The organism is uncultured Ruegeria sp. (assembly GCF_947497005.1).
Taxonomy (GTDB): domain Bacteria; phylum Pseudomonadota; class Alphaproteobacteria; order Rhodobacterales; family Rhodobacteraceae; genus Ruegeria.
This window is the reverse complement of the sequence record NZ_CANMFF010000003.1, coordinates 57,672-168,321: the sequence shown is the minus strand read 5'-3', so window position 1 is coordinate 168,321 and position 110,650 is coordinate 57,672. Positions and strand designations below refer to the sequence as shown.

120 protein-coding genes, 1 tRNA gene and 1 other RNA gene (2 of these 122 only partly in view) are annotated in these 110,650 nt (G+C 55.7%); 72 read left to right on the top strand and 50 right to left on the bottom strand.

What is annotated here, in order from left to right; genetic code table 11:
• The 3 genes in view from Q0816_RS05640 to Q0816_RS05630 are tightly spaced (each overlapping or abutting the next) and all read left to right on the top strand, a layout consistent with a single transcriptional unit that may run on beyond the window.
• Positions 1–535, top strand: partial view of a hypothetical protein gene (locus Q0816_RS05640; RefSeq protein ID WP_298848489.1) — the 3' portion only. 320 nt of this gene lie to the left of the window's left edge; the window shows 535 of its 855 coding nt (coding positions 321–855); its start codon lies beyond the left edge, outside the window; the stop codon is at positions 533–535.
• On the top strand, positions 535–927 hold the full coding sequence (locus tag Q0816_RS05635; RefSeq protein ID WP_298848487.1) for a cell division protein ZapA: 393 nt from the start codon (positions 535–537) through the stop codon (positions 925–927). Before Q0816_RS05640 ends, Q0816_RS05635 begins: the two co-directional genes overlap by 1 nt.
• Positions 927–1,274 (top strand): MliC family protein, encoded by a 348-nt coding sequence (locus Q0816_RS05630; protein WP_298848485.1) that lies wholly within the window; start codon positions 927–929, stop codon positions 1,272–1,274. Before Q0816_RS05635 ends, Q0816_RS05630 begins: the two co-directional genes overlap by 1 nt.
• Before the next feature lie 6 nt (positions 1,275–1,280).
• Here Q0816_RS05630 and grxD read toward each other — a convergent pair whose 3' ends face one another.
• From grxD to Q0816_RS05595, 7 genes are all read right to left on the bottom strand, one after another.
• Entirely contained in the window at positions 1,281–1,643 is a 363-nt protein-coding gene (gene grxD, locus Q0816_RS05625) for a Grx4 family monothiol glutaredoxin (RefSeq protein WP_298848484.1), read from the bottom strand.
• Entirely contained in the window at positions 1,630–1,920 is a 291-nt protein-coding gene (locus Q0816_RS05620) for a hypothetical protein (RefSeq protein ID WP_298848483.1), read from the bottom strand. The genes grxD and Q0816_RS05620 overlap by 14 nt, the downstream gene beginning before the upstream one ends.
• Positions 1,917–2,153, bottom strand: a complete 237-nt coding sequence (locus tag Q0816_RS05615) for a hypothetical protein (protein ID WP_298848481.1) — start codon at positions 2,151–2,153, stop codon at positions 1,917–1,919. The genes Q0816_RS05620 and Q0816_RS05615 overlap by 4 nt, the downstream gene beginning before the upstream one ends.
• Complete coding sequence (locus Q0816_RS05610) at positions 2,150–2,386, bottom strand: BolA/IbaG family iron-sulfur metabolism protein (protein ID WP_298848479.1); 237 nt, start codon at positions 2,384–2,386, stop codon at positions 2,150–2,152. Before Q0816_RS05610 ends, Q0816_RS05615 begins: the two co-directional genes overlap by 4 nt.
• Before the next feature lie 134 nt (positions 2,387–2,520).
• A complete protein-coding gene (purL, locus tag Q0816_RS05605; RefSeq protein ID WP_298848477.1) occupies positions 2,521–4,680 on the bottom strand; it encodes a phosphoribosylformylglycinamidine synthase subunit PurL in 2,160 nt (719 codons plus the stop codon).
• A 190-nt stretch (positions 4,681–4,870) separates the two neighbouring features.
• The gene (locus tag Q0816_RS05600; RefSeq protein WP_298848476.1) at positions 4,871–7,120 is read right to left on the bottom strand and encodes a mechanosensitive ion channel domain-containing protein; all 2,250 of its coding nucleotides are present in this window, start codon (positions 7,118–7,120) and stop codon (positions 4,871–4,873) included.
• 270 nt (positions 7,121–7,390) lie between these two features.
• Positions 7,391–8,299 (bottom strand): LysR family transcriptional regulator, encoded by a 909-nt coding sequence (locus tag Q0816_RS05595; RefSeq protein WP_298848475.1) that lies wholly within the window; start codon positions 8,297–8,299, stop codon positions 7,391–7,393.
• A gap of 169 nt (positions 8,300–8,468) precedes the next feature.
• On the opposite strand from Q0816_RS05595, the gene Q0816_RS05590 reads away from it, so the two are divergent.
• From Q0816_RS05590 to Q0816_RS05545, 10 genes are all read left to right on the top strand, one after another.
• Complete coding sequence (locus Q0816_RS05590; RefSeq protein ID WP_298848473.1) at positions 8,469–11,888, top strand: indolepyruvate ferredoxin oxidoreductase family protein; 3,420 nt, start codon at positions 8,469–8,471, stop codon at positions 11,886–11,888.
• 78 nt (positions 11,889–11,966) lie between these two features.
• Positions 11,967–12,845 carry a lysophospholipid acyltransferase family protein gene (locus tag Q0816_RS05585; protein ID WP_298848471.1) on the top strand — a complete coding sequence of 293 codons (879 nt, stop codon included), beginning with the start codon at positions 11,967–11,969 and terminating at the stop codon, positions 12,843–12,845.
• Positions 12,846–12,853: 8 nt separating this feature from the next.
• Positions 12,854–13,663, top strand: coding sequence for a glutamate racemase (gene murI, locus Q0816_RS05580; RefSeq protein WP_298848469.1), 810 nt, complete (start codon positions 12,854–12,856; stop codon positions 13,661–13,663).
• A gap of 94 nt (positions 13,664–13,757) precedes the next feature.
• A complete protein-coding gene (gene argC, locus Q0816_RS05575; RefSeq protein ID WP_298848467.1) occupies positions 13,758–14,786 on the top strand; it encodes an N-acetyl-gamma-glutamyl-phosphate reductase in 1,029 nt (342 codons plus the stop codon).
• 7 nt (positions 14,787–14,793) lie between these two features.
• Complete coding sequence (gene ccmE, locus Q0816_RS05570) at positions 14,794–15,240, top strand: cytochrome c maturation protein CcmE (RefSeq protein WP_298848466.1); 447 nt, start codon at positions 14,794–14,796, stop codon at positions 15,238–15,240.
• Between the two features lie 119 nt (positions 15,241–15,359).
• Positions 15,360–15,971: a holin-associated N-acetylmuramidase gene (locus Q0816_RS05565; protein WP_298848464.1), complete on the top strand. Its 612-nt coding sequence runs from the start codon at positions 15,360–15,362 to the stop codon at positions 15,969–15,971.
• Complete coding sequence (locus Q0816_RS05560) at positions 15,962–16,540, top strand: holin family protein (RefSeq protein WP_298848462.1); 579 nt, start codon at positions 15,962–15,964, stop codon at positions 16,538–16,540. Before Q0816_RS05565 ends, Q0816_RS05560 begins: the two co-directional genes overlap by 10 nt.
• A 75-nt stretch (positions 16,541–16,615) precedes the next feature.
• Positions 16,616–18,580 (top strand): heme lyase CcmF/NrfE family subunit, encoded by a 1,965-nt coding sequence (locus tag Q0816_RS05555; RefSeq protein ID WP_298848460.1) that lies wholly within the window; start codon positions 16,616–16,618, stop codon positions 18,578–18,580.
• Positions 18,577–19,032, top strand: coding sequence for a cytochrome c-type biogenesis protein (locus Q0816_RS05550; protein WP_298848459.1), 456 nt, complete (start codon positions 18,577–18,579; stop codon positions 19,030–19,032). The genes Q0816_RS05555 and Q0816_RS05550 overlap by 4 nt, the downstream gene beginning before the upstream one ends.
• 75 nt (positions 19,033–19,107) lie before the next feature.
• On the top strand, positions 19,108–19,884 hold the full coding sequence (locus tag Q0816_RS05545) for an enoyl-CoA hydratase-related protein (protein ID WP_298848457.1): 777 nt from the start codon (positions 19,108–19,110) through the stop codon (positions 19,882–19,884).
• 11 nt (positions 19,885–19,895) lie between these two features.
• Here the strand turns inward: Q0816_RS05545 and bmt are convergent, their stop codons facing one another.
• A complete protein-coding gene (bmt, locus tag Q0816_RS05540) occupies positions 19,896–20,909 on the bottom strand; it encodes a betaine--homocysteine S-methyltransferase (protein ID WP_298848455.1) in 1,014 nt (337 codons plus the stop codon).
• A gap of 120 nt (positions 20,910–21,029) precedes the next feature.
• Positions 21,030–21,347, bottom strand: coding sequence for a DUF1476 domain-containing protein (locus tag Q0816_RS05535; protein WP_298848454.1), 318 nt, complete (start codon positions 21,345–21,347; stop codon positions 21,030–21,032).
• 187 nt (positions 21,348–21,534) lie between these two features.
• Here Q0816_RS05535 and purC point away from each other — a divergent pair, with 187 nt between their 5' ends.
• From purC to Q0816_RS05495, 8 genes are all read left to right on the top strand, one after another.
• On the top strand, positions 21,535–22,290 hold the full coding sequence (gene purC / locus Q0816_RS05530) for a phosphoribosylaminoimidazolesuccinocarboxamide synthase (RefSeq protein WP_298848452.1): 756 nt from the start codon (positions 21,535–21,537) through the stop codon (positions 22,288–22,290).
• Positions 22,291–22,434: 144 nt separating this feature from the next.
• Entirely contained in the window at positions 22,435–23,100 is a 666-nt protein-coding gene (locus tag Q0816_RS05525) for a MarC family protein (RefSeq protein WP_298848450.1), read from the top strand.
• A gap of 115 nt (positions 23,101–23,215) precedes the next feature.
• Positions 23,216–23,446, top strand: a complete 231-nt coding sequence (gene purS, locus Q0816_RS05520) for a phosphoribosylformylglycinamidine synthase subunit PurS (protein ID WP_298848448.1) — start codon at positions 23,216–23,218, stop codon at positions 23,444–23,446.
• A 3-nt stretch (positions 23,447–23,449) separates the two neighbouring features.
• The gene (locus tag Q0816_RS05515) at positions 23,450–24,493 is read left to right on the top strand and encodes a zinc-dependent alcohol dehydrogenase family protein (RefSeq protein ID WP_298848447.1); all 1,044 of its coding nucleotides are present in this window, start codon (positions 23,450–23,452) and stop codon (positions 24,491–24,493) included.
• 11 nt (positions 24,494–24,504) lie between these two features.
• Entirely contained in the window at positions 24,505–25,173 is a 669-nt protein-coding gene (purQ, locus tag Q0816_RS05510; protein ID WP_298848445.1) for a phosphoribosylformylglycinamidine synthase subunit PurQ, read from the top strand.
• Positions 25,174–25,242: 69 nt separating this feature from the next.
• Complete coding sequence (locus tag Q0816_RS05505; RefSeq protein WP_298848443.1) at positions 25,243–26,988, top strand: ATP-binding protein; 1,746 nt, start codon at positions 25,243–25,245, stop codon at positions 26,986–26,988.
• 12 nt (positions 26,989–27,000) lie between these two features.
• Positions 27,001–28,335 (top strand): sigma-54 dependent transcriptional regulator, encoded by a 1,335-nt coding sequence (locus tag Q0816_RS05500; RefSeq protein ID WP_050603452.1) that lies wholly within the window; start codon positions 27,001–27,003, stop codon positions 28,333–28,335.
• Positions 28,336–28,842: 507 nt separating this feature from the next.
• Positions 28,843–31,713 (top strand): ribonuclease E/G, encoded by a 2,871-nt coding sequence (locus Q0816_RS05495; protein ID WP_298848441.1) that lies wholly within the window; start codon positions 28,843–28,845, stop codon positions 31,711–31,713.
• Between the two features lie 49 nt (positions 31,714–31,762).
• Here Q0816_RS05495 and tusA read toward each other — a convergent pair whose 3' ends face one another.
• Complete coding sequence (tusA, locus tag Q0816_RS05490; protein ID WP_298848439.1) at positions 31,763–31,996, bottom strand: sulfurtransferase TusA; 234 nt, start codon at positions 31,994–31,996, stop codon at positions 31,763–31,765.
• Between the two features lie 106 nt (positions 31,997–32,102).
• Between tusA and Q0816_RS05485 the strand changes: the two genes are divergently transcribed.
• The 4 genes from Q0816_RS05485 to Q0816_RS05470 all read left to right on the top strand — a co-directional run bounded on the left by Q0816_RS05485 (position 32,103) and on the right by Q0816_RS05470 (position 36,421).
• Entirely contained in the window at positions 32,103–32,855 is a 753-nt protein-coding gene (locus tag Q0816_RS05485) for a cytochrome c biogenesis protein CcdA (RefSeq protein ID WP_298848438.1), read from the top strand.
• A gap of 62 nt (positions 32,856–32,917) precedes the next feature.
• Complete coding sequence (locus tag Q0816_RS05480; protein ID WP_298848436.1) at positions 32,918–34,120, top strand: hypothetical protein; 1,203 nt, start codon at positions 32,918–32,920, stop codon at positions 34,118–34,120.
• Entirely contained in the window at positions 34,117–35,466 is a 1,350-nt protein-coding gene (locus Q0816_RS05475; protein WP_298848434.1) for a cytochrome P450, read from the top strand. The genes Q0816_RS05480 and Q0816_RS05475 overlap by 4 nt, the downstream gene beginning before the upstream one ends.
• Positions 35,467–35,539: 73 nt before the next feature.
• Positions 35,540–36,421: a fructose bisphosphate aldolase gene (locus Q0816_RS05470; RefSeq protein ID WP_298848432.1), complete on the top strand. Its 882-nt coding sequence runs from the start codon at positions 35,540–35,542 to the stop codon at positions 36,419–36,421.
• 4 nt (positions 36,422–36,425) lie between these two features.
• Here Q0816_RS05470 and Q0816_RS05465 read toward each other — a convergent pair whose 3' ends face one another.
• The 4 genes from Q0816_RS05465 to fumC are packed head-to-tail and all read right to left on the bottom strand — an operon-like array spanning position 36,426 to position 38,875.
• On the bottom strand, positions 36,426–37,028 hold the full coding sequence (locus Q0816_RS05465; protein ID WP_298848430.1) for a DNA-3-methyladenine glycosylase I: 603 nt from the start codon (positions 37,026–37,028) through the stop codon (positions 36,426–36,428).
• Between the two features lie 58 nt (positions 37,029–37,086).
• Positions 37,087–37,308: a ribbon-helix-helix domain-containing protein gene (locus tag Q0816_RS05460; RefSeq protein WP_298848428.1), complete on the bottom strand. Its 222-nt coding sequence runs from the start codon at positions 37,306–37,308 to the stop codon at positions 37,087–37,089.
• Positions 37,305–37,481 carry a DUF4169 family protein gene (locus Q0816_RS05455; RefSeq protein ID WP_298848426.1) on the bottom strand — a complete coding sequence of 59 codons (177 nt, stop codon included), beginning with the start codon at positions 37,479–37,481 and terminating at the stop codon, positions 37,305–37,307. The genes Q0816_RS05460 and Q0816_RS05455 overlap by 4 nt, the downstream gene beginning before the upstream one ends.
• Entirely contained in the window at positions 37,481–38,875 is a 1,395-nt protein-coding gene (fumC, locus tag Q0816_RS05450; protein WP_298848424.1) for a class II fumarate hydratase, read from the bottom strand. The genes Q0816_RS05455 and fumC overlap by 1 nt, the downstream gene beginning before the upstream one ends.
• Before the next feature lie 205 nt (positions 38,876–39,080).
• On the opposite strand from fumC, the gene Q0816_RS05445 reads away from it, so the two are divergent.
• Entirely contained in the window at positions 39,081–39,644 is a 564-nt protein-coding gene (locus Q0816_RS05445; protein WP_298848422.1) for a hypothetical protein, read from the top strand.
• Between the two features lie 27 nt (positions 39,645–39,671).
• Here Q0816_RS05445 and Q0816_RS05440 read toward each other — a convergent pair whose 3' ends face one another.
• The 10 genes from Q0816_RS05440 to Q0816_RS05395 all read right to left on the bottom strand — a co-directional run bounded on the left by Q0816_RS05440 (position 39,672) and on the right by Q0816_RS05395 (position 47,344).
• Positions 39,672–40,130, bottom strand: coding sequence for an SspB family protein (locus Q0816_RS05440; protein WP_298848421.1), 459 nt, complete (start codon positions 40,128–40,130; stop codon positions 39,672–39,674).
• 76 nt (positions 40,131–40,206) lie between these two features.
• Positions 40,207–41,460, bottom strand: coding sequence for a chromate efflux transporter (gene chrA, locus Q0816_RS05435; protein WP_298848420.1), 1,254 nt, complete (start codon positions 41,458–41,460; stop codon positions 40,207–40,209).
• Positions 41,457–42,272, bottom strand: coding sequence for a sulfurtransferase/chromate resistance protein (locus Q0816_RS05430; RefSeq protein WP_298848418.1), 816 nt, complete (start codon positions 42,270–42,272; stop codon positions 41,457–41,459). The genes chrA and Q0816_RS05430 overlap by 4 nt, the downstream gene beginning before the upstream one ends.
• Before the next feature lie 126 nt (positions 42,273–42,398).
• Positions 42,399–42,830, bottom strand: a complete 432-nt coding sequence (locus Q0816_RS05425; protein WP_298848416.1) for an ester cyclase — start codon at positions 42,828–42,830, stop codon at positions 42,399–42,401.
• Between the two features lie 100 nt (positions 42,831–42,930).
• Positions 42,931–43,303: a transfer-messenger RNA gene (ssrA, locus tag Q0816_RS05420) on the bottom strand.
• 36 nt (positions 43,304–43,339) lie between these two features.
• On the bottom strand, positions 43,340–43,702 hold the full coding sequence (locus Q0816_RS05415; RefSeq protein WP_298848413.1) for a DUF4345 family protein: 363 nt from the start codon (positions 43,700–43,702) through the stop codon (positions 43,340–43,342).
• 15 nt (positions 43,703–43,717) lie between these two features.
• Complete coding sequence (locus tag Q0816_RS05410) at positions 43,718–44,368, bottom strand: TenA family protein (protein WP_298848412.1); 651 nt, start codon at positions 44,366–44,368, stop codon at positions 43,718–43,720.
• Positions 44,369–44,427: 59 nt separating this feature from the next.
• Entirely contained in the window at positions 44,428–45,081 is a 654-nt protein-coding gene (locus Q0816_RS05405) for a hypothetical protein (protein WP_298848410.1), read from the bottom strand.
• 13 nt (positions 45,082–45,094) lie between these two features.
• Complete coding sequence (locus Q0816_RS05400; protein WP_298848408.1) at positions 45,095–46,495, bottom strand: selenium-binding protein SBP56-related protein; 1,401 nt, start codon at positions 46,493–46,495, stop codon at positions 45,095–45,097.
• Positions 46,496–46,612: 117 nt separating this feature from the next.
• The gene (locus tag Q0816_RS05395; protein WP_298848406.1) at positions 46,613–47,344 is read right to left on the bottom strand and encodes a FadR/GntR family transcriptional regulator; all 732 of its coding nucleotides are present in this window, start codon (positions 47,342–47,344) and stop codon (positions 46,613–46,615) included.
• A 115-nt stretch (positions 47,345–47,459) separates the two neighbouring features.
• Here Q0816_RS05395 and Q0816_RS05390 point away from each other — a divergent pair, with 115 nt between their 5' ends.
• The 19 genes from Q0816_RS05390 (at position 47,460) to Q0816_RS05300 (ending at position 64,248) form a co-directional block, all read left to right on the top strand.
• Entirely contained in the window at positions 47,460–48,224 is a 765-nt protein-coding gene (locus Q0816_RS05390) for a DUF2182 domain-containing protein (RefSeq protein WP_298848866.1), read from the top strand.
• 4 nt (positions 48,225–48,228) lie between these two features.
• Complete coding sequence (locus Q0816_RS05385) at positions 48,229–48,933, top strand: DUF1326 domain-containing protein (protein WP_298848404.1); 705 nt, start codon at positions 48,229–48,231, stop codon at positions 48,931–48,933.
• Positions 48,933–49,460 carry a DinB family protein gene (locus Q0816_RS05380; RefSeq protein WP_298848402.1) on the top strand — a complete coding sequence of 176 codons (528 nt, stop codon included), beginning with the start codon at positions 48,933–48,935 and terminating at the stop codon, positions 49,458–49,460. Before Q0816_RS05385 ends, Q0816_RS05380 begins: the two co-directional genes overlap by 1 nt.
• On the top strand, positions 49,461–50,564 hold the full coding sequence (locus tag Q0816_RS05375; protein WP_298848400.1) for a dimethylsulfoniopropionate demethylase: 1,104 nt from the start codon (positions 49,461–49,463) through the stop codon (positions 50,562–50,564).
• 106 nt (positions 50,565–50,670) lie between these two features.
• The gene (gene acuI / locus Q0816_RS05370) at positions 50,671–51,666 is read left to right on the top strand and encodes an acryloyl-CoA reductase (protein WP_298848398.1); all 996 of its coding nucleotides are present in this window, start codon (positions 50,671–50,673) and stop codon (positions 51,664–51,666) included.
• Between the two features lie 182 nt (positions 51,667–51,848).
• Positions 51,849–52,412 carry a ribosome recycling factor gene (gene frr / locus Q0816_RS05365; protein WP_298848396.1) on the top strand — a complete coding sequence of 188 codons (564 nt, stop codon included), beginning with the start codon at positions 51,849–51,851 and terminating at the stop codon, positions 52,410–52,412.
• A gap of 9 nt (positions 52,413–52,421) precedes the next feature.
• A complete protein-coding gene (locus tag Q0816_RS05360; protein WP_298848394.1) occupies positions 52,422–53,153 on the top strand; it encodes an isoprenyl transferase in 732 nt (243 codons plus the stop codon).
• Positions 53,150–53,932, top strand: coding sequence for a phosphatidate cytidylyltransferase (locus Q0816_RS05355; RefSeq protein WP_298848393.1), 783 nt, complete (start codon positions 53,150–53,152; stop codon positions 53,930–53,932). Before Q0816_RS05360 ends, Q0816_RS05355 begins: the two co-directional genes overlap by 4 nt.
• Positions 53,932–55,104, top strand: coding sequence for a 1-deoxy-D-xylulose-5-phosphate reductoisomerase (gene dxr, locus Q0816_RS05350; RefSeq protein WP_298848391.1), 1,173 nt, complete (start codon positions 53,932–53,934; stop codon positions 55,102–55,104). The genes Q0816_RS05355 and dxr overlap by 1 nt, the downstream gene beginning before the upstream one ends.
• A 4-nt stretch (positions 55,105–55,108) precedes the next feature.
• Entirely contained in the window at positions 55,109–56,461 is a 1,353-nt protein-coding gene (gene rseP, locus Q0816_RS05345; RefSeq protein WP_298848389.1) for an RIP metalloprotease RseP, read from the top strand.
• A gap of 78 nt (positions 56,462–56,539) precedes the next feature.
• Positions 56,540–56,668 (top strand): hypothetical protein, encoded by a 129-nt coding sequence (locus tag Q0816_RS05340; RefSeq protein ID WP_298848387.1) that lies wholly within the window; start codon positions 56,540–56,542, stop codon positions 56,666–56,668.
• Positions 56,669–56,796: 128 nt separating this feature from the next.
• Positions 56,797–59,157 carry an outer membrane protein assembly factor BamA gene (bamA, locus tag Q0816_RS05335; protein WP_298848386.1) on the top strand — a complete coding sequence of 787 codons (2,361 nt, stop codon included), beginning with the start codon at positions 56,797–56,799 and terminating at the stop codon, positions 59,155–59,157.
• 18 nt (positions 59,158–59,175) lie between these two features.
• The gene (locus Q0816_RS05330) at positions 59,176–59,742 is read left to right on the top strand and encodes an OmpH family outer membrane protein (protein ID WP_298848384.1); all 567 of its coding nucleotides are present in this window, start codon (positions 59,176–59,178) and stop codon (positions 59,740–59,742) included.
• A 73-nt stretch (positions 59,743–59,815) separates the two neighbouring features.
• Entirely contained in the window at positions 59,816–60,289 is a 474-nt protein-coding gene (gene fabZ / locus Q0816_RS05325) for a 3-hydroxyacyl-ACP dehydratase FabZ (RefSeq protein ID WP_298848382.1), read from the top strand.
• Positions 60,286–61,071 carry an acyl-ACP--UDP-N-acetylglucosamine O-acyltransferase gene (gene lpxA / locus Q0816_RS05320; RefSeq protein ID WP_298848380.1) on the top strand — a complete coding sequence of 262 codons (786 nt, stop codon included), beginning with the start codon at positions 60,286–60,288 and terminating at the stop codon, positions 61,069–61,071. Before fabZ ends, lpxA begins: the two co-directional genes overlap by 4 nt.
• 4 nt (positions 61,072–61,075) lie before the next feature.
• Positions 61,076–61,870, top strand: coding sequence for an LpxI family protein (locus tag Q0816_RS05315; protein WP_298848378.1), 795 nt, complete (start codon positions 61,076–61,078; stop codon positions 61,868–61,870).
• Positions 61,870–63,036 carry a lipid-A-disaccharide synthase gene (gene lpxB, locus Q0816_RS05310; protein ID WP_298848376.1) on the top strand — a complete coding sequence of 389 codons (1,167 nt, stop codon included), beginning with the start codon at positions 61,870–61,872 and terminating at the stop codon, positions 63,034–63,036. Before Q0816_RS05315 ends, lpxB begins: the two co-directional genes overlap by 1 nt.
• A complete protein-coding gene (locus tag Q0816_RS05305) occupies positions 63,029–63,604 on the top strand; it encodes a hypothetical protein (RefSeq protein WP_298848374.1) in 576 nt (191 codons plus the stop codon). Before lpxB ends, Q0816_RS05305 begins: the two co-directional genes overlap by 8 nt.
• Before the next feature lie 98 nt (positions 63,605–63,702).
• On the top strand, positions 63,703–64,248 hold the full coding sequence (locus Q0816_RS05300; protein ID WP_298848372.1) for a carboxymuconolactone decarboxylase family protein: 546 nt from the start codon (positions 63,703–63,705) through the stop codon (positions 64,246–64,248).
• Here the strand turns inward: Q0816_RS05300 and mnmA are convergent.
• Positions 64,245–65,390, bottom strand: a complete 1,146-nt coding sequence (gene mnmA / locus Q0816_RS05295; protein ID WP_298848370.1) for a tRNA 2-thiouridine(34) synthase MnmA — start codon at positions 65,388–65,390, stop codon at positions 64,245–64,247. The two genes, Q0816_RS05300 and mnmA, sit on opposite strands and share 4 nt — an antisense overlap.
• A gap of 128 nt (positions 65,391–65,518) precedes the next feature.
• On the opposite strand from mnmA, the gene Q0816_RS05290 reads away from it, so the two are divergent.
• From Q0816_RS05290 to Q0816_RS05270, 5 genes are all read left to right on the top strand, one after another.
• Positions 65,519–65,812: a DUF1153 domain-containing protein gene (locus Q0816_RS05290; protein ID WP_298848368.1), complete on the top strand. Its 294-nt coding sequence runs from the start codon at positions 65,519–65,521 to the stop codon at positions 65,810–65,812.
• A gap of 86 nt (positions 65,813–65,898) precedes the next feature.
• A complete protein-coding gene (ctrA, locus tag Q0816_RS05285) occupies positions 65,899–66,615 on the top strand; it encodes a response regulator transcription factor CtrA (protein ID WP_298848366.1) in 717 nt (238 codons plus the stop codon).
• Positions 66,616–66,738: 123 nt separating this feature from the next.
• Positions 66,739–68,991: an NAD-dependent DNA ligase LigA gene (gene ligA, locus Q0816_RS05280; RefSeq protein ID WP_298848364.1), complete on the top strand. Its 2,253-nt coding sequence runs from the start codon at positions 66,739–66,741 to the stop codon at positions 68,989–68,991.
• A complete protein-coding gene (gene recG, locus Q0816_RS05275) occupies positions 68,988–71,078 on the top strand; it encodes an ATP-dependent DNA helicase RecG (protein WP_298848362.1) in 2,091 nt (696 codons plus the stop codon). Before ligA ends, recG begins: the two co-directional genes overlap by 4 nt.
• Before the next feature lie 112 nt (positions 71,079–71,190).
• A complete protein-coding gene (locus Q0816_RS05270; protein WP_256364009.1) occupies positions 71,191–71,313 on the top strand; it encodes a hypothetical protein in 123 nt (40 codons plus the stop codon).
• Between the two features lie 182 nt (positions 71,314–71,495).
• On the opposite strand, the gene Q0816_RS05265 is transcribed toward Q0816_RS05270, so the two are convergent.
• Both Q0816_RS05265 and Q0816_RS05260 read right to left on the bottom strand, forming a co-directional pair.
• Positions 71,496–72,134 (bottom strand): MarC family protein, encoded by a 639-nt coding sequence (locus Q0816_RS05265; RefSeq protein WP_298848358.1) that lies wholly within the window; start codon positions 72,132–72,134, stop codon positions 71,496–71,498.
• A gap of 58 nt (positions 72,135–72,192) precedes the next feature.
• Positions 72,193–72,645: an iron-sulfur cluster assembly scaffold protein gene (locus Q0816_RS05260; protein WP_298848357.1), complete on the bottom strand. Its 453-nt coding sequence runs from the start codon at positions 72,643–72,645 to the stop codon at positions 72,193–72,195.
• Positions 72,646–72,693: 48 nt separating this feature from the next.
• On the opposite strand from Q0816_RS05260, the gene hisI reads away from it, so the two are divergent.
• Positions 72,694–73,083: a phosphoribosyl-AMP cyclohydrolase gene (gene hisI, locus Q0816_RS05255; RefSeq protein WP_298848354.1), complete on the top strand. Its 390-nt coding sequence runs from the start codon at positions 72,694–72,696 to the stop codon at positions 73,081–73,083.
• 11 nt (positions 73,084–73,094) lie between these two features.
• Here hisI and gluQRS read toward each other — a convergent pair whose 3' ends face one another.
• The 4 genes from gluQRS to Q0816_RS05235 all read right to left on the bottom strand — a co-directional run bounded on the left by gluQRS (position 73,095) and on the right by Q0816_RS05235 (position 77,005).
• A complete protein-coding gene (gene gluQRS / locus Q0816_RS05250; protein ID WP_298848353.1) occupies positions 73,095–73,976 on the bottom strand; it encodes a tRNA glutamyl-Q(34) synthetase GluQRS in 882 nt (293 codons plus the stop codon).
• Positions 73,973–74,587: a methyltransferase domain-containing protein gene (locus Q0816_RS05245; RefSeq protein ID WP_298848351.1), complete on the bottom strand. Its 615-nt coding sequence runs from the start codon at positions 74,585–74,587 to the stop codon at positions 73,973–73,975. Before Q0816_RS05245 ends, gluQRS begins: the two co-directional genes overlap by 4 nt.
• 37 nt (positions 74,588–74,624) lie before the next feature.
• Positions 74,625–75,965, bottom strand: coding sequence for a methylenetetrahydrofolate--tRNA-(uracil(54)-C(5))-methyltransferase (FADH(2)-oxidizing) TrmFO (gene trmFO, locus Q0816_RS05240; protein WP_298848349.1), 1,341 nt, complete (start codon positions 75,963–75,965; stop codon positions 74,625–74,627).
• Between the two features lie 254 nt (positions 75,966–76,219).
• Positions 76,220–77,005 carry an enoyl-CoA hydratase gene (locus Q0816_RS05235; protein WP_298848348.1) on the bottom strand — a complete coding sequence of 262 codons (786 nt, stop codon included), beginning with the start codon at positions 77,003–77,005 and terminating at the stop codon, positions 76,220–76,222.
• Between the two features lie 58 nt (positions 77,006–77,063).
• Between Q0816_RS05235 and Q0816_RS05230 the strand changes: the two genes are divergently transcribed.
• Complete coding sequence (locus Q0816_RS05230; RefSeq protein ID WP_298848346.1) at positions 77,064–77,507, top strand: PaaI family thioesterase; 444 nt, start codon at positions 77,064–77,066, stop codon at positions 77,505–77,507.
• Positions 77,508–77,568: 61 nt separating this feature from the next.
• Here Q0816_RS05230 and Q0816_RS05225 read toward each other — a convergent pair whose 3' ends face one another.
• Positions 77,569–77,796 carry a DUF1127 domain-containing protein gene (locus tag Q0816_RS05225; protein WP_298848344.1) on the bottom strand — a complete coding sequence of 76 codons (228 nt, stop codon included), beginning with the start codon at positions 77,794–77,796 and terminating at the stop codon, positions 77,569–77,571.
• Between the two features lie 99 nt (positions 77,797–77,895).
• Here Q0816_RS05225 and Q0816_RS05220 point away from each other — a divergent pair, with 99 nt between their 5' ends.
• Positions 77,896–79,299: a PLP-dependent aminotransferase family protein gene (locus tag Q0816_RS05220; RefSeq protein WP_298848343.1), complete on the top strand. Its 1,404-nt coding sequence runs from the start codon at positions 77,896–77,898 to the stop codon at positions 79,297–79,299.
• A gap of 3 nt (positions 79,300–79,302) precedes the next feature.
• Here Q0816_RS05220 and Q0816_RS05215 read toward each other — a convergent pair whose 3' ends face one another.
• Positions 79,303–79,668 (bottom strand): nuclear transport factor 2 family protein, encoded by a 366-nt coding sequence (locus Q0816_RS05215; RefSeq protein ID WP_298848341.1) that lies wholly within the window; start codon positions 79,666–79,668, stop codon positions 79,303–79,305.
• Positions 79,669–79,909: 241 nt separating this feature from the next.
• Between Q0816_RS05215 and rplM the strand changes: the two genes are divergently transcribed.
• Both rplM and rpsI read left to right on the top strand, forming a co-directional pair.
• Positions 79,910–80,368, top strand: a complete 459-nt coding sequence (gene rplM, locus Q0816_RS05210) for a 50S ribosomal protein L13 (protein WP_281994631.1) — start codon at positions 79,910–79,912, stop codon at positions 80,366–80,368.
• Positions 80,369–80,373: 5 nt separating this feature from the next.
• Positions 80,374–80,859 carry a 30S ribosomal protein S9 gene (rpsI, locus tag Q0816_RS05205; protein WP_298848337.1) on the top strand — a complete coding sequence of 162 codons (486 nt, stop codon included), beginning with the start codon at positions 80,374–80,376 and terminating at the stop codon, positions 80,857–80,859.
• A gap of 70 nt (positions 80,860–80,929) precedes the next feature.
• Here rpsI and Q0816_RS05200 read toward each other — a convergent pair whose 3' ends face one another.
• The 9 genes from Q0816_RS05200 to Q0816_RS05160 form a co-directional block, all read right to left on the bottom strand.
• A complete protein-coding gene (locus Q0816_RS05200; RefSeq protein ID WP_298848336.1) occupies positions 80,930–82,090 on the bottom strand; it encodes an ABC transporter substrate-binding protein in 1,161 nt (386 codons plus the stop codon).
• Positions 82,091–82,114: 24 nt separating this feature from the next.
• The gene (locus tag Q0816_RS05195) at positions 82,115–84,001 is read right to left on the bottom strand and encodes a long-chain fatty acid--CoA ligase (RefSeq protein WP_298848334.1); all 1,887 of its coding nucleotides are present in this window, start codon (positions 83,999–84,001) and stop codon (positions 82,115–82,117) included.
• A 5-nt stretch (positions 84,002–84,006) separates the two neighbouring features.
• Positions 84,007–84,780 carry an ABC transporter ATP-binding protein gene (locus tag Q0816_RS05190; protein ID WP_298848332.1) on the bottom strand — a complete coding sequence of 258 codons (774 nt, stop codon included), beginning with the start codon at positions 84,778–84,780 and terminating at the stop codon, positions 84,007–84,009.
• Positions 84,777–85,541, bottom strand: coding sequence for an ABC transporter ATP-binding protein (locus Q0816_RS05185; RefSeq protein WP_298848329.1), 765 nt, complete (start codon positions 85,539–85,541; stop codon positions 84,777–84,779). Before Q0816_RS05185 ends, Q0816_RS05190 begins: the two co-directional genes overlap by 4 nt.
• The gene (locus Q0816_RS05180) at positions 85,538–86,635 is read right to left on the bottom strand and encodes a branched-chain amino acid ABC transporter permease (RefSeq protein WP_298848327.1); all 1,098 of its coding nucleotides are present in this window, start codon (positions 86,633–86,635) and stop codon (positions 85,538–85,540) included. Before Q0816_RS05180 ends, Q0816_RS05185 begins: the two co-directional genes overlap by 4 nt.
• 3 nt (positions 86,636–86,638) lie before the next feature.
• Positions 86,639–87,514, bottom strand: a complete 876-nt coding sequence (locus Q0816_RS05175) for a branched-chain amino acid ABC transporter permease (RefSeq protein ID WP_298848323.1) — start codon at positions 87,512–87,514, stop codon at positions 86,639–86,641.
• A gap of 75 nt (positions 87,515–87,589) precedes the next feature.
• Entirely contained in the window at positions 87,590–88,618 is a 1,029-nt protein-coding gene (locus Q0816_RS05170; protein ID WP_298848321.1) for a zinc-binding dehydrogenase, read from the bottom strand.
• A 201-nt stretch (positions 88,619–88,819) separates the two neighbouring features.
• Positions 88,820–89,344: a hypothetical protein gene (locus Q0816_RS05165; RefSeq protein WP_298848319.1), complete on the bottom strand. Its 525-nt coding sequence runs from the start codon at positions 89,342–89,344 to the stop codon at positions 88,820–88,822.
• Positions 89,345–89,594: 250 nt separating this feature from the next.
• Positions 89,595–89,684: transfer RNA gene (locus tag Q0816_RS05160), tRNA-Ser, on the bottom strand.
• A gap of 123 nt (positions 89,685–89,807) precedes the next feature.
• Between Q0816_RS05160 and Q0816_RS05155 the strand changes: the two genes are divergently transcribed.
• The 9 genes from Q0816_RS05155 (at position 89,808) to Q0816_RS05115 (ending at position 97,250) form a co-directional block, all read left to right on the top strand.
• Positions 89,808–90,650: a DUF2059 domain-containing protein gene (locus tag Q0816_RS05155; protein WP_298848317.1), complete on the top strand. Its 843-nt coding sequence runs from the start codon at positions 89,808–89,810 to the stop codon at positions 90,648–90,650.
• Positions 90,650–91,450 carry a DUF2059 domain-containing protein gene (locus Q0816_RS05150; RefSeq protein ID WP_298848315.1) on the top strand — a complete coding sequence of 267 codons (801 nt, stop codon included), beginning with the start codon at positions 90,650–90,652 and terminating at the stop codon, positions 91,448–91,450. The genes Q0816_RS05155 and Q0816_RS05150 overlap by 1 nt, the downstream gene beginning before the upstream one ends.
• Before the next feature lie 209 nt (positions 91,451–91,659).
• Positions 91,660–92,268, top strand: coding sequence for a 50S ribosomal protein L21 (locus Q0816_RS05145; RefSeq protein WP_298848313.1), 609 nt, complete (start codon positions 91,660–91,662; stop codon positions 92,266–92,268).
• 11 nt (positions 92,269–92,279) lie between these two features.
• Positions 92,280–92,549 (top strand): 50S ribosomal protein L27, encoded by a 270-nt coding sequence (gene rpmA, locus Q0816_RS05140; RefSeq protein ID WP_058271644.1) that lies wholly within the window; start codon positions 92,280–92,282, stop codon positions 92,547–92,549.
• 97 nt (positions 92,550–92,646) lie between these two features.
• On the top strand, positions 92,647–93,255 hold the full coding sequence (locus tag Q0816_RS05135; RefSeq protein WP_298848304.1) for a LysE family translocator: 609 nt from the start codon (positions 92,647–92,649) through the stop codon (positions 93,253–93,255).
• Positions 93,252–93,788, top strand: coding sequence for a GNAT family N-acetyltransferase (locus Q0816_RS05130; protein ID WP_298848302.1), 537 nt, complete (start codon positions 93,252–93,254; stop codon positions 93,786–93,788). Before Q0816_RS05135 ends, Q0816_RS05130 begins: the two co-directional genes overlap by 4 nt.
• A 37-nt stretch (positions 93,789–93,825) precedes the next feature.
• A complete protein-coding gene (gene obgE / locus Q0816_RS05125) occupies positions 93,826–94,860 on the top strand; it encodes a GTPase ObgE (protein ID WP_298848300.1) in 1,035 nt (344 codons plus the stop codon).
• The gene (proB, locus tag Q0816_RS05120; RefSeq protein ID WP_298848297.1) at positions 94,848–95,954 is read left to right on the top strand and encodes a glutamate 5-kinase; all 1,107 of its coding nucleotides are present in this window, start codon (positions 94,848–94,850) and stop codon (positions 95,952–95,954) included. Before obgE ends, proB begins: the two co-directional genes overlap by 13 nt.
• 33 nt (positions 95,955–95,987) lie before the next feature.
• Positions 95,988–97,250, top strand: coding sequence for a glutamate-5-semialdehyde dehydrogenase (locus Q0816_RS05115; RefSeq protein ID WP_298848295.1), 1,263 nt, complete (start codon positions 95,988–95,990; stop codon positions 97,248–97,250).
• On the opposite strand, the gene Q0816_RS05110 is transcribed toward Q0816_RS05115, so the two are convergent.
• Complete coding sequence (locus Q0816_RS05110; RefSeq protein ID WP_298848294.1) at positions 97,247–97,843, bottom strand: histidine phosphotransferase family protein; 597 nt, start codon at positions 97,841–97,843, stop codon at positions 97,247–97,249. The two genes, Q0816_RS05115 and Q0816_RS05110, sit on opposite strands and share 4 nt — an antisense overlap.
• 44 nt (positions 97,844–97,887) lie before the next feature.
• Here Q0816_RS05110 and Q0816_RS05105 point away from each other — a divergent pair, with 44 nt between their 5' ends.
• From Q0816_RS05105 to tsf, 5 genes are all read left to right on the top strand, one after another.
• A complete protein-coding gene (locus Q0816_RS05105; RefSeq protein WP_176862494.1) occupies positions 97,888–98,070 on the top strand; it encodes a DUF3553 domain-containing protein in 183 nt (60 codons plus the stop codon).
• 108 nt (positions 98,071–98,178) lie between these two features.
• Complete coding sequence (locus Q0816_RS05100) at positions 98,179–98,934, top strand: GNAT family N-acyltransferase (RefSeq protein ID WP_298848290.1); 756 nt, start codon at positions 98,179–98,181, stop codon at positions 98,932–98,934.
• 4 nt (positions 98,935–98,938) lie between these two features.
• Positions 98,939–99,775, top strand: a complete 837-nt coding sequence (locus tag Q0816_RS05095; protein ID WP_298848288.1) for a 1-acyl-sn-glycerol-3-phosphate acyltransferase — start codon at positions 98,939–98,941, stop codon at positions 99,773–99,775.
• Between the two features lie 167 nt (positions 99,776–99,942).
• Positions 99,943–100,746, top strand: a complete 804-nt coding sequence (rpsB, locus tag Q0816_RS05090; protein ID WP_298848286.1) for a 30S ribosomal protein S2 — start codon at positions 99,943–99,945, stop codon at positions 100,744–100,746.
• Positions 100,747–100,823: 77 nt separating this feature from the next.
• Positions 100,824–101,699 (top strand): translation elongation factor Ts, encoded by an 876-nt coding sequence (tsf, locus tag Q0816_RS05085; RefSeq protein ID WP_298848285.1) that lies wholly within the window; start codon positions 100,824–100,826, stop codon positions 101,697–101,699.
• A gap of 391 nt (positions 101,700–102,090) precedes the next feature.
• Here tsf and Q0816_RS05080 read toward each other — a convergent pair whose 3' ends face one another.
• The 3 genes from Q0816_RS05080 to Q0816_RS05070 form a co-directional block, all read right to left on the bottom strand.
• Complete coding sequence (locus Q0816_RS05080) at positions 102,091–102,846, bottom strand: autoinducer binding domain-containing protein (RefSeq protein ID WP_298848283.1); 756 nt, start codon at positions 102,844–102,846, stop codon at positions 102,091–102,093.
• On the bottom strand, positions 102,843–103,292 hold the full coding sequence (aroQ, locus tag Q0816_RS05075) for a type II 3-dehydroquinate dehydratase (RefSeq protein WP_298848281.1): 450 nt from the start codon (positions 103,290–103,292) through the stop codon (positions 102,843–102,845). Before aroQ ends, Q0816_RS05080 begins: the two co-directional genes overlap by 4 nt.
• 123 nt (positions 103,293–103,415) lie before the next feature.
• Entirely contained in the window at positions 103,416–104,417 is a 1,002-nt protein-coding gene (locus Q0816_RS05070; RefSeq protein WP_298848280.1) for an NADPH:quinone oxidoreductase family protein, read from the bottom strand.
• Positions 104,418–104,571: 154 nt separating this feature from the next.
• Between Q0816_RS05070 and Q0816_RS05065 the strand changes: the two genes are divergently transcribed.
• Entirely contained in the window at positions 104,572–105,390 is an 819-nt protein-coding gene (locus tag Q0816_RS05065) for an SDR family NAD(P)-dependent oxidoreductase (RefSeq protein ID WP_298848278.1), read from the top strand.
• A 128-nt stretch (positions 105,391–105,518) separates the two neighbouring features.
• Here the strand turns inward: Q0816_RS05065 and Q0816_RS05060 are convergent, their stop codons facing one another.
• Positions 105,519–106,133, bottom strand: a complete 615-nt coding sequence (locus tag Q0816_RS05060; RefSeq protein ID WP_298848277.1) for a 2-hydroxychromene-2-carboxylate isomerase — start codon at positions 106,131–106,133, stop codon at positions 105,519–105,521.
• 198 nt (positions 106,134–106,331) lie between these two features.
• On the opposite strand from Q0816_RS05060, the gene Q0816_RS05055 reads away from it, so the two are divergent.
• A complete protein-coding gene (locus tag Q0816_RS05055) occupies positions 106,332–107,564 on the top strand; it encodes a serine hydrolase (RefSeq protein WP_298848276.1) in 1,233 nt (410 codons plus the stop codon).
• A 51-nt stretch (positions 107,565–107,615) separates the two neighbouring features.
• Positions 107,616–108,485, top strand: a complete 870-nt coding sequence (locus Q0816_RS05050; protein ID WP_298848274.1) for an acyl-CoA thioesterase II — start codon at positions 107,616–107,618, stop codon at positions 108,483–108,485.
• Here Q0816_RS05050 and Q0816_RS05045 read toward each other — a convergent pair.
• The 3 genes from Q0816_RS05045 to phoU all read right to left on the bottom strand — a co-directional run.
• Positions 108,482–109,249, bottom strand: coding sequence for an SDR family oxidoreductase (locus Q0816_RS05045; protein WP_298848272.1), 768 nt, complete (start codon positions 109,247–109,249; stop codon positions 108,482–108,484). The genes Q0816_RS05050 and Q0816_RS05045 overlap by 4 nt on opposite strands.
• Before the next feature lie 238 nt (positions 109,250–109,487).
• On the bottom strand, positions 109,488–110,177 hold the full coding sequence (phoB, locus tag Q0816_RS05040) for a phosphate regulon transcriptional regulator PhoB (RefSeq protein ID WP_298848269.1): 690 nt from the start codon (positions 110,175–110,177) through the stop codon (positions 109,488–109,490).
• Between the two features lie 12 nt (positions 110,178–110,189).
• Positions 110,190–110,650 carry the 3' portion of a phosphate signaling complex protein PhoU gene (gene phoU / locus Q0816_RS05035; RefSeq protein ID WP_298848267.1) on the bottom strand. It continues 241 nt past the right edge of the window, so 461 of the gene's 702 nt are visible here — the last part of the coding sequence; the start codon falls outside the window, past its right edge — the gene reads right to left on this strand; its stop codon occupies positions 110,190–110,192.

The following is a 110,650-nucleotide window of genomic DNA, read 5'->3' as shown; positions in this document are numbered from 1 at the left end:
CCGTGCCGAACTGGCCGAAGCCAAAGCGGCATTAGACAACAGCACCGAGTTGGAAGCGTTGAAAGCCGAAAACGACAAGATGCGCACTGATCTTGAAGACCGTGAAGATCCCGAGCCGCTGAAAGCTGAGCTTGAGCAGCTTCGCGTGCTGCTTGATCAGGCCAAAGATGTTGAGGCGGAAAACAGCCGGCTGAAAGCCGAGTTGGAAGATACAGAACGGGTCACTGATCTGAGTGCCGAGCTTGAGATGCTACGGGCCGAACGTGCCAGCCATGGGGCTGCGATGTCGCGGCTTGATGACGACCTGCAACGTATGCGCAAGGCTAACGAACAATTGAGGGACTCGATTGAAGAGCTGCGCTCTGCTGCCTCAGAAGGTTTGACGGACGCCGAGCTTCTGAACCGCGCCACCGTCGCCGAGCTGGAAGCAACACGCGCGGCTCAGTCTTCGGACGCGGCCGAGGCGCAGGCGGTTCTGGCGCGATTGGAACCTCTGTTGTCGCAGGCGAAACTGGTTGAAGGTGAGGTAGAGTAATGCCCGAAGTTACCATTCAAATCGGTGGACGTGGATTTGAGGTGTCCTGTCAGGACGGGGAAGAGGTTTTCCTGCAAGCCGCGGCGAAAATGCTGGATGACGAGGCGCAGGTTCTGTCAGATCAGATCGGGCGGATGCCCGAAGCCCGTATGTTGCTGATGGCGGGGTTGCTGCTCGCCGACAAGACAGCGGCGACGGAAGACAAGGTGAAATCGCTAGAAGCAAAGCTGGCCGACGTCGAAGCCGAGCTTAACACACTGCGCTATGCGCCGGCGCCGGAACCTGAACGTATTGAAGTCGCAGTGGTTCCACCATCTGTAACAGATACACTGGCTGAACTGGCCGCGCGGGCTGAAGCGCTGGCCGCAGTTGTCGAGGAGAAGAAGGCGTAATGACGATCATGCGCAAACTCATATGCGGTGTTCTGCTTGCGATGCCCGCGTCAACCGCGCTGGCTGAGATCGACATTCTGTCGGTCACGTTTACCTGCGAGAACGGCGTGCCACTTCCGGTGACCTATTTCAATGCCGAGGACGGGTCGGGTGCTGCGGCGACGATGGTCGACAATACTCTGGTCGCACTGCGCCAGGTTCAAAGCGGGTCTGGTATTCGTTATGAATCCATCGGCGACAACGGCACTTATATCTTGCGTTCAAAAGGATGGAACGCGTCGATAAGCTATTTGGCGGCAGGTGCCGCCAATGAGCAGGTGATTTATCAGGATTGTTCCAGCAGGTAGGCCGGTTTACGCGTTTGCTTCGCGAATTTTGTCGGCTGCGTCCTTGTTGTAGCCGACTTCGTTTTCGTCGAACAACGTGTCCAACTCGCCAGACAGGGTCATCTCGGTGATGATGTCGCAACCACCAACGAATTCGCCTTTGACATACAGCTGCGGCACGGTCGGCCAGTCGGAATAATCCTTGATGCCCTGACGCACGTCTTCGTCGGCCAGTACGTTCACATCGGTAAATTCGACGCCCATATAGTTCAACACACCGGCTACACGAGACGAGAACCCGCATTGCGGCATATCCTTAGTGCCTTTCATGTAAAGCACCACATCGTTGGATTTTACGGTTTCGTCGATTTGAGTCTTAACGTCGCTCATCTTGCTTGTCCTTTTCACCCGCATCCGGGGCAATCGTTTCGTTCTGTGACGGGGCTGGGCCCCATCCTTCTTCCTCCAGCCGTCGATGCTCAGCCTGTGCCAAGGCCACCGGTTCAAGGCCGTATCTTTCGATGCCGCCAACTTTGCTGATCTTGTCCGGGTCGGGACGCATGTCGGCGAGTTTACGTTTTCTGTTCCGCTTCACATAGGCTTCGATCATGGCGGCGGCAACTATCATTGCAGCGAGTGTACCTATCCAGAATAGCCATCCGTTCATTTTTTAGGAGCCATCGCCTTTGCGTAATCCTGCGGATTTTTGCTGATGCGAATAGGAGTGGTGTGGCCACGTCCGGCGGTCTCGCCTCCTGTGACAACTGTATCTCCTTGCCCTGGCTTCACGCCCTGTGCTGACTTTGGTTTATTACGCGCGAAACTACTTCGGATAGCCAGCACTATACCCACAATCACCATGAGGGTCGCTATGCCGTATATCCAAACAGTTACTGTCATTCAGGCACTTTCGTCGTTAGTGCCAGCGCATGCAGATCTCCATCCGGGCCGTCCATCTTGCCCTTCAGTGCGGCATAGACGGCACGCTGCTGTTGCACCCGGTTTTTACCGCGAAAGCTCTCGTCTACCACCATGGCGGACATATGAACGCCATCACTGCCGCCGACCTGAATATCCGCGTCGGGAAAGGCTTCGCGCAGCAGATGTTCGATTTCGTGTGTGCTCATCGGCATGTAGATTTCTCCAGAAGGTCTTTCTCAAGATGTAGAGCGCATGAACCGGGCGTGCAAGGGCGCTCGAATATGCAAAAATATGAAACCAGCGCGAGGTCAGAGTACGGGTTCCAAACGTACCAAACGCTGCTTTTTCAGGCCACGGCCTCGGCAAAGCTGTTACGGAATACCGCAGTCAGGTCCTCAAGCGTGGCTTCCGAGCCACCGATCTTGATGGTTTCTCCGACAAAACGACCAACCGAATTCAGCGGAACGCCTGCCTGACCAGCTGCGATCATCAAAGCTTCGGCCTGATCGAAGTTGCATGCAACCAGATAGCGCGCCTGATCTTCGCCATACAGGAACTCTGTTGGAGCATCGTCCAGACACACACCTACGCCCGCAAATTCCGCAAGCTCAAAGACTGCCAGTGCGATGCCGCCATCGCTGAGGTCGGTACAAGCCTTGATCATCTCACGATTGGCGCGGATGAACTCGCCATTGCGCCTTTCGGCATCCAGATCGACATGAGGTGCGTCGCCGTCCTCGCGGTTGAACACCTCGGCCAGTAGGGCGGATTGGCCCAGATGGCCCTTGGTTTCGCCAATGACCAGCGCAACATGGCCTTCGCGGACCTCGTTGCCGATGATCTCATCTGAATGCTGCAACAGGCCCACTGCGCCGATGGTGGGTGTCGGCAGTATCGCCTGACCGTCGGTCTCATTGTAAAGCGAGACGTTGCCCGACACAATCGGCATGTCCAATGCGCCAACGGCGGCACCGATGCCCTGAATGGCACCGACGAACTGGCCCATGATCTCGGGTTTTTCGGGGTTGCCGAAGTTCAGGTTGTCGGTGGTGGCCAGCGGTTTGGCACCAACTGCGGTCAGGTTGCGGTACGCTTCGGCTACTGCCTGTTTGCCGCCTTCAACGGGGTTTGCGCGCACATATCGCGGGGTCACGTCGGACGTGAAGGCAAGCACTTTTTCAGTGCCGTGGACACGCACCATGCCTGCGCCCAAGCCGGGGGTGCGAGTTGAATCGGCCATCACCATAGTGTCGTATTGCTCATATACCCACTGCTTGCCCGCGTAATTGGGCGAAGCAAGCAGGGCACGCAGACCGTCAATAGGATCGATTTGGGGAACGTCGGACAGCTCTTCAGCCTCTGGCGTCGGCTCCCATGGGCGGTCGTATTCAGGCGCGGTTGACGACAGTTTGGACAGAACCAGATCCGCTTTGACTTCGCCGTTATGCATTATTAGGAAGCGGTCCTCGGCAATTGTTTCACCGACGATTGCGAAATCCAGATCCCACTTCTCGAACACCGCACGGGCCTCGTCCTCAAGCTCTGGCTTGAGAACCATCAACATGCGTTCCTGCGATTCCGACAGCATCATTTCATAGGCTGTCATGTTCTCTTCGCGCTGAGGAACGTTTTCCAGATCAAGACGAACACCAAGACCACCTTTGTCGCCCATTTCAACAGCGGAACAGGTCAGGCCTGCGGCGCCCATATCCTGGATCGAGATCACGGCGCCGGTTTGCATCAACTCCAGCGTTGCCTCCATAAGCCGCTTTTCTGTGAAAGGGTCGCCAACCTGAACGGTCGGGCGTTTCTCTTCGATTGTATCGTCGAACTCGGCGGAAGCCATGGTTGCGCCGCCCACACCGTCACGGCCTGTTTTCGCACCCAGATAGACGACGGGCATACCCACGCCCGAAGCGGCCGAATAGAAAATCTTGTCGCTGTCAGCCAGACCGGCTGCAAATGCGTTCACTAAGCAGTTGCCGTTGTAGGCCGGGTGGAAGCGGACCTCGCCACCGACGCAAGGAACACCAAAGCAGTTGCCATAGCCTCCGATCCCTTCGACCACGCCATTGACCAGCTGGCGGGTTTTGTGATGGCCGGGTTCGCCAAAGGACAACGCGTTCATCGATGCGATGGGACGCGCGCCCATGGTAAACACGTCGCGCAGGATGCCGCCAACACCAGTCGCTGCACCCTGATAGGGTTCGATGTAAGACGGGTGGTTGTGGCTTTCCATCTTGAAGACCACAGCCTGACCGTCACCGATATCAACTACGCCCGCGTTCTCACCTGGGCCACAGATAACCTGAGGTCCAGAGGTGGGCAGGGTGCGCAGCCATTTCTTCGAGGATTTGTAGGAACAGTGCTCGTTCCACATGGCCGAGAAAATGCCGAGCTCGGTAAAAGTTGGTTCACGCCCGATGATCTCGAGGATCATGTCGTATTCATCGGGTTTGAGCCCGTGTGCAGCAATCAGATCGGGTGTGATGGCGGGCTCTTGCATCTTCTGTCCTGTGTCCAAGTGGGCCGAGATTGCGCGCCTTTTAGGGCAAGGGCGCGCCGGTGGGAAGGGTCAAGTCATCGCAGGGCTGACATGACAATAAAAAATGGAACCGGTTTTTGGGCCGGTTCCATTTGTTTTGCTCTTGGCTTTGCAGCCAATCGGCACTGCAAAGCACGCCCAGCTTTTAATATTAGGCCGGGTTTTGTCCTTTACTTATAGCATCGGCTGCCGCAGCTGCTGCAGCCGTCGCTTTTTGCTCATCCGTGAGGTTTTCAGCTTCTTCCAGGCCCGGAATTGCAACGCGAACCTCGCGGCGGGCAAAGTCAATGCCGTTGGCGTTAAATTCAGCCTTCACGCGGTTGAAGATTTCCTTGCGCAGGGTGAACTGCTTGCCAGGTATGGCCATGAACTTGCCCCGGATGATCATACCGACATCGTCGAAGTCAAACACGCCCTGCGATTTAAAGGGTTGCAGGAAGCCATCCTTGTGGGTTTCGTCCGCCATCATCTCGGCGCCGATCTTCTTGAAGATCTTCTTGACCTTGTTGGGATCGGTGTCGAAGGGCACAGTGAACTTGAGCTTCATGATCACCCAGTCTCGGCTGAAGTTGGTCAGCTTCTGAATCTCGCCATAAGGAATGGTATGAACCGGGCCGCGGTGGTGGCGCAGTTGCATCGACCGGATCGAAATCTTCTCGACCGTACCCATGGTCCCACCCACATCGACATATTCCCCAACGCGGAAGGCATCGTCGATCAGGAAGAAGATGCCGCCGACGATATCTGCCACGAGTTTCTGCGCGCCAAAGCCGATGGCCAGACCCAGAACACCAGCACCAGCCAGCAATGGCGTGATGTTGATGCCCAAGGCACCCAGAGCCAACAGGCCGAAGATAACAGCAATCGTGACCTGTGCGGTAATCCGAAGTAGCGGCAGAACTGTAGCAAGACGCGAACCGCCAGCACCGCCGCCTTCGCCACCGGCTTCTTCGTCCAGTGCCTCGGCTGCGGTCTGTTCCTTCGCCAGACGGCGGTTGATCCAGAGCGAGACAACCTCGTTCATGATGTAACCGACGGCGATGATCAGCAGGAATTCAATCACTGTGCCGCCCACTTCCGCACCGACCCCGGCTGACGCGACGTGGCGCAGGTCGAGTTGCCAGGTGCGGGCGATCATGAAGACGACAAATAGCCCGGCCAGAACGCGGCCAATCCGGATATAGCTCCGTTTCGCGGACCTATAAGCACGTTCGGCCAGAGGGCCCTCGCCGGACATCGGAGGTTGAAGGTGTCGTACCAGTCCACGGATCAGCGTGTCGAGCGCGGGGGCAATCAGCAACCAGAACATGGTTGTGAAATGTGCACCCCTGACCAGCAAGTTCAGGGTTGCCGGATCACGCTGTGCGACCAGAAATTCAACCAGCAGCCAGATTGCCACTGAAACGCCAATGGCAAAAATGGGGTAGTAATGCGCAACTTCCTCATCGAATTTCGTATGATCCGGGTCTGTACCCAGCATCATTTGAGACAGCCCAGTACGCGCGGTCCAGGCGATCACGGCGATATAGATGTGGATCGCTGCGTTCAGCCAGAAGCCAATGCGGGTATCGTCACCCGTGATACCATTGAGCGCGTTGAACCGAACGACGAACAGCGTGAATCCGATCAGGATCAGAAGGCCTATCAGGTTGCGGTGCAGGTATTTTGCCCAGTGGTCGTCAATGTTGACCAGCCGGAATTGCGGTTTTGCCGGTGCCAGAACAAAGCGTGACACCGCAGCGCCCAGGCGCGGCACCCAGATCAGATAGAACACAAATGGAGCGGCATAGGTGATCTGTTCAATTGTCAGCAAGCCACGACCAATTGCGCGGATGACGACGTAGAACACGATCAGCCCGGCGATTTCACGGCAAAAACGGCGGAACAGGTAGCTGACCGCACCCCGAAGATCGGCCTCATCCGCGACTTCGGTTGCTTCATGCCAACGACGGGTCAGGAAGATGAACAGCTTTTCGGCTATGAAACCGACGGCCAGCACTGAAAGGATCAGCCCGAACAGTGTAAAGACACCAGTCGTTCCGAACGTGTCACCAAAATTGCCGAACGCGGTAATCTGCGCCGTGACAATGTTGGGAAGCGTGGTCAGAACATGTGTCCACGACGAGACCATCTCGGCCCAGATCTCGCTCAATTCCGTCAGCGGGTCTTGGACGTCGGCCTCTTCGGCAGCCTGTTTTTCAGCAACTGCATCAAGCCGGTCCAACAGTATTGCGCGCACCTGATCGTCGGACATGCGCGCAACCAGATCGTCGACCTGTTCGGGTGTCAGGTCTTCTGGAATGGTTACAGTAGAAGTTGAGCCAGTGTCTTGTGCATATAGTGGCACCGCTAAGAATAAAGCGGAGACGATCGCCAGCATGAGGCGGAGTGGGTGGAACATGGATTTTCCCTCGAACACGAAATTGTATCGTTTTTTTGGGATCATATGCCTATGCGTGTATTTTTCCCAGAGCTTTCGCTGACTTAATGCCATGCTTTGGCCAAAAAAAAGGCCGAGCACTAAGCTCGGCCGAAGTCCAACAGGGAGGTATGAAGATGATGAGCGTTACAGCATCACCGCCTTCGAGTGCTCATTTAGGGGTCAGTTTATGAACGTTCAAGATAATTAACTCTGTGATCTCTTCATGTCCGATATGCTATCTGCGCATAGCTATAGTTTTCCCATCTGTTTCAACTGCTTACGTTGCGCAATGATCTCATCTTGCACGAAGTCACGGAACGCGCCCACGCGCTTTGAATGCCGTAATTCTTCCGGATAGGCTAAATAAACGGGAACGTCGGCTGTTTCTATGTCTGAAAGGATGGGCACCAGGTGTGGAAAATCCTGCGTAACATAGTCGGGCAGAACCCCAATTCCCAGGTTGTGCAAAACTCCCTGCAGAACGCCGAAATAGTTGTTCACTGTCAGAAGTGATCCGGGATTAAAGGTCATCAAGTGGCGCACCATGGACGCACTGGCCCCGACCTGTGGCGCAGCAGGGGTCTGACAGATCAGCCGGTGGTTCTTGATCTCTTCCAGAGATTGCAGCATGCCGCCATGGGTCTCGATATAGTCTTGCGTTGCATACAACATCATCTGAACCGTCATCAGGCGTTTGCGCACAAGATCGGCCTGACTGGGTTCCTTCATGCGGATGGCGACATCCGCCTCGCGCATTGGAAGGTCCAGAACACGCTCTTCAAGCATCAGGTCGATGTTCAGATCAGGGTATTGCTCGTACAGCTTGGGCAGGCGCGGGGCCAGCCAGAGCGTTCCGAAGCCGAAAGTTGTCGTGACCCGCAAGACGCCAAAGACCTCTTCTTCGCTGTCGCGAATGCGCGCGGCTGCAGCGTCCAGTCGTTTCGACATGGCGGACGTGGCGTCAAACAGCAATTCACCCTGTTCGGTAAGAATCAGCCCGCGGGCATGGCGGTGAAAAAGGGTGGCATCCAGCGATTCTTCCAGCGCGCGGATTTGCCGGCTCACGGCGGATTGAGACAAATTGAGCTTGTCTCCGGCATGGGTCAGGCTGCCTGCATCCGCTACCGCGTGAAATATTCTAAGCTTGTCCCAATCCATCGCCGCAACTTTCGTTATCTTTCTGAAGGACTATATGAAATAGGTAACAAGTTCCACATTCAAAGGACGAAATCGTTACATATCAGTGGATAAATTCTATACAGGTCAGGATTTATGACCTAAAATGCACCTAAATGAAGCACACTGATCTGACGAGGGGAGACGTCTGATGAGCCAGCCGCAGATAACATTAAATGACCGGTTTGATCTGGAGAAAAACCCCGTTCTTCTGAACGGAACTCAGGCGCTTGTTCGATTGATGCTGATGCAAAAAGCCAGGGACCGGCAAACAGGCCTGAACACGGCGGGATTAGTCACAGGATATCGTGGGTCTCCTTTAGGTGCTGTTGATCAGCAGATGACGAGAGCCCAAAAGCCGCTGGCCAAAAACGATGTCACGTTTCAGTTCGGGTTGAACGAAGATCTGGCAGCCACCGCTCTGTGGGGCAGCCAACAGGCGGGTTTGCGTGGCGATGGCAAATTCGACGGGGTATTCGGGCTTTGGTATGGCAAAGGGCCGGGCGTGGACCGGTCTGGTGATGTCATGCGCCACGCGAATATGGCGGGTACAGCGCAGCATGGTGGTGTGCTCATGGCAATGGGCGATGACCATACCGGCGAAAGCTCGACCGTTCTGCATCAATCCGAATGGTCACTGGTCGACATGTATATGCCCATCGTCAGTCCCGCGGGCGTTCAGGAGATCCTCGACTACGGTATTTATGGCTTTGCGCTTAGTCGTTTCGCGGGTGTCTGGGTCGGCCTGAAGACGATGAAGGACACAATCGAGGTCACCTCGGTCGTGGATGGCAGCCCGGATCGGATGCAGGTAGTCGTTCCGGAATTCGATATGCCGGATGGCGGATTGAACATCCGTTTGGGCGACACGCCGCATCTGCAGGAAACACGTGTTATCGACTACAAGAGGTTCGCAGCCGAGACGTTTTCACATGCCAATAAGCTGGACAAGCGGATGTGGGGCAAACCCGGCGCCAAGATCGGCTTTGTCGCGGCGGGAAAGAACTGGCTGGACCTGACACACGCCTTGTCGCTTCTGAACATTGATGAATCCGAGGCGGAGCGGCTGGGGATCACCACATACAAGGTTGGGCAGACCTTCCCGTTGGATATGGCGGGGTTCCACGACTGGGCCGAAGGGTTGGATCTGATCGTGATCGTCGAGGAAAAGCGGAAGCTGATCGAGGTTCAGGTCAAGGAAGCCATTTTCGACGACCGCCGCGGACGCAGGGTCTATGGCTGGTACAAGGGCGGGGCCGGGACGTTGCACCGGGAAGAACTTTTCCCGACTCGTGGAGCGCTGGATCCGATCATGATTGCCGAAAAGCTAGGCGAAATCCTGATTGAAGAGGGGCGCGAAACCGATGGTATTCGGGCCGGGCTGGCATCGTTGTCCGAGGCGCGCCGGGCCGATAACGCGCAGGAAATCGCGACGCGGCTCCCGTATTTCTGCTCGGGCTGTCCGCATAACAGCTCGACCAAAGTACCCGATGGAAGCCGCGCCTATGCCGGTATTGGCTGTCACTACATGGTTCAGTGGATGGATCGCGAGACGACCGGTTTCACTCAAATGGGTGGGGAAGGCGCGAACTGGATCGGTGAGGCTCCGTTTTCATCCACCCAACATGTGTTCCAGAACCTTGGCGACGGCACCTACAACCATTCCGGCGTTCAGGCGATCCGGGCAGCCCTGTCTGCAGGCACGAGCATTACCTTCAAAATCCTGTTCAATGACGCGGTCGCCATGACCGGCGGGCAGGATAACGAAGGCGACCTGACGGCCGAACGGATCGTTGCCGAAGTCAAAGCAATGGGTGTCCAAGTCGTTGCCGTGGTTTATGACGAAAAGGAAGATGTGAATTTCAAGGCGTTACCTGCGAGCGTTCAGACATACGAGCGGGCGGACCTCATGCAGGTGCAGGAGAAATTCCGCGAGATCGAGGGCGTCTCGGTCATCGTTTATGTTCAGACCTGCGCGGCGGAAAAGCGTCGGCGCCGTAAGCGCGGCACATTTCCCGATCCTGACAAGCGCGTGTTTATCAACACCGATGTCTGCGAAGGCTGTGGCGATTGTGGCGTACAGTCGAATTGCGTGTCGATCGTTCCGAAGCAAACCGAGCTGGGCCGTAAGCGAGCCATCGATCAGTCAAGTTGCAACAAGGACTTCTCGTGTCTGAACGGGTTCTGCCCGTCGTTTGTAACGCTTGAGGGCGCGAATATCCGCAAAGAGGCGACCACCGAGATTGATTTGCCTGATCTTCCGTCGCCTGTTCTTCCTGAAATCAACGGAACGCATAACGTCGTGATTACTGGCGTCGGTGGTACCGGTGTCGTAACAATTGGTGCGGTTTTGGCGCAAGCCGCTCAGATAGACGGCAAGGGTGCCGGAATGATGGAAATGGCAGGGCTGGCGCAGAAAGGTGGTGCGGTGCATATTCACTGCCGCCTGGCCAACCGCCCAGAGGACATCAGCGCCATTCGGGTGGCGACCGGAGAGGCCCACGCTTTAATCGGTGGAGATCTTGTGGTCTCGGCTGGTGCCAAGACGCTGGGACTGACGCGAACCGGTCGTACCGGTGCTGTTGTAAACAGCCATGAAACGGTCACTGGAGATTTCACCCGCGATACCGAATTTCGCATTCCCGCCGATCAGTTGGAGCTGGCGTTGCAGGCGCGTCTGAAAGAAGGTGTTTCCCTGTTCGACGCGACGGATTTGGCGCGCGCTGTTATGGGAGATTCGATCTATTCCAACATGATGATCTTCGGCGCAGCCTGGCAACGTGGGCTGCTACCGGTCAGCCAACGGGCAATTTTTGACGCCATTGATTTGAATGGTACGGCAGTAGAACGAAACAAACGGGCATTTGAAATAGGTCGCTGGGCTGTACTGCATCCCGAAGATGCAGCCGCCATACTCGCTCCGTCGGTGGCTGAGTTGCCCAAATCACTAGACCAGATTATCGAGTTTCGCGCCAAGCACCTGACCGACTACCAAAGCGCCCGGCTGGCGAAGCGGTATCGCAAACTGGTGGATGGCGTGGATGATCCCGATATCCGCGAGGCAGTGGCGAAGGGCTATCACAAGCTGTTGTCGTATAAGGATGAATACGAAGTGGCCCGACTTCTGCTAGACAGCCGGAAAAAGGCCGCGGTCGAGTTTGACGGTGATTTCAAAATGACCTTCCATCTGGCTCCGCCGATTTTCGGAGGGTCGAAAAGAAACGGCAGATCCCGCAAGCGTGCTTTCAGTGAGGCTGTTATGGGCCCGTTGAAGCTGTTGGCCAAGTTGAAGTCACTGCGCGGAACCCCGCTGGATATCTTCGGCTATTCATCCGAGCGCAGGATGGAGCGTGCTTTGATCCGGCAATACGAAAAGGACATGAGAGAGGTATTGCTTTTGATATCACGGCAGACACATGACGCGGTATCCGCTTTGGCCCGTCTGCCTTTGGAAATTCGCGGATTTGGCCCGATTTTGCTTGAGAACGAAGCTAAGGCAGCCAAACGACGCGAAGAATTGCTGGCAACCATTCGTAGCGGTGGACCCGAAGTCCGGGCCGCCGCAGAATAAAACGTCACAGGTTTGTCACGATAGCTAGGCAAATTTGCTGTCTGCATCTATTTTGTAGACAGCAAACCGGAGACCCAAATGCCTTCTGACCGTCATGTCGTTCGTGACATCTCGTATGCCCATTCCGCCGAAACCAAGGGCGGACGGATGGTCATCAGGCTGATGGAAAACACGACGGGCCGGTTGCGCCTGATCAAGCGGGCGGACGGGTACGAAACTGAGGTCGCGCAAGGTCGCGATTTCTGGGCAGTTATGGTTGATCGCTATGGATTGTCTCTGGATGTCGTGGGCGGGTCGCTGGAGAATATTCCAAAAGATGGACCCCTGATCCTAATCGCAAACCATCCATACGGAATTCTGGATGGCTTGATGATGGGTCACATGTTGTCTCAGACTCGTGGTGATTTCCGCATTCTTGCAAATCGCGTTTTCAACAAGGCCGAAGAGTTGAACCGTATCGTTCTGCCTGTTTCGTTTGATGAGACGAAAGAGGCGATGAAGCTAAACCTGGACACCCGAAGGACCGCGCTGAACTATCTTGGCGAAGGTGGCGCGATCGGGATATTCCCCGGCGGCACGGTTAGCACGGGTGTCAGTCCGTTCGCGCATCCCATGGATCCGGGTTGGCGCGGCTTTACGGCCCGTATGGTGGCAAAGTCGAACGCTACTGTTGTGCCTGTTTTCTTTGACGGTCACACGTCTCGTCTGTTCCAGATTGCTAGTCACCTGCACTCGACACTGCGTATGGGATTGTTGATCAAAGAGTTCAAAAAACGCGTCGATACACCAGTCAAAGTGGTGATCGGCGAACCTGTCGGGCGCGACATTCTGGACCCGTTGGGCAAGGATACGCGCAAGATGATGGATTTCCTGCGCAAAGCCACGTATGAGCTGTCTCCAACGCCGCTGAAATCTTATGATTACGGCTATGAATTTGAGGAACGGCATCGCGCCTGAAGGGGCAAATGGCAGTAGGTATCTTTGATTCCGGGTTAGGCGGATTGACCGTCCTGAACGCCGCGCAGAAACGTCTGCCGGACGTTGATTTTCTGTATTTTGCGGACAGCGCACATGCGCCATACGGTGTGCGCGATGCCGAGAATATCTATCAACTGACACGCAAGGCCGTTCACGATCTTTGGGCGCGTGGCTGCAATCTTGTGATTCTGGCCTGCAATACGGCCAGTGCCGCGGCATTGCGCCGGATGCAGGAAGAGGGCGTGCCCGAAGGCAAGCGGGTTCTTGGTGTTTTTGTTCCCCTGATCGAAGCGCTGACCGAGCGGCAATGGGGTGACAACTCTCCACCGCGCGAGGTTGATGTACAGCACGTTGCGCTGTTTGCGACCCCTGCAACCGTCTCAAGCCGGGCCTTTCAGCGTGAGTTGGCTTTCCGGGCCATCGGTGTGGATGTCGAGGCGCAGGCCTGTGGTGGTGTCGTGGATGCCATCGAAGAGGGCGACATGATCCTGGCAGAGGCGCTGGTGCGCAGCCATGTGGATGCTCTCAAACGCAAGATGCCTGAACCGCAGGCGGCCATTCTGGGCTGTACGCATTACCCGCTGATGGCGGAAGCATTTCAGACGGCTTTGGGATCAGATGTGAAAGTCTACAGCCAAGGTAAGCTTGTTGCTGAAAGTCTGGCGGACTACCTGCAACGGCATCCGAACATGTCGGGAGACGGGGCAGGAGGTTTCCTGACGACAGGCAAACCAAATGTCGTCAGCGACCGGGCGACGCAGTTTCTCCGACGACAAATCACGTTCGAGGCTGCCTGACTTAGGTCAAGGACTCAGCCGCTCTGTTTCCCTTATTTCAAGGCCGTCGCATCGGCGGTCGTGACATGTGACACCCAAGTGAAAGAGGTCTGACATGACCCATAAAATCGCAATACTGGGCGCTTCGGGCTATACCGGCGCTGAACTGGTGCGGCTGATCGCCGAGCACCCGAACATGGATATCGTTGCGCTGGCTGCGGAACGTAAGGCAAGCATGAGCATGGCACAGGTTTTCCCACATCTGCGCCACATGGACCTGCCGGATCTGTGCAAGATCTCGGAGATTGACTTTTCCCAGATCGATCTGTGTTTTTGTGCGCTGCCGCACAAGACCAGTCAGGAAGTGATCAGCGCGCTACCCAAAAACCTGAAGATCATCGATCTGTCTGCCGATTTCCGGCTGACCGACCCTGATGAGTATGAGAAATGGTATGGAAACCCGCATACCGCGCTGGAACAACAGGTAGAGGCTGTTTATGGCCTGACTGAGTTCTATCGCGATGAGATAAAGGGCGCACGTCTGGTAGCCGGCACTGGGTGTAATGCTGCAACCGGGCAATACGTTCTGAGGCCGCTGATTTCTACCGGGGTTATTGATCTGGACGATATCGTACTGGACTTGAAATGCGCAGTATCCGGGGCAGGGCGGTCCTTGAAAGAGAACCTGCTGCACGCCGAACTGAGCGAAGGCAGCAACGCTTATGCCGTCGGAGGGACGCACAGGCATCTGGGCGAGTTTGATCAGGAATTTTCGAAGCTGGCTGGGCGCACGGTACATGTGCAGTTCACACCACACCTTATTCCGGCCAATCGGGGCATTCTGGCCACGACGTATGTAAAAGGCGATCCGCTGAGCGTCTACGAGACCCTAACCAAGGCTTATTCGAATGAGCTGTTCATCCAGATGCTGCCGATGGGCGAGACCCCTTCAACCCATCATGTACGCGGGTCGAATTATTGCCATATCGGAGTGGTCGCAGACCGGATCGAACGGCGCGCGATTGTGGTCGCGGCGCTGGATAACCTGACAAAAGGTAGCAGTGGCCAAGCCTTGCAGAACGCCAACCTGATGTTAGGTGAGGTTGAAACCCAGGGTCTGATGATGGCCCCGCTTTTCCCGTGAGGACGGTATGAAAACGCTCAAGAAACGTCGTCGAGTTCAGGTCATTATGGTAGCTGTCGTTGCCTTGGTTGCGGCAACAGCGTTGATTGGTTGGGCGCTGCAGGACGGCATCAACTTTTTCCGTTCGCCCAGCGAAGTGATCGCGGAACCGCCCAAACCAACCGAAATATTCCGGATCGGCGGCTTGGTCGAAGAAGGCTCGATCATCCGTGGGCAGGGTGAAACCGTACATTTTGTCGTCACCGATGGCGGCGAAAGCGTTAAGGTCTCGTTCACTGGTGTTTTACCTGATCTGTTCACGGAAAACCAAGGTATGGTTGGTACCGGAAGTTACGTCAATGGCGTGTTTGAAGCTACTGAAATTCTTGCCAAACATGACGAAACCTATATGCCAAAAGAAGTTGTGGACGCGTTGAAAGAACAGGGCGTTTACCAAGAGGCTGAAGACAGCTGATAAAATCGGTTTTCGGGATTGAGGGCGTTGCGTGCAGAGGGCAGGCAGCGCCCTTATTCATTCAGTCCTGTTAATCCTTCTTCCGGATTGTCGCAGCCACCTAACGTTGCGAGGGTTGTATGCAAACTGTTCGGCAAATTGCCAGTGAAATTGTGGATCGAGAAGGCGGATTCGTTAGTGATCCTGACGATCCGGGTGGAGCAACCAAGTTCGGTGTCACGATCCATACTATGCGCAGGTTGAGATTGGATTTGACCGAGGACGGAACGGTCGATGTAACTGATGTGCGCGCGCTAACCCGGCGCAAAGCAGTCGACATCTTTGTTCAGCACTACTTCGAAAAACCGCGCATCGCGCTGTTGCCGGAAATTCTGCATGCTTCAGTCTTTGATATGTACGTGAATGCTGGTGCGCAGGCGGTTAAGATCCTGCAACGGCTTCTGCGTGACATGGGGTGGGGTGTCGTGGCGGACGGCGTAATCGGCCCTCATACGGCGCGGGCCTGCGAAGACGCCGCGCTGCCTGACCCAAACGCGTTACGCGATGCATATGGCGTGGCGCGGCGGAACTACTATTTTCGACTCGCCGATAGGCGTCCTGCATCCAGAAAATATGCGCGCACCCGGTCCGGTGGCAAAGGCGGTTGGATCAAACGGGTCGAAGAGTTTCTGTCGCCGCGCTATCATTTGTCAAAAGATGAGTTCAAAGAAAGGGTTGCGGGATGGGGCTGATCTCGGGGGTTTTGGCGTTATTGTTCGGAAACGGCCGCAACGCGGTGCGGGAAACCGTTGAAATTTATCGGGAAAATACAGAGGCGAACGCGCAACGAATGACAGGGGTTCAACAGCAGGCCATGTCTCAGTTTGGTGCTGAGTTCCAGGCCCCGCAAAAAGGATACTTCGACCGCTTCATGGATGGCGTCAACCGTTTGCCTCGTCCGGCGTTGGCACTGGGAACACTAGGTTTGTTCGTTGCCGCGATGGTAGATCCGCTTTGGTTCGCAGAGCGGATGCAGGGTATTGCGCTTGTTCCTGAACCTTTGTGGTGGTTGCTGGGTGTGATCGTGTCTTTCTATTTTGGTGCGCGCCATCAAAGTAAAATGCAGGATTTTCAGCGGGATATCGGTGCAACTATGCAGCGGTTGCCGACCGTCATGACCAATATCGAAAGAGTACGTGCCATGCGAAGCGACAGCCCGGGCGTCGCTGATCCTGGCCCCGATGCCAACCTGATACAGAATGTATCGCACCCTGATGCGAACGCGGCATTGAACGATTGGCGCAAGCTTCGGCGGCCCTGACCCGCGACACTATGTGCGCCCGGATCAGGCGAAAGTTAATGGCCCCCGGTTCGGCGTCGGAGTATATTCCGGGACATGATTACAGAGCTTGGCCACTTCGCCCTTATCCTCGCCTTTTTTGTCGCCATCGTGCAAAGCGTGGTGCCTCTGATCGGGGCAGCAAAAAACTGGACCGGCTGGATGGCATTTGCAGAACCTGCTGCCATCGTCCAGTTTCTGTTGACTGCGTTCTCCTTCGGCGCCTTGATGTGGGCCTTCATAGCGTCAGATTTTTCGCTGCGGATCGTGGTCGAAAACAGCCATTCGGCAAAGCCGATGCTTTACAAGATCAGCGGGACGTGGGGAAACCACGAAGGGTCGATGTTGCTGTGGGTATTGATCGTCACTCTGTTTGGAGCGATGGCGGCCTTCTTTGGGGGTGGGTTGCCTCCGAGCCTCAAGGCGCGTGTGCTTTCTGTTCAATCAGCGATCGGCGTCGCTTTCTTTGCCTTTATCCTGTTCACTTCGAACCCGTTTGACCGGTTGGCGATCGCGCCGTTTGACGGGCGCGATCTGAATCCTTTGCTGCAGGATCCAGGATTGGCCTTCCATCCGCCGTTTTTGTATCTCGGCTATGTCGGGCTGAGCATGGCGTTCAGCTTCGCCATCGCCGCGCTGATCGAAGGCCGCATCGATGCAGCCTGGGGGCGCTGGGTTCGACCCTGGACGCTGGCTGCCTGGGTCTTTTTGACCATCGGCATCGCGCTGGGATCGTGGTGGGCTTATTACGAGCTGGGCTGGGGTGGATTCTGGTTCTGGGACCCGGTCGAGAACGCCTCGTTCATGCCGTGGCTGCTTGCAGCGGCGCTGCTGCATTCGGCAATCGTTGTTGAAAAGCGCGAGGCGCTGAAAAGCTGGACCATTCTGCTGGCCATCATCGCCTTCGGGTTTTCTCTGATCGGGACATTCATTGTTCGGTCTGGGCTGCTGACTTCGGTTCATGCATTTGCCAATGACCCGGAAAGAGGTGTGTTCATCCTGTTCATTCTGGTGATTTTCATCGGCGGGGCGCTCACCTTGTTCGCGGCACGGGCGCAGGCGATGGAGGCCAAGGGTGTCTTCGGCATGGTCAGTCGTGAAAGCGCGCTGATTGTAAATAACGTCCTGCTGGCGGTTAGCTGTTTCGTTGTTTTTGTCGGCACGATGTGGCCGATGGTGGCCGAGATGATGTTTGATCGCAAACTCTCGGTCGGGGCACCGTTTTTCAACGCTGCGTTCTCTCCTTTCATGGTCGTGCTGGGCCTTGTCTTGCCGATCGGGGCAATGCTGCCCTGGAAACGGGGACGGATCGGGAAAACGGTGTGGTCGTTGCGCTATGCGTTTGGCCTTGCGCTGGCGGTTTCACTGCTTGTCTGGGCAATGCAGACCGGACGCAGCGCGCTGGGACCAGTGGGTCTGTTCCTAGGCGCATGGATCGCCTTCGGCGCTGTCGTTGATATTTGGAGCCGTACGGGTCGAAACGGCAGCCTGAAACGTTTGTTCCGCCTGCCGGGCGCCGATTGGGGCAAGGCAGTTGCACATACCGGGCTGGGCGTCACTATCTTTGCCATTGCTGGTCTGACAGCATGGGAAGCCGAGGATATTCGTGTCGCTCAACCCAACCAACCTTTCGACGTTGGGCAGTTCACGTTGACGCTGCAAGATGTGCGTCAGGTTGAGGGGCCGAATTATTTCTCGACCACTGCCGACGTTTTGATTGCAAAGAATGGCCAGCCAATCGGGACATTACATCCCGAGAAACGGGACTACCCTGTCGCGCGGATGCCCACGACTGAAGCCGCGATTGACTATAGGTTCCTCGGAGATCTTTACGTTGTGATCGGCGACCAGCAGGCAGATGGTGGCTGGGTCATGCGAACCTATATCAAACCTTTGGCGAACTGGATTTGGGCCGGATGTATCCTGATGGCGCTTGGCGGTGTTCTGAGCCTGTGTGACAGGCGGTTCCGGGTGGCTGCAGGTGCCAGGAAAACCCCAGTTGGCGGAGTACCTGCGGAATGAAACGCCTTGTTTTGATTCTGATGATGCTCGCAACGCCCATGTTTGCGGTTCAGCCTGACGAAGTTCTGGACGATCCCGTTCTGGAACAACGAGCACGTGACCTCAGTACCGGGTTGCGCTGCCTCGTGTGTCGCAACGAGAGCATAGACGAAAGCAACGCTGATCTGGCGCGCGATTTGCGTCTGCTCCTTCGGGAACGCCTGGTTGCCGGGGACACCGACGAACAGGCAATCGCCTTTATCGTTGATCGGTATGGCGAGTATGTGCTGCTCAAGCCCACAACCAGCGGGTCGAACGTGTTTTTGTGGCTGGCCGGACCGATCATGTTGCTGATTGCTGCCGGTGTTGGACTGAACTTCTTACGGAACCGTGCCAGGGCTCATGCTTCTGTTGAAACCAAAGGTCTGAGCGCGGCTGAGAAGGAGCGTCTACGACAAATTCTTGAAGACTGACGCATGGTTCTGCTTTTCCCGTTCCGCCCGGGCCAGTAAGTGTGCAAAAACACGTGGCGCGACGGGAGGGTTTTCATGAATTACGAAACGGTTGCTCTGGAAATTACAGATGGTCTGGCGATTCTGACGCTGAACAGGCCGGACAAGATGAACGCGCTGACCACTCAGATGCGGGCAGAGATCACTCATGCAATGAAAGACGCGGCCGTCAAGGCCCGCTGTATCGCCATCACGGGGGCAGGACCGGCGTTTTGTTCCGGGCAGGATCTGGGTGACGCATCGTCGACCGGCAAGATCGATCTGGAACGATCGCTGCGCGACGAATACGAACCGATGCTGGAAGCGATCCATAGCTGCCCGGTGCCCACAATTGCAGCGGTGAACGGACCGGCCGCCGGGGCAGGGGCCAATCTTGCCCTTTGCACCGACGTGGTGATTGCAAGCGAAAACGCCTATTTCCTGCAGGCCTTTGCCCGTATCGGTCTGCTTCCTGATGCCGGGGGAACCTGGTTCATGCCACGCCAGATGGGACTGGCCAAGGCGATGGGCGCGGCCTTGTTTGCAGACAAGGTCACCGCGAGGCAGGCGGATGAATGGGGTATGATCTGGGAAGCTGTACCGGATGACATATTTGCCGAACACTGGCGCAAGAGAGCAGAGTATCTGGCGAATGGGCCCACAGCTGCCTATGGCGCGATCAAGCAGGCCATTCGCGGAACCTATGAAAACACTCTGCAACAGCAGCTTGCAACCGAGGCGCACCTGCAAGGGGAATGTGGCCGGTCTCGGGATTTTGCGGAAGGTGTGGTGGCCTTCATGGGAAAACGCCCTCCGAAATTCGAAGGGCGCTGATCAGGTTGATATCAGGCGCGGCGACGGCGGCGCGTGCGGCGCTCCGGTGCCGCTTCGTCATCCGTACCATCTGAGGCCGAAGAGAACGGACCCAATGCATCGGTGATCTGATCGAGAGTCGGGCGTTCACCACGAGACGTGGTATCCAGTGCCTCACGCATTTTGCGCAGGTGGTCTGGCATGGTACCGCAGCATCCACCAATGATCGTCGCACCGGCATCGCGTGCCATGGCGGCATATTGGCCCATCAGTTCGGGCGTTCCATCATAATGGATATGGCCGTCCACATATTTCGGAATACCCGCGTTACCTTTCGAGATCAAAGGACGTTCAGTTCCCTGCGCAGCAAAACCCAGAACGGTACGCAGAATATCCGACGCTCCGGTTCCGCAATTTGCGCCAAAGGCGATGGGCGGGTTTGGCAGGGTTTCGACCAGCAGGGCCAGATCGGCTGAGGTCACACCCATCATGGTGCGACCTGCCGTGTCAAAGCTCATGGTGCCGCACCAGGGCATGTTAGCCAGCGCAAAGGCCTCGGCCGCAGCGCGGAATTCTTCGGGCGCGCTTATGGTTTCAACCCACAACACATCCACGCCGCCTTCTTTCAGTGCCTCAGCCTGTTCATGGAACATTTCCACGGCCACGGAATGAGACAGGCTGCCAACCGGTTCCATGATCTCGCCGGTAGGGCCAACCGACCCGGCCACGACAATTGGGCGTTCGGCTTTGTCAGCGACCTCGCGGCCCAGTTCTGCACCGGCACGATTCAGTTCGCCCACACGGTTATGCGCGTCATGCAATTTCAACCGTGCCGACGTACCGCCAAAGGTGTTGGTCAGGAACAGGTCGCTGCCTGCATCAACCGAACCCTGATACAGCGCCCGGATCTTGTCCGGGGCATCCACGTTCCAAAGTTCGGGCGCGTCACCGGACTGCAGGCCCATGTTGAACAAATTGGTCCCGGTTGCACCATCCGCCAGAATGGCACCGTTGGTTTCCAGAAGCTTGCTTAGCGCGTTTGTCATAAGATTGTTCCAGGAAAAGGCGCAAAACGCCGTAATGAAATAGAGACGCCCCGTGTCTCATGACGAGGGCGTCAAATCAAATTCATAAAACTCATGAAGATCATGAGCTGTGTGCCAATGCTAGTCCGTTTCGCTGAGGACCTGTGCCTTGGCTTCCGGCAAGAGCTCGGCCATTTTTGCACGGATCTCATCATCCGAGGACAGGCTGCCAAGATCTCCGGACACTTTGCGTACGACGTCTTCGTGCCCGGCTTCTTCGAAGTCTGAAATCACAACCGTCTTTGCATACTCTTCTGCATCAGCACCGGATTTGCCCAGCTTTTCAGCTGCCCAAAGGCCCAGAAGTTTGTTGCAGCGGGCTTGTGCCTTGAACTGCATCTCTTCATCGTGGGCAAACTTGGCTTCAAAGGCATTTTCGCGTTCGTCGAACGTGGTCATAGGGTGAGGACCTCTTGGGTTACATCTTCTTTCCTGATGATATGACTATACGACGTCCCGTGCGCAAGGGATTTGCGCTGCGTCAAAGCCTCTCGGGTACATGAACTTGCGGGAAAAGGGTGCTTGGACTATGAGGACGCCAACGTGAGGGGACTCAATCCCTCTGCACTGACTGGAAGGGTCGCTTATGGCGCGTCGCAAGAAAATCTACGAAGGCAAGGCCAAGATTCTTTACGAAGGTACGGAACCTGGCACGATCGTTCAGTATTTCAAGGATGACGCCACCGCGTTCAACGCCGAAAAGAAAGATGTGATCGACGGCAAGGGTGTGCTGAACAACCGCCTGTCCGAGTATTTTATGACTGGCCTGACGCAGATCGGTGTTCCAAACCATTTTATACGCCGTTTGAACATGCGCGAGCAATTGGTTCGTAATTGCGAAATCGTTCCGCTGGAAGTGATCGTGCGCAATTATGCAGCTGGCACAATGTCCAAGCGACTGGGTATTGCAGAAGGCACGCAGCTGCCGCGCCCGATTGTCGAGTATTGCTATAAAGACGACTCGCTGGGGGATCCGCTGGTCACCGAGGAACATATTGCTGCCTTTGGCTGGGCCAGCCAGCAGGACATGGACGATATCCTTAGCCTTGCATTGCGGGTGAATGATTTCATGAGCGGTGTGATGTTGGCGGTCGGCATCCGTCTAGTTGATTTCAAGATCGAAATCGGGCGTGTCTTCGATGGCGATTATCAACGCCTGATCGTGGCCGACGAAATCAGCCCCGATAGCTGCCGCCTGTGGGATATCGAGACCGGTCAGAAACTGGACAAGGACGTGTTCCGCCGGGATCTGGGCAACCTGACGGATGCATATTCCGAAGTTGCGCGCCGTTTGGGTGTTCTGCCTAACAGCAACGTCACAAAACCGACGCTTATCAACTAAGCCATAGCCGGTTTGATTTTCTTGAATGTGCCGCTTTGGACGAAGTGGCACTTTTTTCACGTTTTACGGTTTGACAGGTTCGCTTGCAGTAAAGCATGGTTGCCCCAGTTGTTTGAAGCGGCGCGAAGTCAGAGTGATATTTTGATGGCGGAACTGTTTGATCAGGCGGTTTTTCTGAAGTTTCTGGCCGCAATTCTTGCGATCTTCAACCCGCTCTACAATATCCCGATCTTTCTGAGCATGACCAAGAACTGCACTCCGTCTGAGCGGCGTCATGTTGCGATTACAGTGACGATTTCGGTTACAGTCATTGCATTGATCGCAGTCGTGCTTGGCGAAGAAGTGTTGGCAATATTTGGCATTGATGTTCCGTCGTTTCGGATAGCAGGCGGAATAATCATATTCGGCATCGGCATGACCATGCTGAAAGCAGAAGACCGCCCACCAGGGGACAAAGCCGCCGCGGCAGACGGGCATGAGCGAAAACTGAATTTCGCGATCGTTCCGCTGGCGATTCCGCTGACCATCGGTCCAGGAACCATTGCGGTCACCATTGTCTTTTCCCATCAACTTTCAAACGGAGCAGAAATAGTGACCCTGGGCACGGCCGTGCTGATTGCTTGTGCAATCGTAGGGCTGGGCTTGCTGTTTGCGGACCAAATTTCCCGCCTTCTCGGAGAAACAATGATCAACGTACTGACCCGGATCATGGCAATCCTGCTGGTCGCCGTCGCGGTCGAGATGGTTCTGACCGGTACATTCAATGCAGTCGACACGCATTATCCGGGGTTGATCAAAGGCGGGGGCTAGTTGAAAGCCTGCGGCAAACTGCGTGGGAAACAGGGTTGTTCAAAATTATCAGGCGCGCTATCCCCCGCGCAACGAAATGGGCTCTGGATTGAGGCCCGCAGGTGGAGTTGCCAAAATGAAAGCACGGGTTCATGTGATGCTCAAGACCGGGGTGCTGGACCCGCAGGGCGAAGCAGTACGGCACGCATTGGGCGCATTGGGCTTTGATCAGGTCGAAGGTGTGCGCCAAGGCAAGGTTATCGATCTTGATCTGGCCGAGGGTGCGACCGAAGCGGATGTGACCAAGATGTGCGAAAAGCTATTGGCCAACACGGTTATCGAACGCTACGAGATCGAACTGGTCTGATTGATGCGGGCCGCGCGTCTGATCAGCTATCGTCAACCGCTTGAGGTGACGAAGATCCCTGACCCCGTACCTGCAGAAGATGGCGTTGTGGTACGGGTACTGGCCTGCGGCGTCTGTCGATCAGACTGGCACGCATGGTCTGGTTCCGATCCGGACGTTGTCTTACCCATGACCCCCGGTCATGAATATTGTGGCGAGGTGGTTTCGGTCGGCGCGCGTGTCAAACGCTGGCACGTCGGAGATCGGGTAATCGCGCCTTTTATCCTTGCCTGCGGGCATTGCCCGGATTGCGCGCAGGGTCATCAGACGATCTGTCCCGATCAGGTTGTACCGGGCTTCACCTGTGACGGAGCATTTGCGGAATATGTCGCGGTGGCTCATGCCGATGCGAACCTGACGTCATTGCCCGACAGTATCTTGCCCGAGGTTGCGGCCGCTTTGGGGTGCCGGGTGACAACGGCCTGGCAGGCGCTGGTCGGCCGTGCCCAAGTACAGGGCGGAGAGTGGATCGCTGTCTTCGGCGGTGGCGGTGTTGGGATCTCCACGCTGCTATTGGGCAAAGCGCTTGGCGCTCGGGTCGTCGTGGTCGACATTGCGGATGACAAGTTGAACTATGCCAAAACTCTGGGCGCAGATGCGGTCGTCAATGCAGCAACCTGCGATGCGCCGCAAGCGGTGAAGGATATCACCGGCGGCGGTGCCCATGTCGCGATTGAGGCGCTTGGGGCCGAGGTGACAACTGTTTCTGCGATGAGGTCCCTGCGTAAGTTGGGGCGCATGGTGCAGATCGGAATGCCTGCCGGGGATCACACGCAGATGACGCTTCCGATGGATGTGCTCTATTCCGGGCAGCTTTCTGTCTTCGGAACGCGTGGAATGCCAAGCTGGCGCTATCCATCTTTGTTGTCGCTGATTGCGGGCAGGGGGATCGACCTGAGCCCGTTGGTCACACGTAAAATATCACTGAACCAGGTAAGCGCTGAGCTTGCCGCCTTTGACCATCCAACGCCTCCGGGTGTTGCGGTTGTCACCGATTTTGTCTCGTAGGAGGGCCCGCCATGCGCGCAGCCGTAATCGTATTCCCCGGATCCAACTGTGACCGAGACCTCGCGGTCGCCTTTGAACAGGCCGGCTTTCAGGTTGATATGGTCTGGCACAAGGACGCAGCACTGCCGGAAGGTATTGATATCGTGGGCGTTCCGGGCGGTTTTTCTTATGGTGACTATCTGCGCTGCGGTGCAATTGCCGCGCAATCGCCGATCTGTAAGGCCGTCGTCGCCCACACTGAACGTGGTGGATATGCGGTCGGGATTTGCAACGGATTTCAGGTTCTTACGGAAACTGGCATCCTGCCGGGCGCATTGTTGCGAAATGCCGGGCTGAAATACATCTGCAAAACTGTGGGTCTGAAGGTAGCAACCAGCGACAGCGTGTTTACCGAAGGCTACAACGCGGGCGATGTGATTGGTATCCCGATTGCGCATCATGATGGCAACTATTTTGCAGATGACACGACGCTGGCGGCTTTGAAGGATCAGGACCGGATTGCGTTCTCCTATACCGAGAATCCCAACGGCTCGGTCGGTGATATTGCTGGTATCCTTTCAGAAAACCGCCGCGTGCTGGGGATGATGCCGCACCCCGAGCGTGCTGCAGATGAAGGGCATGGCGGCACCGACGGGGCGGCGCTGTTCCGCGCATTGTCAGGCGTGTTTGAATCAGCGTGACTTGAGGTCATGCCCGCCCAAGCGTAACGTCTGACCATGAACTCCGACGTGCGATCAGGCTGGTCAAAAATGTTGAAACCGTTTCGCGGTGCCCCGTTGGGATGGCGGCTACGGTTGGCTGTTCTTATTCTGTTGGTGGCGACAATTTCGACGGTCTGGGTCACCAACCGGCTGCTGACCGACAGATTCACCGAATCTACGCGCAACCGGGCAGAGCTGCGCCTTGCGCTGTACTCGGGCAACTTGCTGAGCGAATTGCGCCGAAATTCGATCGTTCCGCAATTGCTGGCGCGAGACCCGACGCTGATATCGGCGCTACAGTCCAGCGATTATTCCCTGTCAACGCAGCGCTTGATCTCATTCGTCGAAGAGATCGGCGCAGCTTCTCTGATGTTGCTGGACGGCGACGGGCGAACGGTTGCGGCGACGGATCGGAACAAACTGGGTGAGGCGCATAGGAACACCTCGTATTTTGTGGACGCGATCCGGTCGAATGCGACGATCTTTTCCGTTTTTCCCAAGGAATCGGGCGGATACAGCTTTGTTTATTCCCGAAGGTTGGAAAACAGCGCGGAAATCCTCGGCGTAATCGTTGTCGAAGTTGACCTGCAAAAATTCGAACAGGCCTGGGCCGGTATTTCGGATGCAGTAATGGTCGCTGACAGCACCGGCACCATCATTTTGTCCACGGAACCGCGCTGGCGGGGCCTCGACGAGGGATCGGCATTGCTGCGTCAGCCGCCGCAAGGGGCGATCCAGCGCGCCATTCGCGCAACAACCGATTGGACCGCGCTGCCTCCGGATGCGTATCTGCAAGGCGAGGCTGTCATGCGCCTGCAATCACGCATTCCATTCCGTGGTTGGCAAATGACATCGTTCACGACGTATGCCTCGATCCGGGAAAAAGTGAACAGCGTACTGGCGCTGGAAATCATGGGTTTTGCGATTCTTCTGGCGCTGGCCTTCTACGCGCTGAGCCGGCGTGCCACGTTGCGCATGACCCTGTTTCAACGCGAGTCGGCAGAGCTTCGCGCATTGAACGCAAGGCTACAGCGAGAAATCGCTGAGCGCGAAAGGGTTGAAAAGACGTTGGATTTGGCCGAACAGACCCTTGCCCAAAGTTCAAAACTCGCGGCTTTGGGTGAGATGTCGGCGGCGGTCAGTCACGAACTGAATCAACCGTTGGCTGCAATGAAAACCTATCTGGCCGGAGCCCGCCTTCTGTTGCGTCGAAACCGACCCGAAGAGGCTCTTGCCAGCTTTGTCCGTATCGATGGTCTGATTGAGCGGATGGGGGCGATTACGCGACAGCTCAAGTCTTACGCACGTAAGGGGGCAGATGCATTTTCACCTGTAAATCTTGGGGAAGCACTGGCCTCGGCCTTATCTATGATGGAGCCGCAGCTGCGTCAGCGGCATGTGAAGATCACTCAGATACTGCCTGAGGAACCCGTGATCGTGATGGGGGATCGGATGCGGATCGAACAGGTTATGGTTAACCTCTTGAGAAACGCGTTGGACGCCACCAAATCAGTGGCAGATCCGGATGTGGAAATCATCCTTGCTGCGGGGGATACGGCGGTTCTGACCGTGCGCGATAACGGGCATGGGATCGAGGATATCGAGAACCTGTTCGAGCCGTTCTATACCACCAAACAACCCGGAGATGGGGTGGGGCTGGGGCTTGCCATCTCGTCGGGGATCGTGAACGACCATGGGGGACGGCTGACTGCGCGCAACGGCCAATACGGCGGTGCGGTGTTTGAAGTGCAGTTGCCAGCACTGGGAAGCGACGGCCTTGAGGCCGCGGAATAACGAGGAATGACTATGGCACAGGCCATGAAAATTGCCATTGTGGATGACGAACAGGACATGCGCCAGTCGATCAGCCAGTGGCTAGCTTTGTCCGGATATGACACGGAAACCTTTGCCAGCGCGGAAGATGCGCTCAAGGTTCTGGGCCCGGATTATCCGGGGATCGTGATCTCGGACATCAAGATGCCGGGGATGGATGGCATCCAGCTTTTGAAAAAGCTGATGGGGGCTGACAGCACCTTGCCGGTGATCATGATTACAGGCCACGGCGATGTTCCTATGGCGGTCGAGGCAATGCGGGTCGGTGCATTTGATTTTCTTGAAAAACCATTCAATCCGGATCGCATGTCCGAACTGGCCAAACGCGCCAGCAATGCGCGCCGTCTGACGCTGGACAACCGGGCGCTGCGGCGTGAGTTGTCCGGTGGTACGCAGATCATGAATAAGCTGATCGGAGCCAGCCCGGTCATGGAACGGTTGCGTGAGGATATTCTGGACCTCGGTCAGGCCGACGGTCATGTGCTAATCGACGGCGAGACCGGAACCGGCAAAACTCTGGTCGCACATGCGCTTCATGCCGTGGGCAGCCGCGCAGGCAAAAAGTTTGTTCTGGTTTCCTGTGCCGCGCTGGAAGAAGACGCGCTGGCCAAGCGGCTGTTTGGACCGATGATGCCGGAAGATGCGCAACTGCCCGCCATCGAAGAGGCCCGCGGCGGCACGCTGGTTCTGGAAGATGTCGAGGCGCTGAGCGATACGTTGCAGGCTAAACTGCTGAGTGTGATGAACGAGCAGGGCACGCCAGCGGAAACACGGATTGTCGCGATCTCGAACCTGCAGGAGGCGGGTAAGACGTCAGAAGACGTTCTGCGTCCGGACCTGTTCTATCGCTTGGCCGCGCTGCGCATCACCATGCCACCCTTGCGTCAACGCGGAGAGGATATCCTGACCCTGTTCACCCGTCTCAGCGAGCAATTTGCCGAGGAATACGGGTGTGACGCGCCTCAGGTCAGTGCGCAGGAGGCCGCGCAACTGTTGCAGGCCCCGTGGCCGGGTAATGTACGTCAGTTGATAAATATTGCCGAACGGGCAGTGCTGCAGTCGCGTCGTGGATCAGGCACGATCGCGTCGCTTTTGATGTCGGATCATGAAGAAATGCAACCGGTGATGACGACGGAAGGCAAGCCGTTGAAGGAATATGTTGAAGCATTCGAACGAATGCTGATCGACAACACGATGCGCAGGCACAAGGGCTCGATTGCGTCAGTTATGGATGAGCTTTGCCTCCCGCGTCGGACGCTGAATGAAAAGATGGCCAAATACGGTCTCCAGCGTTCGGATTATCTATAAGCTTTGCGATTGGGGGCTCTGCCCCCGCCGCCTATGGCGCCTCCCCCGAGGTATTTTTGGCCAGATGAAGTAGATCCAGCGCACTGGTTGGGTGGCGGACTGCAGTTTGCCCATTGTCTTTTCCACAGGGTTGCTTTTATTGTGTCCAGACGGGCCGGGCGAATTTGACGCCCACAAGTCCCGAATCTTTGAGTTTCGCTGCTGATCCGTTGGTGAGGATCATTCCCTCGCGGTTCAGCAGACCGATTGTGCCCCTGCAGGGGCAGTAGAGTACCTGAGCCCGGGAACCCCGGGCGAAAGGAATAAATGGGCAGGAAGCGACCAACGCGCCTGTCGGAGAAGAACCGCGATGACGCGCGCGCAACGATTGAGAGAACGGGCAGGGGGCCAATGCGCCAGACCCTGCCGCGCGCCGTCTGATATCGCCCTGACAAGACACCTCCCCAAAAGCGCCTGTCCGCCTGGACAGGTCAGGACAACGCGTTTGGCGCGGTGCACTAAGGACACATGGCTAAGAAAATGCTTATCGATGCCACCCACGCGGAGGAAACCCGCGTCGTGGTGGTGGACGGAAACAAGGTCGAGGAATTCGATTTTGAATCTGAAAACAAACGCCAGCTTGCTGGCAACATCTATCTCGCAAAAGTAACACGGGTTGAGCCGTCGCTGCAGGCGGCGTTTGTCGATTATGGCGGGAACCGGCATGGTTTCCTGGCGTTTTCGGAAATTCACCCTGACTATTACCAGATACCCGTCGCTGACCGAGAGGCGCTGATGGAGGAAGAGCGCGCCTATGCCGAAGCGATGAAGGCGCGCGATGAGGCTGAGGAAGCCAAGCCGAAAAAGCGCCGTTCCCGGTCCCGCTCAAAGGCGGCGGATGTGAAATCGGACGATCCGGTTGAAACCATGGAAGTTTCGACTGAGCCAACCGGCATGGAAACCATCGATCTGGACGAAGCTGAAGACTCGGATGTTGAGGTGCCCGAGGGGACCTCACCTATAGAGACTGTCGCGGAAACTCCGGTAGAAGAGCCGGAAGATAACGATGCGTCGTCCGTTGAAGAAGAATCTGTTGCGGTATCGGAAGAGGCGACCCCGGAAGATGTCGTGGCATCGGACGTTTCTGAAGATGCTGGCGAAGAGCCGGTAGTGGCACCGGAAGGTGGCGCTAAAGGTCAAGCTGAAGACGCTGCAGAAGCCGTTGAAGAAGCGGAAGTGAAAAGTGCTGAAGCCCAATCTGAGGCTGAAGCACCGGAGGAAACTACTGAAGCTTCAGAAGACGAACAAGATTCTGATGAGGACGGCGACGACGACCAAAATGCTGACGCCGCATCTAAAGACGCATCGATTGAATCGGTTGCCGATGAGGATGACAGCGATGACATTCGTCCGCCGCGCAAACCGCGCCCGCGTCGATATAAGATTCAGGAAGTCATCAAAGTGCGTCAGGTTCTGCTGGTGCAGGTCGTCAAGGAAGAGCGCGGCAACAAAGGGGCTGCGCTGACCACATATCTGTCGCTTGCTGGTCGGTATTGCGTGTTGATGCCCAATACCGCGCGTGGCGGCGGCATCAGTCGCAAGATCACCAACGCGCCAGACAGGAAGAAACTGAAAGAAATCGCTTCGGACATCGATGTGCCGACCGGGGCAGGGTTGATTATCCGGACCGCCGGAGCAAAGCGGACCAAGTCTGAGATCAAACGCGACTATGAATACCTGCAGCGTCTGTGGGAGCAAATTCGAGCACTGACGTTGGAATCCATCGCACCCGCAAAGATCTATGAAGAGGGTGACCTGATCAAGAGGTCGATCCGCGATCTTTATAACCGTGACATCGACGAGGTTTTGGTTGAGGGCGAGGGTGGGTACCGCATCGCCAAGGACTTCATGAAGATGATCATGCCGTCGCACGCGAAGAACGTGAGACGGTACGAGGATGCGTTGCCGCTGTTCGCGCGCTATCAGGTGGAAAGCTATCTGGCTGGGATGTTCAACCCGACCGTGCAGTTGAAATCCGGCGGCTATATCGTGATCGGCGTGACCGAAGCGCTGGTGGCGATTGACGTGAACTCGGGCCGGGCCACCAAGGAAGGCTCGATCGAGGAAACTGCGCTCAAGACCAACCTTGAAGCCGCCGAAGAGGTGGCGCGCCAGCTGCGTCTGCGCGACCTTGCTGGGCTGATCGTCATCGACTTTATTGACATGGACGAGCGCAAGAACAACCTGGCCGTTGAAAAGCGCATGAAGGACAGGTTGAAAACTGACCGGGCGCGCATTCAGGTCGGGCGCATCTCGGGCTTTGGCCTGATGGAGATGAGCCGTCAGCGCCTGCGTCCTGGTATGCTGGAAGCGACAACACAACCATGTCCGGCGTGTCACGGTACGGGTCTTATCCGCTCGGACGATAATATGGCGTTGACCATTCTGCGTCAGATCGAAGAGGAAGGCACCCGTCACCGTTCACGCGAGGTTCTGGTGCGCTGCCCGGTCAGCATCGCCAACTTCCTGATGAACCAGAAACGCGAGCATATCGCGCAAATCGAAGGGCGGTATGGGCTGTCGGTGCGAATCGAAGGCGATATCCATCTGGTCAGCCCTGATTTCTCGATGGAGAAATTCAAGACGGCCAGCCGAATTGTTCCCGAGGCCACGGCGCCTGTTGTATCCGTCGATGCGTCGCTGATGGATCTGGTGGATTCTTCGGACGAGGATCAGGACGAAACCGAAGAGGAAATTGTCCAAGCTGAAGAAGATACAAAACCCAAGCGCAAACGCCGCCGTCGCCGTCGCAAGAAAGGCGGGGGCAATGGCGACACGCAGGATCAGAGCGTGGAAGACGATGAAACATCGGCGCAAGAGGACTCGGCCACCGATACCTCTGATGCGGAAAACCCAACCGAGACGATTAATGCTGATGTGACCGAGGAAGAAATACCTGCCAAGCCCAAGCGTAAGCGCGCGCCACGTCGTCGTAAGAAAGACGTGGTAGCAGAAGAGGCTGCGGAACAGTCTGAAACAACAGCCACCGCAGACGAGGTTGTGACTGACGCGCCTGCTGCTGAAGTGGTTGCGGAACGTGACCAGGAAGAAGCCACCGAGGCCGTCGCGGAGCAAAGTGAGGTGGTCGCTGAGACTGCCGGGGCAGAACCGGATGTGACGATGGTTGTCGATCAATCTGTAAACGGCACGGATGTTGAACCGGCTGCAGAAGAAACCGTTGCGGCAGAACTTGTGGAAGAGCCCGAGACACAATCTGGCGATGAGTCCATTGTACCAGTAGAAGAAACGCCCGAGCCGGTGCTGGAAACTGTATCAGAAGAGCCTGAACCCGGACCCGCCAAGCCTAAACGGCGCGGGTGGTGGTCACTGGGCAGTTAAACAAAAGGCGGGCTGATTGGCCCGCCTTTTTCTTTGCTGCAGCAAAAGATCAGTTGGATTTCCGGATCAAGTAGACCTGATGCGCGCCATCCTGTTCTTGCGAAAGCAGTGTGTGCCCGACCTCGGCGCAAAAATGCGGAACATCCACGATGGCCGCGGGATCATCGGCCAGCACCCGCAGCACAGCACCCTCAGGCATGGATTTTAAGCGTTTGCGGGCTTTCAGGACAGGCAGGGGGCACAGCAGGCCTAGCGCGTCCAGTGTATCTGTAATCTCTGACATGGTTTTCGGGATAGGGCGAAGTTGTAATATTGTCCAGATTCCGAGCACGAGGATGTGACTGTTTGGCCCCGTGACGGATCGCCTTTCATCACATATGTGCAGAAGCATGTTCGGATTTGAAATCATCGATGCGGGGCTGCTGCCCGCCATGTTTGTCGCCCTGCTGGGCGGTTTGATCAGCTTTTTGTCGCCATGCGTGCTGCCCATCGTGCCGCCCTATCTGGCCTATATGAGTGGCGTCACCATCCATGAGATGCAGGATGAGGCCCGCGCGCGACGCAAGGCGACCTTGGCGGCCCTGTTCTTTGTCATGGGCCTGTCGACCGTCTTTTTGCTGCTTGGCTTTACCGCATCCGCCTTTGGCGCGTTTGTGCTGCAAAATCAGGTGCTTTTCGCAAAACTGTCTGGCGCGGTGGTTATTGTCTTTGGTCTGCACTTTCTGAACGTTTTCCGTATTCCTTTTCTGGATCGTGAAGCGCGTATCGAAACCGGTGATTCCGGTGGTTCGGTCTTTGGCGCTTATATCCTTGGCCTTGCTTTTGCGTTCGGCTGGACCCCATGCATTGGTCCTCAACTGGGTGCGATCCTGTCGCTGGCTGCGAACGAAGCCTCAGTCACACGCGGTACGCTGTTGCTGGGTGTTTATGCCGCAGGATTGGGCATTCCGTTCCTTCTGGCGGCCATGTTCCTGAACCGGTCCATGACAGTGATGAACCGGATTAAGCCCTATATGGGTACGATCGAAAAGGTCATGGGTGGTCTGCTGTTGTTCGTTGGAATCATGTTGATCACTGGGCTGTTCACTCGGTTCAGCTGGTGGCTGCTGGAAGCCTTCCCGGTACTGGCGAATTTCGGGTGATTACCTGACCCCCTTACCTTGATCTCCAGCCTGCGTTAACCTGCGCGGCAAAAGGTAAGGGCATGAGCAGTCAAACAAATCAGCCGCAGGTGCGCAAACGCCGGGTGTTTTATATCCCCGGCTACGACCCTATGCCACCCCGGCGGTATCGAGAGCTGTATCGCTCTGAGTCGCAGGAGCAGGCCCGGATCTCAGGTTACGAGATCGCAATTTCTCCAAAGTCCACGGAGGGTCGGTTCGGGTGGTGTGTGACCTCGGACCAAGATGGGCAGATTGTGGAATCCGAGTTCGAGGTGCTGGTGTGGTCCGATATCGTGCGCGACAGCATGTCGGCTTCGATCCCCGCAACCTATATGCAATTGGCGCGTACGGCGTGGATTTACATTTCGACCGGGACGTTGTGGCGTCTGATGCGACTGCGCAAAGGACCTGTGATCGCGGCGTTGTACCCTGTGGCGATGTTGGTGTTTCAGTTGCTGATTGCGCTGGCGGCAGCGTGGGCGTGTGTAGCATTGGCCGGCTGGTGGGGGCTGATCCCAGGAGTGGCTGCGGCGGTTGCGTTGTTGTCGTGGTTTCGCAAGATCGATAACCGGCTGTTCGCCTATTACCTGATGCATGACTATGCCTACTCGGCACAGTTGAAGGGCGAAACCTCGGCCGAGTTGCGGGACAGGTTGGCGTCGTTTCGTGAAACGATTGACGCTGCGCTTATGTCCGATGTGGATGAGGTGCTGGTTGTAGGCCACAGCTCGGGCGCGCATCTGGGAGTGTCCGTTCTGGCCGATCTAATCCGTAGCAAAAGAGAGCCAGAGGCGGCGGTGGAACTGTCCTTCCTAAGTCTGGGTCAGGTGGTTCCCATGGTCTCCTTTCTACCTCAGGCACGTGAGTTGCGGTCTGATCTAAAGTTTCTTTCTACATGTTCCGATATCACCTGGGTCGATGTCTCGGCCCCCGGGGATGGCTGCGCCTTTGCTCTTTGTGATCCGGTTGCGGTCACTGGGGTCGCTGGCGCCGACAAACTTTGGCCGCTGGTCCTGTCGGCGGCCTTTACGCATACGTTGTCGCCAGAGCGTTGGAAGGTCTTGCGTTGGAGGTTTTTCCGACTTCATTTCCAGTACCTTTGCGCGTTCGACAAGCCAGGAAGCTATGACTATTTCCGGATAACGGCTGGTCCATTGACACTGAAACACCGGTTCAGGGATCGTTCAGCCTCTCGCAGTCGGACTGAGACACCTGTGTCCAAATACACGTCGGTACGCCCATGATTCCACCCAAGCCAGAACCGCGCCCCGACAAGGTTTCCCTTCTGCGCTATCTGAGGCTGTTCAGACAGGACCTGTTGTCAGCGCAGCCCGCTCGGCTTTATCGCGCGTGGATGGCGGAATTCAAAACACCGTTTTTCCGGTCTTTCATGATCAATCAACCGGACCTGATCCAAACCGTCCTTAAGAAACGACCAGACGAGTTTCCAAAATCCAGTAGGATCAGCGAAGGCCTGCGCCCGTTGCTGGGCAATTCGGTGTTTCTGACCAATGGTGAGACGTGGAAACGTCAGCGACGGATCATCGACCCGGCCTTCGAAGGTGGACGGCTTAAGGGTACAATTCCTGCCATGCTGGCCGCTGCCGAAGCCAGCGTGGAAAGGCTGCGGCCCCATATCGGCGAGCAAATCGAATGTGAAGAGCAGACAAGCCATGCGGCGGCGGATGTCATATTTCGCACACTGTTTTCCGTACCCATCGACCACGCCATTGCAAGCCAGGTGTTTGACAAGTTCCGAGCTTATCAACGCGAACAACCGCTGCTGAATCTTGCAGCCTTCGTCCCACTGCCCAGGTGGCTGCCTCGGTTCCATTCCAAAGCGACCAAACAAAACGCACGCGACATCCGGAGTCTGATTGCGGAACTAACGAAAACGCGCGCAGCGGCCATCAAGGCCGAAACGGCCCCTGATGATCTGGCGACCAAGATCATGACCACAGCAGACCCTGAAACCGGGCAGTTTTTCGACCCCGAGGAGATGGTCGATCAGGTCGCGATCTTTTTTCTTGCAGGGCATGAAACCAGTGCGTCGGCGCTGGCCTGGACGCTGTATCTGATGGCGCTTTATCCGGAATGGCAACAGAAGGTTGCCGAGGAAGCTGTTGTTCTGGGCGACCCCTCGTTTGCTACAGTTTCAAAACTCAGGATCAGCCGGGATGTGTTTCGCGAGGCGCTGCGTCTTTATCCGCCAGTGCCCATGATGGTCCGCGAGACCACTTGCCCTGAACGATTCCGAAACAGGGATGTACCCGTTGGTTCGCAGGTTGTGATCAGTCCGTGGCATTTGCACCGTCAGGAAAGGCTATGGGACGATCCGGATAGCTTCGATCCAACCCGTTGGGGTACCGAAAACGGAAAGCGATGCCAACGTGAAGCCTATATTCCGTTCTCTGCGGGGCCACGTGTCTGCACCGGGGCCGGTTTTGCGATGGTCGAAGGTCCGCTGATCCTGTCGACGCTCTTGCGCCATTTCCGGTTCGAAACAATCCCTGAAAAAACACCGGTTCCGGTCGCACATCTGACGGTTCGATCCAAAGATGGAATATGGTTACGCCTGTTTGCGCGCTAACAACCTACCATCGCTTCACGCCCTGTTGTATGCGGGGGAAGACATCGGAATCATCATTGAACGGGAAAACATTATGGCCAAAGCAGAACAGCGCGCGCAGATGATCAACGGCGCAGGCTTTATCGCAGCACTGGATCAAAGCGGCGGATCGACCCCGAAAGCACTGGCGCTGTATGGCGTTGATGCTTCGGATTACACCTCTGATGCAGAGATGTTTGGCGAAATCCAGAAAATGCGCGCGCGCATTATTCTGGCCGACGATTTCACTAAGGATAAAGTGATCGGTGCGATCCTGTTCGAACGTACCCTTGGCGAAGCAATTGATGGCCGTAAAGTCGCCGACTACCTTTGGTCGGTCAAAGGCATCGTGCCTTTCCTCAAGATCGACAAAGGCCTGGAAGATCAGGCAAACGGCGTTCAGATGATGAAACCGATCCCCGGTCTGGCCGAGACACTGGCCAAGGCGAATGGTGTATTCGGCACCAAAGAACGCTCGGTCATTCACGACGCCAATGCCGAAGGCATCGCGGCCGTCGTTGCCCAACAGTTCGACGTTGCTCGCGAAGTCACCGATGCCGGTATGGTTCCGATTGTCGAACCCGAAGTGAACATCAACTCGGAAACCAAAGCCAAAGCGGAAGACATCCTGAAGGCAGAGATCCTGAAGAACCTCGATCAACTGGCCGAGGGGCAAGAGGTGATGCTGAAGCTGACGATCCCGACGAAGGCAAACCTGTATGACGCGCTGGCTGATCACCCGCGGGTTTTGCGTGTTGTTGCACTTTCGGGCGGATATTCGACTGAACAAGCCTGCGATCTGCTGGATCAGAACGGCAAGATGATTGCATCGTTCTCGCGCGCATTGACCGAAGGTCTGTCGAAACAACAGTCAGATGCCGAATTCAACGCAGCTTTGGGCGGTAACATCGACAAGATCTTTAAAGCCTCTGTCTGATCTCTCAGACAGGTTTGGTGAAAGAGCGGCGCAACTTTGCCGCTTTTTTTCTGCTTATACATCCTTCGGCATGGTCATTGACCAGCCCCATGGCCTGCATGAACGCAAACACCGTCGTGGGCCCCACAAACTTCCACCCCCGTTTCTTGAGATCTTTCGACATGGCCACGGACTCTGGAGATGTGGACGCCGTTTGTGGGGGCGGGGGTGTTTCAGCCTCATAACGCCAGACATAAGCAGCCAGAGACCCTTCGGTCGCTATCAATTCCTGTGCGCGGCGGGCGTTGTTGATCACCGCTTCAATCTTACCACGATGACGGATGATCCCAGCATCCTGTAACAGGCGCTCAACATCAGTATCAGAAAACTGGGCCATCTTGTTGAAATCAAACCCGCAAAACGCTTTTCGAAAGTTCTCGCGCTTGTTCAGGATCGTTCGCCAGCTAAGACCGGACTGAAAGCTCTCAAGGCACAGTTTTTCGAACAATCGCTGGTCATCGACGACCGGGTAACCCCATTCATTGTCGTGATACTCAAAGAACTCCGGCGCTGATTGGCACCATGCGCATCTTTGCTGGCCATCAGGTCCTGTAATGGTATTGCTCATGTATGTTCCCTTTTTGTACTCACTCACGCTACGCTCAGGAAACGAGAAATGACAAGTCTTATACGCGGTCGCGATACCAATTCAGCACAAAGACCCTGATGGCCGATGCCAGGCCGGTCTCAGGGTCACGACCCACATCAATGTCCGCGGCCAAAACATTGATTGGTTTATCTTGTTCATGAGCAATGTCGCGAAAGGCCCGCCAGAATTCGTCCTCAAGAGATACGGAAGTTCGATGTCCCTTAAGGGTCAGGGAACGTTTCACAGGGCGGCCACTCATTCGTCCAGCTCATGATTGTCAAGATCGCGTTTCTGTTTGTCTTGCCGCAACTTCACGACATCTTTCTCGGTCTTGGTACGCCCAAAGGCGACGGCGTTCTGGTCGGCGCGGGCCTTCTTTTCGGCCCGCGCCTTTTCCTTTCGATACCGGTTCAGATTGACCGGCTTGCCCATCAGTCTTTCGGGCCGATCATCTGTTCGGGCCGGACAACTGCGTCAAAGGTTGCCTCATCCACAAAGCCCAGCGCGATGGCCTCTTCCTTGAGGGTCGTGCCGTTCTTATGGGCAGTTTTCGCGACAGCGGTAGCGTTGTCATAGCCGATGGTCGGGGCCAGAGCAGTCACCAGCATCAGCGATTCCTTCATCAGCTTGTCGATGCGCGGCTCGTTCGCCTTGATGCCCAGCAGCATTCGTTCCGTAAAGCTGTCGGCGGCATCGCCCAGCAACTGGATTGATTGCAGCAGGTTGTAGGACATCATCGGGTTGTAGACGTTCAGTTCAAAATGACCCTGCGATCCGGCAAAGGTCATCGCGGCGTTATTGCCCATCACATGTGCAGCGACCTGGGTCAGCGCCTCGGCCTGTGTCGGGTTCACCTTGCCGGGCATGATAGACGAGCCTGGCTCGTTTTCGGGCAGGATCAGTTCACCCAGACCCGACCGAGGGCCAGAGCCCAAAAATCGGATGTCGTTGGCGATTTTGTAGCAGCTACCCGCAATCGTCGCCAAAGCGCCGGACAGGAAAACCATCGCGTCATGAGCTGCCAGCGCTTCGAATTTGTTCGGTGCGGTCACGAAGGGCAGGTCAGTGATCTGCGCCATATGGCCTGCAACCGCCTCACCCCAGCCGTTCTGAGTATTCAGCCCAGTGCCGACAGCGGTGCCGCCTTGGGCAAGTTCGTAGATCCCCGGCATTGCCGTATGAACGCGGGCAATCCCCTGACGAATCTGATGGGCATAGCCGCTGAACTCCTGACCCAGTGTCAGAGGCGTCGCATCCTGTGTATGTGTTCGGCCTATCTTGATGATGTCCTTGAATTCCTCGGCCTTGTGCTCGAGTCCCGAAGCCAGCTTCTCAAGCCCGGGCAGTAAAACGTCACGCACGCTCATGGCTGTGGCGATATGCATGGCCGTTGGGAATGTGTCGTTCGACGACTGCCCCATGTTGCAGTGATCGTTCGGGTGCACAGGATCTTTCGTGCCGATCACGCCGCCCAGAATCTCGATAGCGCGGTTCGCAATGACCTCGTTCGAGTTCATGTTGGACTGGGTGCCCGATCCGGTTTGCCATACGACCAAAGGGAAGTTGTCGTCGAACTTGCCTTCGATCACTTCACCGGCGGCCTGAATGATCGCATCAGCAATTCCGGCGTCCAGTTTGCCGGTCGCCTTGTTTTCCATTGCACAGGCTTTTTTGATCACGCCCAGCGCGCGCACGATGGCGACAGGCTGCGTCTCCCACCCAATGGGGAAATTCATGATCGAGCGCTGCGTTTGTGCGCCCCAATACTTGTCGGCAGGAACCTCGAGCGGGCCAAAACTGTCGGATTCGGTGCGGGTCTGAGACATATGTCACTCCGTCTGGTATGCAGTTGTATGCCAACTAGCCGCAGCAACGCCGTGACGCAATCGGCCAGTTGCGCGCACCTTAAACTTAAGGGCATCAAAGGTATAGGCGCAGGGTGCGTCACTTTAATTGTTATTACCGGGAATGTGGCATTGTGCGTGGACACCTCTCAGCTACAATAGAGGCGTGGCTGCCCTGGAGGACAAAATGCCAAAGTTCCATCGCCTTACGCTTGAAAAAGCAGCTGCGATATTTGCAGTTTGCGTGGTTTGGCTCTCTGTTCTGAGTTTTGAAGCCCGCGCGGCTGAGATAACGCCTTTTTTGGGTGACTATATCGGATCTGCAGAAGTTGTGGACGCAGACGGCACTATAACGCCTCGGGACATGAGCGTTTCAATTTTCGAAACCAAGAACGGTTTTAACGTCAGTTGGCGGACGACGACGTACAAGTTGGATGGGCGCGTAAAGGAACAGAAGTTTTCGATCGATTTTGTTCCATCAGATCGCCAGGATGTGTTCTCGGCAGCGATGAAACGCAATGTTTTTGGTCACGAAGTCCCGTTGGATCCCATGAAAGGTGAGCCTTTTGTGTGGGGGCGCATCGTTGGCGATACTCTGACCGTGTTTTCGTTGTTTATTGACGAAGACGGCGGTTACGAGTTGCAGCAATTCGACCGGTCACTGGCCGAAGGCGGCCTGAACCTTTCCTTTTCACGTTTTATCGACGGCCAGAAATCACGGTCAGTCGAAACATTTCTGATGAAGAAATAAACCCCGCACCGGGCGGGGTTTCGAGATTTATTTTCTAAAGCTGTCCAGCGAAACGACATCCGCGTCGTGATGTATCTCTTCCTCTTCGACCTCGATCGTGTCCTCGACGATCTGATCTTCGTCGATTTCATCCTCGGGGCTCTCAAACCTCAGCCCGAATTCAACTGACGGATCCACAAAGGTCTTGATTGCAGCGTAAGGAATGTACAGTGGTTCCGGCGCGTCTCCGAAATTCAAAGTGATCGCGAAACCGACCTCTCCAACCTCGAGATTCTCGAACCAGTGCTGCATGACGATGGTCATTTCATCGGGATAGCGTTCACGCAGCCAGTCGGCGATTTCCACACCATCTTCGTGGGTATCGAAGGTGATGAAGAAATGATGTGCTCCGGGTAGACCGGTTTCGGAAACGTTCGTCAGCACTGTTTTAATAAGCCCGCGCATGGCGGTGTGCATCAGATTTCCATAGTCGATGCCTTGCGACATGTGAGATCCTCAAAAGTGGTTATGTTCAGCATAGGGGATTTGATCGGAAACGAAAGGGCGGGTATTGCCGGATTGATCAGATATTGTGTGCAGCCAGCCCGGCGATAGACATCAGAACCAGCACAATGCCCATCCCTAATTTCAGTCGAAAAATCAAGGCTCCGGCGAGAATTGTTAGACCCAATGCGACGATATCAAGCGCGGAAATTTGCGGCGCGGGGATTGCCAATGGCCCCCACGATATTTCAGGTACCGATTCGAAAAGAACATTCAGGGCGAACCACACGGAAAGGTTGAGAATCACTCCGACGACGGCTGCGGTGATCCCATGCAAGGCCGCTGAAAGACGGGGGCGCGAGGCCAGACGATCAAGATAGGGGGCTGCCAGGAAAATCCACAGGAAACATGGAACGAAGGTCGCCCATAGGGCAACGGCACCGGCGGCAAGCGCCAATGCAAAGCTTCCGTTCAGGTGTCCGGTAAGCATGGCAACGAACTGAGTTACAAGAATTAATGGGCCCGGTGTCGTCTCCGCCAGCCCCAACCCGTCGATCATCTGGTCCGTGCTGATCCAATGATACTGGTCCACGACCGTTTGCGTCATATAGGCCAGCACTGCATATGCGCCGCCAAAGGTCACGACAGCCAGTCGGGCAAAAAACCAACCCAGATCGCTCAGCAACTGATGGCCGCTGAGGCTTAGTGTGACCAGAGGACCCAGCCACAACGGCAACCAGACAGCAATTGTGCGGACAGAGCGTGCCAAATGCGATGTCGTGTCGGGTCTGGGCGTTTCGACAGAACCTTTGAAGGTGATGTATCCCCAAAATGCGGCGGCCAAAATGATTAGCGGGAAAGGAAGGTTCAGTAGAAAAATGGACAGGAAAGACAAAAGCGCGATTATTCGGTGTTCACCATCCGTCAAGGCCTTGCGTGAGAGATTGCGAAGCGCCTGCAAAACGATCACGATGACGGTTGCTTTGATGCCGGTAAAAGCCGATTGCACCAAGGGGACCTCACCAAACGCGGAATAGAGGGCGACAAGAAGCGCAATAACCAATGCGCCGGGCAACACAAACAGACTGCCAGCGATCAGCCCGCCTTTGACCCCGCGCAGGCGCCAGCCTGCATAGGTGGCCAACTGCATCGCCTCCGGGCCAGGGAGTAACATGCATAAGGACAAGGCCCGCAGATAGGTCTGTTCATCCAGCCAAGGTCGACGTTCAACCAATTCCTGATGCATCAGGGATATCTGTGCCGCCGGACCGCCGAATGACAACAGGCCGATACGACCAAAAACTTTGACCAACTCATTCAGCGTCGGCGTCATGTGTGACGCTCCGCCGGCCAGTCATGGCTTTCGTCAAAGCCGTCGCGGGCCCAGCGATACAGGGCGTCATAAACAGACAATCCGGCGTCCAGATTCTCATGATCGTCACGGTATTGGCGGGAAAGTCCGACCGAGATGGCCAGCAATCCAGCGGCTTCTGGTGCGAGGTCATGTCGATTGGTGTCTGCTGCGCGAACGACAGTTGCCAAACGGTCCAGTGCGGGCAAGTGCAGATTGAACTCGTCGAGCATCGTATCAAATGTGCATTTGTCTGCGCGGTGGCTCCAAAACGTATCGTTGATATCAAATGGGACCGCATCAAAGATTTCGGCGACGCTTTGAACCTCTGACGGGGCGACGAATAAGAAACGGGCGTTGGCGTCCACAAACCGGCGGATCAGCCAGGGGCAGGCAATTCTGTCAATCTTGGGCCTATGTCGTGTGACCCATAGGGTTCCGCGGTCGTGAAACGGTGGAACAGCAGAGGCGGGAATACGTGGAGCGTCCGGCATATCCCGCCATGCGTACATACCACCTTCCAGATACTCGGCCTGCTGCCCCTCGCTTCGAAGCCATGACACGACACCCTGGCTCAGCTTTTTGCCCTTTTGACAGATGATGACGCTGGGGCGATCAGCAACGACGTCAAGAAGCCCCGGAAGATCCTTGGCGACATGGCGAACTGAACCGGGGATGAAAAATGGATCGTCGTCAAAGTCCGCATCCAGGCAGATATCGATCAAGACCGGTGCCTGTGGCGTTCCAATCAGGCGCAATAGTTGTTTCGGTGTTATTGAATTGGGCGCAGCCATGGCATGTCTCCTGAGCTATTTCGGATACATGCGAAACTTGGGCTGTCGCCTCACGGGGCGTTCGCAATTTTACCCCATGGCTCTTGCTAGCGTGCAAGCGCCGTTGGGGTCAAGATTGCTTTGGGTTCAGGCCCAGTCCAGCCTTTGCCCGGTCATGCAAACGGGCAGGGTGTCTGAAGGGAACTGACCCAATTCCTCGAAAAACGAGATGAAATCGAAGTGATTGTAGGCTTCGACCATTTTGTGGTCTTTGAACCGTGCCATGACCTGTCCCGTCACTTCCAACGGGGCACCATTGTCCGCCCGGAACGTGCACACGTGCAGGATGGCTGACACCCAGTCTCCGTTCTCGATGATTTTGGGCAGGTCTACCTTGATGTCACCAAGGATATGACGAAAGGCCGTGACCAAATCACGGAAATCATCCGCACCCACCTGCATTTCAGGAATCAACCCTTCGGCCATCGTTTCCGGCGCAAAAAACTGATCGACCATTTCGGTATTTCCGTTTTCCCAAACTTCGGAATACCACGTTCTGAGTATCTCTGAATTTGTCATCCCAGTTCTCCTGTCCAAGCATTGGCAAGATGGCAAAAAGGAGTGAACAAACTCTGAATCTGTTCAGAGGTTGGAAATAAAATCAGACATGTACGGAAGAAATGCAGGTTTCTGTTGCCAGGTACCTGCGAACCCCGCCTTACGCGGCTAGGCGCAAGGACTTAAGTTTCGGTCTTGCTACTGCTTACGCAGCAACTGCAACCGGAGCACGATTGTCGTTTGCAATTGTACTATTTTCGCCGGTAACGGTGGCAGACAGCCGAGACAAAGCTAACCCCTTTAGACGTTCGTCGATCCTATTTCGGCCCCCCGATTCTGAAAGTGATCCCCAAACGACGGATGCCTTCAGAAGGTATATGGTGGAGCCGCCGGGTACCGCCCCCGGGTCCGATCCGCTTATTACGAGCGCGTTTATGTCCATAGTCCCGAAGGACTCTTCTTATATAGGTGAGGTGACAGGCGGATGCAAACTCAGAATAAATTGCACCACATCGAATGATTACAGTCTATTAAGCCGCTTTGTTGAAGTTCGCTGCGATCAACCAGACGGCCAGAACCAATTCGATTCCCCCAAAGGTCAGCGCCTTGGTCAAAGGCGGGTTGTCCAATGCGACAGATACAAACCGACCCAGCGCCGCCCCGGAATAGACAACGCCAAGCATGACATATGCCATTGGGTTGTTCAGCCACAGAACCGCAATTCCTGTCACGACAAAAAGCCCGCCAACGGACGCACGCATCTCGGACAGGCCCATGGTGCTGTTGGTGGGGGCCAGATCCAGCGCCTGGGCCGTATGGGCAGGCGCCAGAAAACCAAACGCTCCGAAACCGACAGTTAGCAAAGCGGCGATAACGTTCAAAGTTGCGACCATACCGGCCCCCCTGGCTCAGGCCGCGTAGGCGGCGTCAAAGAAATCACGTTCCAGTTCTACAGCGCGATGGAACAGCCGTGTAACTTCGGCTCGCTCGGTCGCGTCCAGTGTTGGCCAAACCTGGTCAAGCTGTCCACGCAGATACTCGACCACGCCTTCAAATCCTTCGCCCGCATGTAATGTGATCCATTCCGCAAACCAGAAGGGCAGGCAGTCTTTGGGAGGATTTTCCGGGCTGGCCCAACTCAGATAGACCCATTCGGCCACGACCAGCACCGCCAGCATGTTCTGATAGCGGCCAGAGGTCACGGCCTCGGCCATCAGGTTCTGAAACGCCTCTGTGGCAGGCGCGGGTTCGGTACTGGGTTCCGTGCCCAAAGCCTCCAGCGCGCGCAGGAAATAGGTGTTCTCGGGGCCAGTGATCACAGCTAGAAACTGCGCCGCCGGAACGCTGTCTGCCAGGGTTGGTGCATGCGCGATGGCACTGGCCAAAAGGCGCACGAAACCGTCGACGAATTGATAGTCCTGCTGCAGGTACCAGCGCATCTTGTCCTCTGGCAGCGTTCCATCGGCCAGTTCGCGTGTAAACGGGTGGGTCGTGGCGGCCTGCCAATCGTCGATTTTGCCCTGGCGCAGTAATTCGGTCGGACGCGTTCGGTCTTGCATTCTGATGCTCCGCAGTTGTTTCGATGCAGACAAAGCGCGTTTCAAATCAAAGTACAAGGTCAGCCGAGTGCGGACCAAAGACCAAGACTTCCGACCAGAATGAGGCTCAGGGCCCAGATGAATTCCAGATTGAACCAACTGCGCGACAGGAATTGCAGGCCCAGCCAGCGATAGACTGCAAAAGCCAGAAATCCTCCGCCTAGTATCATGGCGAATGTGTGTAACGCTGCGACACCTAGAACGAGCAGCCCGTTTGTTGTCATGATCTGAGAAATTGCCCGATGCCCTGCGTCCAGTTCATCCAGCTCACACAGGCCGAGATAGATCGGTACAAGCATGAGCGCGGCCCCATGCGCCAGTGCCACCAGAAACGACCAGAGCGCCAGTTTGCTGGGCGGGACACGAGACAGGAAACGGGGGTGCCGACGCGTTATAGCGATGAACAACCCCATCCCGATAACGACCAGTGACGCGCCAATGCGAATTTCCTCTTGGTAATCAACGAGAACTGCCATAAGCGCGAAGGGTAGAAGAACCCCCAGCATGGCCACGAAGTGTCCACCTGCCAAGGCAGCCAACGCCCGCCAAAGAGCCGATTGGCGTTGTTCCATCAATGCCGAGGATACTGCCAGCGGCCAGCCCATTCCCGGGTTCAGACCATGATAGGCACCGCTGAGAACAACGGCCAGCCACAGGCCGGCCGTTGATGTCATCAGAACGTCCAACTCAGACCGACGGGTAGCAGAAACTGTCGGTTGAACAGTCACCACCCTCTAGCCGGATCTGGTGCGAGCGATAGCCTTTCGGGAACTCAACCCAGAACTTCGGATCCAGCGTCAGGCCGCCATTCTCTCCGACGTCCGCCTTGACCATCGCCGCACCACCTTCGCCGGGATAGAATTGATCATCCCACGTAGAATACAGAGAATTGGTCCAGTAGACACGTTTGCCATCGCGGCTGATTTCAACCATTTGCGGGCCGTAACCAAAGGTCTGGCCATTAGGGTGTTTGGTCTTTTTGACGATACCGCCAATCTCGACCTTACCGGCAAGGGTAGGGTTCATAGGATCGGACACATCGTATTGATGCATCTCACCCGTGCCCCAGCAGGCGACATACAGATACCTGTCGTCGAGGCTCAGGTCGATATCTGTGACCAGCGGTGGTACAGCCGAGAACCCTTTCAACAACTCTGGCAGATCGTCCGGATCCGCAGGTTGAGGATCGATGGTTATGGTTTTCTTGGCTTCAAAGGTTCCATCGTCATTGCGCCACCACGTGAAGATCGCACCCTGCAGATTTGTCGTGTCCACCACGACTCCACAGAACCCGTATTGCTTGACCGGGTCATGGGCCGGCCGGATTTCCAGCGCCATCTGATGGTTCTCACCAAGATCGATGGTCTGAATGTTCGTCCGATTGCGAAGGTTCCAGAAATGGATGCTGTGCCCATATTTGTTGGACAGCAGGTCTTCGGCCACGATTCCGTTTTCAAACTGCGGCGGCAAGCCCCATTCCGAGCTGACCATGTAATCCCGCGGCAAGTTCCACCAGAAATCATAGTGTTTGTCCTGCACGCCGCGCTCGATCTCGTAACGACCAATGATCTCGAAGCTTTCGCAATCCATGATGAAGATACCGGGGGGGCCGTCAGTGCCGTCTTTACCGCCGCCGCCAAGGGTGCTGACATAGATGCCCTCTGGCCCGCAATGGATAGTATGTGGTCGAGAATACCCCGTCTTTGCAAACACTTCCTCGGGTTCGATGATCTTGTGGATTTTCGCTTCAAGCGGGTTCTTTACATCGATGATGTAAATCCGGCTGGAGCGAATACCCGGGATGATCAGATAACGCCGTTCCAGAAACGCATGCCCGCTGAGTGGTGACAAGGATGACGAACATGCATTCCATCCAAAGTGATGAAACTCATCGCCTTTTTCGGGCATAATGACTTGATGCACTATCTTTCCATAGTCGTCAGAGTTTGGATCGACATTCACAACCGCCAGCCCGTCGGGCTGTGAAAAATCCGGGCTTAGCATCAACGTGAAAGCAAGCGTTTCAACTGGCCCATCCATGGCCAATTTGGCGGATGGATAAAAGGTTGGGTCCGGTCTTTGATTCATAACGTCCTCCCGTAAGTCATTGATCGTCAATTCATATTGAGAGTTCCGGTCTTGGCGCCGGATGACAATTCGCCTGCTCGTTTGCCCTTCGTCCTTATTGTTTCTAAGACACGGCCCCTAAGCCGGTTTACGTTTTTGTTCGGCCACATCATGGGCCAGTTGTCGGGTATAATGCTCCAAGTCGACCAGTGCGGTGTCCACGGTTTCTGCATCTCGCGCCTCAAGAGCGTCCGTAATTCTGGTATGCAGCGCAATAATCTCTTCTCGGGACCGAGCGGTGAACGTGATCATGTTCATCAGAGGCTGCATCGCTTCAACCGCTCCTGCAAGTTGATAAGACAGGACCGGGTTTTCTGCACCATCTACCAATGCCCGGTGAAAGGTGACGTCCGAGGCGCAAAATGCCTCATCTGTCAGGCCGGGTTGCGATTGACGGAAAATCTCTGCTCTCATGGTCGCCAGTTGATCTGCCGTGCGCCGCTGCGCAGACAACGAGGCACAGGCGCGCTCAAGTGCATAGCGTGCTTCACAGGCGGTATCGAAGCTGACCGCGTTCATCGACAGCAACAGAGTCGACGTCGTGACCTGCTGGGAATAGGCGTCTTCAAAACTCAATCGGTTCACAAACGCGCCGCCCGAAGCACCACGTTGCGTACGAATAAGGGACTGCGCCGCCAGCCGTTTCAACGCTTCACGCACGGTCGGGCGAGAGACCTTGAACTGATCGGACAGCTCAGCCTCGGATGGCAAGCGCGCGTCCACAATCAATTCACCCGACACGATCGCATCCCGAATGGCGTGGGCGATCTGAGCGGACAGGTCAGCGGTTTTCCGAGGCGCGGCTTTCATGTTCAGAGGACCTTGGGCAAATTTTCATTTGTCTGACATTTAAAAGTCTGACATTTGAAAAGCAAGGGAGTTGAGTCGGGAGGCCGAAGTGAGTCGTACGTGGCTGCGCAGCGGAATGTGGCTGGGCTTTTATGTCCTGATCCTGTGGGCATGGTGGATCATGTTCTCGATGAGCCGGGATATGGACTTGGATCTGATCGGTCGACCGGGTCCCATGGGGCAGGCGATGGCTGCCATGGACCCGCGCATGGACATGTACATGCCCATGGCCGAGTTCCGCCCTCTGTTTTCGATGTGGGCGATCATGATGGCCGCCATGATGTTGCCAACGCTGGTACCAACCCTGCGCAGTTATGACGACCTGATCCGCAGCGCCAATGGCACCCGTGCCGGATGGCTGGGTGTTCTGACCGGGTATTCAATTGTCTGGGTCGGATTCGCGGCTCTGATCACGGGGATTCAGCTGGTTTTGCTGTTTGGCGGCGTGGTCGATATGCTGGGTATAGCCAGGTCTGGCTGGGTCGCGGGCAGCCTGATGATCGTCGTGGGTGCTTTTCAGTTTTCCCGCGCCAAAGAGGTCTGCCACGGCGTTTGCCACGCCCCGATGACCTATTTCCTGGGCCATTGGAAAACCGGCTTTGCGGGCGGTTTGCGGATGGGTCTGGGCCTCGGTGCCTTTTGCGTCGGGTGTTGTTGGGGGTTTATGGCCCTTGGCTTTGTCGGCGGGGTCATGAGTCTGCTGTGGATGGGGCTTGCGACCCTGTTCATGGTTTCAGAGAAGCTACCACAGATCGGGCACGCAGTGACCCGACCGATGGGATTTGCATTGATAGCCGGCGGTTTTGTTCTGCTCGTCTATCCAATAAGCTACGGAGGATAAGCCAATGGCTAAAAACAGAAAACCAGACGCCGATCAGCTGCCTATCAGCCAGCGTATCGATAGCCGCATGCCAAATCCCAAGCGGCGTGAGATGAGCCCGACGGAATGGGCCATCAAGGGTGAGCTGATCCTGAACTGTTCATGTGATGTGTTCTGTCCTTGCGTTGTGTCGCTGGGCGCGCACCCTCCAACCGAAGGCCATTGTCATGCGTGGATGGGCATCATCGTGGATGAAGGCCATTATGAAGGCGAGGATCTGTCGGGGCTGAATGTCGGTCTGCTGGTCGATATCCCGGGCCGGATGGGGGAAGGCCAGTGGAAAGTCGCCGCCTATGTCGACGAACGCGCCAGCGGCAAAGCCTATAACGGGTTGCTGCAAATCTTTAGCGGGCAAGCCGGCGGGACCACGGGGCTGTTCACTATGCTGGTCAGCGAGATTATCGGGGCAGAACGGGCTCCGGTTCAGATTGAACGCGATGGAAACAAACGTCGAATCGCGATTGGCCGTAAAATCCAGGGCGAGATTGAGATGTTGTCGGGTAAAGACCCCGAGCATCCTGTGATGGTCTCAAACTCCAAATACTGGATGGGGCCGGACATCATTGTGGCGCGCGGCACCAAATCGAAGGTGCGCGATTATGGCCGGGTCTGGGACTTTGGCGGCAAATCTGCAGAAATCTGCCCGATCGACTGGCATGGACCAAAGTGATGATCTCGGGCGCATATGCGCTGGAAATGGCGCGTTATAATCACTGGCAAAACAGGCAGTTGGCAGAATTTCTTCAATCTCTGACCCATGAGGAACTGATCCTTGAACGCGGGGCGTTCTTCGGTTCGATTTTGGGCACAGCGAACCATTTGCTGTGGGGTGATTGGATGTGGATGTCGCGCTTTGAAAAACGCGATGGGCCCGACGGTAATATTCACAATGCAGGCGGAGGTATCCATGAAAGCGTTTACCTTTGCCCGGACCTGCCCGGTTGGTTGCCGTTACGCGAAAAGATCGATGCGCGTATCCTGAACTGGGCGGAGAGCTTGGGAGATGATCCGCTGACCGGATCTTTCACCTGGTATTCCGCTGCAAAAGAAGATGATTTCACAATGCCTTACGCGCTGTGTGTGATTCATTTCTTCAATCACCAGACCCACCACCGGGGACAAATACATAAAATGTTGACCGAGGCGGGCTCGGAAGCGCCTGTCAGCGATATCGTCTTTATGCCTGAGGAGGTATGAATGCCGCAGATTTCCGCCTCTCGCCGTCTGCGGCGCACGCCCTTTTCTGAAGGGGTCGAAGCCGCAGGCGTTAAGGGATACACGGTTTATAACCGAATGTTATTGCCGACTGTTTTCGAAAGCGTCGAAGCCGATTACCGGCATCTAAAAACCCATGTACAGGTGTGGGACGTCTCGTGCGAACGGCAGGTCGAATTGCGCGGCCCCGATGCAGCGCGCCTGATGCAGATGCTGACTCCGCGCGATTTACGGGGAATGCTGCCGGGGCAGTGTTTCTATGTTCCGATTGTAGATGAAACCGGTGGAATGCTGAACGATCCGGTTGCCGTAAAACTGTCTGAAGACCGTTGGTGGATTTCGATTGCCGACAGCGACCTGTTGCTCTGGGTCAAGGGAATCGCTGTCGGGTATCGACTGGATGTGCTGGTGGATGAACCGGATGTGTCGCCGCTTGCCGTTCAGGGCCCCAAGGCGGAGGAGCTCATGGCGCGTGTCTTTGGAGACCGCGTACAGGACATCCGGTTCTTCAAATTCGATATGTTCGAATTCCAAGGGCACGATCTGGCAGTGGCACGATCCGGCTACTCCAAACAGGGTGGGTACGAGATTTACGTAGAGGGTAGCGAAATCGGTATGCCTTTGTGGAACGCACTCTTTGCGGCAGGTGAAAACCTGCATGTGCGTGCAGGTTGTCCGAACCTGATTGAACGTATCGAAGGCGGGTTGCTGTCATATGGCAATGACATGACCGACGACAACACGCCGCATGAATGCGGATTGGGCAAGTTCTGTAATACGCATACTGCAATTGGCTGTATTGGCCGGGACGCGTTGCTGCGCGTGGCCAAAGAAGGGCCCATTCAACAAATCCGGCCAATCGCCATCGCGGGTGATTCCGTTCCGGGCTGTGACCGCCCCTGGGGTCTTTTTGCAGATGGAAAGTGGGTCGGGCAGGTAACCTCAGCCACCTGGTCGCCTGATTTTGCTACTAATGTTGCTATCGGAATGGTGCGTTTGAGTCATTGGGATGCGGGTACGGAACTGGACGTTGAAACACCGGATGGGATGCGTCGCGCGACCGTGCAATCGCATTTCTGGATTTAGGACGGGGTTCGGGGGCGTTGCCCCCGGTCGCTGCGCGACTCCCCCGAGGTATTTGGGGCCAGGTGAAGGGCCGGGCCAGTCGCAGAAACACGAAAGGAATTGAAAAATGTTCAATGCTCTTGTGATGGACAAGGACGAAGAAAGCGGGCTGGCAAGTGCGTCGGTCAGGCCACTTTCGGCGGATGATCTTCCGCACGGCGAAGTGACCGTGGCAGTCGAATACTCAACTGTGAACTACAAGGATGGCTTGTGTCTGTCCCCCAAGGGGGGCGGGTTGGTGCGGGCTTATCCGCATGTCCCCGGCGTTGATTACGCAGGAATGGTCGAGGCCTCTTCGGATGACCGCTACAAACCAGGCGACAAGGTTGTGCTGACCGGTTGGCGCGTCGGAGAGGCGCATTGGGGCGGCTATTCACAGAAAGCCAATGCGCGGGCCGATTGGCTGGTGCCACTGCCTGACGGGCTGGATTCACGGCAGGCAATGGCCGTGGGTACGGCAGGGTTTACGGCAATGCTGGCGGTGATGGCGTTGGAAGATCACGGTTTGACCCCGGATCGCGGTCCGGTCTTGGTGACCGGTGCTGCGGGCGGTGTTGGATCGGTGGCCACGGCAATACTTGGTAAGTTGGGGTATGAGGTGGCGGCTGTAACCGGGCGTCCAGAGACCGGTGAGTATCTGAAATCCCTGGGTGCGACGACGATTGTGCCACGCGAAGAACTGAATGAGACCACCAAGCGCCCGCTGGAAAGCGAAACCTGGGCCGGCTGTATTGATGCCGTGGGCGGTGAAATGCTTGCGCGCGTTCTGGGGCAGATGAAATATGGTTGTTCGGTTGCGGCGGTAGGTTTGGCCGGGGGCGCCGCATTGCCTGCGACGGTGATTCCGTTCCTTCTGCGTGGTGTGAACTTGTTGGGCATCGATAGTGTGATGCAGCCTTACAACAACAGGGTACGTGCATGGAATCGGATCGCGACTGATCTGCCGATGGACAAGCTGGAGGCAATGGTTCGTCCGGCGGTTCTGTCTGATCTGCCGCAACTGGGCGCTGACATCCTGAAAGGGCAGGTCAAAGGCCGCGTTGTTGTTGATGTGAATGCCTGAGGCCTAACATTCCACTAGACCTGTCCGAGTGTATTCGGCCAGGTCTGGACCGGCGAAGTTGGTACAAAATGGTCGCAACACATCTGGCCATTGGGTCAAATCCCGACCATGATTGCTATACATCCCAATTGCGATGGCGTAAGACCCATCCAAAGAGTACCTGAATACGGGGAGTGAGCAGCATGTCTGACGACTTCGAACTGGACACCGATGATTTGCAGCGCCGCATGGATGGCGCAATGGCCAATCTGAGAACCGAATTTGCATCGCTGAGAACGGGGCGCGCATCGGCCTCGATGCTGGAACCTGTCATGGTTGACGCGTATGGCTCGATGACGCCGATCAATCAGGTTGGGACCGTGAACGTGCCCGAACCGCGTATGGTTACTGTAAACGTTTGGGACAAGTCATTGGTTGGTAAGGTGGAAAAGGCCATTCGCGAAAGCGGTCTTGGAATCAATCCGCAACTGAATGGCACAATTATCATGCTGCCTATCCCGGAGTTGAACGAAGAACGTCGCCGCGAATTGGGTAAAGTGGCAGGACAATACGCCGAAAGCGCGCGGGTCGCGATCCGAAATGTCCGCCGCGACGGCATGGATCAGATCAAAAAAGGCAAAGCAGACGGTTTGTCAGAGGATGACCAGAAACTATGGGAAGGTGAAGTTCAGGATCTGACGGATGAAATGATCAAAGCTGTCGATACTGCTCTTGAAACCAAGCAAGCCGAAATCATGCAGGTCTGAGCCAGACTTATGCCAAAGGATCCCCAAACCGATCTGGAGTCCGGCCCGCGCCATGTGGCCATCATCATGGATGGCAATGGCCGTTGGGCTCAGGCGCGCGGTCGTCCCCGGCTGTTCGGGCACCATGCTGGTGCTAGGCGGGTGCGGGAAGTCGTCGAAGCCTGTCCCAATCTGGGGATCAAGTATCTGACAATATTTGCTTTTTCGACCGAGAACTGGAAGCGCACTCAGGTCGAAGTGGCTGGCCTGATGAACCTGTTTCGTCGCTATATCATCAAAGAAACCCGGACATTGGCCGATAACGGCATCCGCGTTCGGTTTATCGGTGATCGGGTCCGGCTGGACGCAAAGCTGATCGAGTTGATGGACTCGTTAGAAGAAGAAACCAAAAACAACGATCTTGTTCACCTGACCGTCGCGTTGAACTATGGGGGGCGGGACGAAGTTGCACGTGCCACCAAGCGCCTGGCACGGGACGTGGCCGACGGCAATCTGAAACCCGAGGATGTGGATGAAGAGACCCTGCCTAAGTATCTGGATACGCGCGTTCTTCCCGATCCGGATCTGGTGATCCGCACCAGCGGCGAGGCCCGGATTTCGAACTTTCTTTTGTGGCAATCGGCCTATTCGGAATATGAGTTCATCGACACCCTTTGGCCCGACTTCTCTGCCGCCGAACTGGAACGCCTTTGTCGGAACTATGGAGCGCGGGATCGGCGGTTTGGAGCGGTTCTGGCATGAGTGAAGGCCGATGGTCTGACCTGACTGCCCGGGTCCTTTCCGCCGCAGTTCTGGTTTTGATTGGGTCAATTGAAGTTTGGCTTGGTGGTTTGTGGTTCGAAACCTTCATCGCCGCGGCCTGTGGTCTGATGACCTGGGAATTGGTGCGGATGATCGATCCACAAAGCAGGGGCGTGGCGGTGCAACTGGGTATTCTGACCAGTGTTGCGGTCGTTCTCAGTTACCATTTACCGCCGCTTTATACATTACCTGTTTTGCTTGCGCCTGCACTTGTGGGCGTCGGGCAAGTCAGTCGCTCGAAATTCCTGTACGGGCTGTTTGTCATCTGGATCGCCGGGGCCGGGTTGGGGTTCATCTCAATCCGGGAAAACTCTGGGTTTGGCTGGATGGTTTGGCTGATCGCTGTTGTTGTTGCAACGGATGTCGCCGGCTATTTCGTGGGCAAGGCCGTTGGTGGACCGAAATTCTGGCCCAAAGTCAGCCCCAAGAAAACATGGTCGGGAACGGCTGGTGGATGGGCGGCCGCTGCTTGTGTGGGCATAGTGTTTGCTAGTCAGGCCGGATTTGGATTCGCATTTGTTGTTGTTTCGATTTTGGCCTCAATGGCAAGTCAAGCAGGTGATATTGTTGAAAGCGCGGTCAAACGTAAGTTTGGCGTCAAGGACAGCTCGAACTTGATCCCGGGCCATGGCGGCTTTCTGGACCGATTTGATGGGATGATGGGTGCAGCACTTTTTGTTCTGATTGCGGGGCTGGTGTATTCCCCAGGTGAAATGTAATGCGCAAGGTTTCTATTTGTGGGGCCACCGGGTCGATTGGGCAGAACACGATCGATCTGATCTCGCGCGCGCCATCTGATTATAACGTTGTGGCTCTGACAGGTGGCGCCAATATTCAGCAACTGGCGGATGATGCACGACGGTTGCGGGCCGACCTGGCTGTCACGGCCCATGAACACAGATTGGACGATCTGCGATCTGCATTGGCGGGCAGTGACGTTGAAGTGGCCGCAGGCCCACGGGCAATAGCCGAAGCTGCTGCGCGCCCGGCTGATTGGGTCATGTCGGCCATTGTGGGTTCGGCAGGGCTGGCTCCGGGTATCGAAGCGCTGAAACAGGGCGCGACGCTGGCGCTGGCCAACAAAGAGACGCTGGTTTGTGCCGGGTCCCTGGTTCTGGAGACCGCCAAGGCGCATGGTGCGCGATTGCTGCCTGTCGACAGTGAACATTCGGCTGTGTTTCAGGCTATGGTCGGCGAAGATATAGATACGGTCGAACGTGTGATCATAACTGCCAGTGGCGGTGCATTTCGCGACTGGCCGCTGGGTGATCTGGCCAATGCAACTGTTGAACAGGCATCCAGCCACCCGAACTGGGATATGGGACAGCGCATCACAATTGACAGCGCATCTATGTTTAATAAAGCGCTGGAAGTGATAGAAACACGCGAGTATTTTGGAGTTTCGCCAGATCAAATCGAGGTTCTGGTTCATCCCGAATCCATTGTACATGCTTTGGTCGGATATCGTGACGGTGCGATTATGGCCCATATGGGTTCACCGGATATGCGCCATGCCATCGGATATGCGCTGCATTGGCCGAAAAGACGAGAGCTGCCGATCCAACGGCTTGATTTGGCAAGGTTGGGGCAATTGCGTTTCAATGAACCGGATTTGGCGCGTTATCCCGCACTGAAACTCGCGAGGGAAGTGATGGAGCGCGGCGGTCTTGCGGGGGCTGTCTTCAACGCTGCCAAGGAACGCGCGCTGGACCATTTTATTGCGCGTCGGATCGGTTTTCTGGATATGGCAGATGCGGTCGCTGCGGTTCTGGACAAATTTGAAGCGTCAGACAGTCTTATTGATGCCCCGATGACCCTTGATAACGTACAGCAGACCGACCATCTGGCACGTCAGTGGGTCGATGATACTGTGGTGGAACGAGCAGGATAGAATTTTGGACGTACTTTCCCTAATCCCACAATTTGGCAATCTTCTTTGGACGATTGTTGCATTTGTCATCGCCTTGTCGGTCATCGTCGCGGTGCACGAATACGGCCACTATATTGTGGGGCGCTGGTCAGGCATTCATGCCGAGGTATTCTCGATCGGGTTTGGTCCGGTTCTCTGGAGCCGTATGGACAAGCACGGCACCAGATGGCAGCTCGCGCTGCTGCCATTTGGCGGCTACGTGAAGTTTTTGGGCGATGCCAATGCTGCATCGGGCAAAGACGAAGAGACTATGGAAGATATCGCCACGCAAAGCCCCGAAGAGCTGCGCCGCACCATGCACGGTGCGCCATTATGGGCGCGTGCCGCAACGGTCGCAGCAGGGCCTGCCTTCAACTTTGCCATGTCCATTCTGGTTTTTGGCCTGATCTTCTGGTCACAAGGCGTATCGCGAGAGCCGCTGACAGTCGGTTCGTTGCAACCATTGCCAGGCACTGTGCAGGAATTGAGAGAAGGCGATGTCATCTCGGCAATCGCCGGCATTCCAACGCCGGACTATGATGAAGAGGGTGCATGGCAGGGCTTCATTGATGCTCTGCCTGTCGAACCGGTTCTGGATTATACGGTGATCCGGGACGGCGAAACCCTGGTTGTTCAGGCGCCCTGGATGTTCCCGCCGCTGATCCGACAGGTTGCACCACGCAGCGCGGCCATGGATATCCAGTTGGAACAAGGTGATGTCATCACGACAGTCAATGGCGAGCCGATTTTTGCGTTCGATCAGCTGAAGGACTTTGTCGAAGGGTCGGACGGCCGGGTCTTGTTGCTGGGCGTCTGGCGGGATGGCTCGGAACTGGAATTCGCTTTGGCGCCGCGTCGCACGGATGAACCACAGCCGGATGGTGGCTTTGTCACGCATTGGCGCATTGGAATCATCGGTGGCATGATGCTGGAACCTGCGACGGAACCGGCGGGCATTATCGATTCACTGACGGGCGGTGTCAGGCAGACAGGTCGCATCATCGAAGGATCGCTTTCGGGCATGTGGCACATGGTGACGGGCGCGATCAGTACCTGCAACATTTCGGGGCCGATCGGAATTGCCGAAACCTCGGGTGCGATGGCCAGCCAGGGGGCGCAGAACTTCATCTTCTTCATCGCTGTCCTGTCGACTGCTGTTGGATTGTTGAACCTGTTTCCGATCCCCGCGCTGGATGGCGGGCATCTGGTCTTTTACGCGTATGAGGCTATCGCAGGGAAACCGCCTAGTGACGGAGCGCTGCGGGTTCTGATGGGAGTGGGGATCACCATCATCCTTACACTTATGCTGTTTTCGGTAAGCAACGACCTGTTCTGTTGATTGTGGCGCGCAGTCCAAATTTGAGCCGCATTATTGCCTTAATTTGACGGTATTCTCTTTGCGTCTGAGGGAAACGCCATGACCAAAACGCTGAGAAAATCGTACCAGAGCTTTAGCTTCCTGTTCCTGTTGAATTGGGACGTTCTGCTGAGCTTTGCGGTTACTGCGTTGGCGATGGCAGGTGCGGCCTATTTGGCGACCATGTGATTCTACTTGAAATCGAAGACCATGAAACACAATGCAGTCTTCCGGATTGCTTTGATTTCGCCTTTTGACAAGCTCATTCAATCCCGCTACTCAGCATTAAAGTCTTAAAATTCTGGGTAGAGCACAAAATGACTGACAGGCCAGGGGCGGGCACATCCTGCGGGGAGCAATTGCCGACAAACAATATTTTGTGGCAGGCGCTAACGGTTCTTTTCCTTTTTGTTGCAGCGAGCTTACTGATATTTCCGCATGCAGCACAGGCGCAGAACTTTACGATCAACTCCTTTGACGTTGAAGGCAATCGGCGGATCGAAACCGGTACGATCATTGCCCGAACGGGAATCGAACCCGGCCAGACTGTCACGTCAGGTCAGCTCAACGATGCGTATCAGCGTTTGCTTGACAGTGGTGTATTTGAGACAGTCGAATTAACGCCGCGTGGCTCAACACTGGTCATCGAGGTGCAGGAATACCCGACGATCAACCAGATCAACATTGAGGGCAACAGTCGCGTCAAGGATGACGTGTTGCTGGATGTGATCCAGTCTCAGCCGCGTCGAGTCTTTACACCGCAAGTGGCCGAATCTGATGCCGATATGATCGCCGAAGTGTATTCGGCCCAAGGCCGCGTGGCCGCGACCGTTATCCCACGGATCATTCGCCGCAGCGACAATCGGGTCGATCTTGTTTTTGAAGTGGCAGAAGGCACCACTATTGAAGTCGAACGTGTCAGCTTTGTTGGCAACCGTGCTTTTTCTGATCGCCGTTTGCGCCGAGTTCTGGAAACCAAGCAGGCAACGATCCTGCGGACATTCTTCCGGAACGACACGTTTATTGGTGACCGTATCGAGTTCGATAAGCAGGTCATTCGCGATTTCTACCTGTCGCGGGGGTACGTCGATTTCCGTGTAAACAGCGCCAATGTCGAGTTCACCCGTGAACGGGATGCGTTTTTCCTGGTGATGAACGTGACCGAAGGACAGAAATTCTCGTTCGGGAAGATCACAACCGTTAGCGAAATCCCGGGTGTGGATGCCGCGCCTTATCAGCAAGCTTTGAAAATCAAGCCTGGCGTGACCTATACGCCGACGCTTGTTGAAAGCTCGATTGCGCGGCAGGAACGTCTTGGTTTGAAACAAGGTGTGGATTTCCTGCGCGTCGAACCTCGCGTCACGCGCAATGATCGCGACCTAACCTTGGATATCGAGTTTGTCCTGACAAAAGGTCCGCGAATCTTTGTTGAGCGTATCGATATTGAAGGCAACACCACCACACTGGACCGCGTGATCCGGCGTCAGTTCGACACCGTCGAGGGTGACCCGTTCAACCCGCGTGAAATTCGCCAGGCAGCTGAACGGATCAATGCGTTGGGCTTCTTTGCTGTGGCGGAAGTGGAACCACGAGAGGGTTCGTCGCCCAGCCAGGTAATTCTGGACGTGGATGTCGAAGAGCAACCCACCGGTTCACTGAGCCTCGGCGGCAGCTACTCGGTCACGGACGGTTTCGGGATTGCGATCGGTCTGAACGAGGCCAACTTCCTTGGCCGAGGTCAGAACCTCGGCGTGTCGATTTCTACTGCGCAGGATTCGGAACAGTACACGATTAACTTTACCGAACCCTATTTGCTGGGCCGCAAACTGCGATTTGATCTTGGTCTGGGTCTGGCAGCCACCAATTCCGGGTTCGCAAGTTACGACACCAGCGCGCTGTTCTTTACGCCGCAACTGACCTACGCGATTGGTGAACTGTCATCTCTACGGGTCCGTTACGGCTGGGAACGCAGCGAGATGACGCAGCAGGACAACGAGATCAATGGCGCGGTAATTTCCTCGGAAATCGCACAGGGCGAACGGTCGACCAGCTCGCTGGGCCTGTCATACATCTATGACAGCCGCCGTGGCGGTTTGGATCCGAACTCGGGCGTCCTGTTCGAGGTCGGTGTTGACGCAGCAGGGCTGGGTGGCGACAATAAATACTTCAAAACCACAGCGCGCGGTATCGCCCAAACGCGGGTCTGGAATGAAGAAGTTGTTTTGCGCGCAACCCTGGAACTCGGCGCTCTGAACTGGACGGGCAATGATTTCAGCCGCACCATCGACCGATTCGTGTTGGGCCCCAACACATTCCGCGGATTTGAACCCGCAGGCCTTGGCCCGCGCGATCTGTCCAACGGTCAGGATGATGCCATTGGCGGCAACTATTACTGGGTAGCCCGGTTTGAAACCGACTTCCCGCTGGGTCTGCCCGAGGAGCTGGGTCTTCGCGGTGGTCTGTTCTACGACGTCGGCAATCTGTACAACATCGATGATGTGAACACAGCAGGCGCGAACATCGTAGGTGCCAGCGGATCTATCCGCCACGTAGTTGGTGTGTCGGTTCTGTGGGAAACACCCTTCGGGCCATTGCAGTTCAACTTCTCGAAAGCCCTTAAAAAAGAAACCTTTGACAAGGAACAGAATTTTGACCTGACCATCCAGGCCCGGTTCTGATCTAGGATGCTGTACAGATTGCTTACAACTACTCAGGGCCCGCTTTGGGCCCTGTGTGCATTTCTGGCGGTAGTCTCGGCGCCTTTGGTGAATGCGCAGCAGCTGGGCGTACCACAAGCCAGCGTAGTCACTTTGTCCGGCGAAGAGCTTTTTACCAAATCGGCCTTCGGACAACGCGTTTTGCGCGAAATCGAAAAAGAAAGCGCATTGCTGGCCGAAGAAAACGAACGGATCGTGGCGGAACTGAGCCGCGAGGAGAGGGAACTTACGGATCAGCGCGCCACATTGCCGGCCGAAGAGTTTCGCCCGCTGGCCGAGGCGTTTGATCTCAAGGTTCAGTCCCACCGTGAGGGGCAAAGGGCAAAACTTGACGTTCTGGCGCGCCGCAGCGAAGAAGCGCAACAAACCTTTTTCGAGATCGTACGCCCAGTGCTTGTCGATCTGTTGCGGGAATTCGGTGCCAGCGTGATGATCGAACGATCCAACGTCGTTGTCAGCACATCGGACATCACCGAGGCCGCGATCACACGAATTGACGCGGTAATCGGTGATGGAAGCGGGTTGCAGGAGGGCAAGGGCGAATAGGTTCGCTTGCCCTTGGGTTGCTGTATTGCTAACCACGCAAAAAAAGAAACACCCAAAACAGGACATCTGCATCATGAGCACTGAAACCAAAAGCGCCGACATTCAGCTGATCCAGAGGATCCTGCCGCATCGCTATCCGTTTTTGCTGGTCGACAAGGTGGTTGATATCTCGGGCTATCAATCGGCGCGCGGCATCAAGAATGTCACCATGAACGAGCCGCATTTTCAGGGCCATTTTCCCGGAACACCGATCATGCCAGGTGTCACTATTGTCGAGGCGATGGCGCAGACCGCAGGCGTGATGCTGGGTGTTGGGATGGATGTCATCGACACCGAGTTGCTGATTTACTTCATGAGCATCGACAAGTGCAAATTCCGCCGCAAGGTTGTACCTGGTGACGTTCTGGAAATGCATGTGGAAACGGTTCGCGGCAAAAAGGGTGGCAAGCTATTCAAGTTCAGCGGCCGTGCCACTGTCGATGGTGACGTGGCTGCCGAGGCTGAATTCTCGGCCTATGTGGACTGGGATATGGAAAAGACAACATGAGCGGTATCCACCCCAGCGCGATTGTCGAAGACGGTGCGCAGATCGGACAAGACTGTAAAATCGGTCCGTTCTGCTTTGTGGGCGCGCAGGTGAAACTGGCTGATCGGGTCGAATTGAAATCGCATGTGGTTGTGACCGGTGATACATCGATCGGTAGTGATACGGTGATATTCAATTTTTCGGTGATTGGTGAAATCCCGCAGGATCTGAAATTCGGTGGCGAAAATACCCGCCTTGAAATCGGTGAACGCAACCGCATTCGGGAACATGTCACGATCAATACCGGTACTGACGGTGGCGGTGGCGTCACCCGGATCGGTGATGATTGCCTGCTGATGGCAGGAGTTCATGTTGCCCATGACGTACAGATGGGCAACCGGGTTATCATGGTCAATAACGCCGGTGCTGCGGGTCATTGTATTGTCGAAGACGATGTGATCGTCGGCGGCATCTCGGGCCTGCACCAATGGGTGCGCGTCGGGCGTGGGGCAATCATTGGTGCGCTGACGATGGTGCCCAAGGACGTAATTCCCTATGGTTTGGTGCAAGCATCAAGGGGTGAGCTGGACGGTCTTAACCTTGTCGGTCTTAAACGCAAAGGTGTATCGCGCGAAGATATCTCGGCACTGCGTGCTGCGTTCAAGGAACTGTCTGACGGCGACGGAACCTTTATGGATCGCGCTGGCCGGATCGGTGAGGGTAACCAAAGTGACTACGTTCAGCAAATCGTCGATTTTGTCACTGGTCACACTGATCGCTCCTTCCTGACCCCGAGGAAATAGGATCATGCTTGCGTTGATTGCGGGAACCGGGGCGCTACCGACCGAAGTGGTCGCCCAGTTGACGGAACAACCTTTGATCTGTGCGATGGAAGGGTTTCTGCCCGACGACTTGACTGCGGATATTGTGTTCCCGCTTGAGCAACTCGGCAGCTTCATTGCTGATCTGACGGTGCAGGGAGTAACCGAAATCTGTCTGGCCGGAGCGGTTCGGCGCCCGCCCATCGACCCCACCCGCATTGATGCAGCGACCATGCCGTTGGTTCCGGTGATCCAGAAGGCCATTATGTCGGGTGATGACGGGGCTTTGCGAGCTGTTATCGGTATATTGGAAAACGCCGGTCTGCACGTGCGCGCTGCGCACGAAATCGCACCCGGACTGTTGCCGCCCTTGGGATGCCTGACCGAGGCGCAGCCGTCCGACGCCGACATGGCCGATGCCGACCGTGCGGCGGGCATTCTGCGTGCGATAGGGATCGCTGACACAGGGCAAGCCTGTGCTGTGTCCAGAGGGCAGGCACTGGCAATCGAAGGGATCTTTGGCACCTCCTGGATGTTACAAACTCTGACGCAACGCCCGGATGCGGGTGGCGGTATTTTGTTCAAGGGGCCCAAACCCGATCAAGACCGACGCGCAGATTTACCTGCCATCGGACCCGATACCGTCACAGACGCAGTGGCTGCGGGGTTATCCGGTATCGTTCTCGAGAAAGGCGGTGTTCTGGTTCTGCAACAGGACCATGTCATCGCCGAGTGTAACCGCCTGGGTCTGTTCCTGTACATTCGCGAGCGGGCGGTCTGATGCGTATATTTCTGGTCGCCGGTGAACCTTCGGGCGATCGGTTGGGTGGCGCCTTGATGGAGGGGTTGAAGACTCTGATCCCTGATGTTGAATTCGATGGGGTAGGCGGACCGCTGATGCAAGCGCAGGGCCTAGCCAGCCGGTTTCCTATGTCAGAACTCTCGGTAATGGGTCTGGTCGAAGTTTTGCCGAAGTTTTTCCACCTCAAGCGGCGGATTTCAGAGACGGCACAGGCGGTGCTGGACACAAACCCGGACGTTCTGATCACCATAGACAGCCCTGATTTCAGCCTGCGCGTGGCCAAGATCGTAAAGGCCGACAGCAAAATCCGGACCGTGCACTATGTTGCCCCCAGTGTTTGGGCCTGGCGACCGGGGCGCGCCGACAAGATGGCAAAGGTCATCGACCATGTGCTGGCGCTTCTTCCTTTTGAGCCGCCATATATGGAGCGGGCAGGGATGGAATGTGACTTTGTCGGTCATCCTGTGGCCAGCGAACCTACGGCCACGCCAGAAGAGATCGCGGCGTTCCGGAACCGTTTCGATCTGGGGGACGCACCGATCCTGCTGGCCTTGCCTGGGTCACGGCGGGGTGAGATCGAACGTCTGGCGGAGTCATTCAGCGGCGCATTGCAACTGTTTTTGAACGATCACCCTGATTTCCGCGTTGTGATCCCAACCGTGGGCGCAACAACTGATCTGATAAACTCTTTGGTGCCCAACTGGCCCGGCAGCCCTTTGGTACTTGATCCTCGCCAAGTGAGCGCAGATCGGGCCGGGGCAGATAAAACTGCGGCCTTTGGCGCCGCAAATATTGCACTGGCTGCCTCGGGCACAGTTTCGCTGGAACTGGCTGCACAGAACACGCCGATGGTCATAGCGTACAAGCTCAATTGGCTGACACAGAAAATGGCGGAACGGATGGTCAAGCTGGACACCGTTACACTGGTCAATCTGGTCTCGGAAACGCGCGCCGTTCCGGAATGTCTTCTGGATGATTGCCGGCCTAAAAAGATAGCAGAAGCCTTGCGAAATGTGGCCGACGCACCGGACGCGCAGCAGAAAGCCATGAACCTGACCATGGATCGGTTGGGACGAGGCGGAGAAGCCCCCGGTTTACGCGCGGCACGGGCCGTGTTGGACAGAATGCGGATTGACTATGCTTGATCACGCGTTGTTCGCGATATCATCCGGGATCGCGATGATATCCACCAACCTGGACAATCTGGCCGTCCTGCTTGGCTTGATTCTGGTGATGGAGCAGCGCCGCGCCATCGCAGGCTTTGCAGTCGCGCAGGCGATCGTTTTGACTTTGGCCATGACCGTGGCAGTGGGCCTGAACCAAAGCGGTCTGCCATTTTGGATCGGCTACCTTGGCATTGTCCCACTGGTGTTTGGCTTGCGCGGTATCTGGCAGCAATTTCGCAAGACGGAGAACGACGACGCAGAGGCAAAAGGGGCCGTGACGTCGGTGGTGACTCTTTTCCTGAGCCTATCGATCGATAGTTTCGCCGTTATGACGCCTTTATTTGCGGACTCAGCTCCTTCTTATCGGGTTGCAGCGTTGGTTGGCTCTGTCACTGCGGCCGCTGGTCTGGTTGCGGTTGCAGCATGGGGTGCGCCCCGCGCCAAAAGCCTTGGCCCGCGCGTCGCCCGGCTGGATCGGATTGCGCCGTACATCATGGTCTGTGTTGGGCTCTATATTCTGTTCAACTCGCCCACCGATATCATTTGATAAGCGGTGGAGGCACTGTGTCTCGGATATGTGATCTTTAGACGGCTGTCGCAGAGACCGGAACCTGAGATATCTTGACCGAAAAAGGAGCTTTCACCATGACCCGCATTTCCCCTTTGTCGGACCCGCAGATGACCGACAATGCGCGCGCATTCCACGAGGCCCTGGGCGCGTATGGGCCGTTTGACAACTGGGCCCGCGTGGCCGCTTATTGCCCCCCGGTTCTGGAACATGTCACCGGAATGCTGACCACGCTGCGGCAACAGGAGAACCTGCCGCGTCGAGCTCTGGAACTGGCCATGGTGACAGTGTCGAAACTGAACGCCTGCGATTATTGCATCTCGCATCATACACCGTTGCTGACGGTGGCGGGCCTCAGCCCCGAAGGTGCGGCGCGCCTGCCAGACGTCAAAGATCATCCGGAACTGGATGACTGTGACAAGGCAGTTGTTCGCTATGCCGAAGCTGTCACGACCCGGTCGGGCCGCATGCGTGATGCTGAAGTGTCTGACCTGCGGGAGTGGTTCACAGATGCCCAGATCGTCGAACTGACCTGGCGCATCGCCTTGTGCGGTGCGTTCAACCGGTTCAACGATGCACTGCAGATTCAGATCGAATCCGAGGTTGAACCGGTTTCAACTTAATACCCGCGCCAGATCCAGCCGCCACCAAAGATGCGGCTGTCGTCACTTGCATAGAAAACACAGGCTTGCCCCGGAGAGATACCTTCCTCGGGTGTCAGCAGTTCGACTTCCGCTGTGGTCTCGGACAATGGACGAATAATCGCCTCACGTGGGGGGCGGGTTGATCGGACTTTGACTGACAGATGCCATTCATCGCGCGAGGTGAAGGGTTCATCGCCCAACCAGTTGATCTCACGCACCGGCACGACGCGTGTAGCCAACATCTCTTTGGGGCCGACAACGACCTGCTTTTTGTCCACGTCCAGTTTAACGACATAAAGCGGGTCGCTAAGCCCGCCGATGCCAAGCCCACGCCGTTGACCGATGGTGTAGTGGATCACGCCGTTATGCTGCGCCAGAACGCGGCCATCGACGTGAACAATCTCACCAGGTTCCGCTGCACCAGGGCGGAGTTTTTCGATCACGCTGGCATAATTGCCATCGGGCACGAAGCAGATGTCCTGACTGTCGGGTTTGTCAGCTACGGACAGCCCATACTGAGCTGCCATTTCACGGGTTGCGTCTTTGGAGGGCAGATGGCCCAGCGGAAAGCGCAGGAACTCCAGTTGCTCGGGAGTGGTCGAAAACAGGAAATAGGACTGATCGCGATTGGCATCTTCGGCGCTGTGCAGTTCTGGTCCGTTGGCGCCCAATTTGCGTTGGATGTAGTGACCGGTGGCCATGCAATCAGCCTCAAGATCCTTGGCGGTTTCCAGCAGGTCCTTGAACTTCACCCGTTCGTTGCAGCGGATGCAGGGTACGGGGGTTGCACCGGCCAAATAGCTATCCGCGAATTCGTCGATCACGGCGTCCTTGAAGATATTCTCATAGTCCAGAACGTAATGTGGAAATCCACGCTCTTCGGCCACGCGACGTGCGTCATGAATGTCGATCCCTGCACAGCAGGCGCCTTTCTTGGCCAGCGCGGCACCGTGATCGTAAAGCTGCAGGGTTACCCCCACCACGTCATAACCCTGATCAGCTAGAGAGGCCGCGACAACGGAACTGTCGACGCCACCGGACATCGCCACGACCACCCGCGTTTCCGAGGGCGGTTTGGCAAAGCCAAGCGAGTTCAGCGGGGTCTCGGTATCGAGGGCCATTGCAGTTTCCATTCCGGGTTAAGAAAGACCGGCAGAATATAAGAAAATTCTACACACTCTCAAGGGGCGGTTTCACGCGACCTTAAGTAGGCTGGTGCCAGCTTTGGTGCAGCAAGAAGGGTAAAGCGATGTATTTGCACAAAGTTGAAGGGCCAAGGTCTGTTGCTCTGCCGGATGGATCTATTTTGACGCATGCCGATCTGCCGCCCGCAAACACAAGGCGATGGGTGGCGTCACGCAAGATTCTTGTCGTGCGTGGAGTACTTTACGGTTTGATCAGTCTGTCGGACGCAAAAAGGAAATACGGCATCAGCGACGAAGAGTTCAACGGTTGGGTGTCGTTGGTCGTAGAGCACGGCGTTGAGGCATTGAAAGCGACGGCGCTAAAAAAGTATCGACAACCTAAAGGAGAGTGTGAATAAATAATTCAACGGTAACGTCAGATTAACCATTCTTGGTCAGGTTTAATTTTAATTGGAATTATTGACCCGAATTGGAGCAGTGAAAAATGCGCATACTTCTTGTCGAGGATGATCCGACCACGTCCAAAAGCATCGAACTGATGCTGACGCATGCGAACCTGAACGTTTACGCGACGGATCTTGGCGAAGAAGGAATCGATCTGGCGAAACTCTATGATTACGATCTGATTTTGCTGGATCTGAACCTGCCGGACATGAACGGGCATGAGGTACTGCGCCAATTGCGGATCGCGAGGGTGGAAACGCCAATTCTGATTCTATCCGGCGCGGATGACACTGAAAGCAAGATTAAGGGTTTCGGATTTGGCGCGGATGATTACCTGACCAAACCATTCCATCGCGAAGAGCTGGTGGCCCGTATTCATGCGATCATTCGCCGGTCCAAAGGGCATTCGCAATCTATCATCCATACGGGGCGCGTGGCGGTAAATCTGGATGCCAAGACCGTAGAAGTGGATGGCAAGACGGTGCATCTGACCGGCAAGGAATACCAGATGCTGGAATTGCTCAGCCTACGAAAGGGTACGACCCTCACAAAGGAGATGTTCCTGAATCACCTCTATGGTGGCATGGATGAACCGGAACTGAAAATTATTGATGTGTTCATTTGCAAACTGCGCAAAAAGCTCAGCAATGCGACCAGCGGCGAGAATTATATCGAAACTGTCTGGGGGCGTGGTTACGTGCTGCGCGACCCGCAAAGCAACACTTTGGACGAAACACGGATGGCCGTCGGCCTCTGATCAGAACCACCTGTGCCGCCGTTGGTCCAGGGCGGCACTTTGCACTCACGGCTCAGCACGTCTGGACCTGGCCATGGCCTCGCCCTATCACTGAGGTCCAAGAACGCGTGACAGGGCGAGGCCATGAGCAATTCCATTTCCGTTTCCGAGCTGACAGAAGATGAGGCGCGCGCCGAATTGGCGCGTCTGGCCGAAATGCTATCGAAAGCCAATGAGCTGTATCACGCGGCTGACGCGCCTGACATGTCGGATGCGGACTATGATGCACTCAAACGTCGCAATGCTGAGATTGAAGCACACTTCCCTCACCTGAAACGAATGGACAGCCCTTCCGATCAGGTCGGAGCCAAGCCAGCAGATGGGTTTTCGAAGGTCACACATGCAATCCGAATGATGTCACTGGGCAACGCCTTCGATGACGCGGATGTTGAGGGTTTCGACAGATCAATCCGGAAATACCTGGGTTTTGGTGCGGGGGAAAAGCTTGCATTCACAGCCGAGCCAAAAATTGACGGCCTGTCATTGTCACTGCGGTATGAAAACGGCCAGCTTGTTCAGGCTGCGACTCGCGGAGATGGGGAAGTCGGTGAGAATGTAACGGCTAATGCCCGCACGGTATCCGATATCCCTCAGCAACTGAAAAACGCGCCTGACGTCCTGGAAGTCCGGGGTGAGGTTTACATGTCTCACGCAGATTTCGAAGCATTGAATGCACGACAAGCGGACCGAGGCGGCAAGCTTTTTGCGAATCCGCGTAACGCGGCGGCGGGGTCCTTGCGGCAATTGGATCCGGAAATCACGCGCTCCCGCCCGTTGCACTTTATCGCTTACGCCTGGGGAGAGATTTCAGAACCATTGGGCGTCTCGCAAATGGGGGCGATTGAGCGGCTGGAATCGCTTGGATTTTCAACCAATACTCTGACCCGTCTGTGCGACACGACCCGAGAGATGCTGGAGCATTACCGGGATATCGAAGCCCAGCGTGCGACTTTGGGGTATGACATCGACGGGGTCGTCTACAAAGTAAACGATTTGTCGCTTCAGACGCGCTTGGGATTTCGCTCAACCACACCAAGATGGGCCATCGCCCACAAGTTTCCTGCCGAACTGGCCTGGACCAGATTGGAGGCGATCGATATTCAGGTCGGACGGACAGGGGCACTCAGCCCCGTGGCGCGCTTGCAGCCGGTAACTGTTGGCGGGGTCGTCGTGTCCAATGCCACTTTGCACAACGAAGATTATATCGCAGGGCGCGATGCCAGGGGCGGCACGATCCGCGACGGCAAGGATATTCGTGTCGGCGACTGGGTACAGGTCTATCGCGCCGGGGATGTGATCCCAAAACTGTCGGATGTTGATCTGTCCAAACGTGCCGCCGATGCGCAACCCTACGCCTTTCCGACCCTCTGCCCGGAATGTCAGAGTGATGCGATCCGCGAGGAGGGCGACGCGGTGCGCCGCTGCACGGGTGGTTTGATCTGCCCAGCTCAGGCCGTTGAAAAATTGAAACATTTCGTTTCACGCAAGGCTTTTGATATTGAAGGGCTGGGCGCAAAACAGATCGAGATGTTCCACGACGATCCGATTCTGCCAATCAATACGCCCGCGGATATCTTCACACTTGAACACCGGGACAACGGCAATCTGGCGCGTCTCAAGAACCGTGACGGGTGGGGTGCGACCTCGGCTGGAAATCTGTTTGCCGCAATCGACGAAAAACGAACAATTCCGTTTGCGCGCCTGTTGTTTGCCTTGGGTATTCGACATGTGGGTGAGGTCGGCGCGCGTGATCTTGCGCTGTATTATCGCGATTGGGATGCCATGGCGCAAGCGCTGGACGCCGCGCGCCCCGCTGCTCTGGCTCAACGTCAAGCGGATGAGGCGGAAGATTCTGAACGGGTAGCGGCGCTGGACGAAGGCCGCCGTGCCCGCGTCAAAGAAGTACGTGATGCGGCCATTGTAGCAGCCTGTGTTCCTTCAGAGGCCAATGCGGCTTGGTCTGATCTGATCGGTATCGATGGGATCGGCGCAACGCTTGGTCTGTCTCTGTCCGACGCGTTTGCAAATAAGGAAGAGAGGCGCGCATTTGACACGTTACACAAGGAACTGACGGTCGTTGAACCAGATTCACCCGCGTCGGATAGTCCAGTGGCAGGCAAAACTGTTGTGTTTACCGGAACGTTGGAAAAGATGACGCGCGCCGAAGCCAAGGCTCGGGCCGAAGCGTTGGGGGCGAAAGTTTCAGGCTCGGTCAGCAAGAAAACCGATATTCTGGTTGCAGGTCCTGGCGCTGGATCGAAAGCAAAAAAGGCCGCAGAACTGGGAATCGAAACCTTGGATGAGGATGGTTGGTTGCAGCTGGTCGAAGGCGCATGACCGGACGGCCCGAACAGCTTTTCCCGCTTTTTGCGGGATTGGAGACGCTGGACGGTGTCGGCCCAAAGACTGCGCAGGTCATGGCACAGACCGGCGTGGAAAGCCCGCGCGATGTTCTGTTTGGTTTGCCATACGCGGTGGTTGATCGGCGCAGGCGCGACACGATTCAGGGCGCTGATCTTCCTGCCACGTTGACAGTTGAAGTGACGGTGGGCACGCATCGCCCCCCGCGCAACAAGGGTGGGGCCTATCGCGTTCATGTCGAAGACAGTCAGGCCGATTTCCAGCTGGTCTTCTTTCATGCACGCGGGGATTATCTAAAAAAGGTGCTGCCTGAGGGATCGCGCCGGGTGGTTTCAGGCAAGCTGGAATTGTTCGACGGCTTGGCCCAGATGGTGCATCCGGACCACATGCTACCGGTCGAACAGGCCCAAGAAATCCCGGAATTCGAACCGGTCTATCATCTGACACAAGGGTTGACCCAGAAAACCGCGTTCAAGGCCAGCCGCAGCGCGTTGGCGCGCGCGCCCGAGCTTGGGGAATGGATCGACCCTGCGCAGGTGGCGCAACAAAACTGGCCGGATTGGGCTTCGGCCATTCAAGCCGGGCACAATCCTCAAGGGGCGGATGACGTCGCCCCCTTTGCACCCGCGCGGCAGCGTTTGGCCTATGACGAGCTTTTTGCGCATCAGTTGACACTGGCCTTGGCCCGCCAACGGGAACGAAAATCCCGTGGAATTGTCAGCGTTGCGACGGGAACTTTGCAATCCAAGGTGCTGGCCAGCCTTCCTTATCGCCCGACCGGAGCCCAAAGCCGCGCGGTCGCGGAAATCTCGGCAGATATGGCATCAGACGCTCGGATGAACCGGCTGCTTCAGGGCGATGTGGGGGCGGGTAAGACACTGGTGGCTTTCATGGCCTTGCTGATCGCGGTCGAGGCCGGCGGGCAGGGGGTGATGATGGCCCCAACCGAGATACTTGCGCGCCAACATCTGGAAGGGTTGCGGCCATTGGCCGAAGAGGCCGGGGTGGTTTTGGAACTGCTCACCGGACGCGACAAAGGTGCCGAGCGTCGAGCCAAGCTTGAGGCTCTGAAACTGGGCAATATTCATATTCTGGTGGGCACCCATGCCGTGTTTCAGAGTGATGTGGAATTCAAGGCTCTGCGACTGGCAGTCGTAGACGAACAGCATCGGTTTGGCGTTCGGCAGAGGATGGAGTTGTCGGAAAAGGGGCAGGGTGCCGACGTTCTGGTAATGACGGCGACGCCGATTCCACGCAGTCTGGCGCTTGCGCAATATGGGGACATGGATGTCTCGGTGCTGGACGAAAAGCCGCCAGGACGTAAACCGATCAAGACGGCGATTGTCACCACCCAGCGCATGGATGAGGTTGTCGCGCATTTACGGCGTGCGATTGACGAGGGGCGGCAATGTTATTGGGTGTGTCCGCTTGTTGATGAATCCGCGGTCTCGGACCTGACTGCAGCCGAAGAACGGTTCAAACGTCTGCGCGCCATTCTGGGTGAAGGTGTGGTCGGGCTGGTCCATGGGCAGATGCCACCTGCCGACAAAGACACGGCCATGAGCGCCTTTCAGACCGGTGAGACCAAGGTTCTGGTGGCCACGACGGTGATCGAAGTTGGGGTCAATGTGCCCAACGCAACGATCATGGTCATTGAAAGGGCCGAGATTTTTGGCCTGGCTCAGCTGCACCAATTGCGTGGTCGTGTGGGGCGCGGCGACGCGGACTCGACGTGCCTGTTGATGTATCAACCGCCGCTCAGCGACGGCGGGCGCAAAAGGCTGAAGGTTCTGCGCGAAACCGAAGACGGGTTTCGCATTTCTGAAACCGATCTGGAAATGCGCGGGGCCGGGGATCTGATCGGAACAGCGCAGTCGGGTCTGCCGAAATTCCGCATTGCCGATCTGGAACGTCAGGCTGGATTGATGGCTGTGGCCCAATCTGATGCCCGGGCTTTGCTGACTGCCGACCCCAGACTGACCTCAGACCGGGGGCGCGCGGCGCGTGTTCTACTTTGGCTGATGAAGCAGGATCAGGCGATCCGTTTGATTTCAGTGGGTTAGGCGATATGTTCTGAAAAGTTCACTAATGTTCTCAAAAAGTTCTTTACTGACTTGGGTAAATATGAGAACAAAAGGTCAACAAAAGATTAAAACTCTGACCGGAGGTGACCCTATGCTGACCCAGATCAAGACCGCTTTCAGCCGCGCGCAATCGACCATCTTTCAGGATGCAGTTGGCGTGATGTCCTTGGTCGTGATCCTGATGGTGGCCCTTCACTTGCCGGTTGGTTTCTAAGCCTTTCTGCCTGCGATCTCGTGCCGAAAAACCGCGCTGTCATCCCCATTTCAGTCAAGGGTGACCTGCCTGTCCCAAACCCCTTGAGGGGCCATGCCTCGGCCCCGCGCGGTGAACCGGACCCCACGCGAGACACGCAATGCCTGCCGCCGCCCTTTCGCCCGGAAGGTGCGGCGGTTTTTTTATAATTGGCCGGTTTTGAAGATTTCCAGTAGCGCGGAGAGAACGGAATTGACCGCGACCGAGGCCAGGATCATCCCCATGATACGGCTGATGATCGCCGCTCCCGAGTGACCAATCAGGCGAATGATCGGTTCAGCCATAAGCATAAGAATAAAGGCAACCACGAGTACCGAGAGCATGACCAATGCGGTGATCCCTTGATCCGTTGCACTGTACCGGTGGTTGTCCGTCAGGATCACGACGGCCAGCATCGCCCCGGGTGAGGCCAGTGAGGGCACGGCGAGGGGAAAAATCGCCGGGTTTTGTTTGTGATACTTGTCTTCCTGGTCTTCTTCAGCTTGCCGCTGTTCGATCTCCTGTTTGCTTTCACCGAAGATCATGGTCAGTGCAAACAGGAACAGGATGATACCTCCGGCCACCTGGAATGAATTCAGACCGATATCCAGCGCCTCGATCAACAATTGGCCAAACACCAGGAAAAACAGCAGTACCCCAGCGCTTATGAGCGAGGCCAATAGGGCCGTTTTTCGCCGGGCTGCAACACTGAGCCCCGCGGTGACGGCGATAAAAACAGGTATTGTGCCTATCGGGTCAATTACGACCCAAAGTGTCACAAAGTGCTCAAGAAGATTATTCAAACCCATCCCTCCTAAAATCTGGACGGAGAGTAAACGGGTTTACGTCAAATAGCTACAATCAGGCGCAATTTGCCTGTTCCGCCTGCGCCATGGCTTCGGCGGTTGCATCCAGGGCCAGCAGGATTGAAGCGTGCCGATTCTTATAGTCGCGGGCGGGCAAGAGTACCTCGAGGCCATCGAAGGGCGCATCAGGAGCAGGACCGTCTTTTTTCAACATCGCAGCCAACTGTTCGCGCGCGGTTTCGATCTGTGCACGCGTGGTTCCTAGTATGGCGTCCCCGACGACAGAAGCTGACGCCTGTCCCAACGCACAGGCTTTTACATCCTGTCCAAAGGCGCTGACCCGGCCGTCCTGAACTTTCACATCAACCGTCACTGTCGAACCACATAACGGTGCGCGTTTCTTGGCGGTTGCATCCGGATCTTCCAGCCGGTCCAGATGAGGAATGTCTGCTGCCAGCGCCAGAATACGCCCGGAATACAGCTTTATCAGATCGTTCTCGCCGCTCATGGCTTTCCCTCGTCGTGTGTTCCTCATACATAGTGACCAGCCCACCGGATGCAAAAGGTTTTTGTCATGTCTGATCCCGTCGTGTTTGATCCAACGTCCCTGAAATATAACGAGGCAGGATTGATCCCCGCGATTGCACAGGATGATGCGTCAGGCGAAGTTCTGATGATGGCGTGGATGAATGCACAGGCCCTCCAAAAGACATTGGAAACGGGCAGGGTAACCTATTGGTCGCGATCTCGTCAGTCCTTTTGGATCAAGGGCGAAACCTCAGGCCATGTGCAAGAGCTGGTGGATTTCCGTATCGATTGTGATCGTGATTGCCTGTTGGTTCTAGTGCGCCAAACCGGGGCGGCCTGTCACACCAACCGTCGGACGTGCTTCTATACTGCGGTGCGGGGCGGGAACGAGACGGAACTGATGGCCCCGATGGTGTAAGGGGTAAAAGGTCAAAGCCCAACCATACGCCGAATGTCTGCTGGGCTGGCGCCTTCAGCCCGATATTTCGAAATCGCACGCGCGTCATCGCGTTTAGCCAGTCGCTTGCCCGCTTTATCACGGATCAGATCGTGGTGATGGTACTCGGGTGTCGGAAGGTCCAACAGCATCTGCAACAGGACATGAATACGGGTGGCTTCAAACAGGTCCCGACCTCGGATAACCCGGGTGATCCCTTGTGCCGCGTCATCAAGCACGACAGACAAGTGATACGAGGTGCCCATGTCCCGACGGGACAGAACAACGTCTCCGATGGTGGTTTCTAACTCATCAGAGGTGAAGGTGATGGTACCGGATTCTCCTTCAGGTCCTGCGCCAAGTTCAGAGAAATTAAACCTCGTTGGGTCGCTGATCGCTTGACAGGCCTTAGCAACATCCAATCGCAACGCGTTGTGTTGCGGTCGAAGTTGTTGGCTTAAGTCTAAGCTTTCATGGATCTTTCGGCATGTTCCGGGATAGATTATTCCGTCTGGCCCAAGCGGCGGTACACCTTCCTGAGGGGCACTTGCGGCGGCGGTAATGTCCTTTCGATTGCAGTGACAGGGATACAAAAGACCCTGCGCCCATAGCTGATCCAGTGCGGTGTCGTAGACATTCATGCGATCCGATTGCCGCATTACCGGTTCCGGCCATGCCAGCCCCAGCCAATTGAGATCATCGCAAATCCGATCCTCCCACTGCTGACGCGAGCGGGACTGATCGATATCTTCGATCCGCAGCAAGAACTGACCAACTTCGGATTTGGCCATGTCGCTGGCGATCATCGCTGAATACGCGTGCCCGAGGTGAAGTGGACCGGTTGGGGATGGCGCGAAGCGCGTTCTGAAAGTCACGCTTTTTCTATTACATACACGTCTGAGTTAAGGTTGATGCCAGGCAAGTGTGGCCCGTGTTCATGAAATAACAAACGGGCCGCCCCCATGTCGACCCAATCCGTCAGGCGGCATGTAAACTTGTGATCAGCCAACGCGTGATCATTCAAGGAAAACGCCAGAATCCCACCCTTGGGCAAAGCGTGCATCAACACATCGAATGTCTCAGGTGGCGCCGCACCCTGACCGATAACACCGATTGCCGTTATCACCGAATATCCGCCGCGCTTGAGCGGGGCCGGCTTGGTGATGTCAAAACCGGTCAGGGTTCGATAAACACCCTTGGCCTCTGCCTCTTCCAGCATTTTGGGGGTCGGATCCATGCCATCGATGACCTCAAATCCTGCTGCGCGCAGGGCCAATCCGGAAAGGCCGGTTCCACAGCCATAGTCCAGAATTGGCGTTTCGGGGTGGGCATGGTATTGCCACAAAGCCGCGGCGACCCCTCCGGGAGTGACATATCCATGTTCCGCGACCTCATCTTCGTAGGTCGCGGCCCAGTTCTGGTAATGCGTTTCAGTGTCTTCAGGAGTGTCGAGATTGTAGGTGTTGTTCAGGAACTTGTCGCTCATTCTGGTATGCTAGGCTGAGATCGCATCGTACGTCCAGTCAGCAATGCTCCAACCATGTGTTCCAGTCCGCTTTGGCACGGTCGGTATAGGCCTTGTAACGGTCTTTCCGACCCCGCCGTCCGCCCTTTAAGCCATCTACAGGGCGGAACAGGCCGAAGTTTACATTCATCGGCTGAAAAGTCTTGGCCTCGGCGCCGCCGGTAATGTGATGGATCAGAGCGCCCATTGCACTGTCCTGCGGCACTTCCGGCAAATCACGTCCCAGTATTTCAGCAGCGGCCAGACGACCGGCGAGCAATCCCATCGCTGCACTTTCAACATAGCCTTCGACACCCGTGATCTGCCCTGCAAAGCGTATGTTGGGCCTGGATTTCAACCGCATCTGTGCGTCGAGCAGAGTGGGTGAGTTGATGAATGTGTTGCGGTGAATGCCGCCCAGACGGGCAAAGCTGGCGTTCTCCAGACCGGGGATCATGCGGAACACGTCGGTTTGGGCGCCGTACTTCATCTTGGTCTGGAACCCCACGATGTTGAACAATGTGCCCAACGCGTTGTCGCGCCGAAGCTGAACCACGGCATAAGGTTTGATGTCAGGCGCATGCGGGTTGGTTAGCCCAACAGGCTTCATTGGACCAAAGCGCAGAGTCTCGCGCCCCCGGTCGGCCATGACCTCAATAGGAAGACAGCCATCAAAATAGCCTGCGGTCTCACCTTCGTGAAACTCGGTCTTGTCCGCAGCCAAAAGCGCGTCGATGAATGCCTCGTACTGATCACGGTCCATCGGGCAATTCAGATATGCCGTGCGTTCTTCTTCGGTCTCTCCCTTGTCATATCGTGACTGCATCCACGCTTTGCTCATGTCGATGCTCTCAGAGTAGACGATGGGCGCGATGGCATCGAAGAATGCCAGTGCGTCAGATCCCGTTTCGGAGCGGATCGCCTGACCCAGCGTTTGAGAGGTCAGAGGACCGGTCGCAAAGATCCACTGCCCATCGTCGGGCAGGGAAGTCACTTCTTCATCGGTTACTGTCACACGCGGGTGAGCGCGGAGTTTTGCGGTGACACTTTCGGCAAACGGGTCGCGATCCACGGCCAACGCGCCCCCGGCAGGAAGTCGGTGGGCGTCGGCGGTTGTCATGATCAATCCGTTGGCGGTCCGCATTTCCCAGTGCAGCAGGCCTACGGCGTTTTGTTCGTCATCATCCGAACGGAACGAATTCGAACATACCATTTCAGCCAGGTTGCCGGTTTGATGCGCAAAGGTGCCTACAGTAGGGCGCATTTCGTGAATCACCACGTCTACGCCCATTTCAGCGGCCTGCCAGGCGGCTTCGGACCCGGCCATGCCGCCGCCCACGATATGCAAAACTTGTGTCATGCGCAGCCACATAGGACACAGCACAAACAGACGCAACTGGCGGCATCTGAATTGGCTGATTTAGGGGAGGGGTCTTGGGGTCGCCGTTGCGGGAATGTCAGCGCCGGTGAGAGAGACCAGCTGGAGGGACCTTCCGCCCACGGCGACCCAAAAGTGTATTAAGGCCTTAGCCTTGACCCACCTTTGCCACAGAGTTGCCCTTTTGAAAAGTGCTAAAATGAAAACAGTGGCAAAAAATGTGCAATACAATTGCCTCATTGGGTCCAATTTGGCGGACGCTTCTCAATGAAGGCGGAAATGCCTTCTTCTGTATCCCGGTACAACATATTCTGCGCCATTGCGTCTCCGGTATGGGCATAAGCCTGATCCAAAGGCATTTGCAGCTGTTGATAGAACGCCTCTTTACCTATCTTTACGGCCACCCCAAGCTTAGATGCCACCAGTTCCGCCAGCGCGTTGGCTTCATGCTCAAGCTGCGTTTCCGAGACGACGCGGTTAACCAGACCCAACTCGGCCGCACGTTCTGCGGAAATGAATTCGCCGGTGGTCAACATCTCAAACGCTTGCTTTCTGGGAATATTGCGGCTGAGCGCCACCATGGGCGTGGAACAGAACAGACCGATATTGACCCCGTTGACACCAAACCGCGTGCCTTCGGCGGCCACAGCCATGTCGCAGGTGGCAACCAATTGACATCCGGCGGCAGTGGCAATGCCATGGACTTGCGCAATGACAGGTTGGGGTAGGGACTGGATGGACATCATCATCAGGGCACAACGGGAAAAAAGGTCCTGAAAGTACTCCTTGCCGCCATCTTCAGATTGGCGCCCGGCAGTCATCTGTTTTAGGTCATGCCCGGCGCAGAACGCCTTGCCAGCCCCTGACAGGACCACTGCCCGGATCGTGTTGTCTTCGCGAAGCACGTCGAACTGCGCCTGCAGCGCAGCGAGCATCTCGTCACTCAGCGCGTTCAGCCGATCCGGTGCGTTCATTGTAAGCCGTGCAACCGCGCCAGTGTCGTTACGTTCCAGAATTGCCATCTTGCCCTCCGATCCCAAGTTGGGCCAACTCTAGGTCGGTAAAAGCAGGAGGGGAAGTATGGCTTTGGCATTGAACCGGGACGAACTGTCACAATACCTCAAAGAGGTGTTCCCTCAGGTGCACAAGGATTTCGTCGTCGAGGATTTGACCGAGGACTCGATCACCATGCGCCTTGTGGTTCAGGACCATCACCTGCGCCCCGGAGGTACAGTGTCGGGCCCATCCATGTTCGGGCTGGCGGATGTCAGCGTCTATGCGATGATTTTGGCGCGTAAGGGCCGTCAATCATTGGCTGTCACAACCAACAGCTCCTTGGATTTTCTGCGCAAACCGGAGGGCGGCGCCGATATGATTGCGACCTGCCGCTTGTTGAAACTGGGTAAAACGCTCGCGGTCGGGGACGTGCTTCTATTCTCTGACGGTGGGGATGTTCCGGTTGCGCGGGCAACGATGACGTATTCTCTGCCACCAGTTGGGTCGGCTGCTGCGAAATTCGGATAAAAAAGGCCGGGGACAGGCCCCGGCCCAGGAAGATGTCCCAATAATTGGGACTGGGGATCAATTAAGACAGCCAGAAGTGGCGTTTTACTTCCCGGTCTGCCTCACGGCGGGTCAGCCCAACATCCTGCAGCAGGCGATCATCCAGATAACTCAGATTGACGCGACTGCGGCGACGGCGTTCCCATTGAGTGACCGCCGCAGCAAACCGCACGGCCAATGCAGCGAGCAGAGGCAGCCGTGGGCTGTCGTTCAGCAGCAGAAGGGCGGGGGTGTGCATCGTGCGTGTCATCTCAGAAGTCCTTTCAAATTGTATTGACACAAAACAGTATTGTCTGGTACATGTGCTTGATACATTCAGAATTGTGTCAAAGGCAAAGGAAGAATTGTAATGGATACAATTTGGCCGGATGTTCTGCCCGAATCCAAGGGTCCGAAATACACACTGGTGGCAGACGCAATACGAAAAGCCATTGATAACAAATCACTGGAGGTTGGAGCTAAGCTTCCCCCGGTCCGGGAGCTTGCGTATCGGTTACAAATTACACCTGGCACCGTTGCTCGCGCTTATACGATTCTGACGGACGAGGGCTTGCTACACGCCGAGGTTGGGCGTGGTACATTTGTAGCCCCGCCAAAATCACCAATCCTGGACGATGTTTGGGCAAGGCAACTTTACTTAAGAGACGATAAGTACAACGCCAATGTCAGCCTGTTCAGCCCGCGACTGCCAGATGCGGGGCAGGTCGCACTTATTCGGGAATGTCTGCAAAAGGTATCGCAAGCTGATCCGGGTCTATTTCTGAATTACCCCACGCGGGACGCTTACAAACCCATGAGACAATCGGTCGTGGATTGGTTGTCGGACCTGCCACTGGGTCCGCTGACCCATGATGACATCGTCTTGACCCACGGCGGCCAGAACGGATTGTGTCTAGTGTTTCAGACGATCCTGCGCGGACCAAAACCAATTGTGTTGGTTGAAGACCTCTCTTACGCCGGGTTTCGCCGGGCCGGAGAGTTGATGCGCGCAGAAACCATTGGCATCAAGATGGATAAATGGGGCATTGATCCGGCGTCCATGGAACATGTATTGCGGCAAACCAATGCTCAGGCCATCTGCGTCTCACCCGAGGTTCAGAATCCTACCGGTGTTCACACGCCGCTGGAACGCCGGAAAGAGGTTGTGGACGTCGCCCGACGCTTTGACCTGCAAGTCATTGAAGACGATTGCTATCGCATGGGAGAAGCGCGAGAACCCAGTTATCGTGCGCTCGCTCCGGAACGCGGATGGCACGTTTCATCGATTTCAAAGATCCTCACCCCGGCGTTGCGTGTGGGTTTTGCCATCGCTCCAAAAGATCGCAGCGTCGATCTGCGTCGATCAGCTGAATATGGGTACTTTGGCCTTGCCCAACCGCTAGCCGAACTCACGCGGTTGCTGTTGTCTGATCCGCGGACCCGCCAGATTGCCCAGGATGTGCGCAAGCGGATGGGGGATTATGTCCGGGTCACCGTCAATGCGCTGGGTGGGTTTGATCTGAACTGGGCTCCGGATGTGCCCTTTGTCTGGCTGAACCTTCCATCGGGTTGGCGCTCTGCCGCGTTCAGCCGTGCGGCGGAACGGGAAGGTATACAACTCAGATCGGCAGATGAATTTGCGTTGCGCGACGGGCGCGCGCCAAACGCTGTCCGCATCGCCATGAATGGCCATGTTTCGTTGGAACGGTTTGAGGACGCAATGCTGAAGCTGCGCGCGTTGCTGGACAATCCGCCAGAGCAGATCAGCGTCTAACATTCAGGTCAAAGGGGCCGGGTCGCCAAAGAATCCGGCCAGATGGGCAATTTTTCCTTCATTGTCCACGCGAATGAAGTCATGTCCGGCAACCATGATCGCTCCATCAGGCGCCACCATGTGCCACATAAAGTGAACGACATCATGGTGCGAAACCGGACTGCTGGTAATATCGACGCGGCCATTCGTGCTTTGAAGAATCTCACCAATATGGGCATTCAACTGCTCACGTCCCGAAACTTCGGCTGTTGGGTCTACATATCGGCCATTTTCCGCAAAACACCGCGTCAAGAACTCAAGCCGTTTTTCCGCGGACTTTTCCTGCCAAGCGGCGCCGTAGTTATTAATTGTTTGCATCAAGTCCTGCATGCGAGTCTCCGTGGCTGGACGCGACCATTTTCAGAAGAGTGTATCAGAGTGCGGGATTTGGGGCGAATTGAGTATGAAAAACATGGGGTAAAATAATACCTATTTTGTAAAACATTGGTTTAGCTATATTTTTACAATATTGGGCCGCTTGACGCGACAATCATCGCTGTCTAAACACGCTCCATCGAATTCGGGCCGCTCCGCTGGGGCGGTCTTTCACATCAAACAGGACTATCCTGCCATGAAAACCTTTTCTGCAACACCTGCAGACATCGACAAGAAATGGATCCTGATCGACGCCGAGGGCGTTGTTCTGGGCCGTCTTGCTTCGATCGTCGCCATGCGCCTGCGTGGCAAGCACAAAGCGTCGTTCACTCCGAACATGGACATGGGCGACAATGTCATCGTGATCAACGCTGACAAGATCCAGATGACCGGCAAGAAGCGCGAAGAGAACTTCTACTGGCACACTGGCCACCCGGGCGGCATCAAGTCGCGCACCAAGCAGCAGATCCTCGAGGGCAAGCACCCCGAGCGCGTCGTGACCCAGGCGGTCAAGCGCATGCTGCCGGGCAACCGCCTGTCGCGTCAGGTTATGACCAACCTGCGCGTTTATGCCGGTGCCGAGCATCCCCATGAGGCGCAAGCGCCCGAAGTTCTGGATGTTGCATCCATGAACAAGAAAAACACCCGGAGCTAATGACCATGGCTGATCAGATCAATACTCTCGAAGAGCTGAGCGCCGTTGCAGGCGTTGAGGCCGTGGCCGAAGAAGTCATCGTGCGCGAACCCGTACGTGACGAGCTGGGTCGTTCCTATGCCACCGGCAAGCGTAAAGACGCCGTTGCCCGCGTTTGGATCAAGCCGGGCTCCGGCAAGGTCATCGTGAACGGCAAAGATCAGGACAAGTACTTCGCTCGTCCGGTTCTGCAGCTGATCCTGCGCCAGCCGTTCCAGGTTGCCGGCGTAGAAGGCGAATTCGACGTTGTTGCAACCGTCAAAGGCGGTGGCCTGACCGGTCAGGCCGGAGCGGTCAAGCACGGTATCTCGAAAGCGCTGCAACTGTACGATCCGTCGCTGCGTGGCGCCCTGAAGGCCGCTGGCTTCCTGACCCGCGACAGCCGCGTTGTGGAACGTAAGAAATTTGGTAAGCGCAAAGCGCGTCGTTCGTTCCAGTTCTCCAAGCGTTAATCGCTGCGGAACAACCAAAAAAGAAAGGGCTCGCATTTGCGAGCCCTTTTTCGTTGGGTAATTACAAGGTCTATTCTTCGTAGACCAGTTTCCAAGCTCCGTTTTCAACGACGTTAACATAAACGGAATCGGCGCCCTGATGATCATCCGGTCCGAACGTCATGTGGTTGCCGATCAATTCATCCTGATAATCCAGCGTTTCCATTGCTTGAATGAAGCTGTCTTGTGTCAGGTCAGGGCCTGCGGCCTCCAGCGCCTTGACCATCATTTCCGCAGCGGAATAGCCCAACATGGCAAACCCGACCGGATCATCGCCCGTTGCTGCCTTGTACTCTTCGATGAACGCGGCAGGTGCGGGTTCATCTGCGCGTGCCCACAAGTCCTGCCACGAGGCCGCTGCATAGAATCCATCAGTCACGCCGCCGGGAACCTGGGCCACGACAGTCAGGAAACTGGCCGAGGTGCCAAGGAATTTCATATCCGTCAAGCCCATCTTCTTGGCCGTGCCAACTACAGTAATCGCTTGCCGCACCCCCAGCGCCATGGTGACGATATCACACCCTTCTTCCTTGAGTTTGCTGAGAGATCCTACAAAATCTGTCTCGTCGGGCTTATGCGTCGTCTCCGACCCGAAGGTGATCCCGGCTTCTTCCGCTCCGGCTTTGCTGCCCTCGAGAATTTCCTCACCGAAATCGGTCGGCAGATACATGGTACAGACGGTCTGTGATCCAAATTCACCGGACAGGTATTTCACACCAACGCGGGCCTGATCGTAATAGGTTGAAAAGGATGTGAATTTGTTCCGTACCGGCTCCTGCAGCATCTGACGCGCAGCAGTCAGGGGGGCGACGTTGGGAATTCCTTTGGGGTCCAACAGTTTGAACCCGGCAATATTCATCGGTGTGCCAAGCGATTGTAGCATTGCGAACACCTTGTCGCGGTTCAGCAACTTGTTATAGCCCTGCATCGCGCGTGGCATCTGATAACCGTTGTCTTCCACGACATAGCGGATTTTGCGCCCATGCACGCCACCGGCTTCGTTCACCCGGTCAAATACTACATTTGCGCCCTTGGTGGCCGGAACCCCCACGGCGGCAAAAATACCGCTTAGATCGTTGACGGACCCAATAATGATCTCATCATCAGTAACGCCCTGCGTTTCTGCCCAGCCAAAGGTGGCTGTCGCCGAAATCACCGTGGCAATAGCCAGCCGTTTGAATGATTTGTTCATCTCTTTCCTCCCGAAAGCCCTTGTTTAAGTGTACATATCTTCAATCAAATGTCCGTGTTTCTTTTCCACCAGCCCGCGTTTCAGCTTCATAGTTGCCGTTAATTCGTCATCTTCAGCAGTCAGCTGAACATCAATCAGGCGGAAATCCTTGATTTGCTCGACCCGCGCAAACTCTGTGTTTACAGCCGAGACCTCGGCGCCGATCAGCTTACTGACTTCGGGGGCTGCGCAAAGCGAGGCAAAGTTCGAGAATGGAATTTTGCGGTCCTGTGCGAATTTCTCAACGTTTTCCTGATCAATCATGATCAGCGCTGTCAGATACTTACGTCTGTCGCCGATGATGATCGCGTCCGAGATGTATTGGCTGAACTTCAATCGGCTTTCGATCTCGGCCGGAGTAATATTTTTGCCGCCGGCGGTAATGATGATGTCCTTCTTGCGACCAGTAATGGTGACATAGCCGTCTTCGTCAACGTGCCCCACATCGCCGGTGCAAAGCCAGCCATCTGCCGTAAAACTTTCGGCAGTCTTGGCGTTGTTGCGCCAATAGCCCTGAAAGATGTTCATACCTTTCAACTGGATTTCTCCGTCGTCCGATATGCGGATGTCGCAGCCGTCCACAACCTTTCCAATGGTGCCGATCTTATTACTTTTGACGGTGTTGAGCGTGGCAAGTCCCGCGGTTTCGGTCATCCCGAAACCTTCTACTAACGGCACGCCAATTGCCCAGTACCATTTCAGCAGGTCTGTTGATATCGGAGCGGCACCGGTGCCGCCGCGACGCAATTTGTCCATACCCAGCATTCGGCGCAGGTTTTTCAGAACCAGCTGATCCCAGATCCAGAACTTGCCTGCGATGGCAGCGGGAACCGGCTTCCCGGCATTCAGGTATTCAGCACGTTGAGCGCCAGCCTTCAGCGCAAGGCCAAAAGCCAACCGTCCCAGTGGCGTAGCCTCTTGCGTCAGAATCTGTACGTACGCATAGATTTTTTCCCAAACCCTCGGAACTGCGGTGAAAGTCGAAGGCGAGACTTCCTGTAAGTTGGCAAACACCGTTTCCGGGCTCTCGGCGAAATTCACGGTGCAACGGGCCGCCAACGGGAAATAGACCGAGACATCACGTTCCAGAATATGGCAGAGCGGCAGAAAACAAAGCTGTTCGTCGCCGGACAGGGCCGGAAGTGCACGAGCGCCGGATTCCATGGCGGCCAGAATGTTTTCGTGACACAGCATCGCGCCCTTGGGTTGGCCGGTGGTGCCCGAGGTATAGACCAGAAGTGCAGTGTCCTGGGGTTTGGCAAGGGCTATTTCAGCTTCGAACCGTCCCGGGTTTTCAGCATCAGCTTTTTGTCCCACGGCATATAGGTCGTCGATCATCATACAGCGTGGATGTTTCAGATCATGAAGACCCTCGCCTTCCAAAATGATCACCTTGACCAGATCGGCGACGGACTCTTCGATTTCAAGAAACTTGTCCAGATGCTCCTCATCCTCGACGATCAGGAACTTGCTGCCGCTGTCATTGATCAGATATTGCAACTGCGCGGCGGAATCCGTGGTGTAGACGCCCGAGGCAATACCGCCGACACATTGGATGCCCATGTCGAACCACATCCATTCCTTGCGGTCCTCTGACAGGATCGAGACTACGTCACCCCGATTCAGCCCCAACTCCCGCAGGGCGAGCCCAATCCACTTGGCGTGCCGCCAATAATCTGCCCAGGAATAGGATTTCCAGATGCCCAGATCTTTCTCGCGTTGGGCGGTGCGGTCTCCCAATTCAGCGCAACGGCTTTGAAACAGGGCGCTGATTGTGATGCAGCCATCGACGCGCAGCGGCCGTTGGCCGGGCGTTGCGTTGAATTGCACACCGTTGATCGATATCTGCGGGGGCAGGGGTGTGGCGTCCAACCGTCTTACCTCCACGTCTTTTTGCGTTTCCAGCGGCGGTTCTCGCGCGCGCCTTCTTCCTGCACGCCAAGATAGAAGTTCTGGATATCCTCGGATTGCAAAAGCTCATCTGCGGCCCCGTCCATGACGACGCGGCCAACCTCCATCACATACCCATGATGCGCCAATTCCAATGCGGCATTGGCGTTTTGTTCGACAAGCAACATTGTCATATTCTGTTCTTTGTTCAGACGTTCGAGAATTCCAAAGATTTCTTGCACCAGCAAAGGCGACAGACCCAGAGACGGTTCATCCAGCAGCATGATACGAGGCCGGGCCATCAGACCGCGCCCGATCGCCAACATCTGCTGCTGTCCGCCCGAAAGAGTCCCCGCCTCTTGCCCATGACGGTCTTGGAGAACAGGGAAATAGCTGAAGACCAGCTCACGATCCTGCTCGATCTGCTTTTTGTCTTTCCGTGTATAGGCACCAAGGCTGAGGTTTTCATCGACCGTCAAAAGAGGGAAAACCTCGCGCCCTTCGGGCACATGGACAATCCCGCGCTGGACGACGGTATGCGGTTCAGATCCCTGTATGTCGTCTCCATCAAAGGTGATCGTGCCCTTTTCCGGGTCCATTACGCCCGAAACGGTTTTCATCAACGTCGTCTTGCCCGCACCGTTTGCGCCGAGGATCGAAACAATCTGGCCTGCGTGAACATCCAGCGAAACACCCCGAATGGCCATTATGGGGCCATAGAAGCTTTCGATATTGCGAATTTTCAGGATTGGCACGTTCATGAGGCTTTCCCAAGATAAGCTTCAATCACTGCCGGATGCGATTGTACCTCGACCGGAGTGCCAAGCGCCAGTTTTGCACCGTCCGCCATGGCCAGAACCCGGTCAGAAACGCCCGAGACCAGCCCCATGTCATGCTCCACCATCAAAACGGTGATGCCCATCTGACGTCGGATATCATCAATCCACCAACGCATGTCGGTCGTCTCTTCAACCGAGAGGCCCGAGGCGGGCTCATCCAACAACAGCAATTTGGGATCGGTGGCCAGTGCACGCGCGACTTCGACCACTTTGCGTACGCCGTAGGGAAGCCCCGAGATCATTTTGTCGCGATTGGCCTGCAAATCGAGGAAGTCGATAATCTGTTCGACTTTTTCGCGGTTTTCCAATTCCTGACGGCGGGCGGATGGGGTGAACAGAATCTCAGAAATCAGGTTTGTTCGCCGATGGCGGTGACGCCCGACCAACAGGTTTTGCAGGACAGTCGCGTGTTCGAACAGTTCGATATTCTGAAAGGTCCGCGCCACGCCATAGGCTGCAACGCCGGACGGTTTGACCTGTAGAAGATCGTGGTTATCAAACCTGATGGACCCGACGAAAGGATCGTAGAACCGCGATATCAGATTGAAGACCGTGGACTTGCCTGCGCCATTTGGTCCGACAATGGCGAAAACCTCTCCCTCCTGGACCTCAAACGACAGGTCATCCACTGCTGTCAGGCCACCGAATTTGAGCGTGACGTTTTCAAACTCCAGCAAGCTCATCTCAGTCGCTCCGTCTTGAGATAGGATTTCTGCCGTTTGAACATGTCCTTACGGTAGAAGGGGAACAACTCGAACCAGGTTCGGATCTTCAGCCAGCGGCCATATATGCCCATGGGTTCAAACAGGATGAAAGCGATCAGGATCATCCCAAAGATGCCGAATTCCAACCCCGGAATAGCCACTGTATTCCCGCCGAAAAGGGCACCGACATATTCCTTTGAGATTGACAGGAATTGCGGCAAGAACCCGATCACGATAGCGCCCAGGAACGCCCCATGGATCGAACCCAGCCCGCCGATCACGATCATCATCAGCAATTGGATCGAGATCAGTACGCTGAAAGTTTCGTTGTTGAACGCTCCGGCAAACAGCCCCATCAGCGCTCCGGCCCAACCCGTCACCGCACAGGACAGAGCGAAAGAGATCATCTTAGTCCGCGCGATATCGACACCCATCGCCTGCGCGGAAACCTCAGAGTCGCGCGCTGCAATAAAACTGCGCCCCAACGGAGTGCGCAACAGGTTGATATAGCCCAGTGTAACAAGAACGGCGACGGTCAGAACCAGCCAGAAAAACTGATCGGGCGTTCCCCAACGATCAACCAGATGGCCGAAAATCTCGACCCCGCCGATATATTTGCCCGATACGCCTCCGGTGATGGGTTCGGACAGAACGATGATGTCATCCATCAGGATGGAAAGCGCCATGGTGAAAATCGCCAGATAGATCCCATGCAGGCGCAGGGCAGGGATCGCCACTGTCACGCCCGCGATCCCTGTCATAATTCCGGCCAGAGGGAATGCGATTAGAAAAGGTACGCCCGCCTCGATCAGCACAACGTTGGCATAACACCCAAAGGCCAAAAAGGCAGCATGACCTAGGCTGACCTGCCCTGTATGTCCCGTCAGGACCATCAGGCCCAGCCCGGCAATGGCCCAGATCAGAACGTTGGTCAGTTCGCCCAGATAGAAATCATCAAGCCACCAGGGGGCAGCGGCAACGACAATCGGAAGGATCAGATACAGGGTAAGCTGATGTCGATCTTTCCAGGGGCGGATGTCCTGCATATAGTTGGTTTTAAAGATGATCCGCATGGCTCAGACCTTTTTGACCCGAACCTGACTGAACAACCCGTTGGGTCGGAATATCAGTACGGCAAGCAGCAGAGCGTAGGGCGCGACCTGACTGTAGCCTGCTGCGATATAGCGACTGGCAAAAGGCTCGATGATGCCGACGATCAGCCCTCCGGCCAATGCACCTGGAAGGCTGCCGAATCCACCGATGACAGCTGCGGCAAAAGCCTTGATGCCCAGCAATCCGGTTGTCGGATCCACGGCACCTTTGGCCGCGAACAGAATACCGGCGATCCCAGCGACGACCCCGGCCAGCGCCCAGATGAATCCCTGTACCCGTTTTACCGGAACTCCCATGTAATAGGCTGCCAGTTGATTTTGCGATGCGCCTTGCATGGCCAGCCCCAGTTTGGTGCGGCTGAAGAAGACATAAAGTGCCCAGGTCAGCAGGATGGTGACGACGATCACGGCGACATCCTCCATCCCCAGCACGAGCCCGCCAAAACGGACCTCTTTGCCGGCTAGCGGGTTTTGCAGAGTTTGCGGTTCGTGCCCCCATATCAACCCGGCAACAAAGCGGATCACAAACCCCAAGGCGATGGTCAGGATCACAACGGCAGTCTGGCTTTCTCCAAACATACGCCGGATGATCAGGCGATCCAGAAGATAACCCAACGCCCCCATGATCCCCAGTGAGATTGGAAGGGCCAGCCAGAACGGCAGGCCCATATATTCGGTGTTCGTCAGGCCGATGGTCACGAAGGCCCCCAGCATCATGAAATCGCCTTGCGCGAAATTCACCGCCTCGGTCGCCTTATAAATCAGAACAAAGCCAAGTGCGATCAGGCCATAGACACACCCGTTCGCCAGTCCGCTGATCAGCAGCTGAGCGTTATCCAAACTGTCCTCCCTCGACCGGTTTTCCGGTGTGGCGTTCCGCCCACGCGTTTCTTCCTGTCACGCGGGTTTGTTCTACTATGGCGTGATAATCACCTTGCCGTCACTCTTTTTCAGCGCATCGGCCAGATTTGGCACAAGATTTCTGAGCGTAAGGTGTTCAGAAACATCCGTTTTCCAGCGCCCGTCGGCAAAGCGGGCCTGAACCTCGGCCACAACGCGCATCTGATCGGCAGGTCGTGTCGACATCATCCACTGCGTCAGCCAGAATCCTTCGATCCGCTTGCCCATGAAGATCAGCTGACCCGTCTGTGTCAGCGTCGGCGCCTCGGTTGACAGCTTGCCGTAACTGATCCAACGCGCCCGGTTTGGCATGGCGCAGAACAACTGTTCGGACAGTTGGTCTGTCACGGCGTCCAGAAACACGCGCGGCTTTAGCTGTGCACTCAGATCAGCAAACTTCGCGACCACGTCTTCTCCGGTCGTTACAAGCACCTCGGCAGCACCCAGACCTTTCAACATCTCAGCGGTCTCGGCCCGGCGCACCAGAGCGATGGGTTTCAATCCCAGATCGCGCCCGAGACTGCACATCAACTTGCCCAGCTGACTGGTCGCGGCGGATACGACAAAGGCATCTCCGTCCGCCTTGGCCATGTCCACCATCGCCATCGCGGTCAGCGGGTTCACGATCTGCGCGGCCCCGTCATCGTCCGAGATATCGGGGCGCAATGGGATGCACATCTGCATCTGCGTGACGATATATTCGGCCCAGGCGCCTGATCCGGCGGCCACAAACGCGACGCGTTGCCCCTGCAAGGCCTCAGCGCCTTTACCGGCGGCCACGACGTCACCGCATCCTTCGAACCCGGCAGGTGAACCCTTGACCCTGGGCTGCCCGTATTCACCCTTGATGAAATGCAAATCTGACGGATTGACCGATGCCGCGCGCAGCCGGATCAGAACCTGACCGGGACCGGGTTGCGGCACCGATACTTCTGCTTCTTCCAACCAGTCGGCGGCATCAGCAATGATCGGCCCGCTGGACGTTCCGGAATATCCGTCATGTTTCAGGAGAGTGGCGAACATCGTCTGGGGCAGGTCGGTCATGTGATCATCCTCGAAATGGCTGAGATAAAGCGCGCGCCGGATCGAGAAAGTTGCCAATGACACGGGAAGGGCGCGGGCTGTATGTCAGGTTCAGCCAATCAAATGCTGCCGAAGACGTCAATTCAACGAGGCCATAACCTTGGGGAAGCCTGGACACGTCTTTGGGCTGAGGCCGACCACTGGGATCGGCCTCATGCGGGTTTATTGTTGGGTCAACAGGTTGGTCAGTTCCTGAATTTTCTGAACAATAGTTTCGGGCGATTCCTTGATATCGTTCACAATCTTGATCGCCTGATCTTTCAGTTCGGTCGCCAGAGTGCTTTCCTGAAGGGACGTCATAATGCCTTCATAATCGAAACTAGTTGGGTCCAGTTTGCCGTCTTGAATCCATGATGTCAGCAGTTCCTGACCCTGACCGGCCAGAGCGGCCACCTGATCGCCTGCCTGTTGCGCGGTTTCAGAAGCCTGATCTGCAACGGATGACGCCGCTTCGCTCGCCTGATCCGCAACAGAAGAAGCAGCTTCGGTTGCTTGATCCGTTGCCGCGTCAACCGCATCAGAGGCCTCTTCCTGAGCAGATGAAGCCGCGTCGGCCACCGCATCGGCAGCTTCTTCTGCCGCGGTTTCCAGACGTTCAGCAGGGGTGGGGTCGGGTTGATTCAGATAAAAGTACCCGCCAGCACCAATTGCGGCGATGACGATAGCTAGAATGAGAGTACGCGACATGTGTGTCTCCTTTGGAAATTGTGTCGCCGGGATGCGCCAAAATTAGCGCATGCACAAAGGGGAATTCCCAATAATTCTCAGCAGAATAGAGTATGAGCCGGGCTATGCTCATTGCCCCTTGGAAACGCGGCAAGAACACGCCGTCGCAAATGATGCAAGACTAGCCATGGCAGTGATCCGCCGGGAACAGGCAACGGCCGAGCCAAACCTTGTGAGATATCTGATGAGTAGATAAGCCAGCTTGGGATAGTGGCGGAGAGACAGGGATTCGAACCCTGGGTGGGCTTGCACCCACAACGGTTTTCGAGACCGCCCCGTTCGACCACTCCGGCACCTCTCCGCGGGGGTCTGTGAGGGCGGGATTTAGTGAGGAACGGGCAGGGGTGCAAGCAGAAAATTCCTGAAATCGCGAAAGCCGGGTTTTTCCATTGCCTGCCGACGTAAAACTCCTAGTCTGATAAGTATGACACAGCTTGCACGCCACTTCGCCTTTTGGTTTCTGGCCCCGTTTATTGCGCTTGTTCTAATCCCACTGGAACTTTCTGCCGCCAATCGGGATCGGATTGAGGCTTTTCTGACCACAACCGGGTTTAACGTTGCCCTTGAAAGCATCGCCCTGAGCTCGAGATCCGCCCCTCAGATGTTGGGGATGGATCCAGATGGATTCGGCTCTGACTGGACCCGGCTGGCGGATGAGGTTTTTGAGATCGAGGCCATGCATGAAACCGCAGTTTCAATCCTTGAACAAACTCTGAGTGATGAGGCCCTGACACATGCGGTTGATTTCTATGCATCCGATCTTGGGCAGCGTCTGGTCGAGGCTGAAAACGCCTCGCATATGCATGAAGATGATGAAGCCAAACAGTTGGAAGGTCAAAAGATCGTTTCGGACCTGATCAAGGACGGATCGCAACGGGTCGAAAGCTTTAAGCGCATGAACAATGCCATCGATTCGACGGGAACGGCGCTGCGGGCTTTGCAGGAAATTCAGTTGCGCTTCCTTCTGGCAGCCAGTGCATCAGGGGTCATCGAATTGCAATTGGATGCGGATGAATTGCGCGCGTTGATGAAGCGAAACGAAGCCGGGATGCGTCAGTCCCTTCACTTGTCCAGCCTTGCGGGCGCAGCTTACACCTATCAGGATTTCTCCGATGCGGATGTCGATACCTATGTCGAAGCGCTGGAACAGCCCTTGATGCAGGAAGTGTATGAACTGCTCAACGCAATCCAGTATGAGATTATGGCCATGCGGTTCGAGGTTCTGGCAGCCCGAATGGCAGAATTGCATCCAGTACAGGATATTTGATGCGGCGCGTTCTTCTGGCGATTGCGCTTGTTTTGTGGGGTTTACCCCTTCAGGCCAATGAAAAGATCGACCGGCTTGCGCAGGCCATGCATCTGTCGCAGGTGATGGAAATCCTTGTGCAAGAAGGGCAGGGACACCGTGAAGAGCTTGACGATACGCTATTGGACAATACCGGTGGCGCGTTCTTTGAAACGCAGGTCAAAGACATTTACGACCCGCTTTGGATGCAAACACACCTGACGGATGCGTTTGAGGCTGGTTTGTCCGATGCGCAGCTCGATCAGGCAATCTTGTTTTTCGAAAGCGAACTGGGTCAGACGATTGTGGCGCTGGAAAACTCGGCCCGGCAAGCGATGTCAGACCAGGCCATAGAAGATATGGCTCATGAAGCTTACGAATCCGCAAAGCGAGACACGACCCGTTTCGAGTTGATTGATGAGTACATTCAGGCCAACGACCTGATCGAAAAGAACGTTCAGGGGGCCCTGAGTTCAGACTATAACTTTTTTCGGGGTCTCGATATTGACTCACAGGGTGATGATCAGGAATTGCTGGCCGAACTTCTTTTAGGGAAAGACAGCCGCACCGAGGAAACCGAGGCCTGGCTCTATTCTTTCCTTTTGATGGCTTACCGCCCCCTGGATGAAGCACAGATGAGAGAGAACATCGCATTTTCCAGAACCGAAACAGGTCGGGCGCTGAATGAGGCATTGTTTGAAGGCTTTGATCGCATGTTTAACGATATCTCTTTTCAGTTGGGTCAAGCGGTTGCACAAACGCTCAGAGCGTCTGATCTTTGACATCGCTTTGGTGTTGACTTTCTCCGGCAATCTATGGATAAGCGCGCATCCCGGCCGGTATTCCGCGCCGGGTATCGTTATTATTTGACCCTTTAGACATATCGAAAGGGTCAGTCACACAGCCCGAAAAGGGCGCGCTGTTCGAGGTGGCGAAAGCCAGCAACACCCGGAAGGGGACCACAGAACGCGGATATGAAAAGGAAAGACGCATGTTTGCGGTCCTCAAGACTGGCGGCAAGCAGTACAAGGTTCAGGCGGGTGATATCCTCCGCGTTGAAAAATTGGCTGCCGACGCAGGTGAAAAAGTTCAATTCAACGATGTTCTGATGCTGGGCGGCGACGCACCGGTCGTTGGTGCACCGTTTGTCGAAGGCGCTGGCGTTCAGGCCGAAGTGATCGAACAGATCAAGGGTGACAAGGTCATCAAGTTCGTCAAACGCCGTCGTAAGCACAGCTCGAAGCGTACCGTTGGCCATCGTCAGAAACTGACTCTGGTCAAGATCACCGACATTCTGGCATCTGGCGCAGAGAAGTCGGGCCTGAAAGCCGCTACTGGTTCCGCGACTGCTGGCGAAACTGCTCCGGCAGCAAAGCCTGCCAAGAAAGCTGAAGCCAAGGCAGAAGCACCCGCCGCTGCTGCGGACGATCTGACCGCGCTGACCGGCGTCGGCCCTGCCGCTGCCAAGAAGCTGAACGAGGCCGGTGTCGAGAGCTTTGCCGCTCTGGCCGCCTTGTCGGACGAGCAGATTGCTGCTATCGAAACGGTCAAAGTGAAACCCGAATGGGTTGAGCAGGCCAAAGAGCTGGCCAAAGGCTAAGGAGAGAGAGAATGGCACATAAAAAAGCTGGCGGTTCCTCCCGTAACGGTCGCGACTCAGCTGGTCGCCGCCTTGGCGTGAAACTGTATGGTGGTCAGGCCGCCATTTCAGGCAACATCATCGTACGTCAGCGCGGCACCAAGTTCTGGCCGGGCGAAGGCGTAGGCATGGGCAAAGATCACACCATCTTTGCAACTGTCGATGGCGCGGTGAAGTTCCACAAGGGACTTAAAAACCGCACCTTCATTTCGGTCCTGCCAGTGGCGGAGGCCGCAGAGTAAGCCGAAACCCAGAAGGTTTAAGAAAAATTCATGGGGGACCGGCACAAAGTGCCGGTCCCTTTTTTTCGTTTTAACGCAGTCGTGATCAAACAAACCGATGACAGTCGCAACCACCAGTTTCCTGATCTTTGCCGCCTCTCAGGTCGGCACACCGGGACCGGCCAACATGGTCCTGCTGGGAACAGGTGCGCGTTATGGCTTTCGGGCGGCGTTACCATTTGTCGGGGGCGTCATTCTTGGGAAGCAGCTGATCATTTGGCCGGTTGGTTTTGGTTTGCTGCATCTCGCTGATCAGGCACCTGCGGTGTTTACGACACTGAAATACGTGTCGGCAGCCTATATCATGTGGCTGGCATGGAAAATTGCCAATACGCGTTTGTCGCGGCAACAGGCTGATGGGAAAGCCCCTGGGTTTCTGGCCGGATTGATTGTTCATCCGCTCAATCCCAAGGCCTGGGCCATGATCATCGCCGGGTTCACCGGGTTTGTAGCTGCGGGAACACCCAGTCTTGAAGCGACGATTACGATCGCTCTCTGTTTGTTGTTTTGTCAGGTGGTTCTTCATCCAATCTGGACTTTTGCGGGCGATAGAATTGCCCATGCGGTTGAAGGACGGCCTGTTGAAAAATATCTGATGTGGACGTTGGCGGGTCTTACAGTCGCGTCCGTTCTTTTCGTGTTGTTCGGAGGAGGAACACACCAATGAAGCTTGAAGCAATAATAAATCAGCCGGTCATCGAAACTGAGCGGTTCGATCTGCGCCCCTTGCGTCGGTCGGATATGGGGCTGATCGAGCATTACGCAGGTGATGAACGTGTGGCGCGTATGACAACGAGTATTGCGCATCCGCTGGCCCCCGGTTCAACCGAGGCCTTTGTGACCCGTTCGATGGCTGAAGACCGGGACGAGGATGTTTGGGTCATGGACGCCACCAAAGATGGCGGTCCCGAGTTGATCGGCCTGATCACGCTGAAACGGCTGGATCGGAACCAATCTGAGGTCGGCTATTGGGTTGCGCCGATCTATTGGAATACGGGCATTGCCTCGATGGCTGTCGAAGCTCTGGTAAACACCAACCCGCTGGAGAACGCCAACATGTTTGCCAGTGTGTTTCAGGACAACCCGGCTTCGGCGCGGGTTCTGATCCATTGCGGGTTTGAATATCTGGGCGATGCAGAAGTTTATTCGGTGGCGCGTGATGCGAACGTGCCCACCTGGACGTACAGTAAAAAACTCTGACTTGTGGCCGATAGGGCCTTTGCAGTAGGGGACACACATGAAATTTCTCGATCTTGCAAAGGTCTACATCCGGTCCGGGGCCGGCGGTGGCGGGTGCGTCAGCTTTCGGCGCGAAAAGTACATTGAATATGGCGGCCCAGATGGCGGGGACGGCGGCAAAGGCGGTTCCGTCTGGGTCGAAGTTGTGGACGGGCTGAACACCCTGATCGACTTCCGCTATCAGCAGCATTTCTTTGCCAAAAACGGCCAACCGGGCAGAGGCCAGCAGCGTACCGGTAAGGACGGCGATGACATCGTCTTGAGCGTGCCTGTCGGCACCGAGATTCTGGACGAAGACGAAGAAACTGTCATCTGCGATCTGACCGAGGTTGGCCAACGGGTCTTGCTCGCCAAAGGCGGTAATGGCGGGTTCGGCAACCTACACTTTAAGTCCGCTACCAATCAGGCACCCCGACGCGCCAATCCGGGGCAGGCGGGTATTGACCGCACTATCTGGCTGCGGCTGAAGCTGATCGCCGATGTGGGACTGTTGGGTATGCCCAATGCGGGCAAGTCGACCTTTCTGGCGGCCACATCCAACGCACGACCCAAGATCGCGGACTATCCGTTCACCACGCTGCACCCCAATCTGGGCGTCGTCGGCGTTGATAACGTCGAATTCGTCGTGGCCGATATCCCCGGCCTGATCGAAGGCGCGCATGAAGGGCGCGGCATTGGAGATCGCTTCCTCGGCCATGTGGAGCGCTGCGCAGTGCTGTTACATCTGGTTGATGGCACCTCTGAAACGGTGGCGGAAGATTATCGAACGATCATTCACGAGCTCGAAGCCTATGGTGGTGAACTGGCAGAAAAGCCTCGGATCACCGTTCTGAACAAGGTCGATGCGCTGGACGATGAGGAACGCGAACTGGCCAAGGCCGCGCTGGAGGAAGCCGTTAGCGGCCCTGTCATGACCATGTCAGGTGTTGCGCATCAAGGCGTGACCGAAGTTCTGCGGGCATTGCGCGGCCAGATTGACGATAACCGCGTACGCCGAAAACCCGCCGAGGAGGCACAGCCTTGGCAACCCTGACGTCAGCACGGCGTCTGGTCGTCAAAATCGGCTCGGCATTGCTGGTCGACCGGACAACCGGCTTACTTCGGTCTGATTGGCTGCACTCGCTGGCACAGGATGTGGCCTGGCTCAAGGGGCAGGGAACGGATGTTATTCTGGTCTCGTCGGGATCGATTGCGTTAGGGCGCGGTGTTCTGGGCCTGCCCATAGCGGCGTTACCATTGGAGAAGTCACAGGCTGCGGCCGCCGTTGGGCAAATTCGTTTGGCACGGGCGTACGAGGAAGCTTTGGCGCCTCATGAAATCACCACGGCACAGGTGCTTGTGACGTTGGAAGACAGCGAAGACCGTCGGCGTTATTTGAATTCGCGCGCCACTCTTGAAACACTGCTTGGCCTTGGCGTTGTTCCTATTGTCAATGAAAATGATACAGTGGCAACGGATGAAATCCGATATGGGGACAATGACCGGTTGGCTGCTCAGATCGCCGTGACGGTTGGGGCAGACCAACTGATCCTTCTTTCCGATGTTGATGGCTTCTATTCCGGCAACCCGAATGAAGATACCTCGGCTATCCGGTTCGAAACCATCGACAGGATCACGCCCGAAATCGAAGCCATGGCGGGCGATGCGGGCTCGGGTCTGTCCAAAGGTGGAATGAAGACAAAGCTGTTGGCGGCCCAGATGGCGACTGCCGGTGGTTGTGCCATGGCGATTACCGAAGGTTCGGTTATGAACCCGCTGAAAACGTTGGAGAATGGTGCAAACTCAACGTGGTTTACCGCAACGCTGGACCCGCATGCAGCGCGCAAGCGTTGGATTTCAGCCATGAAACCGCGCGGTGAGATCACCGTAGATGAAGGGGCTGCCAACGCGCTGGCCAATGGCAAAAGCCTGCTGCCTGCGGGTATTGTCGAAGTGACTGGCGATTTCGGGCGCGGCGATCCTGTTGCGATCCTTGACCCCAAAGCTCGCCGGCTGGCGCAGGGGATCAGCCGTTACACCGCGCAAGAGGCCGATGCGATCAAGGGGCGTAAGTCTTCCGAGATCGAGGCGACGCTGGGTTATCCCGGCCGCGCGGCTTTGATTCATCGGGATGATCTGGCCCTGTAACTATTGAAAATTACGACCTGAAAGGCACGCGACATGAAAGACTTCGACAGCATTCCCGCTTTGATGGCCGATCTAGGGAAGCGGGCAAAGGAAGCATCGGGCGAACTGGCTTTTGCTAGCGCCGAACGCAAGCATGCTGCTTTAATCGCAGCCGCTGACGCAGTTTGGGCCAATCGTGCACAGATCATCGATGCCAATCAGAAAGATCTGGAATTTGGCCGCGAGAAGGGCCTGAGCCCGGCGATGATGGATCGTTTGATGCTGGATGAGGCGCGTATTCAGGGCATGGTCGATGGGTTGCGCATCGTTGCCGATCAGGCCGATCCAGTGGGAGAGATCTTGTCGGAATGGGAACGCCCGACGGGGTTAAAAATTCAACGTGTGCGTACGCCGTTGGGTGTGATCGGCGTGATTTATGAAAGCCGCCCCAATGTCACCGCTGACGCGGGCGCGCTTTGTCTGAAATCCGGTAATGCCGTCATTCTGCGCGGTGGCTCCGAGAGTTTTCATTCCTCAGCCGCGATTCACGCGTGTTTGGTCGAAGGGCTGAAGGCCGCCAACCTGCCGGAAGATGCCATACAACTGATCCCCACACGCGATCGCGCCGCGGTGCAGGAACTATTGACGTTGACAGACTCTGTCGACGTGATCGTTCCCCGAGGTGGCAAAGGATTGGTGGGTCTCGTACAACGTGAGGCCCGCGTGCCCGTCTTTGCCCATCTGGAAGGCATCGTTCACATCTATGTCGACAAGGCGGCCGATCCGCAGAAAACGCTGGATGTTGTGTTGAATGCCAAGACGCGCCGGACAGGCATCTGTGGCGCGGCTGAGTGTCTATTAGTTCATCAGGACGTCGCGGAAACGCTGGGGCGAGATTTGATCACGGCTTTGGTTGGCGCTGGTGTAGAAGTTCATGCCGAAGGGGTTTTGGCCGGTGAAGGAACTGTTACGGCCACGGCAGAAGATTGGGGAAAGGAATTCCTCGACAGTGTGATCGCGGCAAAACCGGTTTCGGACATTGATGCGGCAATTGCACATATCCGCCAGCACGGGTCCAACCACACCGATTGCATAATGACGGAAGACGCGACCGCCGCCGACCGTTTCTTTGAACGTCTCGACAGTGCGATTTTGATGCATAACGCTTCGACCCAGTTCGCGGACGGGGGTGAGTTCGGGATGGGTGCCGAGATCGGGATTGCCACGGGCAAAATGCACGCGCGCGGCCCCGTTGGAGCTGCCCAATTGACCAGTTTCAAATATCTTGTGCGCGGCAATGGAACGACCCGCGCCTAAAATTTCAACAGGACACGGGTTGCCGAGGTTTCAACGGCAATCCGCCGTCCCATCGCTGTGGCAGCTTCGGGCAGTAAAGCAAACTGGACCTGTGCTGGCGTTATCTTATTGGGAAACTGTCCTGTTGCGACGTGTTTCCATAGGGCGCTATCCACATTCAGCTTGTCGGCGGATCCGGTAACTGTCCACTTCGTGCCGTGGCTTGCAACCTCGACCGCTCCGCCCAAAGGCATAGCGCTTTCGCAGCACATGAGCGCTAGAAACGCCAGTTTGACCTGATTGCGTGGCACCGGTCCGGTCAGATTCCAGTTAACCCGCACCCGGCCTGCACGTTCAATGTCCGCTAACAATTCCGTAACCTCAGCGCGTCCAAGCGGTTGCTCCTCCGCTGATCCAAACGCCACGCGGAAAAACCGGATACGCGCGCCGGCGCTGCCAACACTGCCCGAGATCAATTCCATTTCGGGGCCCTGCACAGCGCCGACCATATCCAACAGCTCAAGCCCGTTGGTAATTGCGCCGATCGGGCTGATCAGATCATGGCAGATCCGAGAGCCGATCAACTCGGCCAGGTTGACGTTGCTTTCGCCCATGCGTACCTCCTTCTGTATCTGCCTCAGGACCCGGGAGCCTCGATATGACAGATCTCAATGCAATATTTGCACCGGGCATGTATGTCCGCCACCCGGATTTCCCCGATTGGGGTGTCGGACAGGTTCAGTCCAACATCGCAGGCAAGATCACCGTGAACTTTCGCGAGCAGGGGAAAGTGGTAATCGACGGAACGCGCATCGCCCTGATGCCGGTCTTTGATCCGTGAAACTGGTTTAGGAAAGGTTAACGGAACCCGCCAGATCAGCGCAGGTTGCTAAGCCGTGAAAAACTGAGGTATCAGGCAGATAAGCAACAATAGGACCAAACGCCCCAGATGCCCGATGCAGGCCCTTCCTTAACCGTCAAACTTGCTGAAACCGAAGACGAATTACGGGCCGCGCAGCGCTTGCGCTATGACGTGTTCGTGCGTGAACTGGGCGGTGGCGGCAGGATGGTCGACCACGTGGCTGGGTTGGAAAAGGATCAGTTCGACCCTCATTTCGACCATATGTTGGCCTATGATGACGCAACCGGCGAGGTGATCGGCGTCTATCGTTTGTTACCAGGAGACCGTGCAGCTGAACTGGGACAGTTCTATTCCGAGGATGAATACGATTTGACCGTCCTGAAACAGAGCGGCCGCAAACTGCTGGAATTAGGGCGGTCCTGCCTGCACCCTGATTACCGGGGCGGGACCGCAATGTATCATATCTGGAACGGGCTGGCGAATTACGTTGATGAGCGCGAAATCGAAGTTCTGTTCGGTGTCGCCAGTTTTCATGGCATTGACGTTCAAGCGCTGGCGCAACCTCTATCGATGCTGCATCACAATCACCTTGCGCCACCGGATTTGCGCGTACGGGCGCAACCGGATGTATTTCAGGACATGAACCTGGTTGCACCCGACGATCTGGATCGCCGTGCCGCGATGGTACAGGTGCCTTCGTTGATCAAAGCCTATCTGCGACTCGGTGGCTTTGTGGGTGAGGGGGCCTTTATCGATCATGTCTTCAACACGACCGATGTCTGCCTGATCCTCGACACCGCCCGGATGAACGAGCGGCAAAAACGTATCTACAGCGGGGCCTGATCTTGTGAGCGACCCTTCCTGGCAAAGCGAAGACGCGCCAGACCCGATCCGTCTGGACCTGATCGGATGGGTGATGGTGATCCTGCGCGGCGTGCCTTTGGCCATATTGGTGTTTGGCGGGTTGATCATCCTGCTAACCCTGCGCTTGTTCGAGAGTCCACTGTGTGGGGTACAGCGCCCGGTTACCCCGTTTGTCAGCCAGTTCGTCTGTCGCAATGCGCTCCGCATACTCGGAATGGGTTTTCGAACGTCCGGAGAGTTGATGCGAGAGCGCGGTGCGCTGGTTGCCAACCATTCATCATGGCTGGATATCTTTGCTTTGAACGCATGTAAGCGGGTTTATTTTGTATCCAAAGCAGAAGTCGCCAAATGGCCGGGCATCGGCTGGTTGGCACGGGCGACGGGCACAGTGTTCATCGAACGCAACCGAAAGAAGGCGCGGGAACAGACAAGGGTGTTTGAAGAGCGCCTCAAAGCCGGGCATAAGTTGCTGTTCTTTCCCGAAGGTACATCGACAGATGGTCTTCGTGTTTTACCATTCAAAACAACGCTTTTCGCGGCGTTCTTTGCAGATGAATTGTTGGATTTCATGTATGTTCAGCCGGTCTCGGTGGTTTTCCACGCCCCCAAAGAGCAACCCGCGCGGTTTTACGGCTGGTGGGGTGATATGGATTTTGGACCACATTTTCTACAGACACTCGCTGCACGCAGGCAGGGCTCAGTCGAGTTGATATACCACGCTCCGGCAAAGGTCAGCGACTTTGAAAACCGCAAGACCTTGGCAGCGCACTGCGAAGACGCCGTACGCCATGCACATAGCTTGGCGCAGCTTGAAAAATAGGGCGATTGACCCTTGCGCTACATGAAATCCTGCCGTATACGCGCGCCATTCAAACCCGCAGGTGGGGTTTGGGCTTTGTAGGGGAGACATCCTTATCTGGCCCGCCGGTTGGAGCATCCGCTTCTTTCACCCCCGCCGAGGCGCAAACCGGAAAAAGGAATACAAGCATGGCTCTTCCCGAGTTCACCATGCGTCAGCTGCTGGAAGCTGGCGTTCACTTTGGTCACCAGACACAGCGTTGGAATCCTCGCATGGGCCCGTTCATCTACGGCTCGCGCAATGGCATCCACATCATGGACCTGACACAGACCGTTCCGATGCTGGATCAGGCTCTGCAGGCTGTCCGTGACACCGTCGCAAAAGGTGGCCGCGTTCTGTTCGTTGGTACCAAGCGTCAGGCTGCCGGCCCGATCGCTGAAGCGGCTGAAAAGTCGGCTCAGTATTACATGAACCACCGCTGGCTGGGTGGCACACTGACCAACTGGAAAACCGTTTCCCAGTCGATCAACCGTCTGAACCAGATCGACGAAGCCATGGAATCGGGTGCCGAAGGCCTGACCAAGAAAGAGCGTCTGGGCATGGAACGTGACCAGGGCAAATTGCAGGCTTCGCTGGGCGGTATCCGCGAAATGGGCGGCGTTCCTGATCTGCTGTTCGTCATCGACGTCAAAAAAGAAGCACTGGCCATCGCCGAAGCAAACAAACTGGGTATCCCGGTTGTGGCTGTTGTCGACACCAACTGCTCGCCTGACGGCGTTGACTACATCATTCCTGGCAACGACGATGCAGCACGCGCAATCGCTCTGTATTGCGATCTGGTCGCACGCGCCGCTCTGGACGGTATGACCGCTCAGATGGGTGCAGCTGGTGTAGACCTGGGCGCGTTCGAAGAAGCACCGGTTGAAGAAGCCGTTGCAGAAGAAGCACCCGTTGCAGAAGAAGCCGCGCCGGAAGCCAAAGCCGAAGCGTAAGCTGCCCGTCACGTAAATGACATATGGGGCAGGGTATGACCTGCCCCAATTCCGTTTGAATTGAGGAGAGCCAAAAGATGGCAATCACAGCAGCAATGGTTAAAGAACTGCGCGACTCGACCGGCGCAGGCATGATGGACGCAAAAAAAGCGCTGACCGAAACCGGTGGCAATATGGACGAAGCCGTTGACTGGCTGCGCACCAAAGGTCTGGCCAAAGCGGCCAAGAAATCGGGCCGTACCGCAGCAGAAGGTCTGGTTGCCGTTCACGTCAACGGTGGCAATGGTGTTGCTGTCGAGGTGAACTCGGAAACCGACTTTGTCGCGAAAAACGCAGACTTCCAGGAAATGGTCGGCAAGATCGCTTATGCAGCCGAAGGCGTAGCTGACGTCGACGCTCTGCTGGCGGCTGACCTGGGAGGCAAATCGGTTGCCGACACCCTGACCGACAAGATCGCCACTATCGGTGAAAACATGTCGGTACGCCGCATGTCCAAGCTGTCGGGTGACACCGTTGTGTCCTACGTCCACAACGCAGCCACCAATGGCATGGGCAAGATCGGTGTTCTGGTTGCTCTGTCCGGCGGCGACGAGGCGATCGGCAAGCAGGTTGCGATGCACATCGCGGCTGTGAACCCCGCAGCTCTGTCCGAGGCCGACATGGATCCGGCTGTTGTTGAAAAAGAAAAGCAGGTTCAGATGGACATCGCCCGCGAATCCGGCAAGCCGGAGCAGGTGATTGAAAAGATGATCGTTGGCCGCATGAAGAAATTCGTCGCCGAATCGACTCTGCTGAACCAGTCGTTCGTTGTGAACCCCGACCTGACCGTCGAAGCAGCGGCCAAGGAAGCTGGCGCTACCATCACCGGTTTCATCCGTCTGGAAGTTGGCGAAGGCATCGTTGTCGAGAAAGAAGATTTCGCGGCAGAAGTTGCAAAGGCCGCTCAGGGCTAAACGTTAAAAGACCCAACCGGGGTCTTATTCAAAAAACTTAAAGGGTTACGCATAGCGTAGCCCTTTTTTCATTTCGACAAGGTTTACGTGGCAAAGCTACGAAACTGTATGTTGGTGAGAAACTGTATGTTGGTGAAAGGATTGGAGGGCCCCGCATGATGGGGATGGTCGGGGCCCCCCAAAAATTCCGACACCGGTACGCAGACAAATAGGCGCCCCCTTGTCAGAGTGATTGGAGAGCTTTGTTATTGCAAAGATCCAACCGAATGTTCCCTGGCTAAAGCCACCACTCACGGAACACTCTCACTTTGCAACTTTTAGGTTAGATTTGAAAAGTAGTGATTTCCTTACCTAGGGTAAACTGACGCGGGATAGCGTCAAAATGTTGCGGCTACGCTTCCATAATGAACATCTGATTGTGCAACGACGCCTTCAGAACCGCCTGCGCCGTCGTTTCAACCGACAGAGATTCCCGCGCGAGTCGAAGGTGTTTTTCGACTGTCGCCGAAGTCAGTCCCATTAACAGCGCGATATCCTGTGTGGTTTTCCCATCACCGACCCACTGCAAGGCTTCACGTTGTCGTTTGGTCAGTGCCCGGTTTGGTGGGTGATAGGGCAGGGTGAGGATTTTCAGATGCGCAACGTTGTTCATAAGAAGAATGTCGTCGCCATGTTCTGCCCACACTGCGTCTACGTCTTCCTGGCTCAATTCATCCGCTGCGGCCAGTGAGATCGCCCCTTTCGAACGCATGGAAACCGAATTGAAGCTGACGGTATAGCCTGCAACCACGCCCATGGACCTGTTGAACTCGAAAACGTCGCGTTCCTTGGCGGTCATCGTCCCGCCCGAATTCATCTCCTGCAACATTTTCCAGCTGGCCGCGCCTTCGTTGTCCAGTGCCCATTTCAACATGGGCGCATGAAAATACAGGCCATCCTTGATGAAACCGTCAACATAGGCCCGTTTGTGGTTTGTGAGGATAACGAAATCTTCTGGATCGCCCAACGACGTAGCTGTCCTGAATTGCGTGTAGCCATAGATCAAGCGTGCAAATCCGAACTCGGACATCTGGCGGCAATGGGCGTCCCACAGATCTTCCAGGGTCTTGGCGTAGCTAACAAACCGCAGATATTCTTTGAGATTCATGCCGGGCCACCAGATTTCAGATGGGCCGCAAGTGCATCCAGTGCAAGAATATAGCTATGCGCGCCAAAGCCACAGATCTGACCCAATGCGACGGGTGCAATGTAGGATTTGTGCCGAAAGGTCTCTCTGGCATGAATGTTGGACAGATGCACCTCGACAACTGGTAATTCCACCGAGGCAATTGCATCAAACAATGCAATTGAAGTGTGCGTGAACGCTCCTGCGTTTAGAACCAGACCGCTTTGAACACCGCGTGCCGCGTGAATTGCGTCAAGTAATACACCCTCGTGATTGGATTGCAGATGGGTGACATCCAAGCCTATGGAAGCACCATGCTGCACACAACGTTCCTCGATCATATGTAAAGTTGTGCTGCCGTAGACCTCGGGCTGCCTTGTACCCAGCAGATTGAGATTTGGGCCATTCAATACCAAAACGTTTTGCATGTTTTCACGATCCCCATAATTGGTTCATAGACGCGAATTGGCCGGGTTGTCCACCTGACTTTGCCGGATTGAATTCAGTCAGTTGCTCTGAGAACAAATCAGGAGACAGCTTAAAAACAGACTTCAAACACTCTCCATAGTGACAACTATTTTCCCAAGAACAGAGCGGCGCGACAATTGTGCGATCGCTTGGTGCGCACGTTCAAGCGGATACTGCGCACTTATTAGCGGCTTGATCTTCCCGTCGCGATAGAGTTCGAACAGCTCCTCGACGTTTTTCGCGTGGCTCTTGGGTTCACGGAAAACGGAAGCGCCCCAAAACACTCCTACGATCTGGCATCCCTTCAACAACGCCAGATTCAGCGGAACCTGCGGAATGCCAGCTGGGAAACCGACAACAAGATATCGCCCTTTCCACGCCATGCTACGCAGGGATGGTTCAGCCAAAGCGCCGCCGACTGCGTCATAGACCACGTCCACACCGTTGTGACCGGCAAGTTTCTTGACCTCGGCAGCAAAGGCTTTCTGCGCATCTTTGTCCATGTCGCGCGGATAGATCACGACCTCATCCGCACCAATCTGACAGCAGAATTCGGCTTTCTCTGCCGAGGAAACGCCTGCAATCACTTTGGCACCTAAAGCTTTTCCCAGTTCGATGGCCGCTGATCCAACCCCGCCAGCTGCCCCCAGAACCAGCAAGGTTTCCCCCGGCTTAATCGCGGCCCGGTCCTTGAGCGCGTGGTACGAGGTTCCGTAAGTAAAGATGAAACAGGCAGCATCCTGGTAAGGCATCATATCAGGAAACCTGATTGCTGCATCTGACCTGATTGTTGCGTGGGTGGCAAATCCATCATGCCCGGTCAGTGCCAGAACGCGGTCACCAAGATCAAATCCGGTGACACCTTCACCCAGGGCCAACACTTCACCCGACACCTCACCGCCCGGAGCGAAAGGCCTTGGCGGTTTTATCTGATAGAGGTCCTGAATGATCAGCGTGTCCGGAAAATTCACTCCCGCCGCTTTGACGCCAATAACCAGTTGCCCTTTTCCAGGTTGCGGGTCAGGCAAGGTTGTTAGTTCCAAGGTTTCGGGTCCGCCTGGTGCGACGCTGAGTAATGCTTGCATACCACCTCTAATGTGCCTGTAGTTTGTCGTGAGGAATTCTTGGTGCAGCCCATGCAATTGTCAACGCAGTGAAACGCTGGTTACCGTGACGGCAATGAAGTTGCGGGATGGATCTGAGTGTGGACGCAATCAGAATTTGTTTAGGAGCACGACAATGACCCCAGACACCCTTTTTACGTTGCCAGGTAAAACCGCGTTGGTCACGGGCGGTGCGACGGGTATCGGTCGCATGGCAGCTGAAGCTCTGGTCAGGGCCGGGGCACGTGTACTGATTGCCTCTCGTAACGGAGGCGCATGTGCTGCGGCCGCCGCTGAACTGAACGCGCTGGATGCACCGGGAAGTGCTGAAGGATTTGCCGGAGACATTGGCAGCGAGGCTGGCATTGCAAAATTGGTTTCAGACATCGAAGATCGCACGGAACATATTGATATTCTTATGAATAATTCAGGTGTTTCCTGGGGTGCGCCGTTAGGACAGTTTCCTTATGACGCTTGGGACAAGGTAATGTCTGTCAACGTGGCCGGGATTTTTGAACTGACCCAGCGGCTTCTGCCTATGTTGATGAAATCAGGTACTGCAGACGATCCGGCGAGGGTCGTGAATGTTGGATCCGTGATGGGAGAAGTTCCCATGGGCGACGGAGCCTATAGCTATTCGGCCTCAAAGGCTGCGGTTCTGCATTTGACCAAAATAATGGCCAAGGAATTGTCGCCCTATCATGTGACGGTCAATGCGCTGGCACCGGGTCCTTTTGTATCTCGTATGACGGCCTTTGCAACGGCAGATGAAAACACGAGAGAAAAAGTTGGAAAGTCAGTACCTCTTGGGCGTGTTGGCTGCGATGAGGACATTGCAGGATGTATGCTGTTCTTATGCGGGCGTGGTGGAAGCTATGTTACCGGTGCGGTAATCCCGGTCTCAGGAGGGATCAACGTAGTAACGTCTGGCAATATCTTTGCCGAGGCCCTTTGACGACAGGGCGTTGAATGACCCTTTTGACCAATGCTAGTTTTAACGCGCAGGTCCATGTGTACTAGATAATCCGGATTTGTATGATGGTCCTGCGCGCGACGTTCAATCTACCACGTAAAGCATTGGTATTAATCTGTTTCCTTGTTTTTGGAGAGTTCAATCTCCAGGTTCGGCAAGCTGTTCTTTCCAAAGAACATTTCGGACCCGGCGAACAGGCTTGGCACGCCAAATACACCGCGGCGAACAAAGGCTTTGGTTTGATCCTTCAATTCTTGCTTAATATCCGGGCTTGTCATGGCCTCGCGCAGTTTTCGAACCGGTAATTCATTTTCTTGCAGAATGTCGGTGAGAACGGCCAGTTCGTCCGCCTTTTGCCCATGCACCCAAATTGCATCAAATACAGCGTTTACATACTTGTTTTCCCATGACTTTCCGCTTGCAAAATGTGCACCTCGCATGGCGAATTTCGTATTGATCGGAAAATGAGGGCTCATATGAAAACTCAACCCACGACGACGGGCAAAACGATGCAAGTCATGGGTCAGATAAGAAGTTTTCTGGCGGTTCTCGGAAAATGCCTGAAATGGGCTTTGGTTATGCGTCGCCTTGAACACTGCAGGCAAAAGGACCGGTACGTATTTGATCTTGGTACTGTGCCGCGCTGCCAGATCAGGTAGCATCTTGTGAGCCAGAAATGCATTTGGACTGCAAAAATCGTAAACGAAATCTATACTTTGTGTCATGATATTCCTCCGTGCCGGTATCATGTGATCCCGCTCAGCAAACTCACAGCGAATCTGCGTCAGATTCAGTCTAACATCTAGACACAGAGCACGCTTCAGATGTCTGCTGAAAATTCCTCCAGGCTGAACCGTTTTTCGCTGTTGTTTCAGCTCTCAAGCCCACACAATCGGGGCTCCACTTTCGACGGAATTCTTTCAATGCTGCAAAAACAAGTTATGTTCGATCAAACGCGCCTGAGCCGGCTTCGCACTTGGATGGACAACTATGTTGAGCAGCGAAAATATGCGGGCTCATCTTTCTTGTTGCGTCACAAGGATGACGAAGTCTTTTTTCATTCCAGTGGTATGCGAAGTGTTGAGAATGGTCTGCCGTTCCAGCGCGACACGCTGGCGCGCGTTTACTCGATGACAAAACCCGTCACTGCTGTTGCTTTGATGATGCTGGCAGAGCGCGGGCTTTTTCATCTTGATGCGCCTCTGTCCGAGTTTCTGCCCGAGTTCAAACGGATGCAGGCTTTAATACCCGATGCAGAGAAACTGGAACAGACCGAAGATACAAGGCCCCCAACGCTGCATCAGTTGCTGACCCACACCAGCGGCTTTAGCTATCCGTTCAATCCCGGAATTTTACCGGAAGCGATGGATGAAAAGAACCTTATTTTCAAACCCGATCAAGGTCTTCTGAAAGATCGCATAGGTGAGCTAGCAATGTTGCCTTTGGCTTTCCGGCCCGGAACACGGTGGGAATACTCAGTCAGCACCGACGTGCTTGGACGCGTGGTTGAGGTGATCTCAGGGCAGACACTGGATCAGTTCTTTCATCATGAAATTCTGGCTCCTTTGGGCATGACGGAAACGGGATTCTCCATCCCAATCGGGGCAGGGGATCGGTTCGCGTCGCTATACACTCCGTTGGCGGGTGACGCGATGGCGCTGAACTCTGCAGATCATGGAAGCGATACACTGCGCTTGATCGATACGCACGAAGATTCACCGTTTGAGAAAGCTACAACCTTCTCAGGTGGCGGCGGGCTCATTTCCACAATTGATGACTATGCCAAATTCGTCGACATGTTACGAAATCGGGGGTCGGGAAATGGGCACAAACTGCTTGGCCCCAAAACAGTAGCTTTCATGATGCGCAACCATCTGCCGGGCGATATCGCATCGATGGGTCCAAAGAGCTTTGCAGAACAACCTATGGAAGGCATGGGATTTGGCCTGGCCGGTTCCGTTGTTCTGGATCCCGGTCGGGTCCAGGTGCCCGGATCAGTTGGGGATTTCAGTTGGGGCGGCATGGCCTCGACCTATTTCTGGCTCGACTGGGAGAATGATCTGACGGCTGTGTTCTTCACTCAATTGTCGCCATCCAGTTCCTATCCGTCCCGAGCTGAACTCAAGGCATTGGTCCACGCAGCCATGATTGAATGATCTCATTCAGACTGATACCCGGGTCTGGACAAGTTATCCTGTGAGCAAACAATGACCGAAGCAGAACGCATCTTACTGGATCTTCTGGATATAGAACGGCTTGAGGTCGATCTTTTTCGCGGCACGGGGTCTGGTGGGGAAACACCAACCCGGATTTTCGGAGGTCAGGTTATCGCTCAGGCGCTGGCTGCGGCGTACAGGACTGTAGACGATCGATTGTGCCATTCCCTGCATGCCTATTTCATTCGACCCGGCGATCCGGAAAAGCCCGTTATTTATCAAGTTGATAGGGCGCGAGATGGAGGTTCTTTTACAACTCGCCGCGTTGTCGCCATTCAACATGGCAAACAGATTTTGAACATGTCGGCGTCGTTTCACATTCAGGATGAAGGCTGGGACCACCAGCATCCGATGCCAGCCGTAAAATCGCCAGAGACATATCCATCCCGATCCGAGCTTCGGCAGACATATGTTGATCGGGTGCCCGAAAGACTTCGCGGTGAGTTGTTGCGCGAACGCCCGATTGAGGTGCGCGAGGTGGATCATCTGGACCCATTCAATCCCAAAGCTTCGGACGACCACAACCAGACCTGGTTTCGTATGGCTGCGGCGTCTTCTGCGGACGCTAAAACACAGCATCTTCTGCTGGCATATGCGTCGGACATGAACCTCATGTCGTCAGGTTTGCGCCCACATGGTCTGAGCTGGTTTACTGGAGAGTTCAACGGTGCCAGCCTGGACCACGCCCTGTGGTTTCATGCGCCCGTCAAATTTCAGAACTGGCATCTCTACGTAATGGATTCGCCGTGGACGGGGCAGGGGCGCAACTTCAATCGTGGGTCTATCTATTCGGAGGATGGAACATTGGTTGCATCCGTCGCCCAGGAAGGTTTGATGCGAAGGGTTCAGAAAATACGTTAAGTGTCCGGGTTAAACTTTTGATTTAACTTTCGCATTCCGCCAAGCCATCGATCATAATCAGCTGCCTTCAGTTGTAGATACTCCAGAACCTGCGGATGCGGAAGCACCAGAAACCGTTCGGCTTGGATGGCCTCAACACAGGCTTCGGCAACATCTGCGGGCTCCAACATTCCGTCAATGGAGGCTACGGAAACCTCATGTCCTTCGGTCATTTTTGATCGCACCGCCTGAGGACACAGAACCGAGACCCGCAAACCTTTATCGCCATATGTCAGCGACAGCCATTCGGCGAACCCAACCGCGGCATGTTTCGTGACACCGTAAGGGGCGGCACCTGGTTGGTTCAGCAGACCCGCTGCTGACGCTGTCGTCAGAATATACCCACCGCCACGACCAATCATGCGAGGAACCAGATGACGCGCGGTCCAGACATGCGACATCACATTGGTTTTCCACATTTTATCCCATTGGTCGTCCGGGACATCCAGACCACCAAGCGTCAGGATACCAGCGTTTGCACAGAACAGGTCAATTGGCCCGACTGTGTTTTCCGTGAATTCTATCAACGCCTTGATCTGGTTCTCGCTGGACACATCACAGGAAAACGCAACACCGCCAAACTGCGTCGCGACAGACTGTGCACCTGGTACGTCCATGTCCGAGCAAACAACACGCGCACCCTCATCGGCAAATCTCTCAACAAGACCCCGACCAATTCCTTGCGCTGCTCCGGTCACAACGACGGTTTTGTTCTTCAGATCCATGCAGCCATCCGGATTGTGTAGTCAACGCACGATCACAGTGTTTACTTTGGTGCTAATTCACAAGGATCAATTTTTTACCATAATACCGATTATACGATTTACCAATGTAGCCGGGTGGATTCACCAACGAAATGCAAATTCTGTATCAAAACAGATATGTGCCACGCTTACTGTGTGTGAAATCACTATTCGAAATATATCAGATCAGGACATTCATCATGTCCTGATCTGTTTTCGGTCACCCTAAAGCATATCCAGCGCCACGAACAGTACGAACAGGATCGTTCCCGCCATGCTGAGTCAACGCCTTGCGCAGACGTCCGATATGTACATCGACGGTTCGGGTGTCGACGTAAATGTCACGTCCCCAAACTCGATCAAGCAGTTGTTCGCGGCTCCAGACCCTACCCGGCTTTTCCATGAACGTGCTGAGAAGTCGGAATTCGGTCGGCCCAAGCTTCAGTTGCTTGCTGTTCCGGCTGACCTTGTGGGTCTCGGAATCAAGGACGATATCATCGAATTCCAGACGCAATCCAACAGTCGTCGGACGCACACGGCGCAATTGTGTGCGGACACGCGCCATCAACTCGACCACTGAATACGGTTTGATCACGTAATCGTCCGCGCCGGTCTCAAGTCCGCGGACCTTGTCCACTTCTTCGGATCTCGCCGACAGCATGATAATCGGAATCGAACGTGTATCCGGGCGACTTTTCAGGCGGCGGCAGACTTCGATGCCACTGAGATTGGGCATCATCCAGTCCAGAACAATAATGTCTGGACAGTCTTCATCTACAAGTAACATGGCCTCTTCACCGTTGGCTGCCTTTGAAACCCGAAATCCTTCAGCTTCAAGGTTATAGACCAGCACTTCGCGCTGCGCCAACTCATCCTCGACAACCAGAACGGTAGGTTGATCTGCGGACATCTCGGTTGTCTCCTACACGGTTTGCGACGTATTGTCGGCCTTGGGTCGAGCTTCGGTTGGGCGTTCACCCGTAACCAAATACACGACCTGTTCGGCGATCGAGGTTACATGGTCGCCCATACGCTCGATGTTCTTGGCAATGAAATGCAGATGCATACAAGATGAAATTCTGCGCGGGTCTTCAGCCATGAAGGTCAGCAATTCGCGAAACAGACCGTTATACATCTGATCGACCTCTTCGTCCCGATTGATGACATCCGTGGCCAGTTCGGCATCGCGCTGAATATAAGCGTCCAGTGCGTCGCGCAGCATCCGCTCGACCTCGCGCGCCATCCGACGAAGGGCTGCAGCGCTGCCGTTGATCTCGCCGGTGTCAACAAGAACGGTGGTTCGTTTGGCGATGTTTTTCGCATAGTCGCCGATCCGTTCAAGATTTCCAGCCACTTTCAGAACCGACAGCACCAGGCGCAGAT

What these genes read in the sequence shown, in the direction of transcription:
- acuI (WP_298848398.1), top strand. Translation starts at nt 50,671, where the DNA reads ATGTTCAATGCTCTTGTGATGGACAAGGACGAAGAAAGCGGGCTGGCA.
- Q0816_RS05425 (WP_298848416.1), bottom strand. Translation starts at nt 42,830, where the DNA reads ATGACAAATTCAGAGATACTCAGAACGTGGTATTCCGAAGTTTGGGAA.
- Q0816_RS05060 (WP_298848277.1), bottom strand. Translation starts at nt 106,133, where the DNA reads ATGACACAAAGTATAGATTTCGTTTACGATTTTTGCAGTCCAAATGCA.
- obgE (WP_298848300.1), top strand. Translation starts at nt 93,826, where the DNA reads ATGAAATTTCTCGATCTTGCAAAGGTCTACATCCGGTCCGGGGCCGGC.
- purS (WP_298848448.1), top strand. Translation starts at nt 23,216, where the DNA reads ATGAAAGCACGGGTTCATGTGATGCTCAAGACCGGGGTGCTGGACCCG.
- Q0816_RS05395 (WP_298848406.1), bottom strand. Translation starts at nt 47,344, where the DNA reads ATGAAAGCCGCGCCTCGGAAAACCGCTGACCTGTCCGCTCAGATCGCC.
- Q0816_RS05225 (WP_298848344.1), bottom strand. Translation starts at nt 77,796, where the DNA reads ATGACACGCACGATGCACACCCCCGCCCTTCTGCTGCTGAACGACAGC.
- fabZ (WP_298848382.1), top strand. Translation starts at nt 59,816, where the DNA reads ATGAGCACTGAAACCAAAAGCGCCGACATTCAGCTGATCCAGAGGATC.
- Q0816_RS05180 (WP_298848327.1), bottom strand. Translation starts at nt 86,635, where the DNA reads ATGCGGATCATCTTTAAAACCAACTATATGCAGGACATCCGCCCCTGG.
- Q0816_RS05485 (WP_298848438.1), top strand. Translation starts at nt 32,103, where the DNA reads ATGTTCGGATTTGAAATCATCGATGCGGGGCTGCTGCCCGCCATGTTT.
- Q0816_RS05515 (WP_298848447.1), top strand. Translation starts at nt 23,450, where the DNA reads ATGCGGGCCGCGCGTCTGATCAGCTATCGTCAACCGCTTGAGGTGACG.
- Q0816_RS05270 (WP_256364009.1), top strand. Translation starts at nt 71,191, where the DNA reads ATGCTGACCCAGATCAAGACCGCTTTCAGCCGCGCGCAATCGACCATC.
- purL (WP_298848477.1), bottom strand. Translation starts at nt 4,680, where the DNA reads ATGCAAGAGCCCGCCATCACACCCGATCTGATTGCTGCACACGGGCTC.
- Q0816_RS05430 (WP_298848418.1), bottom strand. Translation starts at nt 42,272, where the DNA reads ATGGCTGCGCCCAATTCAATAACACCGAAACAACTATTGCGCCTGATT.
- Q0816_RS05410 (WP_298848412.1), bottom strand. Translation starts at nt 44,368, where the DNA reads ATGCAAGACCGAACGCGTCCGACCGAATTACTGCGCCAGGGCAAAATC.
- Q0816_RS05620 (WP_298848483.1), bottom strand. Translation starts at nt 1,920, where the DNA reads ATGAACGGATGGCTATTCTGGATAGGTACACTCGCTGCAATGATAGTT.
- Q0816_RS05185 (WP_298848329.1), bottom strand. Translation starts at nt 85,541, where the DNA reads ATGAGCTTGCTGGAGTTTGAAAACGTCACGCTCAAATTCGGTGGCCTG.
- ligA (WP_298848364.1), top strand. Translation starts at nt 66,739, where the DNA reads ATGAGCAATTCCATTTCCGTTTCCGAGCTGACAGAAGATGAGGCGCGC.
- Q0816_RS05590 (WP_298848473.1), top strand. Translation starts at nt 8,469, where the DNA reads ATGAGCCAGCCGCAGATAACATTAAATGACCGGTTTGATCTGGAGAAA.
- chrA (WP_298848420.1), bottom strand. Translation starts at nt 41,460, where the DNA reads ATGACGCCGACGCTGAATGAGTTGGTCAAAGTTTTTGGTCGTATCGGC.
- Q0816_RS05600 (WP_298848476.1), bottom strand. Translation starts at nt 7,120, where the DNA reads ATGTTCCACCCACTCCGCCTCATGCTGGCGATCGTCTCCGCTTTATTC.
- Q0816_RS05635 (WP_298848487.1), top strand. Translation starts at nt 535, where the DNA reads ATGCCCGAAGTTACCATTCAAATCGGTGGACGTGGATTTGAGGTGTCC.
- Q0816_RS05505 (WP_298848443.1), top strand. Translation starts at nt 25,243, where the DNA reads ATGTTGAAACCGTTTCGCGGTGCCCCGTTGGGATGGCGGCTACGGTTG.
- Q0816_RS05465 (WP_298848430.1), bottom strand. Translation starts at nt 37,028, where the DNA reads ATGAGCAATACCATTACAGGACCTGATGGCCAGCAAAGATGCGCATGG.
- Q0816_RS05495 (WP_298848441.1), top strand. Translation starts at nt 28,843, where the DNA reads ATGGCTAAGAAAATGCTTATCGATGCCACCCACGCGGAGGAAACCCGC.
- fumC (WP_298848424.1), bottom strand. Translation starts at nt 38,875, where the DNA reads ATGTCTCAGACCCGCACCGAATCCGACAGTTTTGGCCCGCTCGAGGTT.
- Q0816_RS05235 (WP_298848348.1), bottom strand. Translation starts at nt 77,005, where the DNA reads ATGGCAATTCTGGAACGTAACGACACTGGCGCGGTTGCACGGCTTACA.
- Q0816_RS05190 (WP_298848332.1), bottom strand. Translation starts at nt 84,780, where the DNA reads ATGAACGTGCCAATCCTGAAAATTCGCAATATCGAAAGCTTCTATGGC.
- recG (WP_298848362.1), top strand. Translation starts at nt 68,988, where the DNA reads ATGACCGGACGGCCCGAACAGCTTTTCCCGCTTTTTGCGGGATTGGAG.
- purQ (WP_298848445.1), top strand. Translation starts at nt 24,505, where the DNA reads ATGCGCGCAGCCGTAATCGTATTCCCCGGATCCAACTGTGACCGAGAC.
- trmFO (WP_298848349.1), bottom strand. Translation starts at nt 75,965, where the DNA reads ATGACACAAGTTTTGCATATCGTGGGCGGCGGCATGGCCGGGTCCGAA.
- rpsI (WP_298848337.1), top strand. Translation starts at nt 80,374, where the DNA reads ATGGCTGATCAGATCAATACTCTCGAAGAGCTGAGCGCCGTTGCAGGC.
- mnmA (WP_298848370.1), bottom strand. Translation starts at nt 65,390, where the DNA reads ATGGCCCTCGATACCGAGACCCCGCTGAACTCGCTTGGCTTTGCCAAA.
- Q0816_RS05150 (WP_298848315.1), top strand. Translation starts at nt 90,650, where the DNA reads ATGCGGCGCGTTCTTCTGGCGATTGCGCTTGTTTTGTGGGGTTTACCC.
- Q0816_RS05535 (WP_298848454.1), bottom strand. Translation starts at nt 21,347, where the DNA reads ATGACCACGTTCGACGAACGCGAAAATGCCTTTGAAGCCAAGTTTGCC.
- phoB (WP_298848269.1), bottom strand. Translation starts at nt 110,177, where the DNA reads ATGTCCGCAGATCAACCTACCGTTCTGGTTGTCGAGGATGAGTTGGCG.
- Q0816_RS05560 (WP_298848462.1), top strand. Translation starts at nt 15,962, where the DNA reads ATGGGGCTGATCTCGGGGGTTTTGGCGTTATTGTTCGGAAACGGCCGC.
- Q0816_RS05595 (WP_298848475.1), bottom strand. Translation starts at nt 8,299, where the DNA reads ATGGATTGGGACAAGCTTAGAATATTTCACGCGGTAGCGGATGCAGGC.
- Q0816_RS05300 (WP_298848372.1), top strand. Translation starts at nt 63,703, where the DNA reads ATGACCCGCATTTCCCCTTTGTCGGACCCGCAGATGACCGACAATGCG.
- ccmE (WP_298848466.1), top strand. Translation starts at nt 14,794, where the DNA reads ATGAAAACGCTCAAGAAACGTCGTCGAGTTCAGGTCATTATGGTAGCT.
- Q0816_RS05415 (WP_298848413.1), bottom strand. Translation starts at nt 43,702, where the DNA reads ATGGTCGCAACTTTGAACGTTATCGCCGCTTTGCTAACTGTCGGTTTC.
- Q0816_RS05290 (WP_298848368.1), top strand. Translation starts at nt 65,519, where the DNA reads ATGTATTTGCACAAAGTTGAAGGGCCAAGGTCTGTTGCTCTGCCGGAT.
- bamA (WP_298848386.1), top strand. Translation starts at nt 56,797, where the DNA reads ATGACTGACAGGCCAGGGGCGGGCACATCCTGCGGGGAGCAATTGCCG.
- lpxB (WP_298848376.1), top strand. Translation starts at nt 61,870, where the DNA reads ATGCGTATATTTCTGGTCGCCGGTGAACCTTCGGGCGATCGGTTGGGT.
- ctrA (WP_298848366.1), top strand. Translation starts at nt 65,899, where the DNA reads ATGCGCATACTTCTTGTCGAGGATGATCCGACCACGTCCAAAAGCATC.
- lpxA (WP_298848380.1), top strand. Translation starts at nt 60,286, where the DNA reads ATGAGCGGTATCCACCCCAGCGCGATTGTCGAAGACGGTGCGCAGATC.
- Q0816_RS05405 (WP_298848410.1), bottom strand. Translation starts at nt 45,081, where the DNA reads ATGACATCAACGGCCGGCCTGTGGCTGGCCGTTGTTCTCAGCGGTGCC.
- Q0816_RS05455 (WP_298848426.1), bottom strand. Translation starts at nt 37,481, where the DNA reads ATGGGCAAGCCGGTCAATCTGAACCGGTATCGAAAGGAAAAGGCGCGG.
- Q0816_RS05100 (WP_298848290.1), top strand. Translation starts at nt 98,179, where the DNA reads ATGCCCGATGCAGGCCCTTCCTTAACCGTCAAACTTGCTGAAACCGAA.
- Q0816_RS05065 (WP_298848278.1), top strand. Translation starts at nt 104,572, where the DNA reads ATGACCCCAGACACCCTTTTTACGTTGCCAGGTAAAACCGCGTTGGTC.
- Q0816_RS05500 (WP_050603452.1), top strand. Translation starts at nt 27,001, where the DNA reads ATGGCACAGGCCATGAAAATTGCCATTGTGGATGACGAACAGGACATG.
- murI (WP_298848469.1), top strand. Translation starts at nt 12,854, where the DNA reads ATGGCAGTAGGTATCTTTGATTCCGGGTTAGGCGGATTGACCGTCCTG.
- Q0816_RS05550 (WP_298848459.1), top strand. Translation starts at nt 18,577, where the DNA reads ATGAAACGCCTTGTTTTGATTCTGATGATGCTCGCAACGCCCATGTTT.
- Q0816_RS05200 (WP_298848336.1), bottom strand. Translation starts at nt 82,090, where the DNA reads ATGAACAAATCATTCAAACGGCTGGCTATTGCCACGGTGATTTCGGCG.
- Q0816_RS05135 (WP_298848304.1), top strand. Translation starts at nt 92,647, where the DNA reads ATGACAGTCGCAACCACCAGTTTCCTGATCTTTGCCGCCTCTCAGGTC.
- aroQ (WP_298848281.1), bottom strand. Translation starts at nt 103,292, where the DNA reads ATGCAAAACGTTTTGGTATTGAATGGCCCAAATCTCAATCTGCTGGGT.
- Q0816_RS05130 (WP_298848302.1), top strand. Translation starts at nt 93,252, where the DNA reads ATGAAGCTTGAAGCAATAATAAATCAGCCGGTCATCGAAACTGAGCGG.
- Q0816_RS05460 (WP_298848428.1), bottom strand. Translation starts at nt 37,308, where the DNA reads ATGAGTGGCCGCCCTGTGAAACGTTCCCTGACCCTTAAGGGACATCGA.
- Q0816_RS05565 (WP_298848464.1), top strand. Translation starts at nt 15,360, where the DNA reads ATGCAAACTGTTCGGCAAATTGCCAGTGAAATTGTGGATCGAGAAGGC.
- Q0816_RS05340 (WP_298848387.1), top strand. Translation starts at nt 56,540, where the DNA reads ATGACCAAAACGCTGAGAAAATCGTACCAGAGCTTTAGCTTCCTGTTC.
- grxD (WP_298848484.1), bottom strand. Translation starts at nt 1,643, where the DNA reads ATGAGCGACGTTAAGACTCAAATCGACGAAACCGTAAAATCCAACGAT.
- Q0816_RS05055 (WP_298848276.1), top strand. Translation starts at nt 106,332, where the DNA reads ATGCTGCAAAAACAAGTTATGTTCGATCAAACGCGCCTGAGCCGGCTT.
- Q0816_RS05105 (WP_176862494.1), top strand. Translation starts at nt 97,888, where the DNA reads ATGACAGATCTCAATGCAATATTTGCACCGGGCATGTATGTCCGCCAC.
- bmt (WP_298848455.1), bottom strand. Translation starts at nt 20,909, where the DNA reads ATGACAAACGCGCTAAGCAAGCTTCTGGAAACCAACGGTGCCATTCTG.
- Q0816_RS05610 (WP_298848479.1), bottom strand. Translation starts at nt 2,386, where the DNA reads ATGCCGATGAGCACACACGAAATCGAACATCTGCTGCGCGAAGCCTTT.
- Q0816_RS05315 (WP_298848378.1), top strand. Translation starts at nt 61,076, where the DNA reads ATGCTTGCGTTGATTGCGGGAACCGGGGCGCTACCGACCGAAGTGGTC.
- dxr (WP_298848391.1), top strand. Translation starts at nt 53,932, where the DNA reads ATGCGCAAGGTTTCTATTTGTGGGGCCACCGGGTCGATTGGGCAGAAC.
- rpmA (WP_058271644.1), top strand. Translation starts at nt 92,280, where the DNA reads ATGGCACATAAAAAAGCTGGCGGTTCCTCCCGTAACGGTCGCGACTCA.
- Q0816_RS05555 (WP_298848460.1), top strand. Translation starts at nt 16,616, where the DNA reads ATGATTACAGAGCTTGGCCACTTCGCCCTTATCCTCGCCTTTTTTGTC.
- Q0816_RS05585 (WP_298848471.1), top strand. Translation starts at nt 11,967, where the DNA reads ATGCCTTCTGACCGTCATGTCGTTCGTGACATCTCGTATGCCCATTCC.
- Q0816_RS05145 (WP_298848313.1), top strand. Translation starts at nt 91,660, where the DNA reads ATGTTTGCGGTCCTCAAGACTGGCGGCAAGCAGTACAAGGTTCAGGCG.
- rplM (WP_281994631.1), top strand. Translation starts at nt 79,910, where the DNA reads ATGAAAACCTTTTCTGCAACACCTGCAGACATCGACAAGAAATGGATC.
- Q0816_RS05525 (WP_298848450.1), top strand. Translation starts at nt 22,435, where the DNA reads ATGGCGGAACTGTTTGATCAGGCGGTTTTTCTGAAGTTTCTGGCCGCA.
- Q0816_RS05470 (WP_298848432.1), top strand. Translation starts at nt 35,540, where the DNA reads ATGGCCAAAGCAGAACAGCGCGCGCAGATGATCAACGGCGCAGGCTTT.
- Q0816_RS05165 (WP_298848319.1), bottom strand. Translation starts at nt 89,344, where the DNA reads ATGTCGCGTACTCTCATTCTAGCTATCGTCATCGCCGCAATTGGTGCT.
- Q0816_RS05070 (WP_298848280.1), bottom strand. Translation starts at nt 104,417, where the DNA reads ATGCAAGCATTACTCAGCGTCGCACCAGGCGGACCCGAAACCTTGGAA.
- purC (WP_298848452.1), top strand. Translation starts at nt 21,535, where the DNA reads ATGGCGCGTCGCAAGAAAATCTACGAAGGCAAGGCCAAGATTCTTTAC.
- Q0816_RS05545 (WP_298848457.1), top strand. Translation starts at nt 19,108, where the DNA reads ATGAATTACGAAACGGTTGCTCTGGAAATTACAGATGGTCTGGCGATT.
- Q0816_RS05400 (WP_298848408.1), bottom strand. Translation starts at nt 46,495, where the DNA reads ATGAATCAAAGACCGGACCCAACCTTTTATCCATCCGCCAAATTGGCC.
- Q0816_RS05230 (WP_298848346.1), top strand. Translation starts at nt 77,064, where the DNA reads ATGGCTTTGGCATTGAACCGGGACGAACTGTCACAATACCTCAAAGAG.
- Q0816_RS05440 (WP_298848421.1), bottom strand. Translation starts at nt 40,130, where the DNA reads ATGTCGCAAGGCATCGACTATGGAAATCTGATGCACACCGCCATGCGC.
- hisI (WP_298848354.1), top strand. Translation starts at nt 72,694, where the DNA reads ATGCAAAAGGTTTTTGTCATGTCTGATCCCGTCGTGTTTGATCCAACG.
- Q0816_RS05050 (WP_298848274.1), top strand. Translation starts at nt 107,616, where the DNA reads ATGACCGAAGCAGAACGCATCTTACTGGATCTTCTGGATATAGAACGG.
- argC (WP_298848467.1), top strand. Translation starts at nt 13,758, where the DNA reads ATGACCCATAAAATCGCAATACTGGGCGCTTCGGGCTATACCGGCGCT.
- Q0816_RS05380 (WP_298848402.1), top strand. Translation starts at nt 48,933, where the DNA reads ATGATCTCGGGCGCATATGCGCTGGAAATGGCGCGTTATAATCACTGG.
- frr (WP_298848396.1), top strand. Translation starts at nt 51,849, where the DNA reads ATGTCTGACGACTTCGAACTGGACACCGATGATTTGCAGCGCCGCATG.
- Q0816_RS05080 (WP_298848283.1), bottom strand. Translation starts at nt 102,846, where the DNA reads ATGAATCTCAAAGAATATCTGCGGTTTGTTAGCTACGCCAAGACCCTG.
- Q0816_RS05245 (WP_298848351.1), bottom strand. Translation starts at nt 74,587, where the DNA reads ATGAGCGACAAGTTCCTGAACAACACCTACAATCTCGACACTCCTGAA.
- Q0816_RS05630 (WP_298848485.1), top strand. Translation starts at nt 927, where the DNA reads ATGACGATCATGCGCAAACTCATATGCGGTGTTCTGCTTGCGATGCCC.
- Q0816_RS05355 (WP_298848393.1), top strand. Translation starts at nt 53,150, where the DNA reads ATGAGTGAAGGCCGATGGTCTGACCTGACTGCCCGGGTCCTTTCCGCC.
- Q0816_RS05615 (WP_298848481.1), bottom strand. Translation starts at nt 2,153, where the DNA reads ATGACAGTAACTGTTTGGATATACGGCATAGCGACCCTCATGGTGATT.
- Q0816_RS05220 (WP_298848343.1), top strand. Translation starts at nt 77,896, where the DNA reads ATGGATACAATTTGGCCGGATGTTCTGCCCGAATCCAAGGGTCCGAAA.
- Q0816_RS05360 (WP_298848394.1), top strand. Translation starts at nt 52,422, where the DNA reads ATGCCAAAGGATCCCCAAACCGATCTGGAGTCCGGCCCGCGCCATGTG.
- Q0816_RS05480 (WP_298848436.1), top strand. Translation starts at nt 32,918, where the DNA reads ATGAGCAGTCAAACAAATCAGCCGCAGGTGCGCAAACGCCGGGTGTTT.
- Q0816_RS05215 (WP_298848341.1), bottom strand. Translation starts at nt 79,668, where the DNA reads ATGCAGGACTTGATGCAAACAATTAATAACTACGGCGCCGCTTGGCAG.
- Q0816_RS05390 (WP_298848866.1), top strand. Translation starts at nt 47,460, where the DNA reads ATGTGGCTGGGCTTTTATGTCCTGATCCTGTGGGCATGGTGGATCATG.
- Q0816_RS05305 (WP_298848374.1), top strand. Translation starts at nt 63,029, where the DNA reads ATGCTTGATCACGCGTTGTTCGCGATATCATCCGGGATCGCGATGATA.
- tusA (WP_298848439.1), bottom strand. Translation starts at nt 31,996, where the DNA reads ATGTCAGAGATTACAGATACACTGGACGCGCTAGGCCTGCTGTGCCCC.
- rpsB (WP_298848286.1), top strand. Translation starts at nt 99,943, where the DNA reads ATGGCTCTTCCCGAGTTCACCATGCGTCAGCTGCTGGAAGCTGGCGTT.
- Q0816_RS05385 (WP_298848404.1), top strand. Translation starts at nt 48,229, where the DNA reads ATGGCTAAAAACAGAAAACCAGACGCCGATCAGCTGCCTATCAGCCAG.
- Q0816_RS05115 (WP_298848295.1), top strand. Translation starts at nt 95,988, where the DNA reads ATGAAAGACTTCGACAGCATTCCCGCTTTGATGGCCGATCTAGGGAAG.
- Q0816_RS05475 (WP_298848434.1), top strand. Translation starts at nt 34,117, where the DNA reads ATGATTCCACCCAAGCCAGAACCGCGCCCCGACAAGGTTTCCCTTCTG.
- Q0816_RS05260 (WP_298848357.1), bottom strand. Translation starts at nt 72,645, where the DNA reads ATGAGCGGCGAGAACGATCTGATAAAGCTGTATTCCGGGCGTATTCTG.
- tsf (WP_298848285.1), top strand. Translation starts at nt 100,824, where the DNA reads ATGGCAATCACAGCAGCAATGGTTAAAGAACTGCGCGACTCGACCGGC.
- Q0816_RS05375 (WP_298848400.1), top strand. Translation starts at nt 49,461, where the DNA reads ATGCCGCAGATTTCCGCCTCTCGCCGTCTGCGGCGCACGCCCTTTTCT.
- Q0816_RS05445 (WP_298848422.1), top strand. Translation starts at nt 39,081, where the DNA reads ATGCCAAAGTTCCATCGCCTTACGCTTGAAAAAGCAGCTGCGATATTT.
- Q0816_RS05045 (WP_298848272.1), bottom strand. Translation starts at nt 109,249, where the DNA reads ATGGATCTGAAGAACAAAACCGTCGTTGTGACCGGAGCAGCGCAAGGA.
- Q0816_RS05110 (WP_298848294.1), bottom strand. Translation starts at nt 97,843, where the DNA reads ATGGGCGAAAGCAACGTCAACCTGGCCGAGTTGATCGGCTCTCGGATC.
- Q0816_RS05155 (WP_298848317.1), top strand. Translation starts at nt 89,808, where the DNA reads ATGACACAGCTTGCACGCCACTTCGCCTTTTGGTTTCTGGCCCCGTTT.
- Q0816_RS05170 (WP_298848321.1), bottom strand. Translation starts at nt 88,618, where the DNA reads ATGACCGACCTGCCCCAGACGATGTTCGCCACTCTCCTGAAACATGAC.